The sequence below is a fragment of the Paracoccaceae bacterium Fryx2 genome (genome assembly GCA_032334235.1).
Classification (GTDB): Bacteria; Pseudomonadota; Alphaproteobacteria; order Rhodobacterales; family Rhodobacteraceae; genus JAVSGI01.
Map to the genome: position 1 here is coordinate 1063727 of JAVSGI010000003.1, position 111490 is coordinate 1175216.

Genomic DNA, 111490 nt, shown 5'->3' on the forward strand with positions numbered 1-111490 from the left:
AGCCGCCCGATTTCAGCCCCAGCACGCCCCCGGCCCGGTCGATCCCGGACTTGAAGCCGTAAAGCCGCCCCTCGCCCAGCGCCTCGCGCACCACGGGGAAGTTCTCGGCCTGTCCGGCGGCCATCGCGGAAAACACCGCCTCGACCACGCGATAGGCATCATCCGGCGTGATCAGGCCGTCGATCAGCGTTTCGGGCACGATCAGCATGTGTGGCGATCCTGTCTGCTTGATTTTTCGTAGAAAAATCGGGCGCGCTGGCTCCCGGGGGTCTCAATACGCCTTGCCGCGCGCCGAGACCGGCCAGACCACCTCGACCTTGCCGCCCCGCACCCCGACATACCAGTCATGCACGTTGCAGGTCGGGTCGCAGTGGCCGGGCACCAGCCGCAGCTTGTCATTGACCTTCAGCACCCCCTGCGGATCGTCGATCACGCCATGCTCGTCCGAGCACTTGACGTATTTCACGTCGTCGCGCCCGAAGATCACCGGCAGGCCGCTGTCGACCGACTGCGCCTTCAACCCGGCATCGCAGATCGCCTTGTCGGCCTTGGCATGGCTCATCACGCTGGTCAGGATGAACAGCGCGTTTTCCCATTCGCCCCGGTCGATCCGCTGGCCGTCCCTGTCGAGAATCCGGCCGTAATCGGCATCCATGAAGGCATAGCTGCCGCATTGCAGCTCGTTGTAGACCCCCGAGGCGCTTTCAAAGTAATAGCTGCCCGTCCCGCCACCGCCGACGATGTCGCAGGTGATGCCTTCGCCCGCCAGCGCATCGACGGCATCCTTCACCATCGCCACCGCCGCCGCGATCTTCGCCTTGCGGTCCTCGTAGCTGTCAAGATGCTGCATCGCCCCCTGATAGGCCTGGATGCCAGCAAACTTCAGCCCCGGTGCGGCGTCAATCGCCCTGGCCAGCGCCACCACGGCGGGCGTGGTCACCACCCCGCAACGCCCGGCGCCGCAGTCGATCTCCACCAGGCACTCGATCTCGGTGCCATGCCGCTGGGCTGCCGCCGACAGGTCGGCGACGTTGGCCAGATCGTCGACGCAGCACAGCGTGCGCGCCCCGAGCTTCGGCAGCCGCGCCAGCCGGTCGATCTTGGCGGGGTCGCGCACCTGGTTGCTGACCAGCACGTCCCTGATGCCGCCGCGCGCGAAGACCTCGGCCTCCGACACCTTCTGGCAGCACACCCCGACCGAGCCGCCCAGCCGTTCCTGCAACAGCGCCACGTCCACCGACTTGTGCATCTTGCCATGCACCCGGTGGCGCATCCCCGCCTTCCGCGCGAAATCGCCCATCTTGACGATGTTGCGCTCCAGCGCGTCGAGGTCGAGCACGAGGCAGGGCGTCTGGATGTCGGCCTCGTCCATCCCCGGCAGCGCCGGAATGTCGTAGCCGACCTCAAGCCCGTCAAGTTTCACGGTCGCATTCATCTCAGCCTCCTCAGCCCTGCATCCAGGGCAGCTTGTCCAGATCGACATTGCCGCCGGTCAGGATCACCCCGACGCGGCGGCCCCGGAAAACCTCGGGCGCGTTCAGGATGGTGGCCAGCGGCACGGCGCAGCTGGCTTCGATCACGATCTTCATCCGCTCCCACGTCAGGCGCATGGCGGCGATGATCTCGGCCTCCGAAGCGGTCAGGATGTCGGTGACATGGGCCTGCACGAAATGCCAGGTCAGATCCTTCAGCGGCACCTTCAGCCCGTCGGCCACCGTGTCGGGCGCGTCGTCCGCGATGATGTGCCCGGCACGGAAACTGCGCGCGGCATCGTCGGCCTGCGCCGGTTCGGCGGCATAGATCCGAACCTTGGGCGCGATCGCAGACAGCGTGAGGCAGGTGCCCGAAATCATGCCGCCCCCCCCGATCGGGGCGATCACCGCATCCAGCCCCTCGACCTGCTCCATCAGTTCGCGCGAACAGGTCGCCTGCCCCGCGATCACCCGCGGGTCGTTGTAGGGATGCACGAAATCCGCGCCCGAGGCCGCCACCATTTCGGCAAACACCGCCTCGCGCGAACTGGTCGAGGGCTCGCATTCCACGATCACCCCGCCATATCCGCGCACGGCATCTTTCTTGGCCTGCGGTGCGGTGCGCGGCATCACCACCTGGCAGGGAATGCCGCGCCGCCCGGCGGCATAGCTCAGCGACAGCGCATGGTTGCCGCTGGAATGCGTGGCCACCCCGCGCGCCAGCTTGTCGTCGGACAGCCCGAACACCGCGTTCGACGCGCCCCGCACCTTGAACGCCCCGGCCTTCTGGAAGTTCTCGCACTTGAAGAACAGTTCCGCCCCGGTCAGCGCGTTCAGATAGCTGGAGGTCAGCACCGGCGTGCGGTGAACATATGGGCGGATCCGCCCGTGCGCCGCCAGCACATCATCAAAAGTCGGTATCTGCATCGTCTCGTCCTTCCTGCGCCCGGAACACGCACCGCGCCCCCGGTTTCTTCTTGGCACAAATACCCATCCTTCGCCCGCCCCGCGCACCGTCGCTGGCAGGTCAGGCCGCTTTTGCCACCCCGGCCGCCCCCGCCCGGTAACAGTCCTGCGCCGCGGCCACCCCCGACCCCAGCCGCACCGGCCAGCCCAGATCGGCCATGCACATCTCGGCGGTGGCAAGGCCGGACAGCATCATCACATCGGTCAGCATCCCCAGATGCCCGATGCGGAACACCTTGCCCGCCACCTCCCCCAGCCCGACCCCGAAAGCCACGCCGTAGCTCTCGGCGGCCACCCGCACCAGGTCGGTGCCGTTGCAGCCCTCGGGCACCACGACCGCCGTGACCGTGTCGGAATACAGGTCCGGCGAAACCGCGCAGGGTTTCATCCCCCATACGGCCACCGCACGCCTTACGCCTTCGGCAATGCGGCTGTGGCGGGCATAGACGGCGTCCAGCCCTTCCTCCTCCAGCATCTCGATGGCGGTCGCAAGCCCCGCGATCAGCCCCACGGCCGGGGTGTAGGGGTAGCCGCCCGCCGCATGGGCGCGCTGCATGTCGGCAAAGTCGAAGAACGTGCGCGGCAACGCAGCCCCGGCCATCGCCGCCAGCGCCCTGGGGCTGGCCCCGACGATGGCAAGCCCCGCGGGCAGCATGAAGCCCTTCTGGCTGCCCGCCACCGCCAGATCCACCCTCCAGCCATCCGTCTCGAACGGCATCGACCCGATCGACGACACGCCATCGACCATCAGCATCGCCGGATGCGAGGTGGCGTCCATGGCACGCCGGATCGCAGCGATGTCGGACCGAACGCCGGTCGCGGTTTCATTGTGGGTCGCAAGAACGGCCTTGATCCGGTGGGAGCGGTCAGCGGCCAGCGCGGCCTCGATGGCCGCGATGGGCGCTCCCTCGCCCCAGGGCGCCTCGATCACCTGCACGTTAAGCCCGTGGCGGCGGCACAGGTCGATCCAGCGATGGCTGAACATCCCGAACTCTGCCGCCAGCACGGTGTCGCCCGGCGACAGGGTGTTGGTGATCGCGGCCTCCCACCCCCCCGTGCCGGTCGAGGGGAACAGGAACACCTCGCCCTCCGTCATGCCGAGAACCCGCTTCACCCCCGCCACCGCCGGGCGGAACAGCTTGCCGAAGGCGGGCGAGCGGTGGTCCATCGTCGGCACGTCGCACGCCTTGCGGATGCGTTCGGGGATGTTGGTCGGGCCGGGAATGAACACGGGGTTCTGCGAGGACATGGGCAACACCTTTCCGGACATTGCGGGGATTTTCTCACGTTAGCCCCCGGCACCCCGGCGCACAATTTTTTCGTCCGGCGCGGCGCGTCGCCCGCCGACCCGGGTTTTCCCTTGCAATTGCAGGGCTGCCGCGTTTTTCATCAGGTGAATTGGTTTTTCACATCCGAGAATAAATCCCGCGAAAGGCCCCTGCCATGGCAACACGCTTGCCCGATGCCCCCGCCTCGCGCCCGCGCGGCCGCCCGAAATCGTTTCACGACAAGACCGAACAGAACACCGTGCAATCGCTCGACCGGGCGATGGGGCTGTTGCAGCTTCTGGCGGGGTCGTCGGGACTGACGCTGTCGGATCTGGCCGAACGCTCGGCCCAGGCCCCGGCCACGGTCTATCGCGCGCTGGTCACGCTTCAGGCGCATGGCATCGTGGAAATCGAGGAGCCGGGGCAGCTCTGGCATGTCGGCGGCGGCGCGTTCCGCATCGGCTCGGCCTTCCTGCGCCGCACCAAGGTGGTCGAGCGCGCCCGCCAGCCGATGGACGCGCTGATGCGCGACACCGGCGAGACCGCCAACCTGGGGGTGGAAAGCGGCGACCAGGTGCTGTTCCTCAGCCAGGTCGAAACCCACGAGGCGATCCGCGCCTTCTTCCCGCCCGGCACCAAGGGGCCGATGCATGTCTCGGGGATCGGCAAGGCGCTGCTGGCGTGGCTGCCCGAAGACCGGGTGCGCCAGATCATCGCGCGGCAGGGGCTTGCAAGGTTCACCTCGCTGTCGATCACGTCCGAAACGGCGCTGCTGCGCGATCTGGCCCGCACGCGCGAGCGCGGCCATGCCATCGACGATCAGGAACGCGCCGAGGGAATGCGCTGCGTCGCCGCCCCGATCTTCAACGCCCATGCCGAACCGGTGGCAGGGCTGTCGGTGTCCGGCCCGGCCTTCCGGGTCGGGTTGTCGGATGCGGGGCGGATCGGCGCACTGGTGCGCGCCGCCGCCGACCGGGTGACCGAAGCCACGGGTGGCGTGCGGCCCTGACCCGGGCCGCCTGCGCACACTACAGCGCGGCCGCTCGGGCGTGGAGATGCTCCACCAGTCCCGGCTCCAGTTGCAGCCGCGCGGCCAGCATCGCAAGATAGCCGCGCTCGGCCGGGGCTTCCGGATCCACCACCAGCAGCGAGGCGGCATAGACCTCGGCCGCCTCCTCGGGCGTGCGGGCCAGCGCCGCGACGCGCCCGACATCCAGCGGCGCATCAAGCTCGGCGCTGATCAGGGCATGTGCCTCGGCGCCCAGTCCAAGCTGGTCAAGCTGAATGCCGATGCGGCTGCGTTCCATCTTGGTCACATGGCCATCGGCCTTTGCCGCCGCCACCATCGCCTGCACCAGCCTTTGCGACAGGTCGTTGGCGGCAAAGGGGTCGCTGGGCAGGAAGGCCGTGCCTTCGGGGGCGGGCAGCGCCAGGGGGCCGGTTTCAGGGGCCCCGGCGGACTTGCCCGCCTGCCAGTCCTGCCAGGCCTTGTAGGCCAGCCCGCCGACCAGCGCGGCCCCCCCGACCTTCAGCGCCGATCCGGCCAGCTTCCGGGTGCCGCTACCGCCCACAAGGATGCCCAGCAGCCCGCCGGCAATCGCGCCCTTGGTCAGGCCGGACTGGCCGTCCCATGCGCCTTTCGCCTTCGTCGCCATGCCGCCCAACCCGGCGCCACTTCCCTGGCCAAGCCCGCCCAGCAGCCCGTCCAGCAAGGATTTCGCGTCTTTCATGTCGTGCTCCGTCTTCTCCACCAGCGCCGGATATGGGCGTGCGTTGCCCCGCGATCAATGGCAGACCTGCCTGACGCCGGGCTGAACCGGCTGGCGGGTCGGGCGCATATTTTCCGACAAAAAGAATCGGTCTTTACAAGCCGAAGCGAATCCGTCACCTTTCACGGGTCCAAGCCAACCTTCGAGGGCAGCCCGGACGCGCAACCCTCGGAGGATTCCACACCATGACCCCGCTGTTTCCCGGCCACTCCGTCCACCCGCACCACATCCCCGATGCCGACCTTGCCGCCCTGCTGCGTCAGGCGTTTGCCGGGCTGCTGCCGCGCGGCGGCCTGGCGCTGCTGCTTGACCGGCTGGAGGGGCGGGCATGACGGCCCCGGCCGGGCCGCAGGCCGATGCGGTGCCGATGCATGACGCGCTGCGATTGACCGGCGGCGGGGTGCTGGCCGGCATCGTGCTTCACGGGCAGACCTACAGCCTGCGCATCACCCGGGCGGGCAAGCTGATCCTGACGAAGTGACCGCCGCAGCGCACCGGGCCAGGCGACGCGGCGCCGGGCTTGGCCGTCAGGTCGGTTGCCGGGGCGCTGCCGGGCGGGCCCCGGATGTCGTGGATGGCTGGCACCTGCACGGAGTGACCCGAGGCTGGCCGGGATGGCCACGCCCGCAGGCCGCCTGAAGGTATGAACGCGCAACAGGCGACCCGTGCCGCCCGCGACGCGGCAACCGCCGAAACCGGCACGGCACTCGGCCCGGCACCCGGGGTGGCGCCGGGGCTCAACGCCGCCGATGGCGACCGCACCGCCCCCCTTTCAGTCGAGCCGGAACAGCTTGTCGCGCGCCGCAGCCCCGTGCAGCAGGGTCAGCCGCGTCTTGGCCACGCCCATGGCCTTTGCCAGCAGTTCGGCCACGGCGCGGGTGGCCTTGCCGTCCTCGGGCACGCAGGTGACATAGACCCGGATCACCCCGCCCTCCTCCACCACCGCATTGCGCGAGGCGCGCGGCGTCACGCGCACCGCGATGCGGGCGCCGGTCACGGCCAGATGCGACAGGGGAGCAGCAGACATGCGGGTTTCCTCTGGCACCGGGTGTAGCGCGCCCCTAGTCTGGGCGCAAACGGAGGACTGTCATGACCACGGGCTTTTTCTGGGATGAACGCTGTTTCTGGCATGGCGGCGGCAACTATGCGGGCCTGATGCCGGTGGGCGGTCTGGTGCAGCCGCTGCCCGGCGGGTTGCCGGAAAACCCGGAAACCAAGCGGCGGCTGAAGAACCTTCTGGAAGTGACCGGCCTGATGCGCGACCTCGCGCCCCGTCAGGCCGACGCTGCCACTTGGGAAGACCTGTTGCGCGTCCACCCCGAAAGCTACCTGACCGCCTTCAAGGCGCTGTCGGATGCCGGGGGCGGCGAGCTTGGCCTGCGCGCGCCGTTCGGGCCGGGCGGGTTCGAGATCGCGGCGCTGTCGGCAGGGCTTGCCAAGGCGGCGCTGCTCGACGTGCTGACCGGGCGGATGCGCAATGCCTATGCGCTGTCGCGGCCGCCGGGCCACCATTGCCTGCCCGATTTTCCCAACGGCTTCTGCCTCCTGGCCAATATCGCCATCGCGGTCGAGGCGGCGCTGGCGGCGGGCCTCTGCCGCCGGGTGGCGGTGGTGGACTGGGACGTGCACCACGGCAACGGCACCGAGGCGGTCTTCTACGCCCGCCCCGAGGTGCTGACCATCAGCCTGCATCAGGAAAACAACTATCCGATGGACACCGGCGCCCTGGACGCGCGCGGCGCGGGCGCCGGCATCGGTGCCAACATCAACATCCCGCTGCCGCCCGGCACCGGCCATGCGGGCTATCTGGAGGCGATGGCGCGGCTGGTCCGCCCGGCGCTGGCGCGCTTTCGCCCCGACGTGATCGTGGTCGCCAGCGGCTATGACGCCGCCGCCATCGACCCGTTGTCGCGCACCATGGCCACCGCCGAAACCTTCCGCCGGATGACCGCCAGCATGATGGAGGCGGCGGCGGACCTGTGCGCCGGGCGACTGGTGCTGGTGCACGAGGGCGGCTATTCCGAAACCTATGTGCCGTTCTGCGGCCATGCCGTGCTGGAGGAGCTGTCGGGCAGCAAGACCACCGCGCCAGACCCGCTGGCCCGCACGCTGCACCTGCGCCAGCCGGGGCCGCGCTTCGATGCCTTCCTGTCCGGGCTGATCAACGAGATGGAGGTGCTGCTTGCCCCTGCGTGACCGCCGGTCCGGCCGGGCACCCAAGAAAATTAAGCAATTTTCTTGCAAAAATCTTGTTTCAAGATTTTTGGCGCGCCCCGCCGCCTGTGCTCAGCCGCTGCGCAGGCCGGTCTCCACCAGCATCCCGCGCCGCTTGGCCTCGTAGTAGTAGCCCTTGGAATACCACATCACCGCCCGGTCGCGGTTGCCGTTGGCCACCAGCCAGGCGCCGCGCAGGTATTTCACCCCGTATTTCAGGTTGGTGTCGGCATCCAGCAGGCCCTGCGCCGGGCCGCGGTAACCCATCGTCTGTGCTGTCTGCGGCAGGATCTGCATCAGCCCGTAGTAAGGCCCGTTGCGCGCGCCCGGATTGTGGCTGCTTTCGCGCAGCACCACCCGCTGCACCAGATCGACCGGCACGTCATGCGCGTTGGCGTGGTGCTGGATCAGGCGGCGCAGTTCCGGTGTTTCGTTGGGGTAGAGATCGCCGCGGCCCATGCCGCCGTCCCGTGACGGGCGGCCGCAGGCGGCAAGGCCGCAAAGCATCAGGGCAAGCGCGGCGCGGCGGTCAAGGGCTGGCATCGGCGTCTCCGGTTGGTCTGTGCCGTCATAGCCGCCCTTTCCGCCCGGAAAAAGCCCCCGCGGGCCGGGGAATGGCCCGGAACCCGGCCGGGCGGGTGCCGAACGGCTGTTTTCTGCCATGCGCAGCTTGACCCTGCACCGCCGATCCCCGACATCCTGTGGCAAAAGGAGAGTCCGATGCCCCCCGACATTCTGCCCGACACGTCCGACCTTGCAGCACCGCCGTCGCCCGCGCTCGATTTCCTGCTGACCCGCCGGTCCTGCCCGCCCAAGCTGCTGGCCCTGCCGGTGCCAACGGCCGCGCAGTTGCTGCCGCTGCTGACGGCCGCCGCGCGTGTGCCCGATCATGGCAAGCTGGAACCTTGGCGCTTCATCGTGCTGCAAGGGGCGGCGCTGGCGCGGCTGGCCGATCTTGCCGAGGCGCGCGCGGTGGCGCTGGGAAAGGACGCCGAGCAGACGGCCAAGGGGCGCGGGCAGTATGATCAGGCGCATCTGGCGGTGGTGGTGGTTTCCAGCCCGAAGGCATCCGACAAGGTGCCGCCGGTGGAACAGCTGCTGTCGGCGGGGGCGGTCTGCCTGGGGCTGGTGAATGCGGCGCTGGCCTCGGGCTGGGGCGCGTGCTGGCTGACCGGCTGGCCCGCGCATGAGCGGGGTTTCGTGACCGCGGGGCTGGGGCTGGCCGCCGGGGAAAGCGTGGCGGGCATCATCCACATCGCCAGCCCGACCGTGACGGTGACCGACCGCCCGCGCCCCGACGTGGCCGCGCTGACCACCTGGGTGTCCGCATGATCTTCGCCGACTTCCTGCGCGCCCTGCGCCAGCTTGGCGACCGCCGCTTCCGCCGCGTGCTGTTGCTGGGGCTGGCGCTGACCCTCGCGCTGCTTACCGGCGTCTATGCCGCCTTTCTGGTCGCGCTGCAGGCCTTTACCCCCGACATGATAGAGATCCCCTTCGTCGGCCCGGTCGGCGGTATCGACACCCTGGTCAGCTGGGGGTCGGCCGTGTTCATGCTGGGGCTGTCGGTGTTCCTGATGGTGCCGGTGGCTTCGGCCTTCACCGGGCTGTTTCTGGAGGATGTGGCCCAGGCCGTCGAAGACCGGCACTACCCCGCCCTGCCCCCCGTGCCGCGCCCGAAGCTGATGGATTCGCTGATCGACACCGCCAACTTCTTTGCGCTGATCCTGGCGGTCAACCTCGTGGCGCTGCTGCTCTACCCCTTTGCGGGGCCGTTCGTTCCGGTGCTGTTCTGGGCGGTGAACGGGTTTCTGCTGGGGCGGGAGTATTTCACGCTGGTCGCGATGCGCAGGCTGGGGCGGCCGGGGGCCAAGGCGCTGCGCGCGCGCTATCCGCTGCAGATCTGGCTGGCGGGCACGCTGATGGCGGCGCCCCTGTCGGTTCCGCTGCTGAACCTGCTGATCCCGATGCTGGGGGCCGCGACCTTCACCCACCTGTTCCACCGCCTGAACGGCGAACGCGGGGTGTAGCGTCAGTCGGTGACCGGCGCGCCGCCCCCGATCACCGGCGGCGAGCCCATGCGGCCCATCCAGTCGAAATCGCGCACTGTGATCACTCCTGAAAGGATGATGGCCGACAGCACCGCCCAGACCGCCACGGCGATCAGCGTGGTCAGCCGGGCCTTGCGCACCACGACGTTGCCCGCCGGTGCCGAGGCGGGCGTGCCGGGCACCACGCTGCCCGCCTCGCCCTGCGAGGTGACGCGCAGCGGCAGCACGATGAAGAACACCATGAACCACACCACCGAGAACAGAACGATGGCGGCGGTGATGGTCATCAGACCTGTTCCAGTTCCACAAGGCAGCCGTTGAAATCCTTGGGGTGGAGGAACAGCACCGGCTTGCCATGCGCCCCGATCTTCGGCTCTCCGCTGCCCAGCACCCGCGCACCCGAGGCTTTCAGCCGGTCGCGGGCGGCAAGGATGTCGTCAACCTCGTAGCAGATATGGTGGATGCCGCCCGCGGGGTTCTTGGCCAGAAACCCGGCGATCGGAGAATCCTCGCCCAGCGGATACAGCAGCTCGATCTTGGTATTGGGCAGTTCGATGAACACCACCGTCACGCCGTGGTCGGGCTCATCCTGCGGCGCGCCGACCGAGGCGCCCAGCGTGGCGCGGTATTGCTGGCAGGCCGCGTCCAGATCGGGCACGGCGATGGCGACATGGTTCAGGCGACCGATCATTGCGGGGGTCCTCGGGCTGGGGATCTGGGGGCGTCATGCGGGCGGCAGGGGCAGGGTGCAAGGGGGAAGGGCCGGGAAAAGCCGCGGCAGTTTACCCGGCATTAGGCATTCTCGGGCTTCAATGCGGGCTCAGTGCTGAAAGGTGCCCGATGCCCCAACCTGATTCGCATTCCCCGCATGGCCAGCCCGTGTTTCTGCCCGCCGGGGCCACGGCGGCACGGACACTGATGCCGCGCGGCACGCAGCCTTTGCAGGGGTTGACCTTTCTTGTGGTGGAAGACAGCCGCTTTGCCTGCGATGCGCTGCGGCTGATGTGCCAGCGGTCGGGCGCGCGGATGCGCCGGGCCGAAAACCTGCAGGCGGCGCGGGCGCATCTGCGGGTCTATCGGCCCGATGTGGTGATCGTCGATCTTGGCCTGCCCGACGGGCGCGGCGAAGGGCTGATCCGCGATCTGGCGCGGCTGGGATCGCGGGTGCCGGTGCTGCTGGGCACCAGTGGCGATGCGGGCGGGCGGGCGGCGGCGCTGGCAGCCGGGGCCTCGGGCTTTCTGGAAAAGCCGCTGGAAAGCCTCGCCGTGTTCCAGCGCGCCATCCTCCGCCATATGCCTGACCGGGACTGCCTGTCGTCGGGCCTGGCCGAGGCAGAGGTGCCGCTTGCCCCCGACCCGCTGGCGCTGCGCGACGACCTGGCGCGCGCCGCCGGGATGATTGCCGCCGGGCCGGATGCGGTGCAGCGGCGCTATCTGGCGGGGTTTGTCGGCGGTCTGGCGCGCAGCGTGCATGACGCGACGCTGGAACAGGCGGCGGTCGATGCCGCCCGCGACGAGGCGGGGGCGGGTCAGGGCACGGCCCGCAGGCTCGACCGGCTGGCGGGGCTGCTGGCGACCCGGCTTGACCATGCGTTGCCCGCTTTCGCGGTGAAGGGGCGCAACGGCATGGGCTGACCGGGGCTTGCGGCCGACCAGCGGCGGCGGTCGGCCGGGCCGGGGCTTTGCCCGCCGACAGCGGGCCGGGTTGCGCCGGACCCGCTGCGGCAAAGAGCCTACCCGTCGCAACGGGCTGCGGGATGCGACAGCGGGCTGTTGTGTGCAGGCTGCGCCGCGGGTTGCTGGCCGGGGGATGCGGAGCGGATCGGCGTGACGGAGAAAGCGCAGCCCTCGGGCGGCGACCGCAACGCGACCCCGAACCGGACCGTCCGGTCAGTCGCGCAGCGCCGGGTCGTAGCCCGGCCGAACCAGGCGCGTCAGGTCCGACAGCCGCTCGCGCTGCCGCCCCGTCGCGTCGAAGTTCACCGGCGACAGCCAGGCGTCATAGGCTTCGCGAAGGGCGGGCCATTCCTTGTCGATGCAGGCAAACCACGCGGTATCGCGGTTGCGGCCCTTGACCATCGCGGCCTGGCGGAACACCCCTTCATAGGAAAACCCCAGCCGCTGCGCCGCCCGGCGCGACGGCAGGTTCAGCGCGTCGCATTTCCATTCGTAGCGGCGGTAGCCCGCCTCGAACGCCCAGCGCATCATCAGATACATGGTTTCGGTCGCGGCCCGCCCGCGCTGCAGTTCCGGGGAAAGGCAGATGTGCCCGACCTCGATCGAGCCCGCCTCGGGCGCAATGCGCAGAAAGCTCGCCACGCCGCCGCAATGCCCGGTTTCCAGATTGCGGATCGCGTAGAACAGCGGGTCGTCGCTGCCCGTGCTGTCCTTGACCCAGCGGTGATAGCGCGACGACGACCCGAACGGTCCGTAGGGCAGATAGTCCCAGACTGAATCGTCGGCGCTCAGGGCGCGGTGCAGGTCGGCGGCGTGCAGATCGGCGTCCAGCCGTTCCAGCCGGACGTGGCGGCCTTCCAGCGGGCGGCCGTCGGGGCGCGGTGGCGCCACCCAATCGGGAACGGGGTCCCCGAACATCCGCCTGTCCGCCATGCGCCGCGCCTCCGCCATCCGTGTTCGACCTTGTTATGCAGGGCGGCACGGGCGATGGCAACCGATCCGCCACGGCCCCGGAACTGCGCGCCCCTGCCCCACCCCTGGGTGCCGGGCCGCGCTGCGGGAACTGCTTCTCCCCGCACGCCACACTGGGGTGTCGGGTTCAGCGAGGCGCTCGGGCGGCGGGGTTCGCGGACGATCCGGTTCGACGCGGCGATGCCCCGGGCGGCCAACCCGCCCGCAGGGATCAGCGACCCCGCGGGTCACGGCATCGGGCCGGCCTTCATTCCCGGCGCGCATCATTCGACACGAGGGCCCGTTGAAGCTGCCGGATCAGCACGCCGCGGGATTTCTCGTCCGGACAGGCCCGCAGGTCCTCGCTGATCCTGAGAAGCAGCCGGGACACGTCATTGTGCCAGTCCATGTGCCCGACCTGCTGGGGCAACAGCCGCGGCGTCACCGCCGCATCCAGGCTTTCGCACCCGGTTGCCTTCAGCGCAAAGCCTGCGTCGAGCGACGGGATCACGACATCGCCGGGGTCCACGACGCCCGCAAGGCGTGCCGCAAGCGCCGCCATGGCGGCCTCTTCGCCATGGACCAGAAAGACCTGATGCCGGATCGGAAGCCGGGCCTTGATCCAGTTCCGCAGTCCGGTTCCGTCGGCATGGCCCGAATAGAGGTCAAGCGATCTGATCCGCGCCCGCACGACAAACTCCTCGCCCTGGATCCGGACGGACGTTGCGCCGTCCTGAAGGATGCGGCCCAGCGTGCCCACGGCCTGAAAGCCGGTGAAAAGCACCGTGCCTTCGTTGCGCCAGAGCCAGTTCTTCAGCCGGTGGCGGATCCGCCCCGCATCGCACATGCCCGAGGCGGCAATGACGATGTGGAACCCCTGCACGCGGTCCAGCGCCATGCTCTGTTCTCGGGTTTCGGTGAAGTGCAAGTTCCTGGACCGCAGCCCCTGCATCAGGACGGCCCCCTCCTCCAGGTCGCGGTGGTGCTTGGCGAATACATGGGTCGCCCTGGTTGCCAAAGGGCTGTCCACATGGATCGGGATCGCGGGCAGCGCGCCCTCGGCCATCAGGCGGGCCAGATCGCTGATCAGCTCCTGTGCCCGTTCGACGGCAAAGGACGGGATGAGAAGCGCGCCGTGGGGATGCATCGCCGCGCGGACCTCCTCGCACAGCAGCTTGCGGCGACGGTCTGCGGTCGCGTCGATCCGGTCGCGGTCGCCATAGGTGGATTCGCAGATGACGTAATCCAGCCCGCTCGGGCCTTCGGGGTCGGGGTGCATCAGCTTGTAGTCCGGCCCGATATCCGCCGAGAACAGAAGGCGCATGGGGGCGCCTTCGGCCTGAGACACCTCGATCTCGACCGAGGCGGAGCCCAGAAGATGCCCGGCATTCCAGAACCGCGCCCGAAGGCCGGGCAGCACGGCGAACCACGCATCATAGGGCTGCGGGCGAAACAGCGCGAGGCAGGTCTTCACATCGGCCTGGTCGTAGATCGGCGAGACCCTGCCGCGATCCCGTCGCGCGGCGCGCCGGTTGAACTGCTCGACCTCGATCTCCTGAATATGCGCGCTGTCCGGCAGCATGACCCCCGCCAGATCGACCGTGGCCGGAGTGGCGTGGATCGCACCGGAAAACCCGTGCCGCACGAGTTTCGGCAAGAGGCCGGAATGGTCGATGTGGGCATGGCTGAGGATGACGGCCGCAATCCTGTCGGGCGCAAAGGGGAACGGCCGGTAGTTGAGCTCTTTTTCCGTTTTCGATCCCTGGAACATGCCGCAATCGATCAGGATCTGCCCCTGCCCGGTTTCCAGCCGGAAGCAGGACCCGGTGACCGACCGTGCGGCACCGTGAAACGTCAGGCGGGGATGAGACATTCGGTGGTTCCCTTGTGGATGGTCCGGCGCGGCGGCCATCAGGATTGATGAACATAGGTGCCGGGGGCGGGCCCGACCGGCTTATAACCCCTGTCTGCCGCCCCCATGGGCGGTGGGGAAGACATGTCCCCGCTGTGCGCCGACAGCCATTCGGCCCATTCCGGCCACCACGACCCGGCCTGCGGTGCCCGCTGCTCCAGCCAGGCGTCGGGGCCGACGTAAAGCGCGCCGGACGGTCGGCAGCCAAGGCGGTAGTGCCGCCCCGGATGACCCGGCTCCGACAGGATGCCGCTGTTGTGGCCGCCATTGGTCAGCACGAAACAAAGATCGCAATCCGTGAAAAGTGCGGTCTTGAACACCGACCGCCAGGGCGCGATGTGGTCGGTTTCGGTGGCCACGACGAACATCGGCACCGCGATGTCCTTCAGCGCGATCACCCGGCCTTCGACGGCGAAGCGCCCGGCGGTGATGCGGTTTTCCAGGAACACGCCGCGCAGGTATTCGGAATGCATTCGTGCGGGCATCCGGGTGGTGTCGTTGACCCAGACGGTCATGTCGGTCGGCAGGTCGGGTTCGCCCAGCCAATAGCGGCGGGTGGCGCGCGTCCAGATCAGATCATCCGACCGGATGGCCGCAAAGGCGCCCGACATCTGGGGCCGGTCAAGATAGCCCTTCGCCCACATCATGTCCTCCAGAAAGGCCACCTGGCTTTCGTCGAGGAACAGCAGAAGCTCGCCCGCCTCGGCGAAATCGACCTGCGCGGCCATCAGCGTCACCGAGGCCAGCCGGTCATCGCCGTCGCGCGCCATCGTGGCCGCGGCGATGGCCAGAAGCGTGCCGCCAAGGCAATAGCCGTTGGCATGGACCTTCGCGCCCGGCACGATGGCGTTGATCGCGTCCAGCGCCTGCAGGATGCCCAGCTTGCGGTAATCCTCCAGCGACAGGTCCGCCTGTTCCGCCGTCGGGTTGCGCCACGAGGTGCAGAAGACCGTGTAACCCTGCCCCACCAGCCAGCGGATGAACGAGTTTTCCGGCGACAGATCAAGGATGTAGTATTTCATGATCCAGGCCGGGACGATCAGCACCGGCTCGGCCCGAACCTTGTCGGTGGCGGGGGAATACTGGATCAGTTCCATCAGGTCGTTGCGAAACACCACCTTGCCCGGCGTGCAGGCCAGCACCCTGCCAAGCGCAAACGCCTCCGGCACCGGGCGATGTTCCCGCTTCAGGATGCGGCGGGCATCGTCTGTGAAATGCGCGGCACCCTCGATCAGGTTCCGGCCCCCGGTTGCACGGGTCTTTTCCAGGATCTCGGGGTTGGCGAGCGGAAAGTTCGACGGCGAGACGGTGTCCAGCAGCTGCCGCATGATGAAGCCCGTTCGCTGCGCGTTCTGGTGGCGCAGGCCCGGCAGGTCGCTCGTGGCTGCCTGCCACCAGTCCTGCAGGCCAAGGAATGCCTGGCTCCACAGCGCGAATGGCCCGCTGTCCCAGCCCTCGTGCGACCAGCGCGTGTCGTGGGGGCCGGGCTTGAAGGGCTTTTCCGGCGCCGTGCCCAGCGGGCCGGACAGCGCGAACTGCCACAGCTTCAGCCAGTTGCCCTGCGCGCGCTCGGCAAGTTCCATCTGCCGCCCCGGGGCGTGGGCAAGGTGCAGGACCCAGTCGCTCCAGGCGTCGATCGTGGCATGGGGCGAAATCCCCCCGGTAAGCTGCGCAAGACCGGCCCTCGCGCCATGATCAAGCTGCGCGTGGCGGTGCGGGTCGCCCGCAGCGGGCGCCGGCTTGCCGTGCGGCCCCGCAGGGGGCGGGATCACGGCGGGAAGCTGCGGTAGGGTCTCTACTGCGGTTTCGGGCTTCGGACGGCTGGGCTTGCGTGTCATGCGGCGCGGGCCTCCTTCGGTCTGAGGGGCGAAAAGTCGGCGGGGGTGATCGTCTCACGTTCCAGCAGCAGCCGCGCCCCGGCCTCAAGGTCGGGCCGGGCGTCGTTCAACAGCGCAAGCGCCCGCTGATAGGCCGCATCCAGCAGTTCGCGCACGGCCAGATCGACCTCGCGGGCGGTGGCCTCGGAATGGTCGCGCGGGGTGAAGCTGACGTGCTCTTCACCCAGAAATCCGCCGCGGTCCTGTTCCAGCACGGCCTGGCCCAGCGCCTCGTGCATACCGAAGCGGGTGACGATCTGGCGCGCGATGTCGGTGGCGCGGACAAGGTCATCCGCCGCGCCGGTGGACACCTCGGCAAAGCGGATCTGTTCGGCCGCGCGGCCCGCCAGCAGCATGACCATGCGGTTTTCCAGTTCGGACCGGGTGATCAGGAAGCGGTCTTCGGTCGGCCGGGTCATGGTATAACCCAGCGCCCCGATGGTTCGGGGGATGATGGAAACCTTGTGCACCGGATCTGCCCCCGGCAGGAGGGCGGCGGCAAGGGCGTGCCCCATCTCGTGCCAGGCGACGGTTTCGCGCTCCCTCGCGTTCAGCAGGCGCCCCTTGCGTTCCATTCCCGCGACGACCCGTTCGAGGGCCGAGGTGATGTCGGCCATGGTGACGGCCTCCCCCTCGCGCCGGGTAGCGTGAATCGCGGCCTCGTTCACCAGATTGGCAAGCTCGGCCCCGGTGAAGCCCGGGGTCAGGCCCGCCACCGCATCGACATCCAGTCCGGGATCGACCGCGACCTTGCGCAGATGCACGCGCAGGATGGCGGCGCGGCCGGTCTTGTCGGGACGGTCCACCACCACCTGCCGGTCAAACCGCCCGGCCCGCATCAGCGCCGGGTCAAGGATCTCGGGCCGGTTGGTGGCGGCGAGAAGCACGATCCCGTCACGCGGATCGAAGCCGTCCAGTTCCGCCAGAAGCTGGTTCAGCGTCTGCTCCTTCTCGTCATGCCCGCCGCCAAGGCCGCCGATGCCGCGGCGGCGGCCCAAGGCATCCAGCTCGTCGATGAAGATGATGCAGGGTGCCGCCTTGCGGGCCTGATCGAACAGGTCGCGCACCCGTGCCGCGCCGACGCCGACGAACATCTCGACAAACTCGCTGCCCGAGATCGAAAAGAACGGCACCCCGGCTTCGCCCGCGACCGCCCGGGCGAAAAGCGTCTTGCCGGTGCCGGGCGGGCCGGTCAGCAGGATGCCCTTGGGAATGCGTGCGCCAAGCCGGCCGAACTTCTTCGGCTGCTGCAGGAAATCGACGATCTCCTTCAACTCGGCCTTTGCCTCGTCAACCCCCGCCACGTCGTCGAAGGTGACCCCGGTGTCGCGTTCGACATAGACCTTGGCGCGCGACTTGCCGACGTTCATCATCCCGCCCATGCCCTGCCTGTCGATCATCCCGCGGAGGAAAAAGCTCCACAGCGCAAAGATCAGCAGGACCGGCACCACCCAGGACAACAGTGTCGCCAGAAAGGTATTCTGCACCGTGCCGTCGAATTCTGCCTTCGAGCGTTCAAGCCGCTCGGTCAGTTCGGGCGGCACGATGTTGGTGATGAAATGCGTATGGCCATCAATTGCATCGATGTAGCGCCCGTCGATCTGTTCGGCCCGCACGGTGACAGAGGCGATGCGCCCGGATTCCAGATGTGCCAGGAAGGTGCTGTAGGGAATGCGCTGGGTGACCTGAGCCTCCGACAACCACGATTGCACCAGCATCAGGCCCATGAAGGCCGCCACGAAATACCACAGGTGCAGTTGCTGCTTGCCTTCCATCGCCATGCTCCTTCGGTGGGGTTCAGGCCGCCATCATCTCGGCCAGATAGGTCACGGCCTTTGCGGGGGTGGCCAGTCTCGGATAGTCGGCCTCGGGGATCGGCAGGCCGAAGCGTTTGTGCAGGGCGCTGACAAGGTTCAGGAAGTCCATGGAGTCAAGGCCAAGGTCATCCTGCATGTGGTCATTGTCGCCGATGCTTGCGGCGTCAAGATCGGGGGCGATGGCGGTCAGGTCAGCGATGAAGGCGCTGCGAAGATCCGAGGGGGTCATGGGTGTGCGGGCTCCTGCAACAGACGGTCAATCTCGGCCAGAAACAGCGCACCACGGCGGCCGTCGCTGACCCGGTGATCGGCGGCGAGCGTGGCTGTCACGCCAAGGCGCGGCTCCACGCGGGCCCCGAGCAGCATGGGCCGCAGGCGCGGCGCGCCAAAGCCCACCAGCGCCACCTGCGGCGGGTAGATCACGCCAAACAGCGCATCCACCCCGCTTTCTCCCAGCGAGGATATGGTGATCGTGCCTTGGGTGATCTCGCTGTTGCGCAGGCGGCCGGTGCGGGTGCGGGCGATCATGTCCCGCATTGCCGCCATGATCGCGTCAAGGTCCATGGCCTGCGCGTCTAGGATCGCGGGCGCGATCAGCCCGCCGCCCCGCAGCGCCACGGCCAGCCCGCAATGCACCGCGGCCGACGCGGCATATGGCTCGGCCTCGAACCGGCCGTTCAGTTCCGGCACCCGGGCCAGCGCCCGCACCGTGGCGCGGACCAGAAGCGCGCCCATCAGCAGCCGCCGGTCCGGGGTGCGGTCCGCATTCCGGGCGCTCAGCCAGTCCTGCGCGGTCTGGAGGTCGATCTCGTGGCTCAGGTAGTAATGCGGGATCTCGCGCTTGGACCGGCTCATCGCGGCGGCAATTGCCCGGCGCATCTCGGCCATGTCGAGGCCCGGCCTGGGTGTCGGACGCACCTCCCGCGCCAGTTCGGCAGGCGGCGCCAGTTCGGCAGGCGGTGCCGGTTCGGCAGGCGGCGCCGGTTCGGCAGGCGGCGCCGGGCCGGGCGGGGCGTGGCGCTCGACATCCGACAGCAGGATTGCGCCGCCGGGGCCCGACCCGGCAACGTCCCCCAGGGCGATCCCGCGCGCTGCCGCGTGGGCCCTTGCGGCGGGCGATGCCAGAACGGCCCCGCGCGGAGCGGGCGCAATGGCCACCGGACCCTGCGCGGCAGGTGCGGGGAGCGGTTGCGCGGCGGGTGCGGCGGGCGGTGGTGCGGCCGGTGCGGGGGGCGGTTGCGCGGTGGGTGCGGCGGGCGGTGGTGCGGCAGGTGCGGGGAGCGGTTGCGCGGCAGGTGCGGCGGGCGGCGGCGCGACCGCGGGAACCGGCGGCGGCGCGGCAGGTGCGGCGGGCTTTGCCGGCGCCGGGGCCGCGCCGACCCGGGCTTCGCCCCCAGCGCCCAGCCGCGCCAGTGGCGCGCCCACGGGCAGGGTCTGGCCCGGTTCGGCCAGCAGGGCGCCGATCTCGCCCGCCTCGAAGATCTCGATCTCGATGGCCCCCTTCTGGGTCTCGACCACCGCGACGATATCGCCCTTCGCCACCCGGTCGCCGGGCTTGACCAGCCATTCGACCAGCTTGCCCTCCTCCATGTCGGCCCCGAGCGAGGGCATGGTGAAAATGCTCATCGTGCAACCCCCGGCATCGCCTTCACCGCTGCGATGATGTCGGCCACCTGCGGCAGGGCGGCGGTTTCGAGATGCTTCGGATAGGGCACCGGCACCTCGGCCGAACAGACCCGCGCCACCGGCGCATCCAGATGCCAGAAGCACGCCTCCTGAACCCGCGCCGCGATTTCGGCAGACAGGGACCCCGTGCGCCAGCCCTCGTCCACCACCACGGCGCGGCGGGTGCGGCTGACCGAGGCGATGATCGTGGCGTCATCCAGCGGGCGGAGCGATCGCAGGTCGATCACCTCGGCCTCGATCCCGTCTTTCGCCAGCGCCTCGGCAGCCTCCAGTGCCTTCCACAGCGAATAGGACCATGAAATCACCGTCACGTCGCGCCCCGGTCGCCGGATCACGGCGCGGTCGATATCCACCGCGCCCGCATTCCCGGCGATCCTGCCGGCCATGTTGTAAAGCATGACATGTTCCAGAACGATCACCGGGTCGGGGTCTTCCAGCGCCGTCGCGAGCATTCCCCGCGCGTCTTCCAGCGTGGCGGGGGCCACGACGCGCAGGCCGGGGATGTGGGCGAAGAACGCCTCCAGCGAATGCGAATGCTGCGCCGCCAGTTGCCGCCCCGCGCCGGTCGCCATGCGGATCACCAGGGGCACCCCGAACTGGCCGCCAGACATGTGGCGGATGGTGGCGGCGGTGTTCAGGATCTGGTCCAGCGCCAGCAGCGAGAAGTTGACCGTCATGATCTCGACGATCGGCCGCATCCCCACCAGCGCGGCCCCGATGCCTGCCCCGGTGAACCCGGATTCCGCAAGCGGCGTGTCGCGGATGCGCTCGGGGCCGAATTCCGCCAAGAGGCCCATCGAGACGGCATAGCACCCCCCGTAGGCCCCGATATCCTCGCCCATCATGAAGACGCGGTCATCGCGCAGCAGCGCCTCCGTGATCGCCGCCCGGCAGCACTCGCGGTAGGTGCTGTCAACGGATGCGGCGGGGGCATCGGGTTCGGGCGGTGCGGGCCGGGTTTCCGCCATGACATGGCGGGTCAGATCCTCCACCGGTTCCCAGGGGGCCTGTTCGCAGGCGGCCACGGCATTGCGAAGCTGCGCCTCGACCTCGGCCTCGATGGCATCGACCTCGGCTTGATGCAGAAGGTTGTTGCCGAGCAGCCAGGATTGAAACCGGGTGATCGGCGCGCGCTTTCGCCATTCCGCGACCTCGTCCTTGTCACGGTATTTCTCGGCGTCGAACATGGAGTGGGGCCGCGTGCGGTAGGTCCGGCATTCCAGAAACTGCGGCCCGCCGCCTGCGCGGATCGCCTCGACCAGGCGCCGGGCCGCCGCTTCGACCGCCACCACATCATTGCCGTCCACGCTTTCGGCCGACATGCCGTAGCTGGCGGCCCGGCCGGCAAAATCGGTGTTCGCCTGAACCCGCGCCACCGCCGTGCCCATTGCGTAAAGGTTGTTTTCCAGCGCGAAAAGGACCGGCAGCTTCCAGAGCGCGGCGAGATTCATCGCCTCGTGAAATTCGCCTTCGGCCAGCGCGCCGTCCCCGAAGAAGCAGGCCGTCACCCGGTCGCCGCCCTGCATCCGGTCACCCAGGGCCAGGCCCACGGCCAGGGGCAGACCGCCCCCCACGATGGCATTGCCGCCGTAAAGGTTGGTTTCGGCATCGAAGAGATGCATCGACCCGCCGCGCCCGCCCGCGCAGCCGGTGGCCTTGCCATACATCTCGGCCAGGGCGGATTCCATGCTCATGCCGCGGGCCAGCGCATGGCCATGCTCGCGGTAGGTCGAAACCACGCGGTCACGCGGCTCAAGGGCCGCAGCGATGCCGACGGCCACGGCCTCCTCACCGTCGTAGAGATGCAGGAACCCGCGTATCTTTTCCTGCGTGTAAAGCTCGTAGCACTTCTCCTCGAACCGGCGGATGCGGATCATGCCCCGCAACAGGTCGCGGGCATGAGCGTGGTCCAGCTTTACCCTGGTCATCGTGCATCCCCCTCCAGCGTGGACAGGTCGCCCTCGGGCAGGCCAAGCTCGCGCGCCCGCAGCAACCGTCGCATGATCTTGCCCGACCGCGTGCGCGGCAGGCTGTCGCGAAAGACGATCTCGCGCGGGGCGACCGCGGCGCCGAGGCGCTTCCTTGCGTGGCCGCGCAATTCGCGTTCCAGCGCCTCGCCCGACGCGAACCCCGCCTTGAGGGTGACGAACGCCTTGACGACTTCGCCCGCCGTCTCGTCGGGCACGCCGATCACCGCGGCCTCGGCGACGGCGGGGTGTTCGATCAGCGCGCTTTCCACCTCGAAGGGGCCGATCAGGTGGCCCGAGGACTTGATCAGGTCATCCGCGCGCCCGACGAACCAGTAGTAGCCGTCGCCGTCGCGCATCGCCAGATCGCCGGTCAGATACCAGCCGCCCGCAAAGCATTTGGCAAAGCGTTCCGGCTGCCCGAGATAGGCCCGCATCATCGAGGGCCAGCCGGGCCGCAGCGCCAGTTCCCCGATCGTGCCGTCGGGCTGTTCGGTCACCGCGTCTCCCTCACGGGACACGATTCCGGCCTCGATTCCCGGCAGGGGCTTGCCCATGGCGCCGGGCTTGATGTCCATCTCGGCGGTGTTGCCGATCATGATGCCGCCGGTTTCGGATTGCCACCAGTTGTCGTGGAACGGCAGGCCGAAGACCTCTTGCCCCCAGACCACGCATTCGGCGTTCAGCGGCTCGCCCACGCTGGCCAGAAACCGCAGCGCCGAAAAGTCGCGGCTTCTTGCGGCCCCGGCCCCCGCACGCATCATCATCCGGATCGCGGTCGGGGCGGTGTACCAGACCTGCACCTTCTCGCACTCGAGAATGGTGTACCAGCGGTCGAGGTCGAATTCCGCCTCGTCCACCACGATGGTTGCGCGGTTGCACAGGGGCGAGATGATGCCGTAGCTCATCCCCGTGACCCAACCCGGATCGGCGGTGCACCAGTAGATGTCGCCCGGGCGCAGGTCGAGTGCGAGGCGCCCGGTCTCGGCATGGGCGACCACCGCCTGATGGACATGCACGACGCCCTTCGGCAGGCCGGTGGTGCCCGAGGTAAAGTGCAAGAGCGCCATGTCCCCGGGCATGGTCGCCACGGTGTCGAAACTGGCAGGCGCCTCTGCCATCGCAGGGCCAAGCGCCACGCAGCCTTCGGGCGCGGTGTCGCCGATGATCAGCACCAGTTTCAGCCCCGGCATGTCGGCCCGCCAGTCCGCGACCTTGCGGCGGTACTGCGCCTCGGTCGTCACCAGCACGCAGGCCCCCCCGATCTCCATCCGCGCGCGAACGGGTTCCGGCCCGAAGGCGGCAAAAAGCGGGCTGACCACAACCCCGGCCTTCAGCGCCCCAAGGGTTGCGGCATAGAGCGCAGGCACCCGGCCGGACAACAGGAAAAGCCGGTCGCCGCGCACGATGCCATGTGCAAGCAGCACATTGGCAAAACGCGCCGCATCGGCGGCCAGTTCGGCATAGGAAAAGGTCTGGCGCCCGCCTTCGCGCCCCAGCCAGACAAGCGCGGTCTGATCGCCATGCCCCGCAAGGACATGGCGATCCAACGCTTCGTGCGCGATGTTCAGCCCCCCGCCGGGCAGGCCCGCAAGGCGCGACCGCGCCGCAGTCCACCCGGTTTCGATCGGGGGGCTTTCACGCCGGGTGCCGGGCTTGCGGATGACGGGCCTGTTCATGCGTGCTCCAATGCTTGTCGAACGTGCACTTCATCTTTCGACCTCGCGACCCATCCGGTGGTGCGCCGGATCAGCCAGACCATCACCCCGCCCGCATCGGCCCTGGCGCAGGCCGGTCCCGGCGCGGCGGCGAACCGGGCGTGACGGGCCCTGTCCCTGCATTCCGTCGGCCGTTATCCGCACCGATCAGGGCAGTCGCAGGGCGGACATCCCGAACACCACCCGCTCCGGGCGGCTTTCCAGGCCGAAGCACAGACGATGATGCACCTGGCGGCGGGGGGCTTTCCGCGCGGCCCTGAAGACCGCCCTGATCACGCGCGAACTTTCGGAAAGGGGCATGGCGTCTCCTCTCTTCTTCTTGCGATACGGTATCACATTCATCCCATGCACGATCCACAAAGTCGCCGCCTTGATCCGTGTCAACGCGTGGCCCTGATCGTGGGCCCGGTTTTGTGCCATCCCCAGCCGGGTTCTGCCGCCAGCGTTGCGTGCGATGATGTGCGGCCTTGGGTGATCCAGTCTGCCAAGCATCAAAATAATATCTAATTGACAAGAAAACGCGGCGCGACCACAGTTTTTTCGGGGTAGCAACGCAAGAAGCTTGCGCGAAACTGCTGCCATGAGGACAACGATGCACGACCGTGATTCCGCACCGGTGGCCGCTTGCGGCAGCCCGAGCATTTGTGCAGGCGGGGGTTCAGCATGATTCCGGCCTGCCTGACCTTCATGGCGCCGGGTATAGGTGGCTTCTTCACCGTTGTGGTCATCATCGGCCTTGCGATGGTCGCGCTTTGGGTGCGCGGGCAGGCCTACTTCTTCGGCAAGGGCTATTTCATTCTCGGCAATCTGGGAATGCTGGTCTGGCTGTTGGCCGCACTGGCGGAACTGCAATCGGAAACGTTGTCATGCAAGGTGGTCTGGGCGACCCTTTCCTGGCCCGCGATTGCCCTGGTTCCGACCGCCTGGGCGCTGTTCCTGTGGCACTATGCCTTCGGCATTCGTGACGGGTTCGCCATATGGGAAAGGGTGGCGCTGGTCGCCGGGCCGGTGGCGATCACGCTCGCGGCGGTGAGCAACCCCTATCATGGCCAGTTCTACACCCCAGAGACGCAGATGATGATCCGCGACGGCAGGCCCTCGGTGCTTTATGACCACGGCCTGCTGTTCCAGCTTTCCGCGGTCTATCTCTACCTGTTTCTGGTGGCCTCGACCGGGATCGTGCTGGCCGGTGCCTTCCGCGCGCGCCGGGCGCACCGGGCCTATTTCCTGCTGCTGTCCTTCATCACCGTGGTGCCGATGGCGGCCAATCTGGCCTATGTTCTGCTGGATTTCACCGTGTTCGGCTTTGACCCGACGCCCTTCGCCTTTTCGGTGGTGCTGTTCCTGATCACCTGGCTGATCTTCACCAACCGGCTGTTCGACCTGACGACGGTTGCGCGCGACCTGCTGTTCTTCAACGTGAAGAACCCGGTTCTGGTGGTGGATCACGCCGGCATCGTCGCCGGGGCCAACCCCGAGGCGCTGCGCCTGTTCCGGGGGGCGGGCGCACGGCTCGGTGGCAGGATCGCGGACTGGCCGCACATGGCCGCCTTTGCCGATCTTGGCACGGCAGACGCCGCGCGGGCGCTGCCCCGGATGCTGGTGATCGACGGGCGGCATCTGGAGGTGCAGATCACGCCGATCGCCCGGCCGATGGGGCGGGATTCGGCGGCGATGGGCGCGGTGATCCTGCTGAACGACACGACCGAGCTTTACCGCATGAACGCGCAGCTCCGGACGGCGCTCAGCGTCAACGAGGTCCGGCTGAACCAGATCATGGCGCTGCGCGACGATCTGGAACGCCAGTTGGTGCTGGACCCCCTTACCGGGCTCAACAACCGCCGCGGCATGGAGGAGACCTTCGAGAAGTTGTGCAATGCCGCCCCCCCCGACGGCGACCGGCTGGTGATGGCGCTGCTGGACATCGACCATTTCAAGTCGATCAACGACCGTTTCGGACATGCCGTCGGTGACCGGGTGCTGCGCGACTTTGCACGGGTGCTGCGCGCCCGGATCGACCCGGGCTGGCCGGTGTTCCGTGTCGGGGGCGAAGAATTCGTGGTGCTGTTTCCGGGTGCCGGCCTGACAGAGATCGACGGTCTGCTGCACAAGCTGAGACAGGATTTGTCGGTCGGCCAGTTCACCCGCATCACCGACCCGGCGCAGGTCACGTTTTCCGCGGGTCTGGCGCTATGGCCGCAGGACGGCACCACCTTCGGGGCGGTGTTCAAGCGCGCAGATGACCGGCTTTACGCGGCCAAGGTCGGTGGCCGGAACCGCACCGTGCTGCGCGACGATACGGACCGGATTGCCGCCAATGATGCGTTCTGACCTGCCCGCCCCGGGAAGGCTCTCGCCGCCCGCCATGGGTTCGCTTCTTGATGCATCTGCCTTGACCCCTTCGGTTTGCTCGATGAAGCTGGGGACGCGCAGCACGACATGCCAAGACGATCACCGGCACGAAAAACGGCAAAGGAAACGGAAGATGACGGCAGACCTTCAGGTTGTTCCCGCACGCAAGGGCCGGGCGGTGCGTCTTGCGCAAGGGCAAGCGATCCAGATCATCAACACGCACGGTCAGCAGGTTGTCGATACATGGTGCTTCAATGCCGATGACATGTCTGAATTCATGTCGATGGAACACCTGCACGCAGCCCTTCAGGGGATCTTCCCCGCCCGGGGCGATGGCCTGACGACAAACCGTCGGCGGCCCATTCTGACTCTGGAGGAAGACACATCACCGGGCCGCCACGATACGGTCATCGCCGCCTGCGACGTGCATCGCTATGCCTCGCTCGGCTGCACGCAATACCATGACAACTGCACCGACAACCTGCACGCCGCCCTGGGGCAGCTTGGTCTGCGGGCGGCTGATTGCCCCGCCCCCCTGAACCTGTGGATGAACATTCCCGTGGGCCCCGACGGCAAGATCACGTGGGGAGAACCGCTCAGCAAACCCGGGGATCATGTGACCCTGCGTGCCGTCATCGACTGCATCGTGGTCATGTCCACATGCCCTCAGGACATGATCCCGATCAACGGCGCCGCGTGCAAACCGACCGAGGTTCATTACCGTCTGCTTGACTGACCGGCCATCACGCCAAGCCCTGAGTCTTCGGGCAACCGCCCGCGAAACCTTGTCGGGCAGCTTCGACAAACCGGCGAACGCCGGTCGCGCGGCCGCCCGCCGCTTCAAGGCCGCCGCAAGCTTGCTGGGCTTCATGGCCATCTTGCCGATCCGGCAGAGGCTCCGCCAACTGTCAACCGGCCCTGCTTGGCCCGTGCCGGAACGGCGCACAGTCCCGCCCGTTGGGCAAGGTCGCGAGCAGGCGGGCAATCCCGCTGGCCAGCGGAACCTCGGGCCGAAAGCCCAGGGAAGCGGTCGCAAGGTCATGGGCGATGTTGGACGGCCCATCGCTGACTGACCCGGCAAGCGCGCCGGGGGTGCGAAAGGCAATCCTGGCGCCAGGCCGCAGGCTGGCCGCAATGGCGGCAACGTCGCGCATCGGAATTCCGGGGCCGGCGGTGATGTTGCAGATCCGGCCGCCGGGCGTTTCGACCTCGGCGGCGCGGATCAGCGCCTGCACCGCATCATCGAGATGCAGGTAATGAGTCATCTCGGCGGGGTCGGCATCAAGCGTCACCGGATGGTCGGCGGCCATGCCGCAGAGCAGCGTTTCCAGCCGCGTCGGGGTGCGGCGGCCGGGGCCATAGATCCAGGACAGGCGAAGCGCCATGGCATCAAGGCCGTGTTCACGCACATAGCCCAGCACCGCCTGTTCCGCCGCGACCTTGCTCGCGGCGTAGACCGAGCGCGGCTGCGGCAGGGTCGCTTCGTCCACCCGGCCCGGGGTGGCGCCGTAAACCTCCGAGGTCGAACAGATGACAACCCGCGCGACGGCATGGGTGCGTGCGGCCTCCAGCACATGGGCGGTGCCCTGTGCGTTGATGCGCCAGATTTCCAGCGGCTGATCGGCCATCACCATCGGGCCCGAAACGGCGCCGCAATGCAGGATCGTGGCGAAGCCGCCGCTGCGGCACAGAGCGTCGACCTGCGCCGCGTCCGTCACGTCGCAGGGGTTTTCAAGGTCGCCCATGTCGCTGGCGACCACGTCGACACCCATCGCCCGCAGGCGGGCGACGAGGGCGGTGCCCAGAAATCCGTGCGCGCCGGTGACGAGGGTGCGGCCAAGCGCCCGGGTCATAGCGCGGCCGCGACTTCCGCGACGAGGTCGGCCGTGCTGCGCTGGCGGCAGTATCCCTTGATCGCGCGGATCGAGGCGTCGTGGCGGTCTTGCGTGTAGGTGGCGCAGGCGTCGGGCACCAGCGTGACGAGGTAGCCCAGGTCGCAGGCGTCGCGCACCGCCGATTCGACGCATTGGTCGGTGACCACGCCGCACAGGATCAACTGGCGCTTTCCCAGACAGCGCAACAAATAGTCGATGTTGGTGGAAATGAAGACGCTGGAAGAGTTTTTCCGCAGCACGATCTCGTCCGCGCCCGGCGCGATGTCGGCGCAGACCTGCGCATCCCACGAGCCCCTTGCCACTTCAATTCCGGAAATCTTGTAATCGAAGCTGCGGTCGCGACCATCGGCGGTCAGGTTCTCGATCACGGCATAGATCACCTCGATGTCGGCGGTGCGGCAGGCTGCTTGCAGGCGCTGCATGTCGGGCATCGCGATTTTTTCAAGCCGATCAAGGTAATAGTCGTATTTCCGACGTTCTGCGGCGGGAAGGTCTGAAGGACCTGCCGCAGCTTCTGGTGGCGCAGCACTGGCCCTTCCTGCCGGCGTTGCTGGCGGGGGGGCTGGCGGCCGCCGCCGTGGCGGTGGTCGTCGGGTTCCCGGTGCTGCGGCTGCGCGGGCACTACCTTGCGGTCGCGACGCTGGGCCTGATCTTCATCGTGCAGAGCTTCGCGGTGAACTTTTCCGGCCTCACGCGCGGGGCGCTGGGGCTGAGCGGGCTGACGGCGCTGACCTCTCTGTGGTGGGTCTACCTGTTCGTGGCGGTGACGATCTATGTCGCATGGACGCTGAAGCATTCGTCGCTGGGCAGGTCGATGCTGGCGATCCGGGAAAATGAACTGGCAGCCGCCTGCCTCGGCATCCGCGTCGCGCGCACCCGGGTTCTGGCCTTTGCGCTGGGGGCGCTCTTTGCCGGGGTGGCGGGCGGGCTGTGGGTGCATCTGGTGACGCTGATCAGCCCGAACTCGTTCACCTTCCTGATGTCGTTCCAACTGGTGGTGATGGTGGTGCTGGGCGGCACCGGCAGCATCACCGGCGCGGTGATCGTCGCGGTTCTGCTGACCGTCACCACCGAGTTCCTGCGCCCGCTGGAGGAGGCCACGAACCTGTTCGGTGCCAGCCAGATGATTGTCGCGGTGGTTGTGCTGCTGGTGCTGATCTTTCGCCCGATGGGCCTGTTCGGCACCGCCGAGCCCGATCTTTTCCGCGCGTTCGCCAAGGCCGCGAACCGCACCGACCCCCGACCCAACTCCAACCCCTGAGAAAAGGAGAAGAACGATGTCCAACTGGAAGGTGAAGTTCGCAGCCCTGGCGGCTGCCGGAATGGCGATGGCCCTCCCGGCCATGGCGCAAGACAAGATCGGGATCGCGGCCCTTTACAACGTCAGCTCGGGCGGGCTTGCCTCGCTGGACGGGCCGTCGCTGAACGGCGTTCAGCTGAAAGCCAAGATGATCAACGAGGCCGGCGGCCTGCTGGGCGGCCGCATGATCGAGGTCACCGCAATCGACACCAAGGACGACACGCGCGAGGCGGCGACCGCAGGCCAGCGCGCCGTGGCCATTCCGGGCCTGTCGGCGGGCATCGGGCACAGGGACAGCACCTTCGCGCTGGCCTCGGCACCGCTGTTCCAGACTGCGGGGATCCCGTTCGTGACCTCGGGTGCCACGTCGCCCGACCTGCCCGCGATGGTGGGCAGCGAGATGTTCCTCGTGCCCTTCGGCGATGACGTGCAGGCACATGCGATGGCGGATACGCCCATGACACGCTGGGCCTGCGCAACCTCGCGGTGTGGACCGACAACGGCATGGACTACACCACCGGCCTGTCGAAATACTTCGTCGAGCGCTTCACCGCGCTGGGTGGCACCGTCGCGATCTCGGATGTCTACATGACCACCGACACCGATTTTTCGGCGCTGGTGGCGCGGCTGCAATCACCGCCGGGGTGGACGGCGTTTTCGCCTCGTCCGGCCCCGATACGGCAGGCGTGATCGTCAAGCAGATCCGCGAGGCGGGGCTTGCGCTGCCGATCCTGGCGGGCGACGGGTTCGACACCGACCTTCTGGTCAGCGTGCCGGGGCCGACACTGGCAACCAACGTGTATTTCACCAACCATGCCTATGTCGGGCTGGAAACCGGCCCTGCCGACACCTTCCGCGCCGCCTATGAGGCGGAATACGGCCGCCCGCCGGAAAATGCGTTCGCCGCACTGGGGTATGACGCCATGGGGCTGGTGGCAGACGCGATCACCCGCGCCGGATCGTCCGACCCCAAGGCCGTCTCTGCTGCGCTGGCCGCCACAAGCAACTATGCGGATGCGGTCACCGGGGCCATCGCCTACATCGACGGCAGCCGCGTGCCCAGCAAGCGGGTCGCGATCATGCAGGTGGATGCGGGCAAGATCACGCTGAACACCACCGTCACGCCCAGGAGCTGAGGCGCACCAATGAAGGGGCAGCCCGGCCGTCGCCCGACGGGCGGGCTGCCCCGGCAAACCGATGGAGTGATTTCGCGTGCAAGTCCGATCCCTGCTGCTGCATCCCGATGACCCCCTGCCTTGGGGCATCGAAAACCCCGATGGTGCCTCGGCGATCCTGTTCGTGTCCGACCACGCGGGGCGCGCCATCCCGCGCGCCCTTGGCGATCTTGGTCTGGACGAGGCAGAGATTGGCCGCCACATCGGCTACGACATCGGGATCTACGGGGTCACCACGCATCTGGCCCGCGCGCTCGACGCGACCTATGTGTTCCAGCCCTATTCGCGGCTGGTGAGAGACTGCAACCGCGTGCCGGGAAAGCCGCGATCCGTCCCGCTGGTCAGCGATGGCACCACCATTCCCGGCAATGCCGGTCTTTCGCCCGAGGAGCTGGAACAGCGCGCCGCCGAAGTGCTGCGGCCCTATCAGGATCAGGTGGCGTCCCTGCTGCAGGCCCGAAAGGCCGCGGGTCGGCAAACCGCACTGTTCGCCATGCACAGCTGCACCGAGATGCTGCGCGCCGACCCCCGGCCCCGCCCGTGGGAGATCAGCGTGATCGCGGATACCGACTGGCGGATCGGCACCGCGCTGGTAGAGGTGCTGCGCGAGAAGACCGGCTTCTGCGTCGGCGTGAATGAACCCTACACCGTGAACATGGCGGCGGATTACACCGTGCCTGTTCACTGCGAAAGGACCGGGGTGCCCTATGTGGAGATCGAGGTCCGGCAGGATCTGATCGGCGATGCGGCGCGGCAGCGCCACTGGGCGAAAGTGCTGGAGGGGATCTTCCCCGAAGCGGTCGCCCGATCCGGCATTCTGGCGGGATAGGGCAGATGCCGGAACATTCCGCCATGTCGATTCAGGATCAGGTGCGCCGCGAGCTTGCCGAGTTCACCGATGCGGAACGCCGGGTGGCCCGGGCGTTGCTGGGCGAATATCCGATGGCGGGGCTGGAAACCGTGGCGCGCCTTGCACGTCGGGCAGGCACCAGCGGGCCGACGATCCTGCGCTTTGTCGGCCGGCTGGGCTTTGACAACCATGCAGCCTTTCAGGATGCGCTGCGATCCGAGATCCAGGCCCGGCTGCAAAGCCCGCTGGCGCGATATGACAGACTGGCGGAAGACGCCGGCGACGCCCCGACCCCCGACCCCCGACCCCCGACCGGGTTGCACAGGCCATTCGCCAGAACATCGAGATGGCCGCGCAGGATGTGCGCAAGGATCTTGACCGGATCGTCGCGCTGCTTGCCGACCCCGACCGCACCATCCTGTGCATCGGCGGCCGGTTCAGCTGGTTGATCGCGGCCTACATGCACCACTACCTACGCGAGCTTCGCCCGGGTGTGCGACTGGTGCGCGACGGTTCCGCGGTCGTGTCGCGAATGCTGTGGAAATTCCCTGGCGGTGTGGTCCGGGCATGTGAAGGTTCAGTTTTTCAAGCTGCGAGGTCAAGGGGCATCGGGTCGAGGGGCTGGGAAAGCGTCTCCCAGCCGTCGACCTTGCGCATCTGGATCTGGCCGGAAGCCAGCAGCGCCCAGAGCAGCATCGGCACGGTCTCGGCGCAGGGCAGCACGGTCTGGGTCTTGACGCGGCGACGGAACTCCTCGTTCAGTCGCTCGATGGCGTTGGTGGTCCGGGCCGACTTCCATTGCGACGGGTCGAGGCGGGTGAAGCTGAAGAGCCGGTCCCCTGCTTCTTCAAGGCTGTCGGCAACGGCCTTGCACTTGAGCTGCCACTTGCGCAGGAATGCCTTGCGGCGGGTCTCGATCCCGGCGGCGGTGTCGGCGCAGATCATGTCGCGGTAGTCCTCGGTCAGCTCGTCATGGAGGAGCTTCGGTGCATGGGCCAGCAGGTTTCGGTGCTTGTGAACCGTGCAGCGCTGGATCGGCAGAGCCTCGCCCCAGAGCGCGACCAGAGCGGCTTCCAATCCGGGGGCGCCATCGACGATGACGAATTCGGGCCGCTTCAGACCGCGGGCATCAAGGTCGTCGAGGAACTGGCGCCAGGCAGATGTGCTCTCTCCACCCATGTTCTTGATGGATAACAATACCTTCTGCCCGTCGCGGCGGATGCCGATCGCCGCCAGCACCGAGATGTTGGTGGCCTTGCGGTCCAGCCGGGTCCGGATCACGGTGCCGTCGAGGATCAGCCGGACGATGTCCTCGTCGGCGAGGCTGCGGGCGCACCAGGCTTCCCAGTCCACCTTCACCTTGCGCCAGGCCCGGCTGACCACATCCTTGCTGACGGCGCCCTCGAACAGCCCGAACAGCGCCCGCTTGACGCGCCGGGTGTTGGTCCCGGCAAGATAGACCGCCGCGATCAGCGCCTCGGCCTTCTTCGTCAGCCGCTGGTAGCGCGGCAGCGCCTTCGAGCGCCATTCCTTAGCCTTGCCGTCCTCGTCCTCGACCCGGGCGCGGGGCACGCGCACCGTTTCGGTGCCGAAGGTGCCGGTCAGCTGCCGCTCGCGGTGCCCGTGGCGATAGCCCTTCGCCTTCTCGTCGCCGCGACCGTAGCGCATGCGGCCGAGAAACTCGGCCAGTTCCTCTTCAAACATGGTCTCGATGGTCGCGCGGACGCTTGCCCGCAGGCGCTCCTCGATCGGGTCATACCCGGTCGTGTCGGGCAGTAGCGAAAAGGCCGAGCTGTCGGTAATGTCGTTCATGGCGTGATCTCCCTGGCGGTTGGCGCCGCCGGCTGGGTGGGTTTCAGTTCACCCGGAGATTACGCCGCCTTCAAATTTCCACCACTCCCGCGACACCACCGGTTCCGCCGCCTGGGCCGACTACCTTCTGGATGTGCGCGAGGGCGACATTGTGGTGGTGTTCGACTTTCGCCGCTACCAGCGCGACGTGCTGGAGTTTGCCCGGGGGGCTGCGGCCCAGAAGGCCGTAATCGTGCTGGTGACCGACATCTGGTATTCGCCCATCGCCGCGATTTCGGATTTCGTGGTCGCCTGCCCTGTCAGCATCCCCAGCGCGTTCGACAGCGGGGTGGCGGGCCTTGCGATGGTGGAGCTGATGACCGCCGGCCTGGTCGAGGCCCTGGGCCCGCATTCGAAGGCGCGGATATCCACGCTGGAAACCCTGCGCAAGCCTTTCAACCTTGGCCCCTGAGCCCGCAACAACCCTGACCGGAGAAGCCCGATGCGCGACCCTCTGACGATGGTCTGCTACACCGACCTTTCGGGTCAGGTGCGCGGCAAGGGCTTGCCCGGCCGCCAGATCGAAAAGCGCCTGAAGGGCGGCATCGGCTGGACGCCCAACAACATCATGTTCACGGCGCTTGGCACCATCGCGCCGGGGCTTTGGGATTCGCACGGCGACGTGATGCTGATGCCCGACGAGGCCACCGGGGTGGAGGTGGATTTCGGTGACGGCACGGCGGCGGAGCGGTTCTACCTGTGCGACGTTCGCAACACCGACGGCACGCCATGGGACTGCTGCCCCCGCAGCCTGCTGCGCGGCGCGGCGGCAGATCTGGCGCGAGAAACCGGGCACTCAAGGCCGATGCGGTGGTGCAGTCGTTCCTGCCCGAGACGCTGCTGAACGCCTACATCGCCAACAAGGAGGCCGAGTTCGCGCTCAGCCGCGACTGGTCGCCCGAAGAACTGTGCCGCCGCTATGCCGAGATCTACTGAAGCAGCAGACCGGGGGAACACATGGGAAAGCTGACAGGCCGCGTGGCCATCGTGACGGGGGCGGCAACCGGCCTCGGGCACGGGATCGCGCTGCTCTACGCCCGCGAAGGCGCCGACGTGGCGGTGCTGGACCGCAACGGCCCGGGTGCCGGAGCGGTGGCCGAGGCCATTGCCGGGATGGGGCGGCGGAGCCTGGCCATCGCCGTCGATGTCGGTGACGAGGCGGGCATGTCGGCGGCCATCGCGCAGGCGGTGGCCGCTCTCGGCCCGCCCGACATTCTGGTGAACAACGCCGGGATCGCCACCGTGTCGCTGCTGGAAACCATGCCGACATCGCAGTGGGACGAGATGATCCGCATCAACCTGACCTCGGTCTTCTTCGGCTGTCGCGCGGTGATGCCCCACATGCGCGCCCGCCGCTATGGTCGCATCATCAACATCAGCTCGCAACTGGCGCACAAGGGCGGCGAGGGCATGGCGCACTATGCCGCCGCCAAGGCCGGCGTGCTGGGCCTGACGCGCTCGCTGGCCTACGAGGGCACAGCCGACAACATCGTGGTCAATGCGATATGCCCCGGCCCGCTGCTGACCGACATGCGGCTGCCGCCGGAATGGTCGGCTAAGAAGACCGGAGAGTTGCCGGTCGGGCGGCAGGGCACGGTGGACGAAGTCGCGCCGACCGCCCTTCTGCTGGCCTGCGAGGACGCGGCCTATTACTTCGGCGCCACGTTCAACCCCAGTGGCGGCGACATCATGATCTGATCCGCACCCCCGGCTGCAGCAATCCTTCCCGAAGGCACACCATGACCGACACATCCGACATTCCGGCCCTTGCCGCACGGTTGCGGAACATCCCGACCACCATCGCCTGCGACATCCTGAAGGATCACGGGCTGGCCGAACGTGTAGCGGTCGGGCTTCTTCCCTTGACACCCGAGGCGACCATGGCAGGGCCTGTGCGGATGATCGAGTTCCTGCCGGGCCGCCCGGAAATCCGCCACCCCGGCCCGCCCGCCAACTTTGCCCTCGTCGATGCGTTGTGCCCGGGCGAAGTGCTGGTGCTGTGCGCAGGCGGGTCGATGCAGGGCGCGGTGCTGGGCGACATGCTGGCCGCGCGCGCGCGGCCTGCAACTGATCGGCGCGCCGCAGACGGAACCGCGCCTTCTGGCACCCGCCTGCCGGATCGAGCGGATGCTGGCACGCGCCGGTGCCTGGACCCCGCCGCACAGCCTTGATTGACCCGTTCCCGCGAAGGTGACCCATGCAACGCCCCGAAGACCTTGCCCTGACCCGCCAGCGCCCATTTGATCCGAAACGGACCTGCCTTTTGCGCATCGACACGCAGAATTACGTCTGGAACCCGGAGGTCGCCGCGCGCCACCCCTATTTCGACGAAACCCTGCGCCGGGTGGTGCTGCCGAACCTGCACCGCCTGCTTGCCGCCTTTCGCGCGGCGGGCGGCGAGGTGATCTACACCGTGATGGAAAACCTGACCGACGACGGACGCGACCGCAGCCTCGACTACAAGCTGTCGAAGGTCTTCATCGCCAAGGGGTCATGGGACGCCAAGGTGCTGGACATGGTGGCACCGGCGGGGGACGAGATCGTGATCCCCAAGACATCGCCGGGCGTCTTCAACTCGACCAACATCGACTATCTGCTGCGCAACATCGGCATCGATACGCTTGTGGTCACGGGTTTTCTGACCGACCAGTGCTGCGATCATACCCTGCGCGATGCCGCCGACCGGGGCTTCTATCCGGTTTGCGTCTCGGATGCCTGCGCCACACATAACGAGGCCCGGCATCTCGCCGCGCTGAAGGCCTTCGGCCGCTATTGCCGCACAATGACGACCGATGACATCGTGGCCGAACTGGCCGCTGCGTCGCCCCACACTGCCGCCTCGTGACCTTTGCGCGCGACCCGGCGGATAGGGGTGGTTCGGCCGGTTTGAACAGGGTCTGTGCCATGCGGTCTGCTGCCCCGGCGCCAGATCGCAATCACGGCGGGCCACAAGACTGGAACCTGAAGCCTGACGCACGGGTTGGCCGGACAGTTTGCCCGCGACGCGGAACGGGGCTTGCTTCTGTGTCGCGATGCGACAGGTTGGCGAGACCGGGGCCGAGCGGCTGAACGTGTTCCCCGCCCTGTTCCGCGTGCTGGTGACGATCAGCCCGAAACACGTCTGCCAGACCGGCGCCCGGGCGCAACATGCCCGGGCTCCGGCACCCGGAATGGCCGGTGCCGCACGGCCCGCCACCGGGGCGCCGCTTGCTCACATATTGGTCGCCAGGTTCGGAGACTGCCTTCCCCTTAATCGCAAGGCCGACATTTTACAGGCGCCGGTGGCACAGAACAGCCGCACTGTTCAGGCACTCCGAAAAACTGGCGGTTGAAGGCATGTGGCAAGACAAGGCTTTGGAACCTTTGGCGGGCCAAAGTTGTTATAGCGGCAGGGAAGGAATGCCTTGCCGATCATTGCAATCCGGCTCGGCAATTCCATTTCAGAGATGCATCGTACCAGAGTCCGAAATGACCCGCAGCTTATTGGAACCTCATCGAAGTCGGAACAATGAAACGTACAAGCAAGACATTGATCATTTCAGGCGCTTTCGCGCTGCTTCTGTTCGTGATCTTTCGCGCATCTGGGCAACCGCACCCGGTGATCTACCCCGAGTCGGGCAAGATGGATGCCCACCCCGGCGGCACCTTTTCGATAAGGTTCGCGAAACCGGTGCCTGTCGGAGTCACCGTGGCCCTCCGAGATTCCGACGGCAAGAGCATCGAGGTCGTGACACGCCAAAGTCGTGATGACAGGTCACTGCTGGTCGAAGCGGTGTCGCCGCTTGACTGGGAGACCAAGTACGAGCTCTGCCTTGTTCCGTCCAAAGGTGCGATCACACGTTTCCTGCCCGGCGGGCGAACGTCATGCTCAACCTTCCAGACGATGCCGATGCGGGTTTCCCAAGGCGCGGCGGATGCACCGATCCTTGTGGTAGAGGGGCGGGATCGGCCGGACAGCCGGTTTTTCACGGCGATCCTGCAGGCCGAGGGGCTGAATGACCATGCGAACATCTCGCTCGACAACCTGACCGAAAACGACCTTGCCGGTCGTGCCGTCATGATCCTCGACACTGCGGATCTGCCGCCTGCCCTGCACGCACCGCTGATGTCGTGGGTGAAGGGCGGGGGGCTGCTGATCACCATGCGTCCCGGAACGGATCTGAGGGATATCTTCGGTTTGCCGCAAACCATGGCCGGAACGCTGGACACAGCGCTTTTGCTGCCGGAGGCGCGTTCCTCGATATCTGTCGGCCTGTCTCGCGCACCGTTCCAGATCCATGGCCCGATCGACCTGATACCGGCCGATCCGGGAGCGACCGTTGCGGCGCACGGGCTTGCCGGGCTGGTCACCTCGGATGGGAAACCTGTTGGCGAACATGCCGTGAACTGGACGATACTCGGGGACGGTCATGTCGCGAGCTTTGCCTTCGACGTTGCCCGGTCGGTCATCCTGACGCGGCAGGGCAACCCGCTGTGGATCGACGAAGAGCGGGACGGGTCCGAACCGCTGCGACCTAACGACCTGTTCTACCCGGATTTCATTGACCTGGCCCATGCCGCCATACCAGCCGCGGACGAGCTTCAGCGTCTTCTGGCGAATCTGATCGTGTCACTGGCACCCGTTCCCCTGCCGCGTCTGTGGTATCTTCCGGACCAGCGGCGGGCGGCGATCATCATGGCCGGAGACGACCACGCCACCGACAACGGCGCACCGCGCCTGTTCAGGTCGCTGGATCAGCTGAGCGAGCCGGATTGCGATGTGGAGGCATGGGAATGCCGACGCGCGACCGCCTATTTGTCGGAGAATACGAAACTCGCCCCGGACCTTGCGGCGTACTATGCCAGCAAGGGGTTCGAGATCGGCGCACATGTCGATATTGGCTGCGAAAAGCCCATCACCCGTTCATCCCTCTTTAAGCTGCTGCACGAACAGATCACGGATTTCCAGGCTCTCTATCCCGACCTGCCGGCACAACAGACACACAGGATGCATTGCCTGTCCTGGACGGGCTGGGATGATGTGCCGAATGAAGGGCTCGGCATGGGCATCCGTCTTGACCTGAACTACTACACCTGGCCCCCGAAATGGATTGCCGGGCGTCAGATCTTCCTGACGGGGTCGGGGTTTCCGATGCCCTTTGCCCGGCGGAACGGCGATCCGATGGATGTCTATCAGGCGGCAAGCCACCTGGTGAACGAGTCCGGCGTGCCGCATGAGGACGGCATTGCCCAAATGCTTGAAGGGGCGCTTGGCCCGGACGAGTATTTTGGCGCTTTCGGCTCGCATTACGACTTCACGGATGACTATGAACAGCGGTTGATCGACCTCGCCACCGAGCGCGATGTTGCCCTGATCACCGCGCAGCAGATGCTGACCTGGCTCGATGGCCGGAACGGATCGCGCATCTCCGGCATGGTCTGGAACAATGATACTCTGACATTCGACACCAGTCTTGCGCCCGGTGCCGAGCGGGCTTCGGCCATGCTTCCCGAAAGCTTTCGCGAATTGCGTCTGGTGGACGTGACCTGCGGAATGGATCGGAAACCCCTGACGATGGCAAACATCAAGGGATTGGCGGTCGCCTTCTTCCCGCCGCAGACGGGAAAGTGCAGCGCAAGTTATCGACCCAGAGAGGAGGCGAGATTATCCGTCAGCCCTTCGACGGAACTCCTGCCCTGAAGCGGCATTTCTTTGGACCTGGTCGGAATTGAGCACGCCTCATGCTGTTGATGAGCGGCAGAAGCAATGACGGTTTTCTGCGGGCGCTGGCGTCGGCTGGTGGCGCGGCTGCACGATGTGCGTATTGCAAGAGGATTGCGACAAGGAAGACAAACCATGTCTTCGTTTGGAACCTCGGCCGACAGCGCCAAGCAGCGCCCGCTTGCACGCGCGCCTGGAATGCACCTTCCTGATCCTGCGATTGAATTGATCTGCCGTTACTGGGGCTCCGCAAACGTCACATCGCAGCTTCCGTCCCCTGCCCGATATTCGGGGGGAAGGTCATAAAAGTCGGTGCCCCCGCTTCACGCAAAAAGAAAGTCGGTTTCGACGAGGCTGGTCACCCCAATGAAGGTCACGGTGTTGATGCCGACGATACCGTCAAGCGCCGCACGCCCCAGATCGAGGATTGTGTTCATTCCATCCAGGATCACGCACTCATCATCATCGTCCAGCCAGCCAGATCCGTCGCTGTCGAGGTCAGCCCACGCCAGATAGGTGGACGAAAGATCCACGATGTCACCATCGGCGCTGCGGAAATCCATCACCGTGTCGAGCCCGTCGCGCAGGCCGAACACAAAGGTGTCTGCTCCACCCGTGACGCTCAGCAGGACGGGTCCGGTCTCATCGCCCGACGCCAGCGCCTCGCCATCGCCCCAAAGCACATCGCGCCCCGCCCCGCCCACAAGAATATCGTTGCCGCCAAGGATGGTCGCGGTATTGCTGCCGACCGCAACACCATCACCATACAGAACGTCATCTCCCGATCCGCCAAGAACGGTGTCATCGCCGCCAATGAGGGTTGCGACATAGCCGTTCACAGTGCCGTCGCCATAGACGGTATCATTGCCGGCACCGCCAAGCAGGAGATCCTGACCGCCGGTCAGCGTTGCCGGAGTCCCTGCGCCTTGCGCATGGCCGTCGCCGAACACAAGGTCGTTTCCCTTGCCGACGTTCACCGTATCGTCGCCGCCGTTCAAAGTCGCGGGCCCGCCATAGAGGACAGTCGCAGTCCCGTCACCATACACGGTATCGTTGCCGGCCGCCGTCCATATCTCGTCGTCGCCACCGTTCAGCAGCGCGAAAGCGTCACCGTCACCCTTGGCAAGGTCGTTGCCCGCTCCGCCAAACAGCCGATCATCGCCCCCGTCCAGAGTCGACCCGGTGCCGTCACCGTAGAGGGTATCATCACCCTGGTCACCGTAGAGCGTGTCCTGCCCGCCGACGACTGTGCTTTCCCCCCGCCCGAAAACCCCGCTGCCGTCACCATACAGCACGTCATTGCCGACGCCGCCCCGCAGGATGTCGCTTCCGCCTGTCAGATAGCCTGTCGCAAATGCGGAACCGGCTCTGCCGTCGCCATAAATCGTGTCATCGCCCGACCCGCCACCAATCGTGTCATCGCCGCCGAAAAGGTTGGCAATACCGCGCTCCATCGACACTTCGCCGTCGCCGAAGATGATATCATTCCCGGAGCCACCATCGATGACGTCGTCGCCGCCAAAGAGGTTCGCCTCGAAAATCGTGGTGTAGTTTCGCCCTTCGATCCGACCGTCACCCCAGATCGTGTCGTCGCCGGCATTTCCGTTCAGCCTGTCGCTGGCACCTGTCATGGTGGGCGCCGACGTGCCATCCGTTGTGATGTACCCTTCGCCATACAGCGCATCGTTGCCGCTGCCGCCAAGGATATTGTCGGTTGCGCCGACGAGCGAGCTCAACTCGGGGCTGGACGTGTCAACCGGCGCATCGCCCTGCACCACGTCATCGCCCCCCAGACCAAGGATCAAATCGGACCCAAGTGTGCCAAACAGCAGATCAGGGCCATTTGTCCCTTTGATTACAAGCCATTCCACCGAAAATCCCCCTGGTAACATCAAGATCTTCAGCCAGGAAACCTTGAAATATCCCCATGCGAAGACACCAACTACTCAACCCAGACAACACCCTTGCAGCCGCATCCGTCAATCATCCAAAAGGAGACTTTTCGGGCCATCGGGCAACTCAAAAGGGTAGTTGCAAAGTAGTGTCGTCGGACGAATGGGCAACAGGGCCGACTGCGCAGCTTCGCATGATCCGGTCGCGAACGATGCGGACGTTGGCTGGCGCAGCGCCCGGGCAGGTTCGGCGTCTGGCTCCGGTCGCCACCCGCGCCTGGCATGACGCACCGAAGCCCGCGCCACCGGAAGAGCGGCGGTTTCGGACATCTGACTGCCGCGACAAGCGGATTTTCCGCGCAGCAGCAGGACGCCGCCAGCAAGGAGCCGTCCATGGCCCGCAAAGCCCGTCAGTCCAACCCTTCCGGAACAACCAGGTTCCATCAGGGCGTCCCATGGTGGAACCGGGAAATGTTGGAGAGATGCGGCCCATCGCCAGGGAACCAATTCAAGGCCCGTCGCTTTATCCCCCATTCAGTCGGCGTCGCATGTCGCGTGCGGCCAGTCACTGTCCTGGCGTCCGTGTGGGCCGCTCAACGCATCGGAAAATCGCCTTGGCAAAACCGCTTTCGACACCGCTGAAGTCTGAAAACCCATCCCGGGCCGTCCTTGGCGGCGAGCCCGAAGTCCAGACGCGCGGCATCACGTTGACGACCCTTATCGTCATCGTGGCCGTCGCGACGATTCTTCATCTGGGGCAGGAAGTTTTCCTGCCGCTTTCGATGGCCGTTCTTCTTGCCTTCGCGCTGTCGCCCGTGGTCAGCTTTCTGCGCAATCGCGGGCTTCCCCATATCGCGTCGGTTCTTGCCGCGGTTCTGATGGCCTTCTTCGCCATCGGTCTCTTCATGCTTCTGAGCGCGCTGCAGATCGGCGTTCTGGTGCAGGACCTTCCCTCTTTTCAGGCAAACATCGTCCAGAAGCTGAATGCGCTGAAGGACTCGGGCGATGGCACCGGGCTGGTGGCGCGGCTCAGCGCGATGTTCGAGGCCATCAACGCCGAGATTTCGAACGCGGTGCCCGATGTGAATCCGCTCGCCAGCCCGGCAGTCGACAACTCTCCCTTGGCCGTCGAGGTGATCGAGCGACAAAGCGTCGTGGATGTTCTGAGTTCGCTGGTCGTCCCGCTGATCCGGCCGGTCGCCACGGCGGGTCTGGTGATCGTCGTCGTGATCTTCATGCTGCTGGAACGTGAGGAGATCCGGGACCGCTTCATCCGCCTTCTGGGCGCCCGCGATCTGCATCGCACCACGCAGGTGCTGGAAGAGGCAGGGGGGCGGGTCGGGACGTATCTGCTGGTCCAGCTTCTGGTGAATACGATCTACGCGATACCGATCGGGCTGGGGCTCTGGATGATCGGGGTGCCGAATGCGCTGCTTTGGGGGCTGTTGACGCTTGTGCTGCGGTTTGTCCCGTTCATCGGGTCTTTTCTGGCGGCGACGTTTCCGTTGTTTCTTGCCTTCGCGGCATCCCCCGGGTGGTCGGCGGTGCTCTGGACCATCGCGTTGTTTCTGGTCGTGGAACTGATCACCTCCAACATCATCGAGCCGTGGCTTTACGGGTCGCGGACGGGCGTGTCGCCGCTGGCCATCATCGTCTGTGCGATCTTCTGGACCTACATCTGGGGTCCGCTTGGCCTCGTGCTGTCGACGCCACTCACCGTCTGCCTGGTCGTGCTGGGTCGCCATGTGCCACAGTTCGAGGTGTTCGATATCCTGTTCGGGGATGAGCCGGTGCTCGCGCCGCATTCGCGCCTGTATCAACGGCTGCTGGCGGGCGATCCGATCGAGGCGACCTTTCGTGCGGAAGAGGCTCTCGAAGAACTCTACCTCGCCGAATACTATCGGGATGTCGGGATACCGGCCCTGTTGCTGGGCCAGATCGATTTCGAACGCGGGCTGCTGACGAGCGTGCAGGAAGATCGGCTGGCTTTGTCGGCAAGGCAACTGGTGTCGGAACTGGCCGTGTTCGTGACCGAAGAACTGAACGAAGCGGCCAAGGGCACGGCTGCAGCGGCCGCAGACGCGGCCACTGCAGACCTGGACGCGACCGAGACGGGGTCCGAAGCAGCCGCCGACGGTGGGTCCGCCAGGGTTCCCGCCTTGCAGAACACCGGGCTTGAGGGCGTCGGATTCAAGGTGCTGTCCATCGGCGGGCGCAGCAAGCTTGATGATGTCGCTGCGGCCATGCTGGCGCAGTCGATCGCCGCCGAGGGAGCGGAAGCGTCGGAATTGTCCTATATGGACCTGACGGCATCGCGCTTCGGCGCCATTTCTGCGACGGATGCAAGCTGCATCATCCTGAACTTTCTTGATCAGTCGCCGTCGCGGGGGTCACTGTTGCACGTGCGCCGGATCAAACGCGCGGTTCCGCATCTGCGCGTCGGGGTGATGATCTGGCAAATGCCGCAGGCTTTGGTGGACGCGGACATCACGTTGCGATCGGGACTGGGGCTGGCGTCGAAAGACAAGATTGCCGAGGCCGAAGGGCTGGGTTCGGATTTTGTCGTCACCAATCTGCCTGATGCCCTGGCGGCGGCGTTTCAGGACATCGCTCCGAAGCCCGTTGATGAGTTTCCGCGCATGAACCCCCAGCGAAAGTCGAAGCTTCGCCTGGCCGAAAAACAGAAACCCGCTGCGATTGGGCTGGAGCGGAACGCCTGAGCGCCGGGTGGACCCCGGCCCGAACGGCGACAGCGGCGGCACGATGATCGCGCCGAACGGTCGGCTCCGGGTCTCCGCTCCGGATTTTCGGCTCGCGTATCGGGCTTCAGGCTGACGATCCTGCTGCAGACAGGATCAATGGCGGTCGGCCCATCAGGCACTGCCGAGCCCGCTTGGCCCTCGGACGGCTGGTCAGGGCTTTCCGGCCGACATCGCGACGGTCGTCATCACGATGGGCCGTGCGTTTGTGGCAGGCATCGACCAGGGCCTCGAACCGGGCCATGCCGCGCACCCGCGCCTCGATCACATAATCCACCAGCAGGATCGAGTTCTTGGTGACGATTCCCATCAGCAGCAGCAGCCCGATCACCGACGGCATCGAGAAACTGGTGCCGGTGATGACCAGCGGGAATAGCGCCCCGCCAAGCGCCAGAGGCAGCGCCATCAGGATGGTGAAGGGCTGCAGGAAGTCGTGGAACAAGAGCACCAGCACGGCATAGACGCAGAAGATGCCGATCGCCATTGCTGCGGATTTCGCGGAGAATGGGCGCTGATTTCGCGCGATCGTGGGCACGCGTTTCGCGCCATTCTGGGCAGTCATTTCACGGGATCGTGGGCAGGCTGGCCGACGCTTTCATGGAGTCAGGCTTGAACGATTTGGTCAAGCTTTTTTGTGACGGCGGAGCGCCTGCGCAGGCTTTCACCTGAGAGGGTGAGGCGGTGTGCGTTGTGAACGAGGCGGTCGAGGATGGCATCTGCGAGCGTTGGGTCGCCGATGGCTTCGTGCCACTGGTCAACGGGGAGTTGGCTTGTGACGATGGTGGAAGCGCGGCCGTGGCGGTCTTCGAGGATTTCCAGCAGGTCACGGCGCTCCGGGGCGGTGAGGACGGCGAGGCCCCAATCGTCAATGATCAGCACATCCATGCGGGCGATGGTTTTGAGGATGCGTTCATGGCGGCCATCGCCACGGGCCAGAGCAAGGGCCTCGAACATGCGCGGCGCACGTTGATAGAGGACGGGCCGCCCATCCCGGCACGCCTTGTGGCCAAGGGCGCAGGCGATCCAGCTTTTGCCCAAACCGGTCGGCCCGGTTATCAGCAGGTTCTCGTGCCGGGCGATCCAGCCGCCATCGGCAAGATGCGCCATGACACTGCGGTCAAGACCACGTGGGCTGCGCAGGTCCAGATCCTCGACGCTGGCATCTTGGCGCAGAGCCGCAAACTTGAGCCGGGAGGCCAGTTTCTTGGTGTCGCGCTCTGCAGCCTCGCGGTCGACCAGCAGGCCGAGACGCTCTTCGAACGAGAGGGCGTCGAAGGCGGTTGACCTGCGTTGTTCTTCGAGCGCCGATGCAATGCCGGTCAGGCCGAGCGCCAACAGTCGGTCGTGGGTGGGATGGGTCAGCATTTTAGTCCTTTCTCAATGGTAATAGCTGCCGCCACGAATGTTGGCGTGCTGGAGGGGGGCGACCTCTTCGGAGCCTTCCAGGAAGGCGCGATCGAGGCCGGTCTTGAGGATCGAACGAATGGAGGTGACGGTGCGGGCCCGGATGGTCACACCCCGCTGGCAGGCCGCATCAACGCGCTCCGGCCCATAGGTTTTGACCAAGGCCAGCACACCCAGGCAGGTGCGGAACCCCTGTTCAGGATGGGGGCGGTCAGCCATCACCATCTCGCAAAAGGCGGCGACGGCGGGGCCGGTCTTGGTTGCCTGCGCCAGCATTCTGGCCGGGGTCCATTCGGCAAAGCGACGATGGGCCGATGGCATATGGTCGGCCACGGTGACATGGCTGCGCCGCCCCGGGGTGCGCACGTGGCTCGCAACCCTCTGACCACGATGGAATATCTCGACCGTCTGGCCGCTTGTGCGAACATCGACCTCTTGTTTGATCAGCGCGAAGGGCACGGAATACCATGAGCTGTCGACCTCAACGTGATAGTCGGGTGCCACGCGGGCGCGCTTCCAGCGGGCGAAGACATAAGGTTCGGGCGGTAGGGGCTGAAGATTGGGCCGATCCAAAGTGGCAAACAGATCGGCGCGGCTGGCGCCATAGCCGCGCATCACGCGCATGTTCAACTCGTCCAGCAGCCGCCGGATCGCCACGTTCAACTCGGCCAATGAGAAGAACCGGTGGTTCCGCAGCCGCGCCAGAATCCAGCGTTGTGCCACTTGGACAGCCACTTCCACCTTCGCCTTGTCCCGGGGTTTGCGCGGCCGGGCGGGCAGAACGGCGGTGCCATAATGCGCCGCCATCTCGGCATAGGTCCGGTTCAGCCCCGGATCAAACCGGTCTGCCTTGATCACGGCGGACTTCAGATTGTCCGGAACCACCGCCTTTGGCACGCCGCCCAGAAAGGCGAACATCCGGATATGCGCGAGGATCCAATCTTCCAACCCCTCCGATGCCACCGCCTCGGCATAGGTGTGATTCGATGCCCCCATTGCCGCCACGAACAGCTTCATGGCCCGCGCTTCGCCGGTCGTGGGGTCGATCACGTCGATGGTGTCGCCGGCAAAGTCAACGAACACCTTCTCGCCGCCCACATGTGTCTGGCGCATCGTCGGGCGCACCCGACCCTTCCAAGCCTCGTAATGCGTGCAAAACCAAGTATAGGCAAAACCCCCGGGGTGCGCGGCACGGTATTCTTCCCAGAGCAGCATCCGCGTCACCCCAGGGCGGCGCAACTCGCGGTCAATCTCCGCCCAGTCGGGCACAAGCCGCTCCGCGTCCGGCACCGTGGGCGGGGCTGGAAACAAAAGAAGTTCAAGGCTGTCGTCATCGATCCCCTCCGGCAAGGGCCACGTGAGCCCGGCATGACGCGCCCGTTGGGTGTAGCTTCCGACGCTCCCCTTGCTCAGACCGAGGGAAGCGGCAATGGACCGCTCGCTCAGGCCTTGCCCAAGCTTCAATCGCAAAACATCTCGTATCCGGCGCATGTTCAATCGTCCTGTCGGCATCAAGCCACCCCTTCATTCCTGAAGGCGCAACTATCCTCAATTTGCCGACCAGACCTGCCCGCGATCCCGCGAAATCAGTGCCCAGCTTCACGCGAAATGACTGCCCATGATCCCGTGAAATCGATGCCCACCATCAAGCGAAACACGCAGCCATTGCCGACGCGAAGCTGGTGAACAGCTCTGCCTGACGCTTCAGGCCGCCCTGTTCGGTGAAGCGCACGCCGTCGGGCATCTTTCGGCCATACGCCATAAGCTGGGTTCCTATGACGACGGGCGCTCTCCGATCCTGAACCTGCGCGGCTGAGTTCCCCCCCGAAATTCGGACAGTGACGGAAGCTACGTTCTGAAGTCTGCTGATCTCCAAGCACGAGGAGAACAGACGTGTCGAAACGCAGGAACCATGACGCGGCTTTCAAGGCCCGCGTTGGTCCAGCGGCCACCACGCTGGACGCAGGCTTCGTGGCCGGAATGCGCAGCTTTCCGGGCACCCCCTGCGACGGCCACCCCTTGAAAGACGCCCGACCCAGCATTGCTTGAAGGCCCTGCAGCGTTTCGTCAAGCCAAATCTGGAGGGTTCCGTCGGGGGGCAGCCCGCCTTTCGACAGCTGTGCCGGGTGCCGGGAACGTGAGAGCGGGCTTGCCGGGCTTTTCGTCTCTTGGTCGACAAGCCCAGGCTGACCGGGTGCCATGGTCATTCCCGGCCGGTCCGGGTAGCCTGTGCCCAGCAGCCACGATCAGGAGACCGCCCCTATGACCCGCCATCTGGCACTGTTGACCCTGCTCGCCACGATCGCCTTCGCCCTTTCCCCCCTGACCACCAGCGGCTTCAACGGCTTCACGTCCGGGCAGTTCCCGGTCCCGCAGGTCGACCCGGCGGTGCAACCGGCCGGCTACGCCTTCTCGATCTGGGGCGTGATCTATCTCTGGCTGATCCTCGGCGCGGGCTACGGCCTCTGGAAACGGGCGGACGATGCGGACTGGCAAAGGATGCGCCCGCCGCTGATCGCCAGCCTTGCGGTCGGCGCCTTCTGGATCCCGGTGGCCAACGTCTCGCCGATTGCGGCGACGGTGATGATCTGGGCGATGCTGCTCGGCGCGCTGATCGCCCTGATGCGGGCGGGTCGCGGGGACCATGGCTGGCAACGCGCACCGGTCGCGCTTTACGCCGGATGGCTTACCGCTGCCTCCTGCGTTTCGCTCGGGCTGGTGGTCGCGGGGCATGGCCTGATGTCCAGCCAGACGGCTGCGCTGCTGGCCCTCGCGCTGGCGCTCGCCGTGGCCCTCGCCGTCAGCCTCCTGCGCCGCGACACGCCCGCCTATGGCGTCGCCGTCATCTGGGCGCTGGTCGGGGTGATCGTCTCCAACCTGCAGCCGGTCAACGGGACGGTGATTGCCCTCTGCGTGCTGGGCATCGCCATTCTGTCCTGGTTCACCCTGCGCTCCTTGCGCCGGACCGTCTGATCGAAGCCTGACTCCGGACGAATTGCCGTGTTGCGTACTTCATGTGGCCAAGAGGCGTATCCCGCACCTTGGCGGCGATCTGGTCAAGGGCCTGGCCATCGGAGGCCTGCTCGTCGACTTCCCGAAATCGCAAACGCCACGGCCGTTGGCGAAGATGCCTCGCGCGATGAAGGTCGATCATCAACACCGCCCCGAAATCCGGGGGGCGATTCCGATGATCGCGTGCCCGCCGGGCGCCCGACGGCGCGACCTTCAGCAGCGGCGAGATTGCCGCCATCCTGAGCTGGCGCAAGGCGGACAGCGACGAGACGCACCGCCCCCGGATCCGGCGCGACACCCGGGAAGTCGTGCAGCCCGAACTGGCATACAAGGACGTGGTATCCCGCGGGGCGCAACGGGCCGCCGAAAGAAACCGGGGCGGGCGCGGGGGAGAGTGTCCGGGAATGCCGCCAGGACAAGCTGTTTTGCCCTGCGCGGCTTCTGGATGGCTTTATGGTCGCGCGCCAGGGCGTGTCGCCTCCAATTGGCACCATATCCTGCGGATACAAAGTAGTTCCGGCATTCCTGCGGCTGACTCGTCGCGGACTGCGCCGACCTGTTGCCAGAGGGCCTGGCAGGTTCTGGCGGCGGCTTTTCGGATCAGGGTCTTGAGCTTTGAGAACACCCTTTCGATGGGCTTCAATTCCGGCGAGTATGGCGGCAAGAAGATCAGGTCGTTGCCTTGGGCCCGCAGCAGAATCGCGGAATCACACTCCTCTAAACTCGGGAAGCCTGGATCGGAACAGTGGCAACACGCTGTAACGCTGCACTGTGGTGAAGCCATGGAAACGACACGGCGTACTGGCCTCCGGAAGGCGTCACAGGCAGCCGTGGCTTTCCCGGGATCGGACAACGTGAAGTGCTTCCTGCGCCATTCTGCAAGGGGCCCGCTGCTCGTCCTCCTGTTTGGCGCGGCCTCGCCAGCCAGTGCGACCCCCGAATACATCCTGCCCACACTGTTCGATGTCACCGGTGTTGCCGCCAGGGACGTTCCGGACATCCGTCTGGCGCCCGACGCCAGTGCGGCGATCATCGGGACTATCCCGCCGCAAACCCGTGATATCGAGGTGGTGCCGGTGGCCTGTTCGGACCGGATGTCGGACCGCGCCTGTGGGCTCGATGTCACGTTGATCCTTGAAGGCGCGGCGCGCCGGGGCTGCTGACCGCCGATTGTCCGGCGGGCTTTGTAATCCCGACCGGACGCACGGCCCTCACGGCGTCAGCAGGTATTTCGCTCCGGTAGACTTGCGGACATAGGCGGCCACGGTTTCCGGCTGCAGCGCCTCTTCGAGCGTGATCCGGGCGGTGTAGTGGCTGGCGAAGGTCGTCGCCATCTCGTCCACCACCCGCTGGCGCATCGCGGCAACCGTGGCCGGGTCGAGGCGTTGCAGGGCCTGGAACAGCAGCCAGCCCCCGATGCTCCAGCTGAAGCCGAAGCCGCGGTGCAGGGTCGTGGGGCCGGTATCCAGCGCGCCGTAGATGTAGCCCTGCTTGCGCACCGCCGAGCCATAGCGGTCATAGCCGGTCATGCCGCGCGCCGCGACCGCCTCCATTGCGTTCAGTATGATGCTGGTCATCTCGCCGCCTCCGATGGCGTCGAACGAAATCGTGGCCCCGGTCGCGGCAATCGCCTCGGTCAGGTCTGCGCGGAAGCTCTCGGCGCTGCTGTCGATGACATGCTCTGCCCCCAGACCCCGCAGCAGCGCGACCTGCCCGGGGCTGCGGACGATGTTCACCAGGCCGATGCCGTCGGCCTTGCAGATCCGCACCAGCATCTGCCCGAGGTTCGAGGCGGCGGGGGCATGGACGATTGCCGTATGCCCCTCGGCCCGCATGGTTTCGGTAAAGCCGAGCGCGGTCAGCGGGTTGACGAACAGCGCGGCACCCGCTTCGGCCGATGCGCCTTCGGGCAGCACCAGGCAATCCCTTGCCGCGATCAGGCGCAGGCGGGCATACATGGCGCCGCCAAGCATCGCCACCCGCCTGCCGACGAGATGCTGCTGATCGGACCCCGCCGCGATAACGGTGCCGGCCCCCTCGTTGCCCGCGGCAAGGGACTGGCCGAGCCGCGCCCGCATCGCGGGCATGGCACGCTCCGGGATGCGCGCGGTCAGCGCCTGGCCGTCCATCGCCAGCGTCGCCATGTCGGCCGGCCCGAACATCAAGCCCAGATCCGACGGGTTGATAGGGGCCGCCTCGACCCGCACCAGCAGCTGCGCCGGGCCGGGCTCGGCCAGGGTGACGGGCTCCAGATGCAGCCGCAGCGTGCCATCCGCCGTGACGGTCGATCTCAGTTCAAGGCTGTTGCGGTCCATGGGGTCTCCGATCCGGTTGGCACGATCCTCGCTTACGCAGGGGCCGGGCGCAACCGCCATTGATCCTGCGCGACAGCGCGACTGCGAGGCTGGCGGCTGTCATCCTGCGGGCCGGGTGGCGACCGAGGTTGTCTATCAGCGTGTCGATGGCAGGAGCGTGTGACGCCGGAAGGCGACGATTGCGGCTTCCTCACGCGGTTCCGCCGACCCGGTCTTCATATCCTCGACCGTCGCCCGCTTCCGCCACTTCGCCACCGTCCTGGGGTTGATGCCCAGTTCCTTGCTCAACTGCGCGAGCGGAGCTTGCGATCGCTGTACTGCTGCTCTGACGGCGTACGTGGTCGTGGCGCTCCCGTGACGAACCTGTCCCATGGTGCTTCCTTCCATTCCTTCGAAAGGATCACACCATCAAACCGTGGGAACAATCATCTCTAGTCTGCCCGAAATTGTCCAGCAAGCCGGCAGCAGCCCTGTCACAAAACTGAAGGCCGGCAGATACGCTATCGTCATCCCGGCTTGTTAGCGCACCCCTGTACTTGATCAACCGGGGAAAACCATGTTCCGAACGCTTTCGCTATCAATGCTGGCCCTTGCCACGTCGCTCACCGCAGCCCAGGCCCAGACCGAAGTCCAGTGGTGGCATGCCATGGGTGGCGAACTTGGCGCCAAGCTTGACGAGATGGTTGCCGCGTACAACGCCGGCCAGTCCGACTACAAGGTCGTGGCCTCGTTCAAGGGCACCTATGCCGAAACGGTGACCGCTGCGATTGCGGCCTTCCGCGCCAGGGAACAGCCGGCCATCGTGCAGGTCTTCGAAGTGGGCACCGGCACGATGATGGCCGCCAAGGGCGCGATCTATCCGGTGTACCAGCTGATGGCCGACATGGGCGAGGCTTTCGATCCTGCGGCCTTCCTGCCCGCCGTCGTGGGCTATTACACCGACACCGAGGGCAACCTGCTGTCGATGCCCTTCAACTCTTCGACCCCGATCCTGTATTACAACAAGGACGTGTTCGAGAAGGCCGGCCTGGACCGCGAGACCCCGCCGAAAACCTGGGCCGAGGTCGAGGCGTTCTCCGCCAGGATCATGGAGTCGGGCGCGGCGAAGTGCGGTTTCACCACCGGCTGGATCAGCTGGGTGCAGCTTGAAAACCTGTCGGCCTGGCACAACCAGCCGATCGGCACGCTGGAAAACGGCTTCGGCGGGCTGGGCACGGAACTGACATTCAACGGCCCGGCGCAGGTCAATCACTGGGAAAACCTGAAGAAATGGCAGGACGCGGGCGTGTTCCAGTATGGCGGGCCCGGCGGCGGCTCCGATGCCCCGCCGAAGTTCTACGCGCAGGAATGCGCGATCTACATGAACTCCTCGGCCAGCCGCGCGGGCGTGGTTGCCAATGCGAAGGATTTCGAGGTCGGCTACGGCATGCTGCCCTATTACGACGAGATCGAGGGCGCGCCGCAGAACTCGATCATCGGCGGGGCAACCCTCTGGGTGCTGCAGGGCAAGGACGAGGCGACCTACAAGGGCGCGGCCGACTTCTTCTCCTACCTCTCCTCGCCGGAAGTGCAGGCCGACTGGCACCAGTTCTCGGGCTATCTGCCGATCACCCAGGCGGCCTGGGATCTGTCGAAATCGCAGGGCTTCTATGACGCCAACCCCGGTACCGACGTGTCCATCAAGCAGATCACGCTGAATGCGCCGACGCCGAATTCGAAGGGCCTGCGCTTCGGCTCCTACGTCCAGATCCGCGACATCATCGACGAGGAGTTCCAGGCGCTGCTGTCGGGTGGCAAGGACGCCGGGACCGCGCTCGACGCCGTGGTGCAGCGCGGCAACGTGCTGATCCGCGAATTCGAAACGGCCAACAAGTAAGCCCTTCCGCGAAGGCCGGAAAGCCCGCGTGTCCCGCGCGGGCTTTCCTTTGCATTTCCCCACCCCGAACGTGAAGACCCCGACATGAAACGCACCGTTTTCGGCGATCAACTGCTGCCCTGGCTGCTGCTTGCCCCCCAGCTGCTGATCACGGCGGTATTCTTTCTGTGGCCTGCCGGTCAGGCGATGTGGCAAAGCTTCCTGCGCGAGGGTGCTTTCGGGCTGAAGACCAGCTTTGTCGGGATCGAGAATTACGCCGCGCTGTTCCGCGATGGCGACTATGTGAACGCCCTGCATGTCACGGCGGTGTTTTCCGTTTCGGTGGCGGCGCTGTCGATGGGCACCGCGCTGCTGCTGGCGCTGGCGGTGGACCGGATGCTGAAATCGGCCAATGCCTACACCACGCTGCTGGTCTGGCCCTATGCGGTGGCCCCGGCGATCGCGGGCATCCTGTGGTGGTTCCTGTTCAACCCGACGATCGGCATCCTGCCATGGGCGCTGGATTTCGTGGGCTATGACTGGAACCACGCGCTGCAATCGGGCGATGCCATGGTGCTGGTGATCGTCGCCGCAAGCTGGAAGCAGATCAGCTACAACTTTCTGTTCTTCGTGGCCGGCCTGCAATCCATCCCGCAAAGCCTGCGCGAGGCGGCGGCGATCGACGGCGCGGGCCCGGCCCGGCGGTTCTGGAGCATTACCTTTCCATTGCTGGCTCCGACCACCTTCTTCCTGCTGGTGGTCAACGTGGTCTACACGATGTTCGACACCTTCGGCGTGATCGACGCCACCACCGAAGGCGGCCCGGCGCAGGCCACCAACATCCTGGTCTACAAGGTCTACAAGGACGGGTTTCTCGGCCTGAACCTCGGCTCATCGGCCGCGCAGTCGGTGATCCTGATGGCCATCGTCATCGTGCTGACCGTGATCCAGTTCCGCTTCATCGAACGCCGGGTGCAGTACTGATGGTCGAGCATCGCCCCTTCCTGAACCTGCTCGCCCATGCCGTGCTGATCTGCGGCGTGCTGGTGGTGGCCTTTCCGGTCTATCTGGCGCTGATCGCCTCGACCCATGCCTCGAACGCCTTCGGGTCGGGGGTGATCCCGCTGCTGCCGGGGCGCGAGTTGGCCAACAACTATGCCATGATGCTTGGCACCGGCATTTCCTCGTCGGGTGCGCCGCCGCTGGCGGGCATGATGTGGAACAGCCTGGTGATGGCGCTGACCATCGCGGCGGGCAAGATCGCGATCTCGATCCTCTCGGCCTTCGCCATCGTCTACTTCCGCTTTCCGTTCCGGATGCTGGCCTTCTGGGTGATCTTCGTCACGCTCATGCTGCCGGTCGAGGTGCGGATCATTCCGACCTTCAAGGTGGTGGCCGATCTGGGGATGCTCAACAGCTATGCGGGCCTTTCGATCCTGAACCGCCCCGGGTTTACCGGAGGGTGGTTTGTTCAATGACTACGCGACCATATCGAGTGAGTTCAGGTTTGCATAGAACGCCTCCTCTGCTTCTGCGGGTGGGATGTATCCGATTGGGCCAAGCAGGCGGCGGTTGTTATACCAATCGATCCATTTCAGCGTTTCCCATTCGACCTCGCGCATTGATTTCCAGGGGCCGATCTGGTTGATGACCTCTGTCTTGAACAGGCCGATGACGCATTCAGCCAAGGCGTTGTCATAGGCATCGCCAACTGTTCCAACGGAAAGGTCGATCTCGGCCTTGGCCAGGCGTTCGGTGTATTTGATCGACAGGTATTGTGATCCGCGGTCCGAATGGTGGACCAAGCTCTTGTTATCCGGCGTCTTTCTTTGCCAGATCGCTTGCTCCAGCGCGTCGAGCACAAACTGGGTCTTCATCGATGTCGAGACGCGCCAACCGACAATACGACGTGCAAAGACGTCGATGACGAAGGCCACGTAGACGGTGCCGGACCATGTGGGCACATAGGTGAAATCTGAAACCCACAGCTTGTTCGGCCGATCCGCCATGAACAGCCGGTTCACCTTGTCGTCCGGGCAAGGCAGAGACGTGTCAGGATTGGTCGTGATGACCTTCTTGCCACGGACCACGCCCCTGATGCCCAGATGGCGCATCAATCGTTCCACGGTGCAGCGGGCGGCGTCTTCACCCTGCCGTCGCAAAACATGCCAGATCTTCCGCGCGCCATAGAGCTTGCGGTTGGCATCCCAGGCCGCGTCGATCTTGAGGCTCAGGGCGGCATCCGATTTGGCCCGGGCCGAGGCCCGGTCAGGATCACGCATGATCGCCCGCCGGTCATAAAAGGTGGAAGGGGCAAACTGCAGTGCCCTGCAGATCGGCTCGACCCCGAATGCCTCTCGGCTTTCCTCAATGAAAGCAGTCATTTGCGAAACGGGCGGTCGAGCTCCGCCTGGGCAAAATACGCTGAAGCTTTGCGCAGAATCTCGTTCGCTTGCCGCAGTTCCCGGTTCTCGCGCTCAAGCTCTTTGATCCGCGCGATCTCAGCGCTGGTAGGTCCCGGCCGTTCGCCACCATCGCGCTGGACCTGTCGCATCCAGACGCGAAGGCTGTCCGTCGAACAGCCCAATTTACCTGCAATCGCCGTCAGCGCCGCAGCCTCGCTCTGATAATCATCGCGGTGTTCCATCGCCAGCCGCACCGCACGCTCGCGGAACTCAGGTGAATACGGCTTCGAGGTCTTCTTCTTTGAGGTCTGTTCCATAACGGGCAATTCTCCGAGAGTTTTGCCCTCCGGTAAACCCGGGGCGGTTCAATCCCGCTGATCGCCTCGGCCACCGCGACCTTCCTGTTCCGCCAGGTGTTCCTGACCATCCCTGACGAGCTGATGGAGGCCGCGCGGATCGACGGCGCCGGGCCGATGAAGTTCTTCCGCCACATCCTGATCCCGCTCAGCCGCACCAACATCGCGGCGCTGTTCGTGATCCTGTTCATCTACGGCTGGAACCAGTATCTCTGGCCGCTGCTGATCACCACCGATGCGCGGTTCTATACAGTGGTTGCGGGCATCAAGCGCATGGCCGAAGTGGCCGACGCGGTGCCGCAATGGAATTTCGTGATGACCGCCGTGGTGCTGGCGATGCTGCCCCCGGTGCTGGTCGTCATCTTCATGCAGCGGCTCTTCGTCAAGGGCCTGACCGAGACGGAGAAGTGAATGGCCGCCATCAGTCTTGAGAACGTGGGCAAGAGGTCGTGTCGCGAATGCTGTGGAAATTCCCTGGCGGTGTGGTCCGGGCATGTGAAGGTTCGGTTTCTCAGGCGGCTGCGTCAAGAGGTATCGGGTCGAGGGGCTGGGAAAGCGTCTCCCAGCCGTCGACCTTGCGCATCTGGATCTGACCGGATGCCAGCAGCGCCCAGAGCAGCATCGGCACGGTCTCGGCGCAGGGCAGCACGGTCTGGGTCTTGATCCGGCGGCGGAACTCCTCGTTCAGCCGTTCGATGGCGTTGGTGGTCCGGGCCGACTTCCATTGCGAGGGATCGAGGCGGGTGAAGCTGAAGAGCCGGTCCCCTGCTTCTTCAAGGCTGTCGGCAACGGCCTTGCACTTGAGCTGCCACTTGCGCAGGAATGCCTTGCGGCGGGTCTCGATCCCGGCGGCGGTGTCGGCGCAGATCATGTCGCGGTAGTCCTCGGTCAGCTCGTCGTGCAGGTGCCTGGGCGCGTGCGCCAGCAGGTTTCGGTGCTTGTGGACCGTGCAGCGCCGGATCGGCAGAGCCTCGCCCCAGAGCGCGACCAGAGCGGCTTCAAGCCCGGGAGCGCCATCGACGATGACGAATTCGGGCCGCTTCAGACCGCGGGCATCAAGGTCGTCGAGGAACTGGCGCCAGGCAGATGTGCTCTCTCCGCCCATGTTCTTGATGGATAACAATACCTTCTGCCCGTCGCGGCGGATGCCGATCGCCGCCAGCACCGAGATGTTGGTGGCCTTGCGGTCCAGCCGGGTCCGGATCACGGTGCCGTCGAGGATCAGCCGGACGATGTCCTCGTCGGCCAGGCTGCGGGCCGACCAGGCATCCCAATCCACCTTCACCTTGCGCCAGGCCCGGCTGACCACATCCTTGCTGACGGCGCCCTCGAACAGCCCGAACAGCGCCCGCTTGACGCGCCGGGTGTTGGTCCCGGCAAGATAGACCGCCGCGATCAGCGCCTCGGCCTTCTTCGTCAGCCGCTGGTAGCGCGGCAGCGCCTTCGAGCGCCATTCCTTAGCCTTGCCGTCCTCGTCCTCGACCCGGGCGCGGGGCACGCGCACCGTTTCGGTGCCGAAGGTGCCGGTCAGCTGCCGCTCGCGGTGCCCGTGGCGATAGCCCTTCGCCTTCTCGTCGCCGCGACCGTAGCGCATGCGGCCGAGAAACTCGGCCAGTTCCTCTTCAAACATGGTCTCGATGGTCGCGCGGACGCTCGCCCTCAGGCGCTCCTCGATCGGGTCATACCCGGTCGTGTCGGGCAGTAGCGAAAAGGCCGAGCTGTCGGTAATGTCGTTCATGGCGTGATCTCCCTGGCGGTTGGCGCCGCCGGCTGGGTGGGTTTCAGTTCACCCGGAGATTACGCCGCCTTCAAATTTCCACCACTCCCGCGACACCACCGGGCAAGACCTATCCGGGCGGTGCCAGCGCCGTGCAGGGTGTCAGCATCGACATCCGGGATGGTGAGTTGCTGGTGCTGGTCGGGCCGTCCGGCTGCGGCAAGTCCACGCTGCTGCGCATGGTGGCCGGGCTGGAGACGGTTACCCAGGGCACGATCCGTATCGGGGACCGCGTGGTGAACGATCTGGAACCGGCCGACCGCGACATCGCGATGGTGTTCCAGAACTACGCGCTCTACCCGCACATGACGGTGCGCGAGAACCTCGCCTATGGCCTGAAGAACCGCCGCACCCCCCGCCCCGAGATCGAGCGCCGGGTGGCCGAGGCGGCGGCCATTCTGGAAATCGGCCCCTACCTTGACCGCAAGCCGCGCGCCCTGTCGGGCGGGCAACGCCAGCGCGTGGCGATGGGCCGCGCCATCGTGCGCGAGCCGAAGGCGTTCCTGTTCGACGAGCCCCTGTCGAACCTTGACGCCAAGCTGCGCGGCAGCATGCGGGCCGAGATCCGGCTGCTGCAGCGCCGCCTCGGCACCACCTCGCTCTATGTCACGCACGACCAGATGGAGGCGATGACGCTGGCCGACCGGCTGGTGGTGCTCAACGCAGGCCGGGTGGAGCAGATCGGCACGCCGCTTGAGGTCTATCGCCGCCCGGCGACGGTCCTTGTCGCGGCCTTCATCGGCTCGCCCGCGATGAACCTGCTTGAGGCCCGCCACGACGGTGACAGTATCGTGCTGGGTGACCTCTTGTTGCCCGCACCGCTTCCGGGCACCGGCAAGGTCACGCTGGGAATCCGGGCCGAGGATCTGCGGCGGGCCCCGCCCGGCACCCCGGGCAGCCTTGACCTGAAGATCACGTTCGTCGAGGAGCTTGGCGCCACCCGCCTCGTGCACGGCACGGTCGCCGGGCAGAACGTGACCTGCGTTCAGCCTGCCGATACTTCCTTGCCGGACGCGCTGCAGCTGACGGTCGATCCGGATGCGCTGCACCTGTTCGACGCCGTGTCCGGGCAGCGCATTCTGGCGAGGGGCTGACCTCCACTTGCCATTCCGGAGATCCCGGGAAATTCCCGAACCTGTTCCGGCAATCCATCTCTGTGGCTCCCAAGCCATTGATCCAGGTCACGGCAGGCTTTGCCCCCTTGGCCCGGTTCTTCGGTATATGAATAGCCGCAGGAGAACTCGGGCATGACGCCGAGTTCTGCGACCAAAACCCCCTGAAGAGCGCGGCCCGCTGACGCGTTCTGTCGCCTCGGTCCGGCGCATTCCGTTCAGTGCGTGTGTCCCGCATGGCTGTGGGCGGTTGCATCGGCCGCGCCGATCTCGACATCGGCGTGCAGGTGATGGCCGCCGACCACCACTTCGATCTCCAGTTCCGCTCCAGCGACCAGATCGGCGGGAACGGTGGTCCAGCGCAGTGCCAGCACTTTGGGGGCCAGATCGACCGCGGCTCCGGCTGGGATCGGCAGGCCGGGCAGCACAGTCCAGGCCTCGCCTGCGGCGCTGTAGCTGAAACCCACAAGTTCCAGCGGCCGGCCCATCGCCTCGCCCCCGGTCAGCAAGGCGTCGGCGGCGGTGGTGTTCTCGACCTCCATGTAGAACAGCGCATCCGCGCCGCTGGGGGTGGCGGGCGTCCAGACGTGCAGCGCGCGCAGCCCTTCGGCTTCGGCGACATGGTCATGGGTTTCGGCCGCGGCCGGGGCGGCAAACAGGGCGAGGGCAAGCAGACAGGCACGCATGGAAAACCTCTTTCAGGTGCGAAGGTCGGTCAGCAGAGGGCGGCGCGCGGCCAGCCACGCGGGCATTAGTGCCATGAACAGTGTCAGGCTGATGAACCCTGCCACCAGATGCACCTCGGGCCAGCCGGGGTGCGCGGTCACCAGCACGTCGGTGCGGGCCGTCACCACCGCCGACAGGGCGCGGGCCGCAACCCAGCCGAGGGCCAGCCCCAGCCCGGCCCCGGTCACGATCAGCGCCGCCGAATAGGCCCAGACCACCGCAAAGACAAAGCGGAGCGGCGCACCAATGGCCCGCAGCAGAGCGAGGCTGCGCGCGATCAGCCGCACGAGGATCATCAGCCCGATCAGCACGGACAGCGTGACCAGCACCTGCGTCAGCACCGCCATCAGCGACATCGCCGCCCGGACATCGCGCATCAGCCCATGCAACTGTGCCAGAACCGTGCCGGGGAAGAACGCCATCAGGTCGGCGCGGGTGAAGCGCGATTTCAGGGCATAGTTTCCCCAGATCTCGGTCGCGTGCACCAGAACGGCAGGGGTGCCGGGCATCAGTTCGGCCACGAAGGGCGGTCCGATGCGGGGGTCATCCGGCGCGTGGCCGTTGGCAAGGCCATGCACCGCCCAGACGCCCTCGACTGGCACCAGAATCGCGCGATCCCACGGGCTGCCGGTTGGGGCCATGCGGCCGGTGATGGTGTAGGCAGACCCGGCGTGGGCGTCGCCTTCCGCCGCCGGGCCGTGACCGTGCGCCGGGGTGAAACTGCCGCCCACCGCGACCGGGGCATAGGCCCCCGCAACCGCTTCCCCGGCGGTGGAGAACAGGCGGCCTTCGGCCAGAGGCCCGGCGAGGTGGGTCACGAAATCGGTGGTAGTGCCGACCACAGGCGCGCCCAAGTGGCTGTCGCCAAACGCGATCGGGGCGGCGAAGGCCACGCCGTCGGCCCCGGCAATCTCGGCATATTGCGGGCCGGTGACCAATGGCATGTCGCTGGGTTGCAGGTAGACGGCCGCCAGCATCACCGTCACCTCGCTGCCCGGCGCGGCCACGATCAGGTCGAACTTTTCCGCCGCCCGTGCAGAGCCCTGCCGCAAGCCGCGCTCCTGCGCCAGAAGGCCGACACCAAGGCCGACCGACACGGTGATCAGCGCCACGAACAGCCCGTTGACCACGACAAAGCGGCGCAGCATCGCGCCGACCAGCGGCAGCGGGCGCAGGGCCCGCAGCACCAGCGCCCCCGCGAGGAAACCGGGCGCGATCAGCAGCAGCGCCAGCAGCGCATCCTGCACCGCGGGCGACAGGTCGGCCCAGAGGTCATGCATGGCTGTCACCGACGATCTCGCCGTCCGCCAGCGTGATCTGCCGCGTCATCCGGGCGGCAAGGGTCGCGTCATGTGTCACGGTGATCAGGGTGCGCCCGCCTTCGGTTGCCAACCGCACCAGATCGGCACCCAGCGCATCGGCATTGCCCCGGTCCAGCGCCGCGGTCGGCTCGTCGGCCAGGATCACCGGCGGGTCTGCGGCAAGCGCGCGGGCCACTGCGATGCGCTGCCGCTCGCCGCCCGAAAAGCTGTCCGCCGCCCGCGCGCCGGCCTGACCCAGCCCAAGCGCCGCCAGCCATTTGTCCGCCCCCGCGCGCATCGCGGCGCGGTCGGCGCGGTCGGCGAAGGCGCTGGCCAGCGCGGCATTGCCAAAGGCCGAAAGCTCCTCGAACAGATGACAATCCTGAAAGATCAGGCCCAGGGTCTCGCGGCGCATCCGGGCGCGGGCATCCTCGGTCAGCGCGCAGATGTCCTGCCCGCCCCAGAGCACCCGCCCCGAGGCCGGGCGGACAAGGCCGGACATCACATGCAGGAAGGTCGACTTCCCCGCCCCCGACGCGCCGCGCAGCGCCACGCTCTGCCCGCCGGGCACCCCAAGATGCGCAATGTGCAGAAGGTGCCGCCCCTCGCGGCTGGTCACGCGGAGGTTCTCGATCAGCAGGGCCGGTGCGGTCATCGGTCAGGCCCGCGCGAACGTGGCATCGACCAGACGAACCTTGGAGTAAAAGCCAAGCTCGGGGTCCACTTCGTCACCGAGTTCCAGCACGCCGGTGACATCGATCGGCACGTTGAAGGGCACGACATCGACCACCCGCTTGGCATAGACGGCCAGAAGGTCATCGGGCCACGGCATTCCGGGTTCGCAGAACGGGCAGACAGCCATCGGCGTCTTGGTCAGCACGAAGAAAACTGAATCTGCCTTCAGAGGCGGCGCCATGAACCCCTCGATGGTGACGCGGGCGCCCTGCGACGACAGTGCCCAGTCGGAAAAGCTGAGATCCTTGTTGTAAAGGTCACGCAGCTTCATCTGCGCCCCGTCGGCGGCAAGGGCCGGAACGGAGCGCGCCAGAACCACCGCGGGCAGGGCGGCAAGAAAGGTGCGGCGAATCATCATGGTCTCCCGTCTTGGGCTGTGGTGCCAGCAGGCCCCGGTTTCCCCGGGGCCTGCGTCACAGGGCCGGCAGATTACTCTGCGGTGACGGCGTGGTTCATCACGTGGAAGATCACGTTCTGCTCGATGGTGCCGCCGAACAGGTGCGCCCAGGGGCCGCGGGCGAAAACGGTCACGTCTTCGCCGGTGTGGGTTTCCGACGACATCGGAACCAGCGCCTGTTGCAGGTAGTCGGGGTCGATGGCCTGCTCTTCGGTCACGTCGGGACGCGAGCCCGAGAAGGTCTTGTCAGCCTGTTCGACCAGAACCGAACCCGCGCCGTTCAGGAAGCCCGCGACGGTGTAGGGCTTGCCGTCGGCGGCCAGGTTCGGCTTGCCGTTATGCTCGATTCCGGCTTCATTTTCTTCCATGCACAGGCCGAGGATGTTCGAGCCGCGACCGCAATAGCCGTTGAAGGTGATCGCATGTTCATGGTCGGCGGTGACGAGGATCAGCGTGTCTTCCGGGTTGGTCAGTTCCATCGCCTTGGCAATCGCATCAGCGAAGGCCTTGCCGTCCACCAGCACACGGTGCAGGTTGCCCTCGTGGTTGGCATGATCGACGCGACCGGCTTCGACGGCAAGGTAGAAGCCGTTCTCGTTGGTCGACAGGCCCTTGATCGAGGCTTCAACCATTTCGGCCAGCGACGGCTCGCCGGTGCGGTCAAACTCGTATTTCATGTGGCTGGCTTCGAACAGGCCCAGAACCGGGGCGTTGTTGCCCATGGTCAGCGCGGCGAAGTCGTCCTGGCCGAACACGACCTGCGCACCTGCGGCGGTCGCCTCGTCCACCAGGTTGCGGCCGTCGGTGCGCTTGCCGGTCTTGCCTTCTGCGTCGGTGATGTCGGTCGGCAGGAAGTGCGCGCGCCCGCCGCCCATGGCGATGTCGATCACGCCGGCCTTCATCTGATCCAGAAGCTGGCTGGCAATGTCTTTCTGGTCGCAGCCTTCGGGCACGCCGGTGTTGTCTTCCCAGTCGCGGCTGACGCTGCGGGCATAGACCGCCGCAGGGGTGGCATGGGTGATGCGAGCGGTCGAGATCACGCCGACCGACTTGCCCATGTCCGACACGATTTCGGCGAAGGTCGTGGTCCCGGCGGTGGCACCGGCGGCGCAGTCGCCGACGTTCACGCTGTCAAGGACGTTGATCATTCCGTTCTTGCCCTTGACGCCGGAGTTCATCGCCATGGCCGTCGGGGCGGAGTCGGGCGTCTGGCCGTTCGAGGAATAGGTCTTGACCAGCGCGACGTGCGGGAAGGTTTCCTGCGGCTGGATGTAGTCGTCGCCCAGACCGCCGGCCTGCTGGCCCGAGAACAGGCGGATCGCATAGTTGGTGCCCACACCGTTGCCGTCGGCGGTGAACAGGATCACGTTCTTGGCCTTGGCGGTGTTGGGCTGGACGGCAAGGCGTTCCGCAACGGTTGCCTGCCCGGCCTGGAACCAGGCGCTGCTGGCCTGCGGCAGGTCTTGCGCCGAAGCAAAGGATGTCATGCCGATGATTGCCACCGTGGAAAGTAGGATCTGTTTCATGGTCGTGCTCCTGAAGAAACTGGGCAGATCCTAGAAGGGACATATGACAGGCATGTGTTTCTCGATGCCATTTCGTGTGCTTTCAGATCCATGCTGTAAAATGACATTGCAGGGCGCCCCCGAAATGATCGCCATGTCGGTATGACCGTTCCCGAGGGGGGCTGGTGCCGACTGGTGGTTCGCCTCCACGATCTGTGCATTGAAAAGAGGGTTGCGAAGGATCGCAGAGCCTCAGGCACAAGGGAGACGCACCATGTCGGAATATAGCGCGTTCGTTGGCCTGGATTTCCTCAAGGGCACGATCGCGGTGGCGGTGGCCGATGCCGGTCGCGATGGCGAGGTCAGGTCCTGGGGCGGGATATCCAACGCGCCGGATGCTGTTGCCGACATGCTGCGCAAGCTTGGCGGGCGGCATGGACGGCTTCATTTCGTCTGTGAAGCCGGACGTTGCAGCTACGGCCTCCACCGTCAGATCGGCCACGGAACACCATTGCCAGCGCAAACACCGCGCAAGCCGGGGGATCGGATCAAGACCGACCGGCGTGACGCGATCATCCTGGCGCTGCTGTCTCGGGCAGGCCATCATCATTCGCGTCAAAAGCGGCCCGGAAAAAGAACGAGTGAAACCATGCCGTGACCCCAGCATGACCCGAAATCCATAGTCAGTGGTGGCTCACTTCTCGATGGAAAACTTGGCTCAGTTCTGGGTGGAAATCAACAAACCGGTCATTGGCAGGGGTCCTATGCAGGGTTTCGTCGACCCCACCCTGCACCGGAACCATGTCAATTTTGTCAATCTGCAGCCGCGCCCTCGCCGCTGCGGGCATGGATGCAAAAACCTGTGCGCGGGGGATGGTGCGGCCTGCCGATACCCTCGCTGTCGCTTTAGGGGTTCGTTCTGAAATGAACCGAGGGAGAATCATCTCGACAGACCGCAAGGATCTCAATAGCTTGCAACGGTGTCATTTCCTGTCAGGGCCAGATCATGTCCTTCGCCAAAGCCTCCGACCTCCTCCGGCTTGCCGAAATGGCGGCGTCGCGGCACATGGGTGTCGGGTTGCAGGACATCGAAGATATGTTCCGTGTCGACCGCCGCACCGCCCAGCGCATGACCAAGGCGCTGGAGGACTGCTTTCCGAACGTCGAGACCCACGCCGATGACCAGCGGCGCAAGTTCTGGAAGCTGAAGGCCAGCGATGCGCGCATGATGCTGGCGCAGGGCATCCGCGACAGCGAACTGGCGGCGGTGGAAATGAGCATCCGCAGGGCCGAGCGCGAGGGTGCCACGAACGAGGTCAGGGCCCTGACCTCGCTACGGGACCGTCTGCTGTCATCCATGCCCGGCCCCCATGCCCGCCGGGCCGAGGCCGATGCCGAGGCGGTGCTGGAAGCCAACGGCTTTGCCTCCCGCCCCGGGCCGCACGTCCGCAGCGACCCCCTGATGCTGGCCACCATCGCCGAGGCGCTGAAGGGTCCGCATGTCCTGACGATCACCTATGCCGGAAGCCGCGACAACGGCCTGCGCGAGCGGGTGCTCGAACCCTACGGGCTGCTGCTCGGCACCCGGCGCTACCTGGTCGCAAGGGTGCAGGGCGGCGACGGCCGGATCCGGCACTTCCGGCTGGACCGGATCGCCTCGGTCCGGCTGGAGCCGCAGTCCTTCCTCCGCGACCCGGGGTTCAACCTGGAAGACCATGCGGCGCGGGCCTTCGGCTCCTACCACGCCGAACACGAATACGGCGAGGTCGTCTGGCGCTTCACCCCCGCCGCCGCCGAAGTGGCGCGCGCCTTCGTGTTCCACCCCCGCCAGGAAATCAGCGACGCGCCCGACGGCTCCCTGACCGTCCGCTTCCAAGCGGGCGGCTGGCTGGAGATGGCATGGCACCTCTATCAATGGGGCGATGCGGTGGAGGTCCTGGCACCCGAGGAGCTGCGGACGCTGACCGAGACCGCCCGACGCCGCGATTTCAACGCGTTGCCGTGATCGGTGGAGCGTTGACCAAGCCCATGCCGGTTCGTTCCGGCAGAAGATGACGTTCAGGCCGGAAGCATGAGCAAAGGCTCATCCTTTTCATCGGCGATTTCTCCAAGATAGACGGGGCCGGAAATCCTGTTTGCGATCAGGCTGTGTGCCAGTTCCGATTGCGATCCGATCGACACAACACTGTCACGCAATCCCTGCACCAAGACTTCGGCCTGGGGTAGTGCCATCCTTCGCGCCTCGGCATAGGAAACCGCATCCCTTGCACTCTGGACACAGAGTCGCGCGAGGGCATCGGGGGAAAGCGTCTGGCTGAGATTGAGAAATCGTTGTGCGCGTCGTTCGGCCAGTTCTCTTTCAGCTTCCAATTCGTCGATTCTGTAAAGGGCGCGCAAACCGGCCTCATGGCATAGTCAGATGGCAGCAGCCAATGACCACAGCAGTTCCATGTCGTCCGATGTCACGGGGCCCATTTGCATCGTGTCGGATTTCTGCTGGAAATGTGCTTCAAGCCGCCCTGCCGAGGTGGCAAGCGCCTGTTCGGCAGCCTCTGCGGCCGTCACCTTGTTTGACCGGGCCGACAATGTGTCGACGGCGTCCAGCTGTGTCCCGACATCTGCAAAGATCATGCGGATATCATCCGAGCGGCGATCCGTCGTAACCCGATCTATCCTGGTTTCGATTTTGCCGAGATGGGCCTCGATGCTCTTCAGGCGTTGCAGCATCACGGCAAAACCCACGACAGACACCCCAAGCCCAAGGCCGGAAACCGCCAGTGTCCCAATCTGAAGATTCTGCAGGGCACCTCGAAAAATTGCCGTGACGACGCTGCCTTTGTAGGATGAAGGGGGCGTTTGGCTACTGGAGGATAACGATGGCGCAGATGGGGTTCTTTGATCTTTCAGACCGTTACGCGAGCCTTGATGCCAAGCGGGACCCGTTGGTCGAGATCGACGCCATCGTGCCTTGGGAGGAGTTTCGTCCGACGCTGGAGCGGGTCTGGCGGAAGCCTGAGGCGGAGCGGAAGTCGCGGGCAGGGCGCAAGCCGATGGACGCGGTGGTGATGTTCAAGACGCTGGTGCTGGGCGCGCTCTACAACCTGTCCGATGACCAGATGGAGTATCAGGTGCGCGACCGGCTGTCCCTCATGCGGTTTCTTGGTCTGGGGCTCGAGGACCGGGTGCCCGACGCCAAGACCGTCTGGCTGTATCGCGAGGGTCTGGCGCAGGCGGGTGTGGTCGATGCGCTGTTCAAGCAATTCGACGGGTATCTGGCGCGGCAGGGTTATATCGTGTAGCGCGTCAACCAGCATGTCCGTGACCGTCAACCACGTTGGCCGGTTTTAGGCCGCTGGGTTGGCGTATCTGGAATTGTTTTTCGCTCAGCCTTCTCCTTTGTCCTTGTTGTCGGCGATGGTTGTCGTTGGCGGTCTGCTCAGCGCCTCTTTGTTGGAGGCGGCCGCGCGCTGGCGGAAGCTTTCGGCATTCATCTCCAGGATCGCTGCGTGATGAACCAGCCGGTCGATGGCGGCGACGGTCATCGCCTTGTCCGGGAAGATCTGGTCCCAGCCGCTGAAGGGCTGGTTGGCGGCGATGGCGATGCTGCGGCATTCGTAGCGCCGGGCGATCAGCTCGAAGAGCACGCCTGTCTCGGCCTGATCCTTGTGGGCGTAGGTGATGTCGTCGAGGATGATCAGGTCGAACTTGTCGAGCTTGGCGAGCGCGGCTTCGAGCACCAGATCGCGGCGGGCGGCCTGAAGTCGCTGCACCAGATCGCTGGTGCGGGTATAGAACACGCGGTGTCCCCGCTCGATCAGGGCATGGCCTATCGCGCAGAGAATGTGCGTTTTGCCCGTGCCGGAATTGCCGATGGCGATCAGATTGCCGCCACCCTCCAGCCAGTCGCCGGCCGCCAAGGCCTCGATCCGGGCGCGCGGCAGGGTTGGCAGCGCCTTGAAGTCGAAGGTCGCCAGCGTCTTGCCAGCCGGTAGCTGTGCCTCGTTCATGTGGCGCTGAATGCGGCGCATGTCGCGCTCGGCCAGTTCGTATTCCGCGAGGACAGCCAGAAAGCGGGCAGCGGGCCAGCCTTCGGTGTCGGCACGGGTGGCGATGTCGGCCCAAAGCTTGTGGAAGCTGGGCAGGCGCAGCGCGGTCAGCATGCCTGGCAGCGTGTGGATGTCGATCTCGCGGGAGGTCATGCGCAGGCTCCCAGAAGGGCATCGAAGCTGTCGAGCGAGGGATGGGCGACGGCAACATCTCTCGGCAGCGCCGTTTGCCGCGGGTTCAGGCAGGATGCCAGAGGTCCGGGATCGGGCACCCGGCCCGCGTCCAATTCTGCTGCCAGCAGATGTGCCAGTTCCGCCTCGCAGGCCCGGTCGTGGGCGATGAACAGCAGGTCGACCATGCGGCGGCAGGCGTCGCGGCGGGGCAGATCACGCTGCAGCACCTGCCAGGCTGCAGCGTATTCGGTTCGCGGGAACAGGCTGTCGCGGTAGATCGAACTCCACAGGGCTTGCGGTTTGCGCCGCAGCGCGTGGATGACGTGATGGTAGTTGATGACATGCACGCGATGGCCGTCGCCGCGACCACGCGCCCTTGTATGGCTGACGACCAGGGTGCTGCCGAGAAAGGCCTCAAGGCGATCGTCGTAAAGGTGGACCCGCAAGCGCTGCCCGATCAGCTGCGACGGGGCGCTGTAGAAGATGCTCTTGACCAGAAAGCCGCTGGTGCGGGTGACCGGAACCACGGTCTCTGTAAAGGGCACCTCGATTTTTGACTGTTTTCGCGGCAACGGCATAGCAGGTTCTGCCCGAAGCGCGGCAGCGACCTTCAGCTGACCGATTGTTGCCTTGGTTTTTATGATCTGCCGCCCATTTCGCCTCGCGGACCTTCGGTTCAGGGCCGTTTTTAGCGATGCGCGGGGCGATCTGCGTCCTTGGCCGACCGTTTTCAGGCTGGGTGCGGGTTGATGCGACCCAGTTGGCCGAGGCGGCGCATGTTGTAGGCGAGATTCTTCATGCCGACTTTGGCCTTCGCCCGCACCAAGCCGATGGTGCGCACCAGGGTGCCGCCCATGTCGTTGGCCTGCGCGCCGAAGATGTGCTCAACCCGGACCCGCACGGTGGATTTGGTGCGGTTGCTGCCCTTGGCCTGGTCGGTCAGCGGCTTGCCCCGATTGCCCTTGCGGTGGATGTGGCTTTTCAGTTTTAAGGCGCGGAGTTTGGCCTCCATCTCCTCGGACCGATAAGCAGCATCCGCCCACACGCCAGACCCGGTGTTGCCCTGCATCAGCAGATGATCCACTGCCTGGCTGTCATGCACAGCGGCGTCGGTGACGTGGTAGCGCCGGACCAGCTTATGCGTGCGGTCCACATTCACATGGTTCTTGTAGCCGTAGTGGCTCTTGCCGTGCTTTTTCGTCCAACGTGCGTCCACATCCTTTTGCACCCGTTTCGCTGGCTTATCAGCCCAATCCTCGGGGACCTCGCCCTTCTTGATCGTTGCGTTTTCATCGCGCGTGTTGTGATTGCGCGGCACCGGCACGATGGAGGCGTCCAGGATCTGACCGCCGCGCGCAATGTAGCCCCGCCGCGCCAAATGACCGTCAAACAACCCGAACAACTCCTCCACCTTGCCGGCCTGCGCCAGCGCATCGCGATACAGCCACACCGTCTTGGCGTCGGGCACCCGGTCACCAAGGCCCAACCCCAGGAAGCGCATAAAGGAAAGCCGGTCGCGGACCTGATATTCGATCTGATCATCCGACAGGTTGTAAAGCGCGCTCAGAACCAGCGTCTTGAACATCAGCACCGCATCTATCGGCTTGCGCCCCGCGCGGGACTTGCGATCCGCAACAGGCTTGCGCCAGACCCGCTCAAGAGCCGGACGAAACTCCTCCCACGGCACGACGGCATCAATTTCGACCAGCGGATCCCTTTTGGCATCGAGGCTCGCGTAACGGTCCGAAAGATCGAAAAAACCCATCTGCGCCATCGTTGCATCCCCAATGCCAGTTCACTGTCTCACCATACCGAAGTGCGGGGGATGGGGCAATTTATAGAGGTGCCCTAAAGTCGGTGGTGCGCCGGCGCGGCAGGGGCTTCAGATGCGCCCGTTCCACCTGCGTGGCCGCCGCCCGCTGCCGGTTGCGCCGTGCCACCAGAATGTCGATGAAGCGGCGGTAGTCCTCGATGCTGGCGAAGTCGCGGCTGCCGCGCAGGATCAGCGCCTGTTCGATGGCCTTCTTCAGGTGCCGGTTCTGGGACTCCACCGCGCCGTTCTCATGAGCTTCCCCGCGGTTGTTGCGACTGGCCTCCATGCCGTAATGGCCGACGAAGGCATTGTAGCGCGTGGTGATATCCTGGCGCTGGTCAGCCGTCAGGTTGCGGAAAGCGGCCGAGAGGCTGTCGGTGCGATGCTCCTGTGGTGCCCCGCCGAGCGACCAGAGCGCCTGCTGCAGGTTCTCGGCCAGGGCCGTGAAGCTCTCCCCGCCCAGGACCACCCCGACATGCTCCCACCGGCTGTAGACCATGACGAAGTGGTAGAGCAGATGCGGGAATAGCTGGCCCGCGATCGTCACCTCCAGCTCCTCGGCATGAGTGAAGTCGGACTGGGCCATGCGGCCCGGCTCCGGCGTCTGGCGGAAGATGATGTCGCGCTCGGGTCCGTTCAGCGCCCGCCACTGCCGCACCCGCCGTTCCAGGGTGCGCCGGATGCGGTCATCGGGGAAGGCCAGCGGGTGCAGGCCCTGAAGGTGGCGCAGCAGGGTGACGGCCTGCAAGGCGCTGTCCCTCTCCAGCAAGGGAAGGATGTCGCCCTCCCAATAACCCTCGAGGGGATCGGCCACCGTGCGCCCGTGAACGATCTTGCGGTTCGAGGGCAGCGTCGGGTTGGCATCGAACCGTCGGGCCGTGCGCTCGCTGAACCCGGCGCGGGCGGCCGACGTGCGCTGACTGTGATATCGGAGGTCGGACATGTATAATCTCAATTGCTGGTCGTTGATGGGTTTGTAGGCCAACCCGGATCCTCCGTTTGACGGCAGAGGAACCCGGCTTACCAACCCGCAGCGACCAGCACCTTCCCCGAAATCACTCAAGCCGGTGGGGCTGCCCTCCAGACGGGCATGCCCGTCTTCCGTTCAGCCCCACCGGCCAAGGTGGTTGCCGGCACCGGCCAAGATGGTTGTCGCGCAACAATATCGCGCGCGGCGGGCAGATCCTGGACGCCTCCATCGTGCCGGTGCCGCGCAACCATAACAAGCGGGATGAGAACAAGGCGATCAAGAACGGCGAGGTGCCGGAGGGCTGGGCCGACAAGCCCGCCATGCGGTCGCAGAAAGATACCGATGCGCGCTGGACCAAGAAGCACGGGAAATCCCACTACGGCTACAAGAACCACGTGAATGTGGACCGTCAGCATAAGCTGGTGCGCCGCTACCATGTCAGCGATGCAGCGCTGCATGACAGCCAGGCAGTGGATCACCTCCTGATGCAAGGCAACACCGGCTCGGACGTCTGGGCCGATCCGGCCTATCGGTCCGAGGAGATGGAGGCCAAGCTGCGCGCCCAGGGCCTGAGGAGCCGCATCCACCGCAAGGGAAAGCGCGGCAAACCGCTGAGCGAGCAGGGCAAGGCCAGCAACCGGACCAAGTCCGCCGTACGCGCCCGGGTCGAACATGTCTTCGGCGCACAGACCAACGACATGGGTGGGACGCTGGTGCGCACCATCGGCATCGTGCGTGCGAAGGCCAAGATCGGGATGAAGAACCTCGCTTACAACATGCGCCGCCTCGCCCAGCTCCGCCGCCTGAACCCATGTCCGGCGTAATCCGGGGCGCGGACTTCAGGCCGAAGAGGCCGCGGCCCGCCATAGCCGGGCGGAATGGCCCCCAACTACGCCGCCGAAAACTACAGCAAGCCGCTTCCCGCAGCCTTCAGGCCGCCAAACCAGCCCTGAACAGCGGAGAACAAGGAAAAATCGAGGTGCCCTGTTGTTAAGGCATGTATCACAGAAGCGACCAAACCTCCGCTTTTGGCAGGCCGGCTGACCAACTTCTGTTATCCACAACTTCATTTTTCGCTCCCTCTTGCTCCGAATCGACGGCCATTGCACGATGCACGCATGAGGTGAGCAGCCCTCAACAAAAAGCAAAAACAGGTCCAATAAAACCGCACCAATAGATCGGGCGGCGCGACAGCGCCAAACCGATGGTGTCTTTCTGACAGGTATGACGCGCGGGGCGTTTCCGCGTGTGGCAGGCGGTATCCGGCGTCTCCCCTCTCCGTTTTTCAGGAAAGGGTTATCCATGAACTTGCCACCACGCGTCTTCAACACCCTGTCTGATGCCGCCGCGCATTGGAACTGCGCCTTGGCCGACGTGGCCGGTTGGGCAGCCGCAGGCAAGCTGCGGATCACCACCGGCATCTGCATGGTGCGCTGCGGAGACACAGTGATTGCAGGGCAGGTCACCATTTCCCCGATGGAAGTCTTGCCGTTGTTTCGCCGCTGTGGAACAGGCCCGGCTGTCGGCACCGTGCGGCGCATCATGGCCCATGGCAGCACGGAATGGCAGATCATCACGGACCCCGCAGCGGGCATTCCGGTCGCGGTGGCCGACATGCTGATTCTCGCCGAGGACTTCCACGCCTTTGAGGAAGAGTACGGCATCGCCCGCCGCGTCCCGGCTGGGCCGGGTGCGACGTCACCATATGACTGGGACGGGATGATCGTTGCGCTTGTTGTCCGCATTGTCGATCACGGCCTGCCGACAACCCAAGCCGAGTTGGTGGCCGAGATGCAGGAATGGTTCGCCGACCAGTCAGGCGGCAAGAAGATGCCCGACAGCCGGAGCATCCGGCGGCGGATCACGCCGATATGGAGGGCATTGCGACGAGAGGACGCGTGATGATCAGGGTCCGCGCTGACCCGGATCATGCGGTCTTTCGGCCGCCCTGATCGTCCGCATCATGCACCAGCCGGGGCTTTGGCCGGAAGGCGCTGGCCACAGCATCGACCCCGGCGCGCAGGGGCGAGTCCATCAGGTGGGCATAGCGCAGGGTCGTTTGCATCTGGCTGTGGCCCAGCAATTTGCCGATCATTTCCAGCGAGGCCCCGCCGCTGACCAGCAATGACGCAAAGGTGTGGCGCAGGTCGTGGATGTGGACTTCCTGCAGCCCACACTCCTTCTGGATCTGCGCCCAGAACCGGCGCACCTCCTGCACCGGCTGGCCGGGCGTGTCGCTGGGGAAAAGCCACGGCGTGCCACGCGGCACCAACAGCTGGCGCTGGCGCACAATGCTGGCGGTTTCGTCCGAGATCGGCACACGGTGGACCCGGCGTTGCTTGGTCATTGCCGGTGGCTTTGACCAGCTCATGTGTTCAAGATTAAACTGTTCGAACCGCGCCTGCCGCACCTCGCCCAGACGGGCGCCGGTCAGCATGCACATGCGGATGATGTCGGCAGCGCGGCGGTCCTCCGCAGCATCGAGGGCGGCGGCGAGGCTGGTGATCTCGTCCTTTGACAGGAATCGCTCTCGTGCTGTTTCGATCCGGCGATGGAAGCAGGTCGTGTCGCGAATGCTGTGGAAATTCCCTGGCGGTGTGGTCCGGGCATGTGAAGGTTCGGTTTCTCAGGCGGCTGCGTCAAGAGGTATCGGGTCGAGGGGCTGGGAAAGCGTCTCCCAGCCGTCGACCTTGCGCATCTGGATCTGGCCGGATGCCAGCAGCGCCCAGAACATGGGTACGGTCTCGGCGCAGGGCAGCACGGTCTGGGTCTTGACGCGGCGACGGAACTCCTCGTTCAGCCGTTCGATGGCGTTGGTGGTCCGGGCCGACTTCCATTGCGAGGGATCGAGGCGGGTGAAGCTGAAGAGCCGGTCCCCTGCTTCTTCGAGGCTGTCGGCAACGGCCTTGCACTTGAGCTGCCACTTGCGCAGGAATGCCTTGCGGCGCTTCTCGATCCCGGCGGCGGTGTCGGCGTAGATCATGTCGCGGCAGTCCTCGGTCAGCTCGTCGTGCAGGTGCCTGGGCGCGTGCGCCAGCAGGTTGCGGTGCTTGTGGACCGTGCAGCGCCGGATCGGCAGAGCCTCGCCCCAGAGCGCCACCAGAGCGGCTTCAAGCCCGGGAGCGCCGTCAACAATGACGAACTCGGGCCGCTTCAGCCCGCGCGCGTCGAGGTCGTCGAGGAACTGGCGCCAGGCAGATGTGCTCTCTCCACCCATGTTCTTGATGGATAACAATACCTTCTGCCCGTCGCGGCGGATGCCGATCGCCGCCAGCACCGAGATGTTGGTGGCCTTGCGGTCCAGCCGGGTCCGGATCACGGTGCCGTCGAGGATCAGCCGGACGATGTCCTCGTCGGCGAGGCTGCGGGCGCACCAGGCTTCCCAGTCCACCTTCACCTTGCGCCAAGCCCGGCTGACCACATCCTTGCTGACGGCGCCCTCGAACAGCCCGAACAGCGCCCGCTTGACGCGCCGGGTGTTGGTCCCGGCAAGATAGACCGCCGCGATCAGCGCCTCGGCCTTCTTCGTCAGCCGCTGGTAGCGCGGCAGCGCCTTCGAGCGCCATTCCTTAGCCTTGCCGTCCTCGTCCTCGACCCGGGCGCGGGGCACGCGCACCGTTTCGGTGCCGAAGGTGCCGGTCAGCTGCCGCTCGCGGTGCCCGTGGCGATAGCCCTTCGCCTTCTCGTCGCCGCGACCGTAGCGCATGCGGCCGAGAAACTCGGCCAGTTCCTCTTCAAACATGGTCTCGATGGTCGCGCGGACGCTTGCCCGCAGGCGCTCCTCGATCGGGTCATACCCGGTCGTGTCGGGCAGTAGCGAAAAGGCCGAGCTGTCGGTAATGTCGTTCATGGCGTGATCTCCCTGGCGGTTGGCGCCGCCGGCTGGGTGGGTTTCAGTTCACCCGGAGATTACGCCGCCTTCAAATTTCCACCACTCCCGCGACACCACCTCGCTGTGCGGATAACCAACAATTGCAGAACGCTGCGAACGCGGGTGGTTTCAACACGGGCACGCCAGATGGACAATGGGGCGGGGGTTCAAAAGAGGCGATGAGAGCTTTCCAGACGTCCGTCGGCATTCCCGCGACGGGTGCGCCCGATCAAGCAACGCTGCAGCAACTTGGCTTCAACAGCTGTGGGATGAGGATGATCAATAGCCAACCTCACGCTGATGGCGGACCGCGAGAACAACCGCCGTTTCGCCGTCGAACTGATAGAGCGACACATAGCCGCTGTCACCAAAGGTAATGAACCACTCGCGGAATTCCGGTTCCATGTCCTCGACTGGCCGCCCGGCGCCCGGTTGAACGCGCAGGATGTTCATGCCTTCACGGATGGACTTGGCAGCGCGCCGGGCGGCGTCAGGGTTCTTGTCGGCAAGGAAACGGTAAAGGCGCTCGACATCCCGCAGCGCGGCGGGCGACCAGATCAGTCGTGGCATTCAGGTGCTGCCGCCTCTTCGCCCGCTTCCAGCTTGGCAAGCCAGGCATCGGCTTCGTCATGGGTCACGTGCTCGCCTGTCGCCTGATACTCCTGCCAGGCCTGCATCCCAGCCTGCCGAAACGCTTCGCGCTTCTCTTCGCGATCGACGAACTGCGCCACGGCCTCACGCAGCATCCAATGAGTGGAGCGGTCCTTCGCATCCGCCAGCCGCTTGAGCCGGTCACGGGTGTCCTGATCGAGTTTTACGGCGATGGGGCGGACGGCGTTCATGGGTGCTGCTCCGGACGAGTATTCATGGGTATTACCTTTAGCATATCCGCGACCAACACAGAAGTCACAATTCAGGACGTGCGCCGTCATGCCCACCACCCGCGAAACCGTCCTCGCCGCGCTGCAGTCGCGGCTGCAGTCCCTTGCCGCCCTTGTTCTGCGTGACGAGGTCCTGCCCGAGCGGATCCCAGCGGCAGGGCTGATCATCCTGCGCGATGGCCAGCCGGGTGAGCCGGAGGTGACGCTGTCACCGCTTCGCTATCACTACCAGCGACACATATTCGGCGGAAGGTCATCGTCCGTGTCGGCGGGTCTCCCTGCCACCCTGGTCGCAATGACCACCCCTTTCGTCGCAAAAACGCCGGATGGATGGAGGGCTTACCGATTGGCGCCGCGGACGGCCGCCTGTCCGGCCAGGGTGCGTTGAAGCAGGAACACCGAAACACCGACCGCCAGACCGACGGCATCGGTCAGCCAGCCGCCATCAATCATCCCTATTGCTGCGGCGAGCAGCAGGAAGCGCAGCGCTAAATTCAGACTGCCGAAGAACCAACCCTGCACGGCGGCGGAAAGCAGCATCACGCCCACGCAGGCACTGATGAAGACATGGATGATCGCCAGCCACTCCCCCTGCATCAGAAGTTCGTGCGAGTTGAAGAACATGAAGGGCACGATGAAGGCCGCCAGCCCCAGCTTGAACGCCTCGACCGAGGTTCGCATCGGTTCCGACCCGGAAATTGCCGCCCCGGCATAGGCGGCCAGCGCGACCGGCGGCGTGATGGCCGACATGACCGCGTAGTAGAACACGAAGAAATGGGCGACCAGCACCGGGATGCCAAGCTGGATCAGGCCCGGCGCCACGACCGCAGCAGCCACCGCATAGGCGGCGGTGGTGGGCATCCCCATCCCCAGCACGATGGAGATCACCATGGCGAAGAACAGCGCAATCACCTGGCTTTGATCGGCAAGGCCCAGAAGCAGCGACGAAAACCGCGCGCCGACCCCGGTCAGGGCGATGACGCCCACGATGATGCCCGCCGCGGCACAGACCGCAACCAGCTGGATCGCCATGCGCGCGGCCAGATCAAGCGCCCGGTAGATCGACGCCGGACCCATCTTGTAGGGCGTCAGCCAGGACACCACCGCCGCCGAGGCCATTGCCACCGTGCCGGCGCGGATCACGGTATAGCCGGCAAAGAGCGTGTAGATCAGGATCACCACGGGCAAGAACAGATAGACCTGCCGCGCCAGCACCGCGAATTTCGGCAGCTGATCCTTCGGCAGGCCGGTCATGTTCAGTTTCCGCGCCTGGAAATCGACCATGAAATAGACCGAGATGAAGTAGAGCACCGCCGGGATGATCGCGGCAATGACGATCTCGCTGTAGGCGATGCCTGTCACCTCGGCCATGATGAAGGCGCCGGCCCCCATGATCGGCGGCAGGATCTGCCCGCCGGAGGAGGCTGTCGCCTCGATCGCGGCGGCGCTTTTTGCCGGATAGCCGACCTTCTTCATCAGCGGAATGGTCAGCGAGCCGGTCGCCACCACATTGCCGGCCGAGGTGCCGTTGATCATGCCCATCAAACCCGAGGCGAAGATCGCCACCTTGGCCGGGCCACCGCGCAGGTGCCCTGCCGCCGCAAAGGCGAAGTTCACGAAGTAGTCACCGACCCGGCTGGCCTGCAGGAAGGCGGCAAAGGCGATGAACAGGATGATGTAGGTCGAAGACACCGCGACAGGCGCCCCGAGGATGCCCTGATCGGTGAAGATATAGGTGAAGAAACGCTGCGGATCGTAACCGCGGTGATTGAGAAAACCGGGAAGGAGCGGGCCGACGAAGGCATAGGCGATGAACACCCCGGCGATGATGACAAGCGCCAGCCCCGCCACCCGACGGGTCAGCTCAAGGATCAGCAGCACGCCCACCAGCGCCGCGTGAAAATCGGCGGGCTGCGCCATGGACGTTCCGGCGCGCAGCCGGATCGGCCCGACGTTGAACAGGATGTAGCTCGTCATCGCGATGGCCGCGAGGCCCAGAAGCCAGTCTGCCGGGTGCACGCCGGTCCGGTCGCGGCTGCCCCAGATCCAGCCGGCCAGAATGGCAGCGAGCGTGCCGACGACCAGCGGCCAGCCAAAGGAATTGAAGACCAAGGCCGGGGGCCGCGCCACGCCCGCCGCCCACCATCCGCCCCAGGCGAAAGCCACCATGGCCGCGCCATAGCCGATGCCGACAGCGGCCAGTCCGGTAACCGCCCATTCCGCCGCGCTCCGCCTTCTGACGGCGAGATCCGCTGGCAGGGCCAGTGCCGCGTAGATCAGGAAGCCGATCACCAGCCCGCCCGCGATATGGAGCATCCGGTAGGTCCAGGTCTCCAGCGGGTACAGGTTCATCACGGCGATATGGAACCCTGTGTAGACCACGCAGAGCAGCGCCACGAATGAATGTATCGCACCGGTGAAATGGCGCTGGTTCGAAGCGTGCGGCTCCTGGTCGACGCCATCCGCGATGACGGGGCCTGCAGCGGTCTGGGACATGGCTTATCCTCGGCAAGTACCTTGGTCCGGCCCGCCGTGCCTGGCGGCCGGACCGGGTTTCAGCGCAGTTCTGCGGGTATCTCGACGCCTGCTTCTTCGAAAAAGCGCACAGCGCCCGGGTGGTACGGAAGGAAGCTGTTCTTGTCGACGTTCCCCGGCACGGTCTCGGATGCCGTCGCATGGATCTGCATCATGCGGGTGTTGTTTTCCATCACCAGTTTGGTGATCTCGTAGGCAAGCGTCTCGGGCATGTCGGCATGGGCCACGGCGAAATTCCACAACGCCACAGTGCCTTGCGGATCGGGGAAGCCCTGGTAAAGCCCGCCCGGCACGTCAAAGGCGGCAAGCTCCGGCATCTGTTCGAGAATTTTGGTCCGCTCTTCATCGGTGAAGCTGAAGATGTTCACATCCGCCTCGGCCGCGATCTGCGCAAAGGCCGAGATCGGAACGCCGGCGGCAAAGGCAAAGGCGTCGATCAGCCCATCCTGCACCTGCCCCACCGCGTCGCTGGCGCCGGAATAGCTGACTTGCGGCGACACCCCGGCGACCTCGAAGAACCGCGGCCAGTAGGTTGCCGCCGTGCCGCCAGCCGGGCCAACCGAAACCCGCTTGCCGTCAAGGTCTGCCACCGAGGCAATGCCTGCACTCTGCAGTGCAACAACCTGGAATGGAGTCTGGTACATGGGGAACAGCGCGCGCAGGCTCTTGTGTTCGAGCCCCGGCGCGAGTTCGCTCTTGCCCATCCATGCGTCATAGGCCGGGCCCATGGTGACAAGGCCGATCTGGTGATCGCCGGTTTCCACAAGGGTTGCATTCTGAACGGGGCCCCCCGTCACCTCTGCCGAGGCGTTCAGGCCCAGCGTCTCGGAGATCAGCCCGCCGAGACCCGTGCCGTAGATGAAATAGGTGCCGCCCTGACTGGCGGTGCCGATCGTCAGGTTGCCGGGCCAGCCTTCGCGGTCTTGCGCCGCAGCCGGCACGGCAAGAAGCAGGGCAGCCATGGCTGCCGCAGCGAGTTTTTCCAGATGCATCGTCGTCCTCCCGTTCTTCCCCGGTGCCTGCCGATCAAGGTATGCGACCGCGAATGCGGGTTCGCTTCCCAATGGGTTTCCTGACCGTCGGGGCGTTCAAGTCAATACCCCGCCATTCATGTGCGGGACAGGCTCTTCATGATACCCGGTTTTTTCGGCATTGCTACCCACGCCGACCAGCACCGGGCGTCCAGCACATCGAGACCCGCAAGCTTGCCTTCCAGACCTGTGGTACAGCCAACTGCTGCGATGACGACATCCGGCGCGATCCGCCGGTCGTCGACCAGTTCGACCGCATCAGGGTGAAAGCATCGGATCGCGGGCAAGACCTTGATGCGACCCTGCTTCAGGGCGGCCACCGCACCATTGTCAATTGCTGGCGCGACCCCGGTGCACATGAGCCGCTTCGCCCCGCCATTGGCATGCCGCGTCAGGCCGAAGGAAAAGGCCCTTCGATCGGTGGCCGTGAAGGTCCGGCCACATGATTTCCTCTCGTCCGCCCACGTCGACACGGCAAACGAAGGCCCCCTCCATCATGCGCAGCGGTTTGCCGCCAGCGCCTCCGGCAATCCTGCCTTTGCCCGCGGCGTTGGCCTGCGCCAGTTCCCAACCGGGAACTTCAGAGGTCGAGGCGACGGCCGTGTTCCATCCCCGGCCCTTGATCTGCTGTCCGGGTGCGGGCCGGGCGCCGCGGCGGACACAATTGAAGCCGCTGAAGACGGTGGTCTCGACTTTTGGCAGGCCCTGTGGTATGCGTAGCGTCGGGCGAACAGATCGAAAAGCACGCCTGTCTCGGCCTGATCCTTGTGAGCGTACCCGCATGCCGGGATTGAGGGCGGCCATCGGGTCCTAGTGTTCCCCACCTGACACAGGATTCCCATTGAGGGCCTGATGTGCCATATTCGGGGCATGAGACGCGATGACATTTGCCTTTACCTTGGCCCCGCCGACCGTGCTGAGCTTCAAGCTCTGATCACCAACCGCAACACTGCGCGCAAGCTCGTCTGGCGTTCCGAGATCGTGCTGGCGACAGCGGACGGTCACGGCACTTTTGAGATCATGCGGCGCGCACGCACTTCGAAGCCCACGGTCTGGCGCTGGCAGGCTCGGTATCTCGATGAGGGTGTGGACGGCCTCAAGCGCGACAAGACAAGGCCCTCGCGCGTGCCGCCATTGCCCATGGAAACAAGGCTGAAGGTGATCACCAAGACGGTGCAGGAGACGCCGCCCAACGCCACCCACTGGAGCCGCGCCCTGATGGCCGAAGCCATGGGGATTTCGCCGTCGAGTGTGGGTCGCATATGGGCCGAAGCTGGCTTGAAGCCGCATCTCACGAAGGGGTTCAAGGTCTCGAATGACCCGCTGTTCGAGGAAAAGGTCACGGATATCGTCGGTCTCTACCTTGATCCACCGGATCGGGCTGTGGTTCTGTGTGTTGATGAGAAGTCGCAGATCCAGGCGTTGGATCGGACGCAACCCGGTCTGCCGCTCAAGAAGGGGCGCGCAGCTACCATGACACACGATTATAAGCGGCACGGCACGACCACGCTGTTCGCCGCGCTGGATGTGAAATCCGGCAAGGTCATCGGCGATTGCATGCCCCGCCATCGCGCCAAGGAGTTCCTGAAATTTCTGCGGCAGATCGACAAGGCCGTGCCCGCGCGTCGTCACGTGCACCTGGTGCTCGACAACTACGCCACCCACAAGACGCCCGAGGTGAAAGCATGGCTGGACAAGCACCCGCGCTTCAAGCTGCACTTCACGCCCACCAGCGCCTCATGGCTGAACCTGGTCGAACGCTTCTTCGCCGAAATCACATCGAGGCGCATCCGACGTGGCAGCTATTCCAGCGTCGATGACCTGAAGACCGCGATCTACGACTATCTGGCGCAGCACAACGAGAAGCCGAAGCCCTTCAGGTGGACCAAAACCGCCGAGGACATCCTCACCCGAGAACGCCGCGCGCTCGACAAACTCGACGAAATTCGCGGAAACAGGTAGGAAGTGTCAGACTCAGAACACTAGAATACAATCTTCACCTTGCGACGCATGGATTCAAGGCCCGCGGTGTCGAGGCCCTCCATGATCTGTCCGCCAATCTCGATCCGGCCCTGATGCGGCGCAAGTCCAACCAGGGCCTTGGCAATGGTCGACTTGCCGCAGCCGGACACGCAGACCAGCGCGAAGGTCTCCCTCTTGCGGATATCGAAGGTGACATGTTCAACGGCGTGGAGTTCTGGCTGATGCCGCCGAGGAGGCCGCCGCGCATGGGGTAGCGGACGACGACATCGGTCAGCCGGGCCAAAGGATCGGTGGTCACCGGCAGCCTGACCACCCCTTGCCCGATATGTGGTAAGGCAAGCGAGGAGGGCGCGGGTGAGCGATTCCAGCCGCGAGACATCATGAAAAGCCTAGATTTTCGGCAAACTGCTGTATTGCACGCGGGAACAACCAGGGCTTTGCAGAGAACTGACCACAAGAAACCTGCGTCTGACGCTGTCGCTAGGGGTCAAACCTGCCCGTGCGAAGTTCCCCACAATTGGCCCAATAGGCAAGTGCTCCAATGAAAACATGCAAGTCACCGCTGCTCGATCAGGCCCGAATGGCTCCCCTGCTTGCGGCTCCAAGATGGTCCGTGGAACGCCATCGCAGCAGGTAGTTCGAGCTTGACACCTGCAGATGCTTGCCTAGTGATCTGCTTAGTTTCCTTGGCATTCGAGCCCCGCAGGCCGGATTTTCTTCGGAAGAGCCGCGGCGGGTTTTTCTTTAGCCGCAGATCATGGTGGGGCGAATGATCAACTGTAAGGCCATCATTGCAAAGCGGGAGAATTGAGAGGAATGCACCGCTATCGCTTTGTCCTGTTCCGCCCTTTGCAGTTTCTGCCGGTGTTGTTCGGCATCTCGGTCATAACCTTCGTACTGGTGCGGCTGATTCCCGGTGATCCGGCACGCATCCTGCTGGGCACGCGCGCCACGCCAACCGCCATCGCGAACATCCGCGCCCAATACGGGTTGGATGAGCCTATGTGGCTGCAATACCTTTACTTTCTGAAGAACCTAGGCGCGGGTGAGATGGGCAAGTCCACGCTTTACAAGATCGACGTTCTGCGCCTGATCGCGTCGAGGATCGAGCCTACGCTGGCCCTGGTCGTGGCTGGTGTGCTGCTGGCGCTCCTGATCGCGGTGCCCTTTGCTGCTATCTCGGCCCGACGCCAGGGCACGCTGGCCGATCATGCGGTGCGGGTCGTTTCGACGGCGGGGATCGGGTTCCCGTCATTCTGGCTGGGTGCGATGCTGATCCTGCTGTTTTCCGTGCGGCTGGATTGGTTGCCAGTGGCTGGCTACGGCGAGACACTGGGCGAAAAGCTGAGCCACCTGGTGCTGCCGGGGCTGACCATCGCGCTGTCGCTGTCGGCGGTGCTGACACGGTCCTTGCGTGCCGGGATGGTGGCGGGCATGCAATCCGACATTGCCACGGCTGCGCGGGCGCGCGGGATGCCGGAGAGTGTCGTGTTCTGGCGGCATGTGGTGCCGAACGCGCTGGTGCCGACGGTGAACCTGCTGGCGGTCAATATCGGCTGGCTGATCGGAGGCACGGTGGTGGTGGAAAGCGTGTTCGCCATTCCGGGCCTCGGCCAGCTGATGGTGCGGGGCATCTTCAGCCGCGACTACATGGTCGTGCAGGGCGTGGCGCTGACCTTCGCGGTGGCCACGGTGCTGATCAACTTTGCCGCCGATATCATAACCGTCGCACTGGACCCGAGGGTAGAGCTGTGAGCGCCTCTTCCACCCCCCGCTACAGGCCACGCTGGGGCCGCTGGGTCGGGCGGCAGCCGATGCTGGCCACCGGCCTGGGCATTCTTTCGGCTTTCCTGTTGCTGGCGTTCTTTGCGCCATGGGTCGCACCCTATGACCCGATCTATCAAGACAGCGCGGTCCGGCTGAAGCCGCCGTCCTGGGAGCATCCGTTTGGCACCGACAACTTTGGCCGCGATGTCTTCAGCCGGGTCATTTGGGGCGCGCGCATCGACCTGCAGATGGCGGTGATCGGGGTGGTGTTTCCATTCCTGATCGGCACGGCGGTCGGCACCGTGGCGGGGTTCTTCGGCGGCTGGGTCGATGCGGTTCTGATGCGGGTGATCGACGTGGTGCTGGCCTTTCCGTTTCTGGTGCTGATGCTGTCGATCATCACCATTCTGGGGCCGGGGCTGGGCAGCTTTTACATCGCCATGGCGCTGGTGGGCTGGGTCAGCTATGCGCGGCTGATCCGGGCACAGATTCTGGTGCTGAAGACGCAGGACTTTGCGGTGGCGGCAGCCAGCCTTGGCTTTTCGCGCCTGCGGATCATGTTCCGGCACCTTTTGCCGAACGCGCTTGCGGGATCACTGGTCTTCGTGATGTCGGATGCGGTTCTGGTGCTGCTGGCCGGGGCCTCCATCAGCTATCTGGGGCTTGGGGTGCAGCCGCCTCTGGCCGAATGGGGGGTGATGGTGGCCGAGGCGCAGGGGTTCATCGCCCAGGCGTGGTGGATCACGCTGTTTCCGGGGCTGGCGATCGTGGTGCTGGCCTTCGGCTTTTCACTGACGGGTGACGCGCTGGCCGATCTGTTCGGGGTGCGCGAATGACCCAGGTCCGGATTAGCGGTCTGTCGGTGGTCTTTCGCGGCCCGGAGGAAGAGCGCAGCCTGCTGGAAGATATCTCGCTGACCCTGGACAAGGGCGAGATTCTGGGGCTTGTGGGGGAAAGCGGCTCGGGAAAAAGCCTTCTGTGCCGCACGCTGCTGGGGCTTCTGCCCTCGCGCCAGTTGCATGTCACCGCCGGGTCCGTGCGGCTGGACGGTGCCGAGATTCTGCAAAGCGGGGCAATGGCGGATATCCGGGGCCGCCGCATCGGGATGATCTTCCAGAACCCGACCAGCCATCTGGACCCGATGATGAAGATCGGCGCGCAGATCACCGAAGGCCTGGTTCACCACACCGGGCTTGCGCAGGCGGCAGCGCGGGACGCGGCAATTGACCTCTTGCGGCAGGTGGGTTTCCCAGATCCGACCGGCGCCTATAGCGGCTATGCGCATCAGTTTTCCGGTGGCATGCGGCAACGCGCCATGATTGCCATCGCCTTGTCCTGCAACCCCGAGATTCTGATCGCGGACGAGCCGACGACGGCGCTGGATGTCACCATTCAGGCGCAAATCCTGCGCCTGCTGATAGACCTGCGCGACAAGCGCGGTCTGTCGATCGTGCTGATTACGCATGATCTGGGCGTAGTGGCGCAGACCTGCGACCGGATCGCCGTCATGCGCGAAGGCCGGGTGGTGGAGCAGGGCGAAAAGCGAGCCCTTCTGGCCGCCCCGCAGCACCCTTATACCAAGGCGTTGATCGCCTCTCACCCCTCTGTCGCGGCGGCGGGGGATCATCTGGAGGCGGACCGGGCGCATCAGCCGGTTTTTGAGGTGACCGATCTCGAGGTCCAGTTTGCCCAAGGCGGTTTCTTGCGCCGCAAGCCACCGCTGAGCGCTGTGCGCAAGGTCAGCTTGCGCATCTGGCCGGGAGAAACGGTGGGGATCGTAGGCGAATCCGGTTCCGGCAAAAGCACGCTGGCGCGCACCATGCTGGGGCTGCAGCGCGCCACTTCGGGCGATGTTCAGTTTGAAGGTCTGTCGCTGGCGGACAACCGGGCCGCAACTCTGACAAGGCTGCGGTCAGACGCGGCCATGGTGTTTCAAGACCCGTTCAACGCGCTGAACCCGCGCATGACAGTAGGCGAGACGCTGGCCGAGGTCTTGCAGACGCAAGGCGAAACCCCGCGCAGTGCAATTCCGGCCCGGATCGACGAACTGCTCGACATGGTGGGGCTTGATCGCGCCTTCGCCCGCCGCCGTCCGCGCAGTCTGTCGGGCGGGCAGTGTCAGCGGGCAGGCATAGCGCGGGCGCTGGCGGTGAACCCCAAGGTGATCCTTGCCGATGAATGCGTGGCGGCGCTGGACGTCACGATACAGGCGCAAATCGTTGACCTGTTCCGCAGGCTGACGGCGCACAGCGGCCTGACCCTGATCTTCATCGCGCATGATCTGGCGATCGTGCGCAACCTGTGCGCGCGGGTGGTGGTGATGAAACAGGGCGAGATCGTCGAAGACGGCCCCTCGGCCCGCATCTTTGCCAATCCCGAACAAGACTACACAGCGGCGCTGATCGCCGCGATTCCCGACATCGACCCAGATCGCCCCATCAACGGCGGCACCCTGACCCAATCCAATAGGAGCCCATGACATGATAAGAACCTGGACCAAGGCGGCGCTGCTCAGCCTTGCACTTTCAACCACGCTGGCCAGCTACGCCGAAGCGCAAGGCGTGCTGACCATCGGTCGCCGCGAAGATGGCACCACCTTCGACCCTATCGCCACGGCGCAGAACGTCGATTTCTGGGTGTTCTCGAACGTGTTCGACGTGCTGGTGCGCGTTGACAAGGCCGGCAGCACGCTGGTGCCCGGCATTGCCGAAAGCTGGGACGTGTCGGCCGATGGCCTGACCTACACGTTCAAGCTGCGCGACTCCAGGTTCTCGGATGGGTCCGCCGTCACATCCGAAGACGTCGCCTATTCGCTGACCCGCATCCGCGACAGCGAATTCTCGCTGTGGTCCGACAGCTACAAGATCATCGCGGACCTGCAGACACCGGACGCGAAAACACTGGTAATCACGCTGGGCGAGCCTTCGGCACCGTTCCTGTCCACTCTTGCCATGCCGGGCGCGTCCATCATCTCGAAGGCGGCGATGGAATCGATGGGGGAAGAAGCCTTTGCCGAAAAGCCGGTGGGTTCGGGCGCCTTCATGGTCGAAGAGTGGCGGCGCGGGGATCGGGTGATCCTGAAGAAGAACCCGAATTTCTGGCAGGCCGACTCGGTCAGCCTTGATGGCGTCGAATGGATATCGATCCCCGATGACAACACGCGGATGCTGGCGGTTCAGGCCGGAGAGCTTGATGCCGCAATCTACGTGCCGTTTTCGCAGGTCGCCGGGCTGCAAGGGGATTCGAACCTGGCAGTGGTGATCAATCCGTCGACCCGCGAAGACCACCTCTTGCTGAACCACGAACACGCCCCACTGAACAATCCGAAAGTGCGCGAGGCGCTGGACTACGCCATCGACAAGCAAGCGATTGTCGAGACTGTCACCTTCAATCTGGGTGAGGTGGCGAATTCCTATGTGCCAAGGGGCGCCTTGTACCACAGCGAAGAAAACGGCGCGCGCGGGTTCGATCCTGAAAAGGCCAGGGCCCTGCTGGCCGAGTCGAATGCTGGACCGATCACCCTGAACTATGTGGTGGATGCGGGCGACCAGACGCAGGAACAGATCGCCATTCTTCTGCAACAGCAGCTGGCTGCAGTTGGCGTGACGCTGAACCTGCAGAAGGTGGACCCAAGCCAGACCTGGGACATGCTGGTGAACGGCGACTTCGATCTGGGTGTTAACTACTGGACAAACGACATTCTGGACCCCGACCAGAAGACCACTTTCGTTGTCGGCCATGACGTGAACCTTAACTACATGACACGCTACAAGAATGATGCTGTAAAAGACATGGTTGCCGCTGCCCGGCTGGAGATGGACCCGGCCAAACGCGGGGCGATGTATGCCGAAATCCAGAAACTGGCCAAGGCCGATACGCACTGGATCGACCTTTACTACAGCCCCTACATCAGCGTGACCCGCAAGGGCGTTGAGAACTTCGGCCAGAACCCGTTGGGGCGGTTCTACCTGGAAGAAACCGTCAAGACCTACTGAGCCTTTGGCGGCGGCCCAGATCCGGCCGCCGCTTTCAGTTTCTGCCGCAAAGGGTGACCCTGATGACACAGATTGATCTTGCTGCCCTGCGCGCGGCGCTGGATGCGTTGCCGAAAGCCTATCCTGGTCCGGGCGGCGTGGCAGGGGTGATGCAGGACGGCAAGGTGATTGCCGCCCGCGCCTGGGGCTATGCCAATGTCGATACGGCCCAGCCGATGACATCGGGCACGCGGTTACCGATCTGCTCGATCTCCAAGCAATTCACCTGTCAGGTGTTGCTGGCAGGCGGCGATGATCCGGGGCGACTGGACGGCAAGGTGGCCCAGTTTCTGCCCGCCTTCACCGACCCGCTGCCAACGGTGCGGCAGCTTTGCGACAACCAGTCGGGCCTGCGCGACTATTGGGCGCTGACGGTGCTGCATGGAGCCTTTGCCGAACAACCCTTTCGCCGCGAAGACGCCTTGCCGCTGATCGCTCGCATGAAGACGGGGCATTTCCCACCCGGCACGCAGTATTCCTATTGCAACTGCAACTTCCGCATCGTGTCGGAACTAATCGAGGCAGAGGCCGGCCAGCCGCTGGAAGCGCAGTATCGCCGCCACATCTGGGGCCCGGCGGGCATGAAAACTGCTGTTCTGACCGCCGACACCGCGCACCCCGAAGACGGCGTTGTGGGCTATGAGGGCAGCGACGCCACAGGGTTTTTCCCGGCCGCAAATGGCGTCTACTGGATCGGTGACGCCGGAATTTCTGCTTCGCTGGATGACATGCTGGCGTATGAGGGCTGGATCGACGCGACGCGCGACGACACAAGCAGCCTTTATCGCCGCGTGTCGGTTCCCCCCACCTTCGCCGACGGATCGCCCGCCTCTTATGGCTTTGGCCTGTCGCATGAAACCATCGGCGGGCTGGCCTGCACCGGTCATGGCGGTGCGCTGCGCGGCTTTCGGGCGCAAAGGTTCAACGCACGCGCGGCGCGGCTTTCCGTGGTGGTGATGTTCAACCACGAAGCCAGCGCCCACGCGGCAGCCGAGGCGCTGATACTGGCGGCGATAAGCGCGGCCCCCCCCGCACCCGCGCCCATCCCCGAAGGCTGGGATGGCCAGTGGCTGGCACCGAACGGGCTTCTCGCCCGGCTGGAAAGCGGGCGCCGTGCGGCAAGGCTGTCCTATGCCACCGGCGACGAAACGCTGACGCTGACGGCGAATGGCGTGTTGAGCGCTCCGGGAGTGGTTCTGGAGCAAGGCGCGCAAGGAATGACCATGACACGCACGGGCGACAATTCCTGCGTCACGCTGGTGCCTTTGCCCATAGTGGACAGTGCCGATGGGGCGGAAATTGCAGGCCACTTCCATTCCGCCGAACTGGACGCTGAACTGGAGATTGTCGCGCGGGGCGGTGGCGTTTATGCGCGCTTTTCCGGGATGCTCGGCCGAGGGCGGATGGAACGGATGGTACCCTCCGGTCCGGACGTCTGGGCCCTGGCCACACGCCGGTCGATGGACGCGCCCGCACCCGGCGATTGGACCGTGACCGTTGTCCGAGAGGGCGGCGAGGTCAAAGGGCTGATGCTTGGCTGCTGGCTTGCGCGCGAGGTTACCTACCAGAGGCGCTCTGTTGCACAAATCGGATGATGGTCGGAGTTCCCCTTCCCCCGGACAGACCTATCCTGCGGCCTCTGTGATGGGCGTGCCGAGCGCGGTGAAGCCGTTCAATACGGCGACGCGAACCTGGAACTCTGCGACCTGACGGTCGAAGTCCCGCGCTGACAGGCGCTGCCCCAGCAGCTTGACGCAGTGCATCCGATCGTCGGGAAAACAGTCCACCGGCCTGCGTGCGCTGCCGGATCAGAAGCTCTCGGACCCGAAAGACCGTCGCTGCCCCCTGGGCCTCTTCGCTCTTCACGAGGACAAAGCGCATCGTCGGTCGCTGCGTGAGAACGGCCTCACGCTCTACGAATACATATGCAAAATCTGGACATCCGAGCCGGAACGATTCATCCTAAACCCGATCCACCAGATGCCGGGACTGAACACCTAAGCAAGGTCAGCAACCGGTGTTCCTGAGGTATGCCACTTGTCGTTAACCTCTTCGTCCAGGACAACTCTCAGGATTGCCCAACCTGAGCTGCAGGTCTCTCTCGACCCGCAGAGGGCAAGGGACCTTCGGCGCGGTTCAGGGACGATCGTTACGGCAACGCCGCCTTACGGCATCAGCATGGCTGGGCATCAAATACAGGATGGAATCGTTGAGTGTCGTGGACGGGCGGCAAGCCGCCATTTGCATCTGCAGCATGCGGCTTTTGCAAGGCCAGGAAGCCTCATTCAAAGCGGTTCCTGGTCTGGCAGGACCGGCTGATGTTTCCCGCGGCAGAGCGCCAAATCCTCGGCAGAGGCGGCTGACGAACACCCGCCTTGCCTCCGCTTATCGCAGGGTCAGGATGCGGTCGCAGATGGCGGCGAGGAGCGCGCGGTCGTGGCTGACGAAGAGCAGCGCCAGCCCCTCGTGCCGCGCGAGGTCGGCAAGCAGCCGCACCGCCTCGGCCTGGGTCATCGGATCGAGGCGCGAGGTCGGCTCGTCGGCGAACAGCATCACCGGATCGAGAAGCAGCGCGCGCAGGATTGCCAGCCGCTGCAGCTCGCCGCCCGAGACTTCGGCCGGCGTGCGCTCCAGCAGCGCCGGGCGCAGGTTCAGCCGCTCGAGCAGCGGCGGAATGCGCGTGGAATCGATCCGGTGGCGCCGGGCCAGATCCTTCAGCCCCTGCCCCAGCGCAAGGCGCGGCGGGAAGGCGGCGGGCGGATCCTGCCAGATCTTCTGCCAGCCAAAGCGCGGCGCGGCAGGGTCGCGCCAGACCGTCCCCCGTTCGGGGGTGAGCAGCCCGAGCAGCACATTGCCCAACGAGGACTTTCCGCAGCCCGAAGGCCCCTCGATCCCCACCACCTCGCCGGGGGCGAGCGTCAGGTTCAGGCCGGAAAACAGCCGCCGCCCTCCGCGCGACAGCGCCAGGCCCTCGGCCCGCAGGATAGCCGCCCCGCCCGGGCGCGGCACGGGCCGGGGCCAGCACGCAGGGTCGGCCGCGATCAGCGCGCGGGTGTAGGGGTGCTGCGGGCCGGACAGCAGCCGCGCCGCCGGGCCACGCTCGACCACCGTGCCGCCGCGCATCACGAGGATCTCGCCGCCAAGCCCGGCGGCCAGTTCCAGATCGTGGGTGATGCAGATCAGCCCGCCGCCTTCTGCCAGCCCCTGCCGCAAGAGCGCCAGAACCTCGCCGCGCATCGCCGCATCAAGGCCCTTGGTCGGCTCGTCGGCCACCGTCACCGGCGCGCCGCCCGCCCGCGCCGCGGCGAAAGCCAGCCGCTGCGCCATGCCGCCCGACATCTGCCACGGCCAGATCGCCGCCGCATGGGCCAGCCCCAGTCGGCCAAGATCGCCCGCCGTGCGCGCGGCAGGATCGGCCGCGGCGCCCACCAGCGCATGAACCTCGGCCACCTGCGCGCCCGCCCGCATCAGCGGATCGAGCGCCAGCCAGGGCTCCTGCGGCAGCACGGCGATCCGCCGGCCCCAGAGCGCGCGCTGCCCGGCGGGATGGGCCGGATCGAAGCGGTCCGGCCCGACCTGCAGCGCACCCGACGCACGCAACCCCCGCGGCAGCGTGCCCAGCAGCGCCTGTGCAGCCAGGCTTTTCCCCGAGCCGCTTTCGCCCAGGATCGTCAGCGCGCGGCCCGCCTGAAGGCTCAGGTCCAGCGGCTCGACCAGCACCCCCTCGGGGCCGTGGACGGCGAGGCGTTCGGCAGTCAGAAGCAGGGTCATTGGCGGTCTCCGGCGATCAGGTTCAGGGCAAGGAGCGTCAGGAAGCAGGCGGCGACCGGCTGGGCCAGCACCCAGGGCGCCTCGCGCCAGGCGGGCAGCAGTTCCACCATCATCAGGCCCAGTTCTGGCGTGGGTGCGCGCATGCCCACCGACACGAAGCCAAGCGCCGCTATGGCCGCAATCGCGGTCGCGACCGAAAAGGCCATGGCGGTGCGCAGCATCGGGCCGATCTCGGGCCAGAAGATGCGGTGAAAGATCCAGAGCGCCGACATCCCCTGCAACCGCGCCGCCTCGACCGCAGGAGAGCCGACAAGGCTGCGGCTGGCGGCGCGGGTCAGGCGGAAGAACTCGATCCACTGCACCGCGGCCAACCCCGCCCAGAAGGCCAAGGGCGTCGAGGGCAGGATCACCCCCATCATCAGCACCATCAGCAGCGCGGGCAGCGCCAGCACCGAATCCGCCACCAGCGTCAGGGCGCGGTCGATCCAGCCACCGCGCCAGGCGGCCAGCGTGCCAAGCGCAATCCCGACCGCCGCCGCCGTCGCCGCCGCGGCCAGCGCGATGGTCAGCGACAGCCGCAGCCCGTGCGCCAGCCGCGCCATCATCGACCGGCCAAGATGGTCATAGCCGAAGGGCGCCAGCGCATCCGGCCCCGCCAGCACCCGCATCAGGTTCTGGCGCAGCGGCCCGACCGCATCGGCCAGCGGCGCAAGCGCGGCAAAGGCCAGAACCAGCGCAAGGATACCCCAGCCGACCAGCGGCCCCGTTCGATGCGCGATCATTGGTCCACCCCCCGCGGATCAATCCGCCGCGCCGCCAGATCCGTCAGCGCATTCACCAGCACGAAGCCCAGCCCCATCACCAGTGCGGTTCCCTGCACCATCGGCACATCGCGGTGAAAGACCGCGTGGATCAGCGCGTGCCCGATGCCGGGCCAGCCGAAGATGGTCTCGACCACCACCACGCCCTCGGCCAGCGTCACGAACTGCATGCCGAGGAAGGTCAGCACCGGCGCCGCCACATTGCGCAGCCCGTGACGCCGCAGCACCTGACCCTCGGACAGGCCCTTCCAGCGGGCAAAGGCGTAATGCGGGCTCGCCTCGATCCGGGCCATCGCGTCGCGGGTGATCCGGGCCGAGGCCGCCGCCAGCCCAAGGGCGAGCGTCAGCGCAGGCAGCACGAAATGCGCCGGCGCCCCGTGGCCCGCCGCGGGCAGCAGCCGGAACTGCACCGCCAGCACCACGATCAGCACCAGCCCCAGAAGGAACTGCGGCACCGAGCGGAAGGCGGCCGAGGCGACGAGCAGCGCCCGATCGAACCGCCCGCCCGCATGAAGCCCGGCCCAGAGGCCGAGCGGGGGGCCGATCAGCAGCGACAGCACCAGTGCCGCCCCGGCCAGCTGCAGGCTCGCGCCCAACTGGTGCGCGATCTCCTCCGCCACCCGCTCGCCCGACACCAGCGAGGTGCCAAGGTTCAGCCGCGCCAGATCCCCCATCCAGGCCAGAAAGGCCGCGAACGGCTCGCGGTCCAGCCCCAGTTCCGCCCGCACTGCGGCGGCGGCCTCGGCGGTGACCAGATCATAGCCATAGCGCCCGGCCGCAATGCGGAAGGCGGCATCGCCAGGCAGAGCCTGCATCATCAGGAAGGACAGAAGCCCCACGACCAGCGCGACGCCAAGCGCCTGCGCCAACCGGAAGCCCATCTGTGACAAGAGCCCGCTCATTCGGCAAAGCCCATCGTCTTCAGCCCGAAGCTGCGCTCGAACGGATCAAGCGCCGCGCCCGTCACCCCGCGCGCCACCGCCGCGGTCTGCTGATACCAGGCGATCGGCAGCACCGGCAGCTCGGCCTGAAGGGTGGCCGACAGCCCCGCACGCTCGGCATCGCCGCCCTCGCCACGGGCCAGCGCCCCGACGGTCGCGGTGAAGGCCGGGTTGTCCCAGCCCATCGCGCCCCAGTCACCGCCCGGCGCGTAATCCTGCATCAGCGTGCCGACCGGATCGGGCACCAGCGCGAAGTTGCGCGCGAACAGCGCCATCTGAAGGGTGCCGGCGGCGTGACGCGCAGGGATTTCCGACGAATTGGTTGAATTGATCGTGGCGGCGATGCCGATTTCGGCGAACATCTGTTGCAGAACCGCGGCCGTCAGCGGCAGTTCCGGCCGGTCGGGATAGGTCAGAAGCTCCACCTCGAAGCGCTGTCCTTCCTTTTCCAGCACGCCGTCGCGGCCGGGCTGCCAGCCCTGGGCCGCAAGGGCGGCACGGGCGGCCGCAGGGTCATGGACCAGTGGCGCCAGCCCCTCGACATGCCAGCCCGACATCGCGGGCGGGAACATCTGGTCGGCCGCCGCCGGATAACGCAGCACCGCCTGCGCCAGCCCCGCCCGGTCGATCGCCTGCGACAGCGCCTGCCGTTCGGCCACCGTATCGAAGAACGAATGCGCCGCGTTGACCTTCAGCAGCAGCACGCGCGGCAGCGGAATGGACAGCACATCAACCCGCTCCACCCGGCGCAGTTGCGCGACCGAGGCAGGATCGAGGTTGATCACCAGATCTGAACCGCCCCGGGTTTACCGGAGGGTGGTTTGTTCAATGACTACGCGACCATATCGAGTGAGTTCAGGTTTGCATAGAACGCCTCCTCTGCTTCTGCGGGTGGGATGTATCCGATTGGGCCAAGCAGGCGGCGGTTGTTATACCAATCGATCCATTTCAGCGTTTCCCATTCGACCTCGCGCATTGATTTCCAGGGGCCGATCTGGTTGATGACCTCTGTCTTGAACAGGCCGATGACGCATTCAGCCAAGGCGTTGTCATAGGCATCGCCAACTGTTCCAACGGAAAGGTCGATCTCGGCCTTGGCCAGGCGTTCGGTGTATTTGATCGACAGGTATTGTGATCCGCGGTCCGAATGGTGGACCAAGCTCTTGTTATCCGGCGTCTTTCTTTGCCAGATCGCTTGCTCCAGCGCGTCGAGCACAAACTGGGTCTTCATCGATGTCGAGACGCGCCAACCGACAATACGACGTGCAAAGACGTCGATGACGAAGGCCACGTAGACGGTGCCGGACCATGTGGGCACATAGGTGAAATCTGAAACCCACAGCTTGTTCGGCCGATCCGCCATGAACAGCCGGTTCACCTTGTCGTCCGGGCAAGGCAGAGACGTGTCAGGATTGGTCGTGATGACCTTCTTGCCACGGACCACGCCCCTGATGCCCAGATGGCGCATCAATCGTTCCACGGTGCAGCGGGCGGCGTCTTCACCCTGCCGTCGCAAAACATGCCAGATCTTCCGCGCGCCATAGAGCTTGCGGTTGGCATCCCAGGCCGCGTCGATCTTGAGGCTCAGGGCGGCATCCGATTTGGCCCGGGCCGAGGCCCGGTCAGGATCACGCATGATCGCCCGCCGGTCATAAAAGGTGGAAGGGGCAAACTGCAGTGCCCTGCAGATCGGCTCGACCCCGAATGCCTCTCGGCTTTCCTCAATGAAAGCAGTCATTTGCGAAACGGGCGGTCGAGCTCCGCCTGGGCAAAATACGCTGAAGCTTTGCGCAGAATCTCGTTCGCTTGCCGCAGTTCCCGGTTCTCGCGCTCAAGCTCTTTGATCCGCGCGATCTCAGCGCTGGTAGGTCCCGGCCGTTCGCCACCATCGCGCTGGACCTGTCGCATCCAGACGCGAAGGCTGTCCGTCGAACAGCCCAATTTACCTGCAATCGCCGTCAGCGCCGCAGCCTCGCTCTGATAATCATCGCGGTGTTCCATCGCCAGCCGCACCGCACGCTCGCGGAACTCAGGTGAATACGGCTTCGAGGTCTTCTTCTTTGAGGTCTGTTCCATAACGGGCAATTCTCCGAGAGTTTTGCCCTCCGGTAAACCCGGGGCGGTTCAGTTCGCTCTCCTGTCATTGGGGGAAAGGGGCGGGGTACGATGTGCCGGACGGGCGGGGCGCCGCAGGAACACGTCCCCCGGGCCCTCCGCCCGTGGTCGTCTCTGTGGCCCTGGCAGGTCTCCTGGCTTGCGGCTCGGGCGCCCGGCTTCCCTTCCCGGCCCGTGGGCCAGTGGTCATGAAGCAAAGCTCGCCGCTTACAGTTGCGGGGGCAGTGCCGGATTTTCACCGGCTTCCCTCTTAGCCCGCGGTGCTGCCGCGGGAACCAAAGCGCCCCCTTGATGGGCGAAAGCGCCGGGCATGTCAACAACCTGCGGCACTCCTGCCGCGCGCCTCGCGGGCAAGCGCCGCCGCCTCGCTGCCCGAGCGGGCCAGCGCCCGTGTCCAGATCCGCCGGACCGAAGCCGCCCACCAGGGCAGCACCGCCTGCATGACCCAGGCCCGTGCCGCGGGCGGCAGTCGGTCATGGGCCAGCATCGCGTTCTCGCGCCCGCGCAGGCGCAGTGCGGTGCGCAGGTTGCGCCTCATGCCGCGCGGCCCCAGCGCGGGAAGGGGTCGGCCAGCCCTTCCCAGACCTCCGGCGCGAAGCGTGTCTCGGGCACGAGGCAGCGGTCGAGCGTGGCCGAGATCCGCGCCCGGTTCATCTCGCCCAGCATGCCGATGAAGACCATCTCCTGCCGGCGGTCGCCGAACTCTCCGGCCACGCGGGCGGCCATCCGCTCGCGCGCCTCGGTCGGCCAGTGCGCCTCGGGCACCGCCGCCCACCAGAGGCCAAGGCCCTTCACCTCGACCATCGGCCCCGCAACCGAGAATTCGCCCGCCCAGTCGGGCCGCGTCGCGATCCAGAAATGCCCCTTGGCGCGGATCACGCCGGGCAGCGGCGTGTCGAAGAACTCGGCGATCCTTGCGGGATCGTAGGGCCGTTCCGCGCGGTGGACAAAACTGGTGATGCCATATTCCGAATCCTCGGGGGCGTGGTCGGCGAAACCGTAAAGCTCCTTGACCCAGGTCGGATGGCGGTGCGCGGCCTCGAAGCTGAAGCGCCCGGTGCCCATGATCGCGCGCGGATCGACCCGGCTGTGATCGCTTTCGACGATCAGGGCATCGGCATTCAGCGCCGGCAGGATCGCCCGCGCTGTCGCCAGTTGGTCGGGCGTCGCGGTCGAGACCTTGTTCAGCACGATCACGTCGGCGAATTCGATCTGCTCGGTCAGAAGCTGGACAAGGCTGCGCTCGTCCTCGTCCCCCAGCGCCTCGCCGCGATCCTTCAGGAAATCCTGTGCCGAAAAGTCGCGGGTCAGGTTCGCGGCATCGACCACCGTCACCATGGTGTCGAGCCGCGCGATATCCGAGAGCGACCGGCCCTCCTCGTCGCGGAATTCGAAGGTGGCGGCGACGGGCAAGGGTTCCGAGACGCCGGTGGATTCGATCAGCAGGTGGTCGAAGCGCCCCTCTTCGGCCAGACGGCGCACCTCGGTCAGCAGGTCGTCGCGCAGCGTGCAGCAGATGCAGCCGTTGGTCAGTTCCACCAGTTACTCCTCACCGCGCGAGAGGCTGCCGCCGGCGCGGATCAGGTCGGTCGTGTCGCGAATGCTGTGGAAATTCCCTGGCGGCTCACTCCGGGCATGTGAAGGTTCAGTTTTTCAAGCTGCGAGGTCAAGAGGCATCGGGTCGAGGGGCTGGGAAAGCGTCTCCCAGCCGTCGACCTTGCGCATCTGGATCTGACCGGATGCCAGCAGCGCCCAGAGCAGCATCGGCACGGTCTCGGCGCAGGGCAGCACGGTCTGGGTCTTGACGCGGCGACGGAACTCCTCGTTCAGCCGTTCGATGGCGTTGGTGGTCCGGGCCGACTTCCATTGCGAGGGATCGAGGCGGGTGAAGCTGAAGAGCCGGTCCCCTGCTTCTTCAAGGCTGTCGGCAACGGCCTTGCACTTGAGCTGCCACTTGCGCAGGAATGCCTTGCGGCGGGTCTCGATCCCGGCGGCGGTGTCGGCGCAGATCATGTCGCGGTAGTCCTCGGTCAGCTCGTCGTGCAGGTGCCTGGGCGCGTGCGCCAGCAGGTTTCGGTGCTTGTGGACCGTGCAGCGCCGGATCGGCAGAGCCTCGCCCCAGAGCGCGACCAGAGCGGCTTCAAGCCCGGGAGCGCCATCGACGATGACGAATTCGGGCCGCTTCAGACCGCGGGCATCAAGGTCGTCGAGGAACTGGCGCCAGGCAGATGTGCTCTCTCCGCCCATGTTCTTGATGGATAACAATACCTTCTGCCCGTCGCGGCGGATGCCGATCGCCGCCAGCACCGAGATGTTGGTGGCCTTGCGGTCCAGCCGGGTCCGGATCACGGTGCCGTCGAGGATCAGCCGGACGATGTCCTCGTCGGCCAGGCTGCGGGCCGACCAGGCATCCCAATCCACCTTCACCTTGCGCCAGGCCCGGCTGACCACATCCTTGCTGACGGCGCCCTCGAACAGCCCGAACAGCGCCCGCTTGACGCGCCGGGTGTTGGTCCCGGCAAGATAGACCGCCGCGATCAGCGCCTCGGCCTTCTTCGTCAGCCGCTGGTAGCGCGGCAGCGCCTTCGAGCGCCATTCCTTCAGCCTTGCCGTCCTCGTCCTCGACCCGGGCGCGGGGCACGCGCACCGTTTCGGTGCCGAAGGTGCCGGTCAGCTGCCGCTCGCGGTGCCCGTGGCGATAGCCCTTCGCCTTCTCGTCGCCGCGACCGTAGCGCATGCGGCCGAGAAACTCGGCCAGTTCCTCTTCAAACATGGTCTCGATGGTCGCGCGGACGCTTGCCCGCAGGCGCTCCTCGATCGGGTCATACCCGGTCGTGTCGGGCAGTAGCGAAAAGGCCGAGCTGTCGGTAATGTCGTTCATGGCGTGATCTCCCTGGCGGTTGGCGCCGCCGGCTGGGTGGGTTTCAGTTCACCCGGAGATTACGCCGCCTTCAAATTTCCACCACTCCCGCGACACCACCGGTCGGACATGTATAATCTCACTTGCTGGTCGTTGATGGGTTTGTAGGCCAACCCGGATCCTCCGTTTGACGGCAGAGGAACCCGGCTTACCAACCCGCAGCGACCAGCACCTTCCCCGAAATCACTCAAGCCGGTGGGGCTGCCCTCCAGACGGGCATGCCCGTCTTCGGTGGTGTCGCGGGAGTGGTGGAAATTTGAAGGCGGCGTAATCTCCGGGTGAACTGAAACCCACCCAGCCGGCGGCGCCAACCGCCAGGGAGATCACGCCATGAACGACATTACCGACAGCTCGGCCTTTTCGCTACTGCCCGACACGACCGGGTATGACCCGATCGAGGAGCGCCTGCGGGCGAGCGTCCGCGCGACCATCGAGACCATGTTTGAAGAGGAACTGGCCGAGTTTCTCGGCCGCATGCGCTACGGTCGCGGCGACGAGAAGGCGAAGGGCTATCGCCACGGGCACCGCGAGCGGCAGCTGACCGGCACCTTCGGCACCGAAACGGTGCGCGTGCCCCGCGCCCGGGTCGAGGACGAGGACGGCAAGGCTAAGGAATGGCGCTCGAAGGCGCTGCCGCGCTACCAGCGGCTGACGAAGAAGGCCGAGGCGCTGATCGCGGCGGTCTATCTTGCCGGGACCAACACCCGGCGCGTCAAGCGGGCGCTGTTCGGGCTGTTCGAGGGCGCCGTCAGCAAGGATGTGGTCAGCCGGGCCTGGCGCAAGGTGAAGGTGGACTGGGATGCCTGGTCGGCCCGCAGCCTGGCCGACGAGGACATCGTCCGGCTGATCCTCGACGGCACCGTGATCCGGACCCGGCTGGACCGCAAGGCCACCAACATCTCGGTGCTGGCGGCGATCGGCATCCGCCGCGACGGGCAGAAGGTATTGTTATCCATCAAGAACATGGGCGGAGAGAGCACATCTGCCTGGCGCCAGTTCCTCGACGACCTTGATGCCCGCGGTCTGAAGCGGCCCGAATTCGTCATCGTCGATGGCGCTCCCGGGCTTGAAGCCGCTCTGGTCGCGCTCTGGGGCGAGGCTCTGCCGATCCGGCGCTGCACGGTCCACAAGCACCGAAACCTGCTGGCGCACGCGCCCAGGCACCTGCACGACGAGCTGACCGAGGACTACCGCGACATGATCTGCGCCGACACCGCCGCCGGGATCGAGACCCGCCGCAAGGCATTCCTGCGCAAGTGGCAGCTCAAGTGCAAGGCCGTTGCCGACAGCCTTGAAGAAGCAGGGGACCGGCTCTTCAGCTTCACCCGCCTCGATCCCTCGCAATGGAAGTCGGCCCGGACCACCAACGCCATCGAACGGCTGAACGAGGAGTTCCGTCGCCGCGTCAAGACCCAGACCGTGCTGCCCTGCGCCGAGACCGTGCCGATGCTGCTCTGGGCGCTGCTGGCATCCGGTCAGATCCAGATGCGCAAGGTCGACGGCTGGGAGACGCTTTCCCAGCCCCTCGACCCGATGCCCCTTGACCTCGCAGCTTGAAAAACTGAACCTTCACATGCCCGGACCACACCGCTAGGGAATTTCCACAGCATTCGCGACACGACCCCCGTCTTCCGTTCAGCCCCACCGGCCAAGGTGGTTGTCGGCACCGGCCAAGATGGTTGTCGCGCAACATGCCACTACGGCTACAAGAACCACGTGAATGTGGACCGTCAGCATAAGCTGGTGCGCCGCTACCATGTCAGCGATGCAGCGCTGCATGACAGCCAGGCAGTGGATCACCTCCTGATGCAAGGCAACACCGGCTCGGACGTCTGGGCCGATCCGGCCTATCGGTCCGAGGAGATGGAGGCCAAGCTGCGCGCCCAGGGCCTGAGGAGCCGCATCCACCGCAAGGGAAAGCGCGGCAAACCGCTGAGCGAGCAGGGCAAGGCCAGCAACCGGACCAAGTCCGCCGTACGCGCCCGGGTCGAACATGTCTTCGGCGCACAGACCAACGACATGGGTGGGACGCTGGTGCGCACCATCGGCATCGTGCGTGCGAAGGCCAAGATCGGCATGAAGAACCTCGCTTACAACATGCGCCGCCTCGCCCAGCTCCGCCGCCTGAACCCATGTCCGGCGTAATCCGGGGCGCGGACTTCAGGCCGAAGAGGCCGCGGCCCGCCATAGCCGGGCGGAATGGCCCCCAACTACGCCGCCGAAAACTACAGCAAGCCGCTTCCCGCAGCCTTCAGGCCGCCAAACCAGCCCTGAACAGCGGCGAACAAGGAAAAATCGAGGTGCCCACCTGTAACTTGATAGTCCAGAAACGTATTCTGAAAGCACATGCAGCACTGAAGTCGGGTGCGCTATCAGGATGATACAAGTGCACTTCCGGATGGTCTCCGGTTGATCTCGAATGCCATCCGGATCATCCTGATCTCGCTGAATCGTCTGGGGAACGGGCATGGATGCTGTTGCGGGTGCCTTCTTGGAAACGTCATGACACAGATATCCGCATCATCGGGCGGACTGTCCTTCCGATGCATCCTGGAATGTCCCTGCCCCGCCAAAGGATGCGCGGACCTTCTTCCGGATACCCCTGACATCGGTCGGCTCAAAGGGCCGCTGTTCCCGACGTGCACCTCACTGGTATCAAGGCACATTCAGTCTGCCGGCTTTCTGGATGAAGTGTCCGAAACGATTTTTGAAGGACGTTGGTTTCGAACTGCAGACCGCCGATCTGCGTCTCGGACTCCCGGTTGGACGCCGTGTCGGCTTGACCCGGACACAGCGCCGTTGCGGCGCATCTTGTCGACCGCGAAGATCCCCAGCGATCTGGCGCGTAATGGCGATCACCGGGTGTCAGGTTGTGGCGCTGGCAATCATCTCCCGGTCGCATTGCACCCCGGATTTCGGGGCGGTGATGATGATTGTCGACCCCCATCTCGGCCAGGCATCTTCGCCAATGACTGTGGCGTTTGCGATTTCCGGGGGGTTGGCGCGCACAAACTGCACAGCCGCATCCACCGCAAGGGCCACCGCAACCGGCCACTGACCGAGCGCAGCAAGCAGGGCAACCGGACGAAGTCGAGCGTGCGCGTCCGGGACGAGCACATCTTCGGAGCGCAGGCCAGCAACATGGGCGGCGTGCTCGTGCGGACCATCGGGTTGGCGCGGGCAAAGGTGAAGATCGGGCTGAAGAACCTCACCTACAACATGCGCCGCCTCGGCCAGCTGCGGCGGCTGCATCTCGTCCCGGTGTGACCGCGGGTCATCAAGGGGACGCTCCCCCTGGACCGGCCACCGACCGGGACACCCGGATGCCGAGCCGACGCCGACCTTCAGGCCACCCGAGGACCCGCGCTACCCAGCCAAAGATGCCTCATCGACTGATCCCGTGGTGAAATGGGCCATAAATCGAGGTGCACGACGAGCTGAACCCGATCCCGTTCCACCACCCGGATCGGCTCCGGACCGACATCAAAAAGAACCGGAAGCAGCACGGCAGGCGGCTCGAACCTCGTGACAAGGCCACTCGAACCTCGTGACAAGGCCACGATGAGCGAGCGCGAGCGGCGCGGGCGTTTCAACGGCGGAGCAAAAACCGGCCACTTGGCGGCGCGCGATGTTCATGCCACTGGCGCATCCGTCGCGTCATGAACAGGCAGATTTCGGTGAGGCTGTGGTCGTCATCGGCGGCGTCGAGCAGAAAGTGCATTTCTTCGTCATGGATCTGCCGCACGGTTTTGCCTGCCATCGCCGTCCCGGATGCGCGCGTCGGCCAGGAATTCCTGAAGGGACTCAATGCCGCGTATGGTGAAGGTGACGTGGCTTTCATCGGGGCCATTGACGGCACCGTGACTGCGGATGTCGGCCTATGACAGCGGCCTGCGCGCGACGATGTAGGGGTTCTGGCCATGGGCGCCGAAGGTGCGCTGGTCGACGATCTCGAAGCCCGTGGCGCGGACGGCCTGCGTGAACGGCTTGATGCTCAGCGCGGTGGCGGGCGGGAACAGGCCAAACGCGCGCAACACCGGGAACAACAGACGCAGCTTCAGCCCCATGTCGGCAAAGCACCAGGTCTTGCTGATCAGCAGCCCCCCGGGCCGCAGATGCGTGTGGATGCGGGCCAGGGTGTCCGGCAGGTCGCCCACCAGATGCAGCACGTTGAAGGCGCAGATAGCGTCGAAAGGGCCGCCGTCGAAGGAATGCCCGACGTCCGTCACGACGAACCGCAGGTTGCCGGGCGCGGGTTTCGCAGCAGCAATCCGCACCATCTCGTCGGAAAAGTCGGTGGCGGTGAACGCGGCCACTCCGGGGGCAAGCCGGATCGCGGTTCCACCTGTGCCGCAACCGATCTCCAGCACCCGGTCGGTGGCGCGCAGGCGCGAGGCGGCGTCGGCCAGCATCGCCTCGTAAGCCGCGACATCCTTGATCGGCCGCGCCGCATAGCGCCGCGCGATCCTGTTCCAGAACCGCTGGCCCTTGCTTTGTGCCATGTGGGCCGTCACTTTCCGAGGAGGGCCCGGTTCAGGGCGCAGGGTGTGCATTGCCGTGACACGGCCGGTCGGGACGGAAAATTTCATCGGCACCCGGATCAGGAACAGTCAGCGCAGCCGTCGTCCCCGTCATCATGATCATGCAGCGCGGCCGGGGGCAAGGTGCCCGCGGCCAGTGCTGCGGCGGCAAGTGCCGGATCGGGCTCGGCGGTGGCGACCGCCAGCACCCCGCGCGCCGCCATGCGGCGCACGAAGCCCGTACCCGCGCTGCCCGCAATCACAGCCTGTACCGCGTCCAGCGGATGCGGGCCGTCGCCCAGGAAGTTGTGGATCGCCATGTCCTTCGGCAAGTCCAACCGCCCGACCTCGCGCGCGGGTTCCCCGGCGGCGGCCTCATAGACGAGGAAGCGGCGGGTCTTGCCGGCATGGCCGGTCACGGTGCGGAAATTCTGGCTGGCGACGGCAATGCGCATGGCGTGGGTCCTTTGCGACGGTCAGGTCAACGGGCGGCGGCTTCGAGCAGCAACGCCTGCTCGGCGGTCACCTGAAGCAGGCAGGTCGAGGCGGCCACCATCCGGTCAGGCTTGCCGAAATGCAGCATTGCCTCGAAGGTGCAACGCTGTTCGGACCAGACCGACCATGCGGTCTGGAAGTTTGCAAAGTCATCGGCCATCTTCGCCGCACCCTTTGCGATCTGGGCCGCATGGGCCTCGTCCAGCGCCTCGGCCTTGGCCGTCATCGCTGTCCTGGCCGCGCGCAGACGGTCGGCCCACCATACCGTCTCGGCATTCAGGCAGATCGCGGCGTCGACCTCGGCCGCGCCTTTCACGGCACCAAGACAGGCGGCTGCGGCAAGCCCGATGCAGGCTTCGCGACCCGCTTCGGTAGTTGCGGCCGCAACGCAGGCGGCAGTGGGTTCGGGCGAGGGGCTGGTCTGGGCAAGCCCCGCCCCCGGCAGCGCAAGGGAGATCAGGAGCATCGCAGTTTTCATATGCATCGGTCTGGCCTTTTGAACAGAGACAGGCCCACCAGTGCAGTGGGTCTTCTGAATAAGCAGGAGTGCGGGCAGCCCCGCCGATCTTGCCGACCCGGCTGCCGGGCCATCTGGCATGAGGCCCCCCGCGCCGTCTGTGATCTGGTCACAGTGGCGGGCCATTCGGATTGCGCGGCGCGGCTTTTCAGATGCGACGCCATTCGCAAGCATCCCCGCAAAATGGCACGAAGAGGTTGCACGGCAGGTGCCAGCGTCAGGGCAGACCTGCCTCAGAGTCTGATTCAAAACTCTTGTTGTTTTTTCAGGCTCTTGCGAACAAGCGGGTCATGCGCCTGATATGCGCGACGAGGAGCCATGCCTTTGCGCTGGCGATGGATTTCTCCCAGTCCTTTGCCAGCCTGCGGCATCGGCCGAGCCAGGCCAACGTGCGTTCGACCACCCAGCGCCGGGGGGAGGACTTCGAATCCTTCGGCGGTGTCGGAGCGTTTGACGATCTCGATGGGTGGTGTCGCGGGAGTGGTGGAAATTTGAAGGCGGCGTAATCTCCGGGTGAACTGAAACCCACCCAGCCGGCGGCGCCAACCGCCAGGGAGATCACGCCATGAACGACATTACCGACAGCTCGGCCTTTTCGCTACTGCCCGACACGACCGGGTATGACCCGATCGAGGAGCGCCTGAGGGCGAGCGTCCGCGCGACCATCGAGACCATGTTTGAAGAGGAACTGGCCGAGTTTCTCGGCCGCATGCGCTACGGTCGCGGCGACGAGAAGGCGAAGGGCTATCGCCACGGGCACCGCGAGCGGCAGCTGACCGGCACCTTCGGCACCGAAACGGTGCGCGTGCCCCGCGCCCGGGTCGAGGACGAGGACGGCAAGGCTAAGGAATGGCGCTCGAAGGCGCTGCCGCGCTACCAGCGGCTGACGAAGAAGGCCGAGGCGCTGATCGCGGCGGTCTATCTTGCCGGGACCAACACCCGGCGCGTCAAGCGGGCGCTGTTCGGGCTGTTCGAGGGCGCCGTCAGCAAGGATGTGGTCAGCCGGGCCTGGCGCAAGGTGAAGGTGGATTGGGATGCCTGGTCGGCCCGCAGCCTGGCCGACGAGGACATCGTCCGGCTGATCCTCGACGGCACCGTGATCCGGACCCGGCTGGACCGCAAGGCCACCAACATCTCGGTGCTGGCGGCGATCGGCATCCGCCGCGACGGGCAGAAGGTATTGTTATCCATCAAGAACATGGGCGGAGAGAGCACATCTGCCTGGCGCCAGTTCCTCGACGACCTTGATGCCCGCGGTCTGAAGCGGCCCGAATTCGTCATCGTCGATGGCGCCCCCGGATTGGAAGCCGCTCTGGTCGCGCTCTGGGGCGAGGCTCTGCCGATCCGGCGCTGCACGGTCCACAAGCACCGCAACCTGCTGGCGCACGCGCCCAGGCACCTGCACGACGAGCTGACCGAGGACTACCGGGACATGATCTGCGCCGACACCGCCGCCGGGATCGAGACCCGCCGCAAGGCATTCCTGCGCAAGTGGCAGCTCAAGTGCAAGGCCGTTGCCGACAGCCTTGAAGAAGCAGGGGACCGGCTCTTCAGCTTCACCCGCCTCGATCCCTCGCAATGGAAGTCGGCCCGGACCACCAACGCCATCGAACGGCTGAACGAGGAGTTCCGCCGCCGCGTCAAGACCCAGACCGTGCTGCCCTGCGCCGAGACCGTACCCATGTTCTGGGCGCTGCTGGCATCCGGCCAGATCCAGATGCGCAAGGTCGACGGCTGGGAGACGCTTTCCCAGCCCCTCGACCCGATACCTCTTGACGCAGCCGCCTGAGAAACCGAACCTTCACATGCCCGGACCACACCGCCAGGGAATTTCCACAGCATTCTCGACACGACCTCCACCAGGAAGGGCAACGACTGGTATTTCGGTTTGAAAGCCCACATCGGCGTGGATGCTGATAGCGGCGTCACCCAAAGCCTCGATACCTCGACGGCCAAGCTGCACGACAGCCAAGTGTGGAACGACTTGCTGCACGGCGAGGAGTCCTCGGTCTGCCGTCAGGGCGGCGGCGTAGATGGGCGTGGTGTCAGTCATATGCATATTCGGGTCGATTTGGTCGACCTTCCCAGTATGGCGAAAAGGGTCAGAGGCTTGGCCTGGCATGGGGCGTTCCAAAAAAGGGGCGTCCGGCTGACCCTGTGGCGGTTGCTATGGGGTTGGCGTGGAGTCGCCACTTATATCCGACAAAAACGCTTTCCCCTAAAGCCGATTCTTTTAGTAAGGATAATGCGACCCGCTACTTGCCGACAAATTCAAACGAGAATGACCGCCCCGCACCCTCTGGTGGGGCAGGAAACGGGGCCGAGCGTTGGATGTGGCTGACCGCAATCTGGTCCAACGCGGCATTGCCCGAAGACCTGATCACCTTGACCCCGGCCAACCCACCGTTCTTGGCCACGGTAAAGCCGACCACCGCCACGCCCTTGCCCGCACCAGATTTCTTTTTGGTGGCGCGGACCTTTTTCATCACAGCCTTGGCATAGGCGGCAGACGACATCTTGGGCGCACCGCCCTTGGCTTTTTCGCCCTTTTGCGGTGCAGCAGACCCGGCCGATGCTGCGGGTTTTGCGGACTGTTTCGCAGGCTTGGTTTTGGCGATTTTCTTTTCGGACTTCTGCGGTTTTTCTTTCGCTTTGGTCTTGGCAGGCTTTGGATCGGGCTGCTTTTTGGACTTTTCAGCACTGGCCTGGTCTTGCGGTGCGGGTGGTTGTTCAACCGGCTGTGGCGGTGGCGCTTGTATCGGTATGGCAATGTTGGATTGCGACAGCACTTGCGGTTTGGGCAGGCTGATCGGCGGAACGGCGGCGGGGGCGTCAATCGCTGTGGACAGCGCGATTTCTTCGATCGGCGCAGGCGGGGCGGCCAGCGCCGGGGCCTCGTCCACCACCTGCGGGGCGGCTTCGGCAATTGCGGCGATGGCGGGGGCAGCGGGCGGCAGTTGGCCAAGGTCCAGCATCACGGGCGGCGGAGGCAGCGCGGTGATGGCCAGCGCCGCTGCCCCGGTCAGCAATGCCGCGGCGGTTGTGGCTGCGCCAAGCCAGCCAAGAACGGGAGCGCGGGGGGTCATGGGGTGGCCTCCAACCCCACAAGTGCCACTTTCAGATACCCGCCTGCGCGCAGGGCGTCCAAGACCCCCATCAGCGCCCCGTAGTCCAGGGATTGATCGGCGCGCAGGAAAATCAGGGCTTCCCGCAAGGCCCCGGTGCGGGCGTCCAGCGCGGCGGCAAGGCTTGCGACATCGACAGGCGTATCGCCCAAATGCAGCACGCGGTCAGCACGGACCGTCAGCCAAACAGGTTCCGCCGGGCGTTCGGCGGGTAGGGCGCTGCTGGCAGGCAGGTTGACCTGCACATCAACAGTGGACAAGGGGGCGGCAACCATGAACACGATCAGCAAAACCAGCATCACGTCGATAAAGGGCGTCACGTTGATTTCGCTCAACTCGTCTTCATCATCGGTCATCCGCCCGGCCATTTACGCCCCCATCCTGGCGTCCAGCGCCCGGCTGAATTGCTGCTGCACCTCGGCCAGACCATCAGAAAGGCGGTGGCGATAGGCTTTGATCCGCCGCATCAAATGGTTGTACAGGATCACCGCCGGGATGGCGGCGACCAGCCCCAGACCGGTGGCCAAAAGCGCCTCGGCAATCCCCGGGGCGACGACAGCAAGGTTGGTGGTTTTCGTCGCAGCAATCGCCAGAAAGCTGTTCATGATGCCAAACACCGTGCCAAAAAGGCCAACAAACGGTCCCACCGACCCGATTGAGGCCAGAACGCCGGTGCCCAGCCGCAGCCGTTCAACCGCGCCGGCGTCGATCCGCTCCAACATCAGGTCCAGCCGCTCGCGGGCCGAAGCCCGCAAGCCCGGCGAAACCTGCATGGGCAGGTCTGCCAACGCTGCCTGCGCCGCGCGGGCAGCCTGCGCCAAGGGGCTGTCGCCCGCAGGCCCGGAAAGCCCGTCGCCTAGTGCCTTTTGCGCCCGCCGCAAGTGCGAAAACACCAGCACCAGTTCGGCCAATTTGTAGATCATCACCGTCAGCACAACGAAGACCGCAAAGGCCAAAGACGCCATGACGCCTTGAACCACCGGATGCGCCTTGGTGACCAGTTCCATCAGGTCCGCATGGGGCACCGCAAGGGCGGCGGCGGTTTGCGCCGCCGCCCCGGATGCAAGGGTTACCCCGATCAGAACGGTCGCCGCCCTTACCATGTCACCGTCTTGCCGATGCTGATCTTGGCATTGCGCCCTGCCCCATTGTCCAAGGACAGGTTGTTGCGATAGGTGGCGTCAAACACGTTCTCGACGGTGAAATTCACCGACAGCCCGGCCAAGGCACCCTCGTCCGGTGACCATGTCGCGAACACATCATGCGTGTCATAGCTGCCCGCGGTCGTGCTGGCCGATGCGGTGGTAATCGCCCCGTGCCACGACCCGCGCCAGCCGATCACAAGGTTCTGGTCGGGCAGTTTCGCCCCCAAGGTCAGCGCGACATTCTCGGACGGGGTATCGGCCAAGGTAAGCCCGGTCGATTTGTCTTTCGACTTGATATTGGCATAGGCCAGTTGGCCAAACCAACGCTCGGCGTCATAACCGGCTTCCAGTTCCACCCCCCAGATCTTCGCCGCGGCGATGTTGTCGTAATAGGACAGACCAGGGGCGACTTGGGACGAAGGACGGGTGGCAATCTTGTCAGTCACGTCATTGTGGAACCCGGTCAGCTTGACCTGCAAACTGTCGTCCGCGCCGAAGATCCCTTCACGTTGAAATGCCAACCCCAGTTCGATCGTATCGGCTTGCTCTTTGCGAAGGCCGGTAGACGTTGTGCGGATCGGCACCCGGCCAGGGACGGTATTGTATTGATAAAGCTCGTCAATCGTTGGCATGCGTTCGGTACGGGCCAGTGAACCGAAGACCGAGAAGTTGTCGTTCAGCTTATACATCGCGGCAAGTTTCGGTGAAACCGCGACATTGCTGACATCCGCTCCGCCATTGGTAATCGACGCTGCCGAGGGCGAGAACTTTCCGAAATCCACACGGATGCCGGGGGTCAGGGTCAGCTTGTCGTTCAGTGTAAACTCGCCCTGGGCATAAAGCCCCAGCATCTTGTTGTTGCCTTCGGGGTGCGACGGCATCGGCCCAAGACTGGACACGGCATCGCGGTCTTGCGCTGAGAGTTGCCCGCCGACGATCACACTGCCATCCCATTCGCCCAAGGCCAGATCGAAGGTGTTTTCTACCTTCAGCGCCGTGGTGGCATAGGATGCCTGATTGGTGCAAAGCACCTGACTGTCGCCCGCCCGGCATCCTGCGGCCATCGAGAAATTCGACTTGTCAGCGCTGGTGTCAGTGTAGGAAAGCTGCGCCGAAAGACTGCCCCTTTTCCACGTCAGGGCAAGGGTGTCGTCGACGGCATGGATGTCGTTGGTGCCGAACACCGTCAGCGCCGATCCCGGCGCGGGGCCAAAGAACGCCAGATCGCCGGTCAAAGCCACGGGCGCGTCATCCAATGCGGTATCGGTGCGCGAGGCGGACAGCGTCAGGCTTTCATCTTGCCCCAGATGCCAGACGCCCTTGACCAGACCCGACCATGAGGAATGTTCGCTACCCTTGATCGTGGCCCCGGCCCCGTCGGTCATCACCCCACCGTCTGACCCGTTCAAGGCTGCCAGAAACTCGGTATTGCCCTTGCGCTGCGCCCAGATGACGCCCGCCTTGGCCGCCCCGCCATTGGACGCAAATCCGGCGGAATAGCGCAGGGCCTGCCTATCGCCTTCGCCCAGAAAATCGGCGGGGTCTTTGGTGGTAAAGGCAATCGCCCCACCAATTGCGCCCGCGCCATACAGGGTCGAGGAGGCCGGGCCACGCAGCACTTCGACCCGCTTGTACAGGGCAGTATCGCCGAAGAACGACCCGGTGCGGTAGGCCTCAAAGAACTTGGGCGCGCCGTCTACGGTCACGGCGATGCGTGATTCGGATGCGGTTTGGTCGGCATTGCCGATGCCGCGGATGTTGAAGGCCTGACCCAACGGCTGGGTGGATGCCCCTGACGCCTGCACGCCTGGGGTCGATTTGAACAAATCGCCCACCGCGTTCGGTTGCAAACGGTCAATATCCTCTTGTTCCAGCGCGGTGACCGCTTGCGGCGTGTCGATGGCAACTTTGGCCGCGCCTGCGCCAAAGATGATGCGGCCCAACATCTGGAACACGCCCTCCTCCTGTGCGGCAGCAGGGCTTGCGGTAAGCGCAAAGGCGGTGGCGGTCAGCAAAAGATGCCTGCGCACGGCAGGCCGGAATGGCTTTGGCATGGTCGTCCCTTTGGATGCGGTCTGCAAAGGGCTGGCCGGGCCGACAAGGGGCGCAAGCTGGCAGCAGAAGTTTCTGACTTGATCTGTCAGGTATTAGCTTTTAGAAAAGGTGACTGTAGTTGTCAACTATCCCTGCAGCCCCTCTCTGCAGGATTTAGACAGCCCCGCGCCCCAGCTTTTTGCCAGAGATGCGCGTCCCCCATTGAACCGGAAGGATGCCCTTATGGCCAAGTTCAGCCCCGATGCGATTCGCACTTTGCGTGCCGAAAACCCCAAACCCCGCGCTCGCGATTTTGCCGCCGGCCAGGGTATGACCGAGGCTGATCTGGTTGCAGCCCATATCGGCCACGGGGTAACCGCGCTGGTGGCCGACCCTGACCGTCTGGTGCCGTGGATCGGCAAGTTGGGCGATGTCATGGCCCTGACGCGCAACGACAATTGCGTGCACGAACGGCGCGGGCATTACTCCGACTACCGAACAGGCGCCTTTGCCGCGATGGTCTTGGACCCCGAAATCGACCTGCGGATTTTCCCGTCCCATTGGGTGCATGCCTTTGCCGTGGAGGAACCCGGCGAAGACGGCCCCAAGCGCAGCCTTCAGGTCTTTGACGCGGCGGGTGATGCGGTGCACAAGGTGCATCTGAAACCCGAAAGCCTGCATGATCAGTTTGCCCCGCTGATCCGCGCCCTGCGCAATCCGGCGCAGGCCCAGACGCTTGACCTGACCGCCCGCCGCCCGGTTGATGATGCCAGGGTCAGCGCCGAAGACGCCCCCGCCCTGCGCGCCGCGTGGGACAAGATGACCGACACGCATCAGTTTCTTGGGGGCACCTCTATAAATTGCCCCATCCCCCGCACTTCGGTATGGTGAGACAGTGAACTGGCATTGGGGATGCAACGATGGCGCAGATGGGTTTTTTCGATCTTTCGGACCGTTACGCGAGCCTCGATGCCAAAAGGGATCCGCTGGTCGAAATTGATGCCGTCGTGCCGTGGGAGGAGTTTCGTCCGGCTCTTGAGCGGGTCTGGCGCAAGCCTGTTGCGGATCGCAAGTCCCGCGCGGGGCGCAAGCCGATAGATGCGGTGCTGATGTTCAAGACGCTGGTTCTGAGCGCGCTTTACAACCTGTCGGATGATCAGATCGAATATCAGGTCCGCGACCGGCTTTCCTTTATGCGCTTCCTGGGGTTGGGCCTTGGTGACCGGGTGCCCGACGCCAAGACGGTGTGGCTGTATCGCGATGCGCTGGCGCAGGCCGGCAAGGTGGAGGAGTTGTTCGGGTTGTTTGACGGTCATTTGGCGCGGCGGGGCTACATTGCGCGCGGCGGTCAGATCCTGGACGCCTCCATCGTGCCGGTGCCGCGCAATCACAACACGCGCGATGAAAACGCAACGATCAAGAAGGGCGAGGTCCCCGAGGATTGGGCTGATAAGCCAGCGAAACGGGTGCAAAAGGATGTGGACGCACGTTGGACGAAAAAGCACGGCAAGAGCCACTACGGCTACAAGAACCATGTGAATGTGGACCGCACGCATAAGCTGGTCCGGCGCTACCACGTCACCGACGCCGCTGTGCATGACAGCCAGGCAGTGGATCATCTGCTGATGCAGGGCAACACCGGGTCTGGCGTGTGGGCGGATGCTGCTTATCGGTCCGAGGAGATGGAGGCCAAACTCCGCGCCTTAAAACTGAAAAGCCACATCCACCGCAAGGGCAATCGGGGCAAGCCGCTGACCGACCAGGCCAAGGGCAGCAACCGCACCAAATCCACCGTGCGGGTCCGGGTTGAGCACATCTTCGGCGCGCAGGCCAACGACATGGGCGGCACCCTGGTGCGCACCATCGGCTTGGTGCGGGCGAAGGCCAAAGTCGGCATGAAGAATCTCGCCTACAACATGCGCCGCCTCGGCCAACTGGGTCGCATCAACCCGCACCCAGCCTGAAAACGGTCGGCCAAGGACGCAGATCGCCCCGCGCATCGCTAAAAACGGCCCTGAACCGAAGGTCCGCGAGGCGAAATGGGCGGCAGATCATAAAAACCAAGGCAACAATCGGTCAGCTGAAGGTCGCTGCCGCGCTTCGGGCAGAACCTGCTATGCCGTTGCCGCGAAAACAGTCAAAAATCGAGGTGCCCTTGGGCTGGTGAAAAAGCACAAGATGAACCGTCTTGGCAGTTACCGGGTAGCGGGCGCGCCTTATGTGGAACGGCTTGATGTCAGCGCCGTGACCGCCACGCTGGAAGGTGCGGCCTTGGCCGCCATTCCGATCATGATCTTTGTCGGCAACTTGGGCTGCATCCAGATCCACGGCGGGCCGGTGGAAAAGATTGTGCCGATGGGGCCGTGGATCAATGTCATGGACCCGCGCTTCAACCTGCACCTGCGCGCCGACAAGATCGCCGAGGTCTACCGTGTCTGGAAACCCACCCGCACGGGCGATGTTTACAGTGTCGAGGCTTTTGATGCGCGTGGCGAGCTGATCCTGCAGATTTTCGGTTACCGCAAGGACACCCCGGCAGAGCCGTGGAACGCGCTGACCCACGCCCTTCCTCGCCTGAACCTGCCCCGTCTGGAAAAGGTGCTGGCATGAAATGGCTTGTCCTGACCCTGTTCGGGTTTACCCTTCCAGCCATAGCGGATGAGGCGCGGGTCGTGTCGCTGGGCGGGTCGGTGACGGAAATCGTTGTGGCCCTTGGGGCTGCTGACCGTCTGGTTGCCCGCGACACCACCTCGAACTACCCTCAATCCGTCACCGCCCTGCCCGATGTCGGCTACATCCGCGCCCTGTCACCGGAAGGTGTCTTGTCGGTGCAACCCACGCTGATCCTGGCCGAAGACGACGCAGGCCCGCCCGAAGCGTTGGAGGTTCTGAATGCCGCAGGCATTCCTTTGGCCATAATGCCGGGAGATCCCAGCCCGGAAGGCGTGATCGCCAAGATCACCGCAGTCGCCGGGGCATTGAACCTGCCCGTTCAGGGCACAAAGTTGGCAGCAGAAGTGGCCGCAGGCTTTGACGCTGCCCGCGCCGAGGCCGCCACAGTCACGACCCCCAAAAAAGTGCTGTTCATCCTGTCGCTGCAAGGCGGTCGCGTCATGGCAGGCGGGGCGAGCACCGAAGCCGAAGGCATCATCGCGCTGGCCGGAGGCGTAAATGCCGCCAGCGGTTTTGACGGATACAAACCGATGACCGATGAGGCCGTCCTGACCGCAGCCCCCGACGTGATCCTGATGATGGAACGCGAGGGCGATATGGCGATTGCCAATGCCGATGTGCAGGGCCAGCCCGCGCTGGCGGCATCCCCGGCGGCGGCCTCAGGGGCGATCATCCGGATGGACGGAATGCTGTTGCTGGGCTTTGGCCCGCGCACGCCCGAGGCAGTGCGCGCCCTGCACGCCGCCCTCTACCCCAAGGGCTGACCGATGGCCGACCTCTCGTTGACCCTGCGCCCCAGAGCGCCGCGTGGCCTGACGCCGTGGCTGCTGGCGGGCCTCTGCGCTGCGTCGGTTCTGTCGCTGTCGACGGGGGCAGCCGGGCTTGGCCCCCTGCGCCTGATCGCGGCTATGCAAGGGCAGGCGTTGACCCTGTCCGAGTCAGTCGTGCTGTATGACATCCGCCTGCCCCGTTTGGCGATGGGGCTGTTGGTGGGGGCCGCCTTGGGCCTTTCGGGCGCGCTGCTGCAAGGCCTGTTTCGCAACCCGCTGGCCGATCCCGGCATCGTCGGCGTTGGTGCGGGTGCAGGTCTGGGGGCAGTCTTGGCCATCGTGTTGGGCGGGCTACTGCCGCCTGCAATCCTTGCCTTTGCGGGCGGGCATCTGGTGCCTTTGGCCGCCTGTCTGGGGGGCTGGTTGTTTACGGTGACCCTTTACCGGGTCGCTTCATCCGGCGGGCGTACCCAAGTGGCAACGCTGCTGTTGGCAGGGATTGCGCTGGGGGCTTTGGCAGG

The 111490-nt window shown here is 65.6% G+C and carries 108 protein-coding genes, 14 pseudogenes, 1 riboswitch and 2 other annotated features (2 of these 125 cut by a window edge); of the genes and pseudogenes, 54 read left to right on the forward strand and 68 right to left on the reverse strand.

Going from position 1 to position 111490, the window contains the following annotated elements; all coding sequences use genetic code 11:
• From RNZ50_06210 to RNZ50_06225, 4 genes are all read right to left on the reverse strand, one after another.
• Window positions 1-208, reverse strand: partial view of an ornithine cyclodeaminase family protein gene (locus RNZ50_06210; protein MDT8854630.1) — the start only. It extends 755 nt beyond the left edge of the window; the window shows 208 of its 963 coding nt (coding positions 1-208); its start codon is at window positions 206-208; the stop codon falls past the left edge of the window.
• A 63-nt stretch (window positions 209-271) separates the two neighbouring features.
• Window positions 272-1435: a DSD1 family PLP-dependent enzyme gene (locus RNZ50_06215; protein MDT8854631.1), complete on the reverse strand. Its 1164-nt coding sequence runs from the start codon at window positions 1433-1435 to the stop codon at window positions 272-274.
• A 10-nt stretch (window positions 1436-1445) separates the two neighbouring features.
• Window positions 1446-2399, reverse strand: coding sequence for a pyridoxal-phosphate dependent enzyme (locus RNZ50_06220; protein MDT8854632.1), 954 nt, complete (start codon window positions 2397-2399; stop codon window positions 1446-1448).
• A gap of 100 nt (window positions 2400-2499) precedes the next feature.
• A complete protein-coding gene (locus RNZ50_06225) occupies window positions 2500-3687 on the reverse strand; it encodes an aminotransferase class V-fold PLP-dependent enzyme (GenBank protein MDT8854633.1) in 1188 nt (395 codons plus the stop codon).
• 194 nt (window positions 3688-3881) lie between these two features.
• Here RNZ50_06225 and RNZ50_06230 point away from each other — a divergent pair, with 194 nt between their 5' ends.
• Entirely contained in the window at window positions 3882-4715 is an 834-nt protein-coding gene (locus RNZ50_06230) for an IclR family transcriptional regulator (GenBank protein ID MDT8854634.1), read from the forward strand.
• A gap of 19 nt (window positions 4716-4734) precedes the next feature.
• Here the strand turns inward: RNZ50_06230 and RNZ50_06235 are convergent, their stop codons facing one another.
• The gene (locus RNZ50_06235; protein ID MDT8854635.1) at window positions 4735-5436 is read right to left on the reverse strand and encodes a tellurite resistance TerB family protein; all 702 of its coding nucleotides are present in this window, start codon (window positions 5434-5436) and stop codon (window positions 4735-4737) included.
• A 224-nt stretch (window positions 5437-5660) separates the two neighbouring features.
• Here RNZ50_06235 and RNZ50_06240 point away from each other — a divergent pair, with 224 nt between their 5' ends.
• Both RNZ50_06240 and RNZ50_06245 read left to right on the forward strand, forming a co-directional pair.
• The gene (locus tag RNZ50_06240; GenBank protein ID MDT8854636.1) at window positions 5661-5807 is read left to right on the forward strand and encodes a hypothetical protein; all 147 of its coding nucleotides are present in this window, start codon (window positions 5661-5663) and stop codon (window positions 5805-5807) included.
• A complete protein-coding gene (locus RNZ50_06245; protein ID MDT8854637.1) occupies window positions 5804-5956 on the forward strand; it encodes a hemin uptake protein HemP in 153 nt (50 codons plus the stop codon). The genes RNZ50_06240 and RNZ50_06245 overlap by 4 nt, the downstream gene beginning before the upstream one ends.
• 291 nt (window positions 5957-6247) lie before the next feature.
• On the opposite strand, the gene RNZ50_06250 is transcribed toward RNZ50_06245, so the two are convergent.
• A complete protein-coding gene (locus RNZ50_06250) occupies window positions 6248-6502 on the reverse strand; it encodes a DUF167 domain-containing protein (GenBank protein MDT8854638.1) in 255 nt (84 codons plus the stop codon).
• Window positions 6503-6564: 62 nt separating this feature from the next.
• Here RNZ50_06250 and RNZ50_06255 point away from each other — a divergent pair, with 62 nt between their 5' ends.
• Window positions 6565-7671, forward strand: coding sequence for a class II histone deacetylase (locus RNZ50_06255; protein MDT8854639.1), 1107 nt, complete (start codon window positions 6565-6567; stop codon window positions 7669-7671).
• A gap of 90 nt (window positions 7672-7761) precedes the next feature.
• Here the strand turns inward: RNZ50_06255 and RNZ50_06260 are convergent, their stop codons facing one another.
• Complete coding sequence (locus RNZ50_06260) at window positions 7762-8232, reverse strand: lytic transglycosylase domain-containing protein (protein ID MDT8854640.1); 471 nt, start codon at window positions 8230-8232, stop codon at window positions 7762-7764.
• Window positions 8233-8409: 177 nt separating this feature from the next.
• Here RNZ50_06260 and RNZ50_06265 point away from each other — a divergent pair, with 177 nt between their 5' ends.
• Both RNZ50_06265 and RNZ50_06270 read left to right on the forward strand, forming a co-directional pair.
• Window positions 8410-9021 carry a nitroreductase gene (locus RNZ50_06265; protein ID MDT8854641.1) on the forward strand — a complete coding sequence of 204 codons (612 nt, stop codon included), beginning with the start codon at window positions 8410-8412 and terminating at the stop codon, window positions 9019-9021.
• The gene (locus tag RNZ50_06270) at window positions 9021-9716 is read left to right on the forward strand and encodes an EI24 domain-containing protein (protein MDT8854642.1); all 696 of its coding nucleotides are present in this window, start codon (window positions 9021-9023) and stop codon (window positions 9714-9716) included. The genes RNZ50_06265 and RNZ50_06270 overlap by 1 nt, the downstream gene beginning before the upstream one ends.
• Before the next feature lie 2 nt (window positions 9717-9718).
• On the opposite strand, the gene RNZ50_06275 is transcribed toward RNZ50_06270, so the two are convergent.
• Both RNZ50_06275 and mce read right to left on the reverse strand, forming a co-directional pair.
• On the reverse strand, window positions 9719-10024 hold the full coding sequence (locus RNZ50_06275) for a DUF1467 family protein (GenBank protein MDT8854643.1): 306 nt from the start codon (window positions 10022-10024) through the stop codon (window positions 9719-9721).
• Window positions 10024-10428: a methylmalonyl-CoA epimerase gene (gene mce, locus RNZ50_06280; protein MDT8854644.1), complete on the reverse strand. Its 405-nt coding sequence runs from the start codon at window positions 10426-10428 to the stop codon at window positions 10024-10026. Before mce ends, RNZ50_06275 begins: the two co-directional genes overlap by 1 nt.
• A 149-nt stretch (window positions 10429-10577) precedes the next feature.
• On the opposite strand from mce, the gene RNZ50_06285 reads away from it, so the two are divergent.
• Complete coding sequence (locus tag RNZ50_06285) at window positions 10578-11372, forward strand: response regulator (GenBank protein MDT8854645.1); 795 nt, start codon at window positions 10578-10580, stop codon at window positions 11370-11372.
• Between the two features lie 255 nt (window positions 11373-11627).
• Here RNZ50_06285 and RNZ50_06290 read toward each other — a convergent pair whose 3' ends face one another.
• The 9 genes from RNZ50_06290 to RNZ50_06330 all read right to left on the reverse strand — a co-directional run bounded on the left by RNZ50_06290 (window position 11628) and on the right by RNZ50_06330 (window position 23924).
• A complete protein-coding gene (locus RNZ50_06290; protein MDT8854646.1) occupies window positions 11628-12347 on the reverse strand; it encodes a GNAT family protein in 720 nt (239 codons plus the stop codon).
• 286 nt (window positions 12348-12633) lie between these two features.
• A complete protein-coding gene (locus RNZ50_06295) occupies window positions 12634-14238 on the reverse strand; it encodes an MBL fold metallo-hydrolase (GenBank protein MDT8854647.1) in 1605 nt (534 codons plus the stop codon).
• 38 nt (window positions 14239-14276) lie between these two features.
• Window positions 14277-16115 carry an alpha/beta fold hydrolase gene (locus RNZ50_06300; GenBank protein MDT8854648.1) on the reverse strand — a complete coding sequence of 613 codons (1839 nt, stop codon included), beginning with the start codon at window positions 16113-16115 and terminating at the stop codon, window positions 14277-14279.
• Entirely contained in the window at window positions 16112-17929 is a 1818-nt protein-coding gene (gene ftsH, locus RNZ50_06305; GenBank protein ID MDT8854649.1) for an ATP-dependent zinc metalloprotease FtsH, read from the reverse strand. The genes RNZ50_06300 and ftsH overlap by 4 nt, the downstream gene beginning before the upstream one ends.
• 22 nt (window positions 17930-17951) lie before the next feature.
• Window positions 17952-18200: a phosphopantetheine-binding protein gene (locus tag RNZ50_06310; GenBank protein ID MDT8854650.1), complete on the reverse strand. Its 249-nt coding sequence runs from the start codon at window positions 18198-18200 to the stop codon at window positions 17952-17954.
• Window positions 18197-19597 carry a dihydrolipoamide acetyltransferase family protein gene (locus RNZ50_06315; GenBank protein MDT8854651.1) on the reverse strand — a complete coding sequence of 467 codons (1401 nt, stop codon included), beginning with the start codon at window positions 19595-19597 and terminating at the stop codon, window positions 18197-18199. Before RNZ50_06315 ends, RNZ50_06310 begins: the two co-directional genes overlap by 4 nt.
• Window positions 19594-21585, reverse strand: coding sequence for a pyruvate dehydrogenase (acetyl-transferring) E1 component subunit alpha (gene pdhA, locus RNZ50_06320; GenBank protein MDT8854652.1), 1992 nt, complete (start codon window positions 21583-21585; stop codon window positions 19594-19596). The genes RNZ50_06315 and pdhA overlap by 4 nt, the downstream gene beginning before the upstream one ends.
• Window positions 21582-23303, reverse strand: a complete 1722-nt coding sequence (gene acsA / locus RNZ50_06325; protein ID MDT8854653.1) for an acetate--CoA ligase — start codon at window positions 23301-23303, stop codon at window positions 21582-21584. The genes pdhA and acsA overlap by 4 nt, the downstream gene beginning before the upstream one ends.
• Before the next feature lie 186 nt (window positions 23304-23489).
• A complete protein-coding gene (locus tag RNZ50_06330; GenBank protein MDT8854654.1) occupies window positions 23490-23924 on the reverse strand; it encodes a hypothetical protein in 435 nt (144 codons plus the stop codon).
• A gap of 81 nt (window positions 23925-24005) precedes the next feature.
• On the opposite strand from RNZ50_06330, the gene RNZ50_06335 reads away from it, so the two are divergent.
• Together RNZ50_06335 and RNZ50_06340 are read left to right on the forward strand one after the other, a co-directional pair.
• Window positions 24006-25673: a diguanylate cyclase gene (locus RNZ50_06335; GenBank protein MDT8854655.1), complete on the forward strand. Its 1668-nt coding sequence runs from the start codon at window positions 24006-24008 to the stop codon at window positions 25671-25673.
• Window positions 25660-26430: an urea carboxylase-associated family protein gene (locus RNZ50_06340; protein MDT8854656.1), complete on the forward strand. Its 771-nt coding sequence runs from the start codon at window positions 25660-25662 to the stop codon at window positions 26428-26430. The genes RNZ50_06335 and RNZ50_06340 overlap by 14 nt, the downstream gene beginning before the upstream one ends.
• A gap of 172 nt (window positions 26431-26602) precedes the next feature.
• Here the strand turns inward: RNZ50_06340 and RNZ50_06345 are convergent, their stop codons facing one another.
• Together RNZ50_06345 and RNZ50_06350 are read right to left on the reverse strand one after the other, a co-directional pair.
• Window positions 26603-27547 (reverse strand): NAD(P)-dependent oxidoreductase, encoded by a 945-nt coding sequence (locus tag RNZ50_06345; protein MDT8854657.1) that lies wholly within the window; start codon window positions 27545-27547, stop codon window positions 26603-26605.
• Window positions 27544-28020 carry an isochorismatase family cysteine hydrolase gene (locus RNZ50_06350; protein MDT8854658.1) on the reverse strand — a complete coding sequence of 159 codons (477 nt, stop codon included), beginning with the start codon at window positions 28018-28020 and terminating at the stop codon, window positions 27544-27546. The genes RNZ50_06345 and RNZ50_06350 overlap by 4 nt, the downstream gene beginning before the upstream one ends.
• Window positions 28021-28106: 86 nt before the next feature.
• Between RNZ50_06350 and RNZ50_06355 the strand changes: the two genes are divergently transcribed.
• The 5 genes from RNZ50_06355 to RNZ50_06375 all read left to right on the forward strand — a co-directional run bounded on the left by RNZ50_06355 (window position 28107) and on the right by RNZ50_06375 (window position 31363).
• Complete coding sequence (locus RNZ50_06355; protein MDT8854659.1) at window positions 28107-28850, forward strand: branched-chain amino acid ABC transporter permease; 744 nt, start codon at window positions 28107-28109, stop codon at window positions 28848-28850.
• A 16-nt stretch (window positions 28851-28866) separates the two neighbouring features.
• Window positions 28867-29481 (forward strand): ABC transporter substrate-binding protein, encoded by a 615-nt coding sequence (locus tag RNZ50_06360; GenBank protein ID MDT8854660.1) that lies wholly within the window; start codon window positions 28867-28869, stop codon window positions 29479-29481.
• Window positions 29378-30025, forward strand: a complete 648-nt coding sequence (locus RNZ50_06365) for an ABC transporter substrate-binding protein (protein MDT8854661.1) — start codon at window positions 29378-29380, stop codon at window positions 30023-30025. Before RNZ50_06360 ends, RNZ50_06365 begins: the two co-directional genes overlap by 104 nt.
• A gap of 76 nt (window positions 30026-30101) precedes the next feature.
• The gene (locus tag RNZ50_06370; protein MDT8854662.1) at window positions 30102-30893 is read left to right on the forward strand and encodes an N-formylglutamate amidohydrolase; all 792 of its coding nucleotides are present in this window, start codon (window positions 30102-30104) and stop codon (window positions 30891-30893) included.
• Window positions 30894-30898: 5 nt separating this feature from the next.
• Window positions 30899-31363, forward strand: a complete 465-nt coding sequence (locus RNZ50_06375; GenBank protein ID MDT8854663.1) for a hypothetical protein — start codon at window positions 30899-30901, stop codon at window positions 31361-31363.
• Between the two features lie 136 nt (window positions 31364-31499).
• Here RNZ50_06375 and RNZ50_06380 read toward each other — a convergent pair whose 3' ends face one another.
• The gene (locus tag RNZ50_06380; GenBank protein ID MDT8854664.1) at window positions 31500-32726 is read right to left on the reverse strand and encodes an IS256 family transposase; all 1227 of its coding nucleotides are present in this window, start codon (window positions 32724-32726) and stop codon (window positions 31500-31502) included.
• A 19-nt stretch (window positions 32727-32745) separates the two neighbouring features.
• Here RNZ50_06380 and RNZ50_06385 point away from each other — a divergent pair, with 19 nt between their 5' ends.
• From RNZ50_06385 to RNZ50_06415, 7 genes are all read left to right on the forward strand, one after another.
• The gene (locus RNZ50_06385; protein MDT8854665.1) at window positions 32746-33177 is read left to right on the forward strand and encodes an SIS domain-containing protein; all 432 of its coding nucleotides are present in this window, start codon (window positions 32746-32748) and stop codon (window positions 33175-33177) included.
• A 30-nt stretch (window positions 33178-33207) separates the two neighbouring features.
• On the forward strand, window positions 33208-33609 hold the full coding sequence (locus RNZ50_06390; GenBank protein MDT8854666.1) for a hypothetical protein: 402 nt from the start codon (window positions 33208-33210) through the stop codon (window positions 33607-33609).
• On the forward strand, window positions 33579-33701 hold the full coding sequence (locus tag RNZ50_06395; GenBank protein ID MDT8854667.1) for a hypothetical protein: 123 nt from the start codon (window positions 33579-33581) through the stop codon (window positions 33699-33701). The genes RNZ50_06390 and RNZ50_06395 overlap by 31 nt, the downstream gene beginning before the upstream one ends.
• A gap of 21 nt (window positions 33702-33722) precedes the next feature.
• Entirely contained in the window at window positions 33723-34463 is a 741-nt protein-coding gene (locus RNZ50_06400; protein ID MDT8854668.1) for an SDR family NAD(P)-dependent oxidoreductase, read from the forward strand.
• Window positions 34464-34504: 41 nt separating this feature from the next.
• Window positions 34505-34936, forward strand: coding sequence for a hypothetical protein (locus RNZ50_06405; protein ID MDT8854669.1), 432 nt, complete (start codon window positions 34505-34507; stop codon window positions 34934-34936).
• 26 nt (window positions 34937-34962) lie between these two features.
• The gene (locus RNZ50_06410) at window positions 34963-35610 is read left to right on the forward strand and encodes an isochorismatase family cysteine hydrolase (protein ID MDT8854670.1); all 648 of its coding nucleotides are present in this window, start codon (window positions 34963-34965) and stop codon (window positions 35608-35610) included.
• Window positions 35611-36273: 663 nt separating this feature from the next.
• Complete coding sequence (locus tag RNZ50_06415; GenBank protein MDT8854671.1) at window positions 36274-38445, forward strand: hypothetical protein; 2172 nt, start codon at window positions 36274-36276, stop codon at window positions 38443-38445.
• A 344-nt stretch (window positions 38446-38789) separates the two neighbouring features.
• Here the strand turns inward: RNZ50_06415 and RNZ50_06420 are convergent, their stop codons facing one another.
• Complete coding sequence (locus RNZ50_06420; protein ID MDT8854672.1) at window positions 38790-40337, reverse strand: calcium-binding protein; 1548 nt, start codon at window positions 40335-40337, stop codon at window positions 38790-38792.
• Window positions 40338-40972: 635 nt separating this feature from the next.
• Between RNZ50_06420 and RNZ50_06425 the strand changes: the two genes are divergently transcribed.
• Window positions 40973-43078 (forward strand): AI-2E family transporter, encoded by a 2106-nt coding sequence (locus tag RNZ50_06425; GenBank protein MDT8854673.1) that lies wholly within the window; start codon window positions 40973-40975, stop codon window positions 43076-43078.
• A gap of 106 nt (window positions 43079-43184) precedes the next feature.
• Here RNZ50_06425 and RNZ50_06430 read toward each other — a convergent pair whose 3' ends face one another.
• Genes RNZ50_06430 through istA (RNZ50_06440) form a run of 3 tightly spaced genes read right to left on the reverse strand, consistent with a single transcriptional unit; the run spans window position 43185 to window position 46033 of the window.
• A complete protein-coding gene (locus RNZ50_06430; protein ID MDT8854674.1) occupies window positions 43185-43679 on the reverse strand; it encodes an efflux RND transporter permease subunit in 495 nt (164 codons plus the stop codon).
• Between the two features lie 41 nt (window positions 43680-43720).
• Window positions 43721-44482 (reverse strand): IS21-like element helper ATPase IstB, encoded by a 762-nt coding sequence (gene istB, locus RNZ50_06435; GenBank protein MDT8854675.1) that lies wholly within the window; start codon window positions 44480-44482, stop codon window positions 43721-43723.
• Window positions 44483-44494: 12 nt separating this feature from the next.
• On the reverse strand, window positions 44495-46033 hold the full coding sequence (istA, locus tag RNZ50_06440; protein MDT8854676.1) for an IS21 family transposase: 1539 nt from the start codon (window positions 46031-46033) through the stop codon (window positions 44495-44497).
• Between the two features lie 381 nt (window positions 46034-46414).
• Here istA (RNZ50_06440) and RNZ50_06445 point away from each other — a divergent pair, with 381 nt between their 5' ends.
• Window positions 46415-46570: a hypothetical protein gene (locus RNZ50_06445; GenBank protein MDT8854677.1), complete on the forward strand. Its 156-nt coding sequence runs from the start codon at window positions 46415-46417 to the stop codon at window positions 46568-46570.
• A 213-nt stretch (window positions 46571-46783) separates the two neighbouring features.
• Window positions 46784-47494: a tryptophan-rich sensory protein gene (locus RNZ50_06450; GenBank protein MDT8854678.1), complete on the forward strand. Its 711-nt coding sequence runs from the start codon at window positions 46784-46786 to the stop codon at window positions 47492-47494.
• A gap of 616 nt (window positions 47495-48110) precedes the next feature.
• Here RNZ50_06450 and RNZ50_06455 read toward each other — a convergent pair.
• Window positions 48111-48206 (reverse strand): annotated as a pseudogene (locus RNZ50_06455) (transposase).
• A gap of 181 nt (window positions 48207-48387) precedes the next feature.
• Here RNZ50_06455 and RNZ50_06460 point away from each other — a divergent pair.
• On the forward strand, window positions 48388-48696 hold the full coding sequence (locus RNZ50_06460; GenBank protein MDT8854679.1) for a hypothetical protein: 309 nt from the start codon (window positions 48388-48390) through the stop codon (window positions 48694-48696).
• Window positions 48697-48744: 48 nt separating this feature from the next.
• Here the strand turns inward: RNZ50_06460 and RNZ50_06465 are convergent, their stop codons facing one another.
• Complete coding sequence (locus tag RNZ50_06465; GenBank protein MDT8854680.1) at window positions 48745-49848, reverse strand: zinc-binding dehydrogenase; 1104 nt, start codon at window positions 49846-49848, stop codon at window positions 48745-48747.
• Between the two features lie 147 nt (window positions 49849-49995).
• Window positions 49996-50220 (reverse strand): annotated as a pseudogene (locus RNZ50_06470) (helix-turn-helix domain-containing protein).
• A gap of 184 nt (window positions 50221-50404) precedes the next feature.
• On the opposite strand from RNZ50_06470, the gene ugpB reads away from it, so the two are divergent.
• From ugpB to RNZ50_06485, 3 genes are all read left to right on the forward strand, one after another.
• Window positions 50405-51724, forward strand: coding sequence for a sn-glycerol-3-phosphate ABC transporter substrate-binding protein UgpB (gene ugpB, locus RNZ50_06475; GenBank protein MDT8854681.1), 1320 nt, complete (start codon window positions 50405-50407; stop codon window positions 51722-51724).
• Between the two features lie 84 nt (window positions 51725-51808).
• Window positions 51809-52687, forward strand: coding sequence for a sn-glycerol-3-phosphate ABC transporter permease UgpA (gene ugpA, locus RNZ50_06480; GenBank protein ID MDT8854682.1), 879 nt, complete (start codon window positions 51809-51811; stop codon window positions 52685-52687).
• Complete coding sequence (locus RNZ50_06485) at window positions 52687-53181, forward strand: hypothetical protein (protein MDT8854683.1); 495 nt, start codon at window positions 52687-52689, stop codon at window positions 53179-53181. Before ugpA ends, RNZ50_06485 begins: the two co-directional genes overlap by 1 nt.
• Here RNZ50_06485 and RNZ50_06490 read toward each other — a convergent pair.
• A protein-coding gene (locus RNZ50_06490; GenBank protein MDT8854684.1) for an IS3 family transposase occupies window positions 53182-54425 on the reverse strand; the annotation gives its coding sequence in 2 pieces (ribosomal slippage) (window positions 53182-54122 and window positions 54122-54425; 1245 coding nt in all).
• Window positions 54013-54129: a sequence feature (AL1L pseudoknot), on the reverse strand. (Overlaps the previous gene by 117 nt.)
• A gap of 48 nt (window positions 54426-54473) precedes the next feature.
• Here RNZ50_06490 and RNZ50_06495 point away from each other — a divergent pair.
• Window positions 54474-54875, forward strand: a pseudogene (locus RNZ50_06495) (ABC transporter permease subunit).
• A 100-nt stretch (window positions 54876-54975) separates the two neighbouring features.
• Here RNZ50_06495 and RNZ50_06500 read toward each other — a convergent pair.
• Window positions 54976-56202: an IS256 family transposase gene (locus tag RNZ50_06500; GenBank protein ID MDT8854685.1), complete on the reverse strand. Its 1227-nt coding sequence runs from the start codon at window positions 56200-56202 to the stop codon at window positions 54976-54978.
• A 74-nt stretch (window positions 56203-56276) separates the two neighbouring features.
• Between RNZ50_06500 and ugpC the strand changes: the two genes are divergently transcribed.
• Window positions 56277-57335 (forward strand): sn-glycerol-3-phosphate ABC transporter ATP-binding protein UgpC, encoded by a 1059-nt coding sequence (gene ugpC, locus RNZ50_06505; protein MDT8854686.1) that lies wholly within the window; start codon window positions 56277-56279, stop codon window positions 57333-57335.
• A gap of 236 nt (window positions 57336-57571) precedes the next feature.
• Here the strand turns inward: ugpC and RNZ50_06510 are convergent, their stop codons facing one another.
• From RNZ50_06510 to RNZ50_06530, 5 genes are all read right to left on the reverse strand, one after another.
• Complete coding sequence (locus RNZ50_06510) at window positions 57572-58039, reverse strand: hypothetical protein (protein ID MDT8854687.1); 468 nt, start codon at window positions 58037-58039, stop codon at window positions 57572-57574.
• 12 nt (window positions 58040-58051) lie between these two features.
• On the reverse strand, window positions 58052-59359 hold the full coding sequence (locus tag RNZ50_06515) for an ABC transporter permease (GenBank protein ID MDT8854688.1): 1308 nt from the start codon (window positions 59357-59359) through the stop codon (window positions 58052-58054).
• Window positions 59352-60035, reverse strand: a complete 684-nt coding sequence (locus tag RNZ50_06520) for an ATP-binding cassette domain-containing protein (protein MDT8854689.1) — start codon at window positions 60033-60035, stop codon at window positions 59352-59354. The genes RNZ50_06515 and RNZ50_06520 overlap by 8 nt, the downstream gene beginning before the upstream one ends.
• A 3-nt stretch (window positions 60036-60038) precedes the next feature.
• On the reverse strand, window positions 60039-60470 hold the full coding sequence (locus RNZ50_06525; protein MDT8854690.1) for a hypothetical protein: 432 nt from the start codon (window positions 60468-60470) through the stop codon (window positions 60039-60041).
• 74 nt (window positions 60471-60544) lie between these two features.
• Complete coding sequence (locus tag RNZ50_06530) at window positions 60545-62038, reverse strand: alkaline phosphatase (protein ID MDT8854691.1); 1494 nt, start codon at window positions 62036-62038, stop codon at window positions 60545-60547.
• 253 nt (window positions 62039-62291) lie between these two features.
• Here RNZ50_06530 and RNZ50_06535 point away from each other — a divergent pair, with 253 nt between their 5' ends.
• Together RNZ50_06535 and RNZ50_06540 are read left to right on the forward strand one after the other, a co-directional pair.
• A complete protein-coding gene (locus RNZ50_06535; GenBank protein MDT8854692.1) occupies window positions 62292-62675 on the forward strand; it encodes a hypothetical protein in 384 nt (127 codons plus the stop codon).
• Window positions 62676-63023: 348 nt separating this feature from the next.
• The gene (locus RNZ50_06540; protein MDT8854693.1) at window positions 63024-64022 is read left to right on the forward strand and encodes a WYL domain-containing protein; all 999 of its coding nucleotides are present in this window, start codon (window positions 63024-63026) and stop codon (window positions 64020-64022) included.
• Window positions 64023-64075: 53 nt separating this feature from the next.
• Here RNZ50_06540 and RNZ50_06545 read toward each other — a convergent pair whose 3' ends face one another.
• Together RNZ50_06545 and RNZ50_06550 are read right to left on the reverse strand one after the other, a co-directional pair.
• Window positions 64076-64414, reverse strand: a complete 339-nt coding sequence (locus RNZ50_06545; GenBank protein MDT8854694.1) for a hypothetical protein — start codon at window positions 64412-64414, stop codon at window positions 64076-64078.
• 18 nt (window positions 64415-64432) lie between these two features.
• Entirely contained in the window at window positions 64433-64744 is a 312-nt protein-coding gene (locus RNZ50_06550) for a hypothetical protein (GenBank protein MDT8854695.1), read from the reverse strand.
• 149 nt (window positions 64745-64893) lie between these two features.
• On the opposite strand from RNZ50_06550, the pseudogene RNZ50_06555 reads away from it, so the two are divergent.
• A pseudogene (locus tag RNZ50_06555) lies at window positions 64894-65310 on the forward strand (transposase).
• 90 nt (window positions 65311-65400) lie between these two features.
• Here RNZ50_06555 and istB (RNZ50_06560) read toward each other — a convergent pair.
• From istB (RNZ50_06560) to istA (RNZ50_06575), 4 genes are all read right to left on the reverse strand, one after another.
• Complete coding sequence (gene istB, locus RNZ50_06560; protein MDT8854696.1) at window positions 65401-66216, reverse strand: IS21-like element helper ATPase IstB; 816 nt, start codon at window positions 66214-66216, stop codon at window positions 65401-65403.
• Entirely contained in the window at window positions 66213-66815 is a 603-nt protein-coding gene (locus RNZ50_06565; protein MDT8854697.1) for a hypothetical protein, read from the reverse strand. The genes istB (RNZ50_06560) and RNZ50_06565 overlap by 4 nt, the downstream gene beginning before the upstream one ends.
• A gap of 152 nt (window positions 66816-66967) precedes the next feature.
• Window positions 66968-68011 (reverse strand): IS5 family transposase, encoded by a 1044-nt coding sequence (locus RNZ50_06570; protein MDT8854698.1) that lies wholly within the window; start codon window positions 68009-68011, stop codon window positions 66968-66970.
• A 61-nt stretch (window positions 68012-68072) separates the two neighbouring features.
• Window positions 68073-69035 carry an IS21 family transposase gene (istA, locus tag RNZ50_06575; protein MDT8854699.1) on the reverse strand — a complete coding sequence of 321 codons (963 nt, stop codon included), beginning with the start codon at window positions 69033-69035 and terminating at the stop codon, window positions 68073-68075.
• A gap of 161 nt (window positions 69036-69196) precedes the next feature.
• Here istA (RNZ50_06575) and RNZ50_06580 point away from each other — a divergent pair.
• Window positions 69197-69844, forward strand: a pseudogene (locus RNZ50_06580) (IS5 family transposase).
• A 550-nt stretch (window positions 69845-70394) separates the two neighbouring features.
• Entirely contained in the window at window positions 70395-70922 is a 528-nt protein-coding gene (locus RNZ50_06585) for a hypothetical protein (GenBank protein MDT8854700.1), read from the forward strand.
• A gap of 25 nt (window positions 70923-70947) precedes the next feature.
• Here the strand turns inward: RNZ50_06585 and RNZ50_06590 are convergent.
• Window positions 70948-71577, reverse strand: a pseudogene (locus RNZ50_06590) (site-specific integrase).
• Between the two features lie 69 nt (window positions 71578-71646).
• Entirely contained in the window at window positions 71647-72870 is a 1224-nt protein-coding gene (locus tag RNZ50_06595) for an IS256 family transposase (GenBank protein MDT8854701.1), read from the reverse strand.
• Window positions 72871-72992: 122 nt separating this feature from the next.
• On the opposite strand from RNZ50_06595, the gene RNZ50_06600 reads away from it, so the two are divergent.
• Window positions 72993-73268: a peptidoglycan-binding domain-containing protein gene (locus RNZ50_06600; protein ID MDT8854702.1), complete on the forward strand. Its 276-nt coding sequence runs from the start codon at window positions 72993-72995 to the stop codon at window positions 73266-73268.
• Here RNZ50_06600 and RNZ50_06605 read toward each other — a convergent pair.
• Complete coding sequence (locus tag RNZ50_06605; protein ID MDT8854703.1) at window positions 73171-73461, reverse strand: type II toxin-antitoxin system RelE/ParE family toxin; 291 nt, start codon at window positions 73459-73461, stop codon at window positions 73171-73173. The genes RNZ50_06600 and RNZ50_06605 overlap by 98 nt on opposite strands.
• Entirely contained in the window at window positions 73449-73733 is a 285-nt protein-coding gene (locus RNZ50_06610) for a CopG family ribbon-helix-helix protein (protein MDT8854704.1), read from the reverse strand. The genes RNZ50_06605 and RNZ50_06610 overlap by 13 nt, the downstream gene beginning before the upstream one ends.
• Before the next feature lie 88 nt (window positions 73734-73821).
• Here RNZ50_06610 and RNZ50_06615 point away from each other — a divergent pair, with 88 nt between their 5' ends.
• Entirely contained in the window at window positions 73822-74160 is a 339-nt protein-coding gene (locus RNZ50_06615) for a hypothetical protein (GenBank protein MDT8854705.1), read from the forward strand.
• Here the strand turns inward: RNZ50_06615 and RNZ50_06620 are convergent.
• The 3 genes from RNZ50_06620 to RNZ50_06630 form a co-directional block, all read right to left on the reverse strand.
• Entirely contained in the window at window positions 74112-76268 is a 2157-nt protein-coding gene (locus RNZ50_06620) for a TRAP transporter permease (protein ID MDT8854706.1), read from the reverse strand. The two genes, RNZ50_06615 and RNZ50_06620, sit on opposite strands and share 49 nt — an antisense overlap.
• A 59-nt stretch (window positions 76269-76327) precedes the next feature.
• The gene (locus RNZ50_06625) at window positions 76328-77299 is read right to left on the reverse strand and encodes a TAXI family TRAP transporter solute-binding subunit (GenBank protein ID MDT8854707.1); all 972 of its coding nucleotides are present in this window, start codon (window positions 77297-77299) and stop codon (window positions 76328-76330) included.
• Window positions 77300-77415: 116 nt separating this feature from the next.
• The gene (locus RNZ50_06630) at window positions 77416-77697 is read right to left on the reverse strand and encodes a hypothetical protein (protein MDT8854708.1); all 282 of its coding nucleotides are present in this window, start codon (window positions 77695-77697) and stop codon (window positions 77416-77418) included.
• A gap of 511 nt (window positions 77698-78208) precedes the next feature.
• Between RNZ50_06630 and RNZ50_06635 the strand changes: the two genes are divergently transcribed.
• On the forward strand, window positions 78209-79300 hold the full coding sequence (locus RNZ50_06635; GenBank protein MDT8854709.1) for an IS630 family transposase: 1092 nt from the start codon (window positions 78209-78211) through the stop codon (window positions 79298-79300).
• A gap of 20 nt (window positions 79301-79320) precedes the next feature.
• Here the strand turns inward: RNZ50_06635 and RNZ50_06640 are convergent, their stop codons facing one another.
• Window positions 79321-79470 (reverse strand): ATP-binding cassette domain-containing protein, encoded by a 150-nt coding sequence (locus RNZ50_06640; protein ID MDT8854710.1) that lies wholly within the window; start codon window positions 79468-79470, stop codon window positions 79321-79323.
• A 667-nt stretch (window positions 79471-80137) separates the two neighbouring features.
• Here RNZ50_06640 and RNZ50_06645 point away from each other — a divergent pair.
• From RNZ50_06645 to RNZ50_06665, 5 genes are all read left to right on the forward strand, one after another.
• Window positions 80138-81076, forward strand: a complete 939-nt coding sequence (locus tag RNZ50_06645) for an ABC transporter permease (GenBank protein ID MDT8854711.1) — start codon at window positions 80138-80140, stop codon at window positions 81074-81076.
• Window positions 81073-81924 carry an ABC transporter permease gene (locus RNZ50_06650; GenBank protein MDT8854712.1) on the forward strand — a complete coding sequence of 284 codons (852 nt, stop codon included), beginning with the start codon at window positions 81073-81075 and terminating at the stop codon, window positions 81922-81924. Before RNZ50_06645 ends, RNZ50_06650 begins: the two co-directional genes overlap by 4 nt.
• Entirely contained in the window at window positions 81921-83567 is a 1647-nt protein-coding gene (locus RNZ50_06655) for an ABC transporter ATP-binding protein (GenBank protein ID MDT8854713.1), read from the forward strand. Before RNZ50_06650 ends, RNZ50_06655 begins: the two co-directional genes overlap by 4 nt.
• Window position 83568: 1 nt before the next feature.
• Window positions 83569-85083, forward strand: a complete 1515-nt coding sequence (locus tag RNZ50_06660) for an ABC transporter substrate-binding protein (GenBank protein ID MDT8854714.1) — start codon at window positions 83569-83571, stop codon at window positions 85081-85083.
• Window positions 85084-85145: 62 nt separating this feature from the next.
• Entirely contained in the window at window positions 85146-86717 is a 1572-nt protein-coding gene (locus RNZ50_06665) for a D-aminopeptidase (GenBank protein MDT8854715.1), read from the forward strand.
• A gap of 30 nt (window positions 86718-86747) precedes the next feature.
• Here RNZ50_06665 and RNZ50_06670 read toward each other — a convergent pair.
• Window positions 86748-86894 (reverse strand): annotated as a pseudogene (locus tag RNZ50_06670) (IS5/IS1182 family transposase).
• 19 nt (window positions 86895-86913) lie between these two features.
• Window positions 86914-87015, reverse strand: a pseudogene (locus RNZ50_06675) (IS110 family transposase).
• Between the two features lie 9 nt (window positions 87016-87024).
• On the opposite strand from RNZ50_06675, the pseudogene RNZ50_06680 reads away from it, so the two are divergent.
• Window positions 87025-87123 (forward strand): annotated as a pseudogene (locus RNZ50_06680) (IS481 family transposase).
• A 384-nt stretch (window positions 87124-87507) separates the two neighbouring features.
• On the opposite strand, the gene RNZ50_06685 reads toward RNZ50_06680, so the two are convergent.
• The 8 genes and pseudogenes from RNZ50_06685 to RNZ50_06720 all read right to left on the reverse strand — a co-directional run bounded on the left by RNZ50_06685 (window position 87508) and on the right by RNZ50_06720 (window position 95651).
• Entirely contained in the window at window positions 87508-88893 is a 1386-nt protein-coding gene (locus tag RNZ50_06685; protein ID MDT8854716.1) for an ATP-binding cassette domain-containing protein, read from the reverse strand.
• The gene (locus RNZ50_06690) at window positions 88890-89675 is read right to left on the reverse strand and encodes an ABC transporter permease subunit (protein MDT8854717.1); all 786 of its coding nucleotides are present in this window, start codon (window positions 89673-89675) and stop codon (window positions 88890-88892) included. Before RNZ50_06690 ends, RNZ50_06685 begins: the two co-directional genes overlap by 4 nt.
• Window positions 89672-90595, reverse strand: a complete 924-nt coding sequence (locus RNZ50_06695; GenBank protein ID MDT8854718.1) for an ABC transporter permease — start codon at window positions 90593-90595, stop codon at window positions 89672-89674. The genes RNZ50_06690 and RNZ50_06695 overlap by 4 nt, the downstream gene beginning before the upstream one ends.
• A 17-nt stretch (window positions 90596-90612) precedes the next feature.
• Window positions 90613-91443: an ABC transporter substrate-binding protein gene (locus RNZ50_06700; protein MDT8854719.1), complete on the reverse strand. Its 831-nt coding sequence runs from the start codon at window positions 91441-91443 to the stop codon at window positions 90613-90615.
• Between the two features lie 44 nt (window positions 91444-91487).
• Window positions 91488-92731, reverse strand: a protein-coding gene (locus tag RNZ50_06705) for an IS3 family transposase (GenBank protein MDT8854720.1) whose coding sequence is annotated in 2 segments (ribosomal slippage) — window positions 91488-92428 and window positions 92428-92731 — 1245 coding nt in all. Because the reading frame shifts where the segments join, the coding sequence is not laid out codon by codon here.
• Window positions 92319-92435, reverse strand: a sequence feature (AL1L pseudoknot). (Overlaps the previous gene by 117 nt.)
• A 145-nt stretch (window positions 92732-92876) precedes the next feature.
• A riboswitch (cobalamin riboswitch) is annotated at window positions 92877-93065 on the reverse strand.
• An 18-nt stretch (window positions 93066-93083) separates the two neighbouring features.
• Complete coding sequence (locus RNZ50_06710) at window positions 93084-93308, reverse strand: DUF6525 family protein (protein ID MDT8854721.1); 225 nt, start codon at window positions 93306-93308, stop codon at window positions 93084-93086.
• Window positions 93305-94357 (reverse strand): annotated as a pseudogene (locus RNZ50_06715) (GTP-binding protein). The gene RNZ50_06710 and the pseudogene RNZ50_06715 overlap by 4 nt, the downstream one beginning before the upstream one ends.
• A 66-nt stretch (window positions 94358-94423) precedes the next feature.
• Window positions 94424-95651: pseudogene (locus RNZ50_06720) on the reverse strand (IS256 family transposase).
• Window positions 95652-96020: 369 nt separating this feature from the next.
• Here RNZ50_06720 and RNZ50_06725 point away from each other — a divergent pair.
• The 3 genes and pseudogenes from RNZ50_06725 (at window position 96021) to RNZ50_06735 (ending at window position 98957) form a co-directional block, all read left to right on the forward strand.
• Entirely contained in the window at window positions 96021-97247 is a 1227-nt protein-coding gene (locus tag RNZ50_06725; GenBank protein MDT8854722.1) for an IS256 family transposase, read from the forward strand.
• Window positions 97248-97343: 96 nt separating this feature from the next.
• Entirely contained in the window at window positions 97344-97835 is a 492-nt protein-coding gene (locus tag RNZ50_06730) for a transposase (protein MDT8854723.1), read from the forward strand.
• Between the two features lie 852 nt (window positions 97836-98687).
• Window positions 98688-98957 (forward strand): annotated as a pseudogene (locus RNZ50_06735) (transposase).
• A 322-nt stretch (window positions 98958-99279) separates the two neighbouring features.
• Here RNZ50_06735 and RNZ50_06740 read toward each other — a convergent pair.
• The 5 genes and pseudogenes from RNZ50_06740 to RNZ50_06760 all read right to left on the reverse strand — a co-directional run bounded on the left by RNZ50_06740 (window position 99280) and on the right by RNZ50_06760 (window position 101686).
• Entirely contained in the window at window positions 99280-99540 is a 261-nt protein-coding gene (locus RNZ50_06740; protein ID MDT8854724.1) for a hypothetical protein, read from the reverse strand.
• Window positions 99541-99568: 28 nt separating this feature from the next.
• A complete protein-coding gene (locus RNZ50_06745) occupies window positions 99569-100192 on the reverse strand; it encodes a class I SAM-dependent methyltransferase (GenBank protein MDT8854725.1) in 624 nt (207 codons plus the stop codon).
• A gap of 98 nt (window positions 100193-100290) precedes the next feature.
• Window positions 100291-100665, reverse strand: coding sequence for a nitrogen fixation protein (locus RNZ50_06750; protein ID MDT8854726.1), 375 nt, complete (start codon window positions 100663-100665; stop codon window positions 100291-100293).
• A 26-nt stretch (window positions 100666-100691) separates the two neighbouring features.
• Window positions 100692-101171, reverse strand: coding sequence for a lysozyme inhibitor LprI family protein (locus RNZ50_06755; GenBank protein ID MDT8854727.1), 480 nt, complete (start codon window positions 101169-101171; stop codon window positions 100692-100694).
• Window positions 101172-101487: 316 nt separating this feature from the next.
• Window positions 101488-101686, reverse strand: a pseudogene (locus tag RNZ50_06760) (transposase).
• Between the two features lie 101 nt (window positions 101687-101787).
• Between RNZ50_06760 and RNZ50_06765 the strand changes: the two are divergent.
• Both RNZ50_06765 and RNZ50_06770 read left to right on the forward strand, forming a co-directional pair.
• A complete protein-coding gene (locus RNZ50_06765) occupies window positions 101788-103011 on the forward strand; it encodes an IS256 family transposase (protein MDT8854728.1) in 1224 nt (407 codons plus the stop codon).
• A 69-nt stretch (window positions 103012-103080) separates the two neighbouring features.
• Window positions 103081-103224, forward strand: a pseudogene (locus tag RNZ50_06770) (transposase).
• Window positions 103225-103477: 253 nt separating this feature from the next.
• Here the strand turns inward: RNZ50_06770 and RNZ50_06775 are convergent.
• From RNZ50_06775 to RNZ50_06790, 4 genes are read right to left on the reverse strand one after another with little or no spacing between them, the layout of a single operon-like run.
• Window positions 103478-104308: a TonB family protein gene (locus RNZ50_06775; GenBank protein MDT8854729.1), complete on the reverse strand. Its 831-nt coding sequence runs from the start codon at window positions 104306-104308 to the stop codon at window positions 103478-103480.
• The gene (exbD, locus tag RNZ50_06780; protein ID MDT8854730.1) at window positions 104305-104703 is read right to left on the reverse strand and encodes a TonB system transport protein ExbD; all 399 of its coding nucleotides are present in this window, start codon (window positions 104701-104703) and stop codon (window positions 104305-104307) included. The genes RNZ50_06775 and exbD overlap by 4 nt, the downstream gene beginning before the upstream one ends.
• 12 nt (window positions 104704-104715) lie before the next feature.
• Window positions 104716-105450, reverse strand: a complete 735-nt coding sequence (locus tag RNZ50_06785; protein MDT8854731.1) for a MotA/TolQ/ExbB proton channel family protein — start codon at window positions 105448-105450, stop codon at window positions 104716-104718.
• Window positions 105444-107438, reverse strand: coding sequence for a TonB-dependent receptor (locus RNZ50_06790; GenBank protein ID MDT8854732.1), 1995 nt, complete (start codon window positions 107436-107438; stop codon window positions 105444-105446). Before RNZ50_06790 ends, RNZ50_06785 begins: the two co-directional genes overlap by 7 nt.
• A 331-nt stretch (window positions 107439-107769) precedes the next feature.
• Here RNZ50_06790 and RNZ50_06795 point away from each other — a divergent pair, with 331 nt between their 5' ends.
• From RNZ50_06795 to RNZ50_06815, 5 genes are all read left to right on the forward strand, one after another.
• Entirely contained in the window at window positions 107770-108417 is a 648-nt protein-coding gene (locus tag RNZ50_06795) for a ChuX/HutX family heme-like substrate-binding protein (protein MDT8854733.1), read from the forward strand.
• Window positions 108418-108446: 29 nt separating this feature from the next.
• The gene (locus RNZ50_06800; GenBank protein ID MDT8854734.1) at window positions 108447-109490 is read left to right on the forward strand and encodes an IS5 family transposase; all 1044 of its coding nucleotides are present in this window, start codon (window positions 108447-108449) and stop codon (window positions 109488-109490) included.
• Window positions 109491-109704: 214 nt separating this feature from the next.
• Window positions 109705-110136 carry a ChuX/HutX family heme-like substrate-binding protein gene (locus RNZ50_06805; protein MDT8854735.1) on the forward strand — a complete coding sequence of 144 codons (432 nt, stop codon included), beginning with the start codon at window positions 109705-109707 and terminating at the stop codon, window positions 110134-110136.
• Window positions 110133-110963, forward strand: a complete 831-nt coding sequence (locus tag RNZ50_06810) for an ABC transporter substrate-binding protein (GenBank protein ID MDT8854736.1) — start codon at window positions 110133-110135, stop codon at window positions 110961-110963. Before RNZ50_06805 ends, RNZ50_06810 begins: the two co-directional genes overlap by 4 nt.
• A gap of 3 nt (window positions 110964-110966) precedes the next feature.
• A protein-coding gene (locus tag RNZ50_06815; GenBank protein MDT8854737.1) for an iron ABC transporter permease crosses the window boundary here: on the forward strand, window positions 110967-111490 show its beginning. Its footprint extends 526 nt past the window's final position; 524 of the gene's 1050 nt are visible here — the first part of the coding sequence; its start codon is at window positions 110967-110969; its stop codon lies beyond the right edge, outside the window.

Bases quoted from the DNA above. Each gene is read 5' to 3' on its own strand.
- RNZ50_06215 (MDT8854631.1), bottom strand. From the start codon at position 1,435: ATGAATGCGACCGTGAAACTTGACGGGCTTGAGGTCGGCTACGACATT.
- RNZ50_06220 (MDT8854632.1), bottom strand. From the start codon at position 2,399: ATGCAGATACCGACTTTTGATGATGTGCTGGCGGCGCACGGGCGGATC.
- RNZ50_06225 (MDT8854633.1), bottom strand. From the start codon at position 3,687: ATGTCCTCGCAGAACCCCGTGTTCATTCCCGGCCCGACCAACATCCCC.
- RNZ50_06230 (MDT8854634.1), top strand. From the start codon at position 3,882: ATGGCAACACGCTTGCCCGATGCCCCCGCCTCGCGCCCGCGCGGCCGC.
- RNZ50_06235 (MDT8854635.1), bottom strand. From the start codon at position 5,436: ATGAAAGACGCGAAATCCTTGCTGGACGGGCTGCTGGGCGGGCTTGGC.
- RNZ50_06240 (MDT8854636.1), top strand. From the start codon at position 5,661: ATGACCCCGCTGTTTCCCGGCCACTCCGTCCACCCGCACCACATCCCC.
- RNZ50_06245 (MDT8854637.1), top strand. From the start codon at position 5,804: ATGACGGCCCCGGCCGGGCCGCAGGCCGATGCGGTGCCGATGCATGAC.
- RNZ50_06250 (MDT8854638.1), bottom strand. From the start codon at position 6,502: ATGTCTGCTGCTCCCCTGTCGCATCTGGCCGTGACCGGCGCCCGCATC.
- RNZ50_06255 (MDT8854639.1), top strand. From the start codon at position 6,565: ATGACCACGGGCTTTTTCTGGGATGAACGCTGTTTCTGGCATGGCGGC.
- RNZ50_06260 (MDT8854640.1), bottom strand. From the start codon at position 8,232: ATGCCAGCCCTTGACCGCCGCGCCGCGCTTGCCCTGATGCTTTGCGGC.
- RNZ50_06265 (MDT8854641.1), top strand. From the start codon at position 8,410: ATGCCCCCCGACATTCTGCCCGACACGTCCGACCTTGCAGCACCGCCG.
- RNZ50_06275 (MDT8854643.1), bottom strand. From the start codon at position 10,024: ATGACCATCACCGCCGCCATCGTTCTGTTCTCGGTGGTGTGGTTCATG.
- mce (MDT8854644.1), bottom strand. From the start codon at position 10,428: ATGATCGGTCGCCTGAACCATGTCGCCATCGCCGTGCCCGATCTGGAC.
- RNZ50_06285 (MDT8854645.1), top strand. From the start codon at position 10,578: ATGCCCCAACCTGATTCGCATTCCCCGCATGGCCAGCCCGTGTTTCTG.
- RNZ50_06290 (MDT8854646.1), bottom strand. From the start codon at position 12,347: ATGGCGGACAGGCGGATGTTCGGGGACCCCGTTCCCGATTGGGTGGCG.
- RNZ50_06295 (MDT8854647.1), bottom strand. From the start codon at position 14,238: ATGTCTCATCCCCGCCTGACGTTTCACGGTGCCGCACGGTCGGTCACC.
- RNZ50_06300 (MDT8854648.1), bottom strand. From the start codon at position 16,115: ATGACACGCAAGCCCAGCCGTCCGAAGCCCGAAACCGCAGTAGAGACC.
- ftsH (MDT8854649.1), bottom strand. From the start codon at position 17,929: ATGGAAGGCAAGCAGCAACTGCACCTGTGGTATTTCGTGGCGGCCTTC.
- RNZ50_06310 (MDT8854650.1), bottom strand. From the start codon at position 18,200: ATGACCCCCTCGGATCTTCGCAGCGCCTTCATCGCTGACCTGACCGCC.
- RNZ50_06315 (MDT8854651.1), bottom strand. From the start codon at position 19,597: ATGAGCATTTTCACCATGCCCTCGCTCGGGGCCGACATGGAGGAGGGC.
- pdhA (MDT8854652.1), bottom strand. From the start codon at position 21,585: ATGACCAGGGTAAAGCTGGACCACGCTCATGCCCGCGACCTGTTGCGG.
- acsA (MDT8854653.1), bottom strand. From the start codon at position 23,303: ATGAACAGGCCCGTCATCCGCAAGCCCGGCACCCGGCGTGAAAGCCCC.
- RNZ50_06330 (MDT8854654.1), bottom strand. From the start codon at position 23,924: ATGGCAGCAGTTTCGCGCAAGCTTCTTGCGTTGCTACCCCGAAAAAAC.
- RNZ50_06335 (MDT8854655.1), top strand. From the start codon at position 24,006: ATGATTCCGGCCTGCCTGACCTTCATGGCGCCGGGTATAGGTGGCTTC.
- RNZ50_06340 (MDT8854656.1), top strand. From the start codon at position 25,660: ATGATGCGTTCTGACCTGCCCGCCCCGGGAAGGCTCTCGCCGCCCGCC.
- RNZ50_06345 (MDT8854657.1), bottom strand. From the start codon at position 27,547: ATGACCCGGGCGCTTGGCCGCACCCTCGTCACCGGCGCGCACGGATTT.
- RNZ50_06350 (MDT8854658.1), bottom strand. From the start codon at position 28,020: ATGCCCGACATGCAGCGCCTGCAAGCAGCCTGCCGCACCGCCGACATC.
- RNZ50_06360 (MDT8854660.1), top strand. From the start codon at position 28,867: ATGTCCAACTGGAAGGTGAAGTTCGCAGCCCTGGCGGCTGCCGGAATG.
- RNZ50_06375 (MDT8854663.1), top strand. From the start codon at position 30,899: ATGCCGGAACATTCCGCCATGTCGATTCAGGATCAGGTGCGCCGCGAG.
- RNZ50_06380 (MDT8854664.1), bottom strand. From the start codon at position 32,726: ATGAACGACATTACCGACAGCTCGGCCTTTTCGCTACTGCCCGACACG.
- RNZ50_06390 (MDT8854666.1), top strand. From the start codon at position 33,208: ATGCGCGACCCTCTGACGATGGTCTGCTACACCGACCTTTCGGGTCAG.
- RNZ50_06400 (MDT8854668.1), top strand. From the start codon at position 33,723: ATGGGAAAGCTGACAGGCCGCGTGGCCATCGTGACGGGGGCGGCAACC.
- RNZ50_06405 (MDT8854669.1), top strand. From the start codon at position 34,505: ATGACCGACACATCCGACATTCCGGCCCTTGCCGCACGGTTGCGGAAC.
- RNZ50_06410 (MDT8854670.1), top strand. From the start codon at position 34,963: ATGCAACGCCCCGAAGACCTTGCCCTGACCCGCCAGCGCCCATTTGAT.
- RNZ50_06415 (MDT8854671.1), top strand. From the start codon at position 36,274: ATGAAACGTACAAGCAAGACATTGATCATTTCAGGCGCTTTCGCGCTG.
- RNZ50_06430 (MDT8854674.1), bottom strand. From the start codon at position 43,679: ATGACTGCCCAGAATGGCGCGAAACGCGTGCCCACGATCGCGCGAAAT.
- istB (MDT8854675.1), bottom strand. From the start codon at position 44,482: ATGCTGACCCATCCCACCCACGACCGACTGTTGGCGCTCGGCCTGACC.
- istA (MDT8854676.1), bottom strand. From the start codon at position 46,033: ATGCCGACAGGACGATTGAACATGCGCCGGATACGAGATGTTTTGCGA.
- RNZ50_06450 (MDT8854678.1), top strand. From the start codon at position 46,784: ATGACCCGCCATCTGGCACTGTTGACCCTGCTCGCCACGATCGCCTTC.
- RNZ50_06465 (MDT8854680.1), bottom strand. From the start codon at position 49,848: ATGGACCGCAACAGCCTTGAACTGAGATCGACCGTCACGGCGGATGGC.
- ugpB (MDT8854681.1), top strand. From the start codon at position 50,405: ATGTTCCGAACGCTTTCGCTATCAATGCTGGCCCTTGCCACGTCGCTC.
- ugpA (MDT8854682.1), top strand. From the start codon at position 51,809: ATGAAACGCACCGTTTTCGGCGATCAACTGCTGCCCTGGCTGCTGCTT.
- RNZ50_06485 (MDT8854683.1), top strand. From the start codon at position 52,687: ATGGTCGAGCATCGCCCCTTCCTGAACCTGCTCGCCCATGCCGTGCTG.
- RNZ50_06500 (MDT8854685.1), bottom strand. From the start codon at position 56,202: ATGAACGACATTACCGACAGCTCGGCCTTTTCGCTACTGCCCGACACG.
- RNZ50_06510 (MDT8854687.1), bottom strand. From the start codon at position 58,039: ATGCGTGCCTGTCTGCTTGCCCTCGCCCTGTTTGCCGCCCCGGCCGCG.
- RNZ50_06515 (MDT8854688.1), bottom strand. From the start codon at position 59,359: ATGCATGACCTCTGGGCCGACCTGTCGCCCGCGGTGCAGGATGCGCTG.
- RNZ50_06520 (MDT8854689.1), bottom strand. From the start codon at position 60,035: ATGACCGCACCGGCCCTGCTGATCGAGAACCTCCGCGTGACCAGCCGC.
- RNZ50_06525 (MDT8854690.1), bottom strand. From the start codon at position 60,470: ATGATTCGCCGCACCTTTCTTGCCGCCCTGCCCGCGGTGGTTCTGGCG.
- RNZ50_06530 (MDT8854691.1), bottom strand. From the start codon at position 62,038: ATGAAACAGATCCTACTTTCCACGGTGGCAATCATCGGCATGACATCC.
- RNZ50_06535 (MDT8854692.1), top strand. From the start codon at position 62,292: ATGTCGGAATATAGCGCGTTCGTTGGCCTGGATTTCCTCAAGGGCACG.
- RNZ50_06540 (MDT8854693.1), top strand. From the start codon at position 63,024: ATGTCCTTCGCCAAAGCCTCCGACCTCCTCCGGCTTGCCGAAATGGCG.
- RNZ50_06550 (MDT8854695.1), bottom strand. From the start codon at position 64,744: ATGCTGCAACGCCTGAAGAGCATCGAGGCCCATCTCGGCAAAATCGAA.
- istB (MDT8854696.1), bottom strand. From the start codon at position 66,216: ATGACCTCCCGCGAGATCGACATCCACACGCTGCCAGGCATGCTGACC.
- RNZ50_06565 (MDT8854697.1), bottom strand. From the start codon at position 66,815: ATGCCGTTGCCGCGAAAACAGTCAAAAATCGAGGTGCCCTTTACAGAG.
- RNZ50_06570 (MDT8854698.1), bottom strand. From the start codon at position 68,011: ATGGCGCAGATGGGTTTTTTCGATCTTTCGGACCGTTACGCGAGCCTC.
- RNZ50_06595 (MDT8854701.1), bottom strand. From the start codon at position 72,870: ATGAACGACATTACCGACAGCTCGGCCTTTTCGCTACTGCCCGACACG.
- RNZ50_06605 (MDT8854703.1), bottom strand. From the start codon at position 73,461: ATGCCACGACTGATCTGGTCGCCCGCCGCGCTGCGGGATGTCGAGCGC.
- RNZ50_06610 (MDT8854704.1), bottom strand. From the start codon at position 73,733: ATGAACGCCGTCCGCCCCATCGCCGTAAAACTCGATCAGGACACCCGT.
- RNZ50_06615 (MDT8854705.1), top strand. From the start codon at position 73,822: ATGCCCACCACCCGCGAAACCGTCCTCGCCGCGCTGCAGTCGCGGCTG.
- RNZ50_06620 (MDT8854706.1), bottom strand. From the start codon at position 76,268: ATGTCCCAGACCGCTGCAGGCCCCGTCATCGCGGATGGCGTCGACCAG.
- RNZ50_06625 (MDT8854707.1), bottom strand. From the start codon at position 77,299: ATGCATCTGGAAAAACTCGCTGCGGCAGCCATGGCTGCCCTGCTTCTT.
- RNZ50_06630 (MDT8854708.1), bottom strand. From the start codon at position 77,697: ATGTGCACCGGGGTCGCGCCAGCAATTGACAATGGTGCGGTGGCCGCC.
- RNZ50_06635 (MDT8854709.1), top strand. From the start codon at position 78,209: ATGAGACGCGATGACATTTGCCTTTACCTTGGCCCCGCCGACCGTGCT.
- RNZ50_06645 (MDT8854711.1), top strand. From the start codon at position 80,138: ATGCACCGCTATCGCTTTGTCCTGTTCCGCCCTTTGCAGTTTCTGCCG.
- RNZ50_06655 (MDT8854713.1), top strand. From the start codon at position 81,921: ATGACCCAGGTCCGGATTAGCGGTCTGTCGGTGGTCTTTCGCGGCCCG.
- RNZ50_06660 (MDT8854714.1), top strand. From the start codon at position 83,569: ATGATAAGAACCTGGACCAAGGCGGCGCTGCTCAGCCTTGCACTTTCA.
- RNZ50_06665 (MDT8854715.1), top strand. From the start codon at position 85,146: ATGACACAGATTGATCTTGCTGCCCTGCGCGCGGCGCTGGATGCGTTG.
- RNZ50_06685 (MDT8854716.1), bottom strand. From the start codon at position 88,893: ATGACCCTGCTTCTGACTGCCGAACGCCTCGCCGTCCACGGCCCCGAG.
- RNZ50_06690 (MDT8854717.1), bottom strand. From the start codon at position 89,675: ATGATCGCGCATCGAACGGGGCCGCTGGTCGGCTGGGGTATCCTTGCG.
- RNZ50_06695 (MDT8854718.1), bottom strand. From the start codon at position 90,595: ATGGGCTTCCGGTTGGCGCAGGCGCTTGGCGTCGCGCTGGTCGTGGGG.
- RNZ50_06710 (MDT8854721.1), bottom strand. From the start codon at position 93,308: ATGAGGCGCAACCTGCGCACCGCACTGCGCCTGCGCGGGCGCGAGAAC.
- RNZ50_06725 (MDT8854722.1), top strand. From the start codon at position 96,021: ATGAACGACATTACCGACAGCTCGGCCTTTTCGCTACTGCCCGACACG.
- RNZ50_06740 (MDT8854724.1), bottom strand. From the start codon at position 99,540: ATGGCCCCGATGAAAGCCACGTCACCTTCACCATACGCGGCATTGAGT.
- RNZ50_06745 (MDT8854725.1), bottom strand. From the start codon at position 100,192: ATGGCACAAAGCAAGGGCCAGCGGTTCTGGAACAGGATCGCGCGGCGC.
- RNZ50_06750 (MDT8854726.1), bottom strand. From the start codon at position 100,665: ATGCGCATTGCCGTCGCCAGCCAGAATTTCCGCACCGTGACCGGCCAT.
- RNZ50_06755 (MDT8854727.1), bottom strand. From the start codon at position 101,171: ATGCTCCTGATCTCCCTTGCGCTGCCGGGGGCGGGGCTTGCCCAGACC.
- RNZ50_06765 (MDT8854728.1), top strand. From the start codon at position 101,788: ATGAACGACATTACCGACAGCTCGGCCTTTTCGCTACTGCCCGACACG.
- RNZ50_06775 (MDT8854729.1), bottom strand. From the start codon at position 104,308: ATGACCCCCCGCGCTCCCGTTCTTGGCTGGCTTGGCGCAGCCACAACC.
- exbD (MDT8854730.1), bottom strand. From the start codon at position 104,703: ATGACCGATGATGAAGACGAGTTGAGCGAAATCAACGTGACGCCCTTT.
- RNZ50_06785 (MDT8854731.1), bottom strand. From the start codon at position 105,450: ATGGTAAGGGCGGCGACCGTTCTGATCGGGGTAACCCTTGCATCCGGG.
- RNZ50_06790 (MDT8854732.1), bottom strand. From the start codon at position 107,438: ATGTTGGGCCGCATCATCTTTGGCGCAGGCGCGGCCAAAGTTGCCATC.
- RNZ50_06795 (MDT8854733.1), top strand. From the start codon at position 107,770: ATGGCCAAGTTCAGCCCCGATGCGATTCGCACTTTGCGTGCCGAAAAC.
- RNZ50_06800 (MDT8854734.1), top strand. From the start codon at position 108,447: ATGGCGCAGATGGGTTTTTTCGATCTTTCGGACCGTTACGCGAGCCTC.
- RNZ50_06805 (MDT8854735.1), top strand. From the start codon at position 109,705: ATGAACCGTCTTGGCAGTTACCGGGTAGCGGGCGCGCCTTATGTGGAA.
- RNZ50_06810 (MDT8854736.1), top strand. From the start codon at position 110,133: ATGAAATGGCTTGTCCTGACCCTGTTCGGGTTTACCCTTCCAGCCATA.